The sequence below is a fragment of the Pyxidicoccus sp. MSG2 genome (assembly GCF_026626705.1).
In the GTDB taxonomy this organism is placed as follows: Bacteria; Myxococcota; Myxococcia; order Myxococcales; family Myxococcaceae; genus Myxococcus.
On sequence record NZ_JAPNKC010000001.1, the window covers coordinates 11166728 to 11282070 of the forward strand.

Genomic DNA, 115343 nt, shown 5'->3' on the forward strand with positions numbered 1-115343 from the left:
GGGGCCACCTCCACCCGCGAGGGCGTGGCCGTCATCGAGTCCGCGCGCGCCAGCTCCAGCAGCCGCTGCACCAGCCGCGTGAGGCGCCGCGCGTCCGCGTCGACGTTGGCGAGGAACCGCGCCCGCTGCTCCGGCGACATGACGTCCGCGCTGTCCCGCAGCAGCTCCACCGCGCCCTGGATGGAGGCCAGCGGCGTCTTGAACTCGTGCGACACGTTGGCGGCGAAGGAGCGGATGTACTGGTTCCTGTCCCGCAGCGCGGTGGCCATGCCCGCGAGCGCCTCGGACAATTCGGCCAGCTCGGCGACCACGGGGCGCGCCACCGGCTCGAAGCCCGACGGGTCGCTCACGGCGATGGCGCGCGTCTGCTTCACCAGCGCCCGCACCGGGCGGCCCACCAGCGCGCCCGCGGCCAGCGACATCAAGGCCACCGCGCCCACCAACACGAGGCCCGTGGCGGAGAGGTTCCACCGGTCCGCGTAGACGGCCTTGGCGAACGTCATCGGCGTGCGGGCCAGCACCACCGCACCCCAGACGCGGTCTCCCATCAGCACGGGCAGGGCCACCGAGACGCGGATGCCCGTGTCCCGGCTGAGCGAGGCCAGGGGCGTGTCCTCGGGTTCGGCGTAGCGGCGGCGCAGCACGCTGGCCGGTTCTCCGCGCAGGGCCCGCTGCACCTCCGGACGGTCCGCCAGGGAGGTGCCGAGCACCTCCGGGCTGCTGCTACCCACGACGACGCCCTCCGTGTCCACCACGCGGATGCCGGCCAACGTCGTGGCCCGTACCTGTTCGAGCAACGGGTTGAGCCGCGTGCCGGCTCCCTGGGCCAGAGGCTCCGCGGGCACGCGTGATGGCGCGGGCGTCTCGTCTGGCGGGAGCGGTACGTCCGACGCCTTCAGCGAGGGGAGGATGGGCTTCAGCCGCTTGTCGTCGGGAATGGGGAAGGGCCAGGGGGAGATTCGCACCCGGCCGTAGGTCTCCGCGTGGACCGCTTCGCTGAGCTGCTCGCGGAAGACCTGCGCCACCACCGCGCCCTGGGCGATGAGCTCCGACTCCGTCTGCCGGATGAGCTGGTCGTCGTAGACGCGCACGAAGGACAGGCCCCCGAGCGTGAGCATGAAGCCGGCCACGCCCACCGCGGCGAAGACCATCCACAGGCGCGGGCGCGCGCGCCGGCTAGGGGAGGGCGAGTCGATAGCCGAGGCCATGCACCGTCTCGATGACTTCTCCGCCCGCCGCGGAGAACTTCTGCCGCACCCGTCGCACGTGGCTGTCGATGGTGCGGTCGCTCACCACCACATCGTCATAGACGCGCGTCATCAGCTCGTCACGGGTGAACACCTTGCCGGGCACGCGCAGCAGCGTGGCGAGCAACTGGAACTCCGTGACGGTGAGCACCACCTCCTGCTCGCCCCACCACGCACGCCAGCGCTCCGCGTCCATGCGCAGCGGGCCGCGCTCCTGCATCCGCGACGCGGAAGGAACGGGCTCCGGCGGGGTGGTTTGAGCAGGGCGCGCGCGCCGCAGCACCGCCTTCACGCGCGCCACCAATTCACGCGGGCTGAAGGGCTTGGTGAGGTAGTCGTCGCCTCCCAATTCGAGCCCGAGGATGCGGTCCACCTCGTCGTCGCGCGAGGAGAGGAAGACGATGGGCAGCTCGTGCTTGCGCCGCACCTCGCGGCACACGGCGAGCCCGTCCAGTTCCGGCATCATGATGTCCAGGACGATGAGCGCGGGCACCGAGCGCTGCACCTGGGCCAGGGCGGCGCGGCCATCCGCGGCCTCCTCCACGTGGAAGCCTCCCTGCTCCAGCGCGAAGCGGACGATTTCCCGCAGGTGCGGATCATCATCGACGACCAGGACGGTGGGACGTTCAGCCACGGGCGCGGAGTCTACACCCGGTACGACAGGCCGCGGATCCAGTCGAGGCGCCGACACCACGCCTTCAGGTGAAGCAACGAGCGGCGACTCCAATGTTGAAGCCAGAAGGGCGGGGTACCTCATCGGGTACCCCGCCGGGTGTTACCACCGCCGCGAACGCCGGCGGGGACGAGGAATCGCCACCGCGGCGGCGATCAGCAGAATGACTGGAATGAACACGAGCATCGTCTGAGCCATCACCGTCGCCCTCCTTTCAGGAAGTCGCGCACTATTGCGTCCCCCTCTGACGTGCCGTCCGGGGCTTTCCTGAAAACACCGTCAAACAGGAACGTGACAGCCGGAGCGGATGCGGGCCGCTCCTCCTGTTGTGCGGTGGGCCTGTCAGCTCTACGACGGGGGCGCGCGCCCATTGCATCCGGGGCACTGCCTCCCTGTGTTCGAGCGGTGACGTCTACAGCAGCTCGCGGGTGATGACCTCGGAGCGCTCCGTGTCGTTCCAGGTCACCTTCCGCGTCTCGCGGCCATTGAAGTACATGGCCTCCTTGTCGCTGATGAGCTTGCGGATGGTGACGCGCGACAGGAACTGGCTGTCATCCACCCCGTGGGTCAGCTCGTAGCGGGGGACGGCCGTGGGGACCTCGCCCAGGCGGACGCGAATCTCGCCCACGGTGTCCACGTAGTCGGCCAGGCACTCCAATTGGTTGAGCGCGCGCCGCAGCACCTTGTCGGTGCGCTTGCTGATGACCCGGTCCCAGAAGAGGTAGCCGGCGCCCAGCGTGGCCGCGCTGGTGAAGAAGATGAAGAAGTTCAGCGCCGGGTCCAGGTAGCGGTTGTGCGTGAGTCCCTGGTCGGCGGCGGCCTCGGCGAGGATGTCCTTCATGGACTCCACCGCCGTGCGGTGCGCCATCTGCGTCCACTCGCGCGCGTCCTTCTCCGCGCCGAGCAGCAGCCAGCAGAAGCCCAGGTGCAGGGCGATGAGCGACGTGCGCGCCTTGTCGCGCTCCATGCCCAGCGCGTCCGTGAAGCTGTTGCGCGCGGCCTTGAGCAGCTCGAGCCGGTCGTCACGCGTGCGGTGGGGCTTGAGCGCTGCTTCCAGGTGGATGCGGCCCGCGTGGAAGGGACCTTCCTGGAGCTGCTTCACATCGCGGTGGAGCTGGCGCAGCAGCGTGAGCTGCTCCTCTTGCGTCCCGAGCAGCGTCTCCAGCAGCGTCGCCGCGGCCGCGTCACCGAGGCCGGCGCCCGCCTGCTTCGGAACCGCCAAGACGAGCTCGTCCCACCTGGCCATGCGCGGACTCCCATGTGCTGTGGTGACCATGATGTTGATGCCCCCCTGCACATCCGAGTCTGCCACAACGCGCGCGAGGTCCAGCATCCACGGCCCACGACTCGCGCACGTCAGCCGCGCGGCGCCGCGCCGAGGGCCGAGAGGAAGCGCAGCGCTTTCAGACTCGGCATAAAAAAATACCCGCCTCCTCTGGTGGTCACGAAGCGCTGGAGGTCGGCGACGCACTGGCGTACCGGTTTCTCGGGGATCAACAGTCTTCCGCCACCGTCTCCCGACAACGGGTCCTCCGCGCCTTCCACCCCTCCGAGCTGGTCAAAGTGGACCCAGCTGCGCTGGATGAACTCGAATTGCCGGCCCAGGCTCGCGTTGAGCGCGAGGAAGAGGAGGCCCTTTCCGCCGTCGTCTTCGTAGCTGAAGCCGCGTCGCATCAGCCGGTGGCGCCGCGTCACCTCCATCGAGGCCTCGCGCGAGGGGGGCAGCGCGTCGCGCGGGTTGCACCGCCGCGCGTGTGCCGTCACCGGGCAGCCGAAGCCGTGCAGGTCATCGCGCGCGTACCGGAAGCTGTTGTCCACGCCCTTCGCGCTGCTGCGCGAAACGACGGGCGGCTTCGCCTTGTCGCGAAAGAGGAACGGAAGGAAGCGGTGCAGCGGGCAGCGCTTCGCGGACGTCAGCGGAGCGCCGTTGCGCCAGCGGCCCACCAGCTTCGCCGCCAGCCACTCGCGGCGGTTCTCTGGCGTGCCCTTCGGCGCGAGCGCGGCGTTCCTGTCGAGGAAGCGCTCGAACTCGCGCACGTCCTGCTCCAGCTTGCGCACCACGAGGTAGCTGCCGTTGTGGCCCAGCTCCTTCCAGCCCGTATGGCCCGGGCTGTCCCGCAGCACGTCCTCGACGTCGAGCCGCCGGGGCACACAGGGCGACAGCGGGTACTCCTCGTACTCGTTGGCGTGGCCGAGGATGAACTCCCCTCGCTTCAAGGGCCGGTCGTAGTCGCGAGGGTGTCCACCGGGTTCCTTGAAGCCTTCGATGCGCGGCTGCGACAGCCCGTCCAGGAAGCCGAAGTGGTCGCGGAAGTAGCCGGGCGGGTCATCGGGCCGCTGCTCGCGGTGGCCCCGCTGCACGTAGACCTTTCGCAGGCCCTGAGCGGTGGCGCGCATCTCGTGGTCATGGAGCAGCCGGTCCATCCGCTCGCCATCCGAGGCGTAGAGCAGCAGCAGCACGTGGAGGTCGTCCTCGTGGCGCGTGCCGCCCAGCTCCCATCGGTCCGGGTCATTGGCCTCCACGTCGCGCAGGTGCTCGCGCGCACGGCGTGCCATGCCCTCGCGCAGCTCGAAGGGAAGGGTGGCCAGCACCTCCTCCGGCAGCCCGAGCGTCGCGAGGCCCCGGGGCGTCAGCGCGAGGTTGACGCGCGAGTAGTGCCTGTCCTGCTCGCGCGTCCTGCGCTGGTGCTCCAGCGGGTCCGAGGAGGTGATGGTGTCGCGGGCCAGCTCGCCGAGCCACTGACGGCAGCGCTCCGCATCGTCGATGCGCAGGAAGAGCAGCGCCAGCTCGCGCATCTCCCGGTAGCCGTGCAGCAGCAGGCCCTGCACGTCGCTCAAGTCGAGCTCGGCGGAAGGCTCAGGCGACGGCGTGCTGCTCCGGGACGAGGTGCGACCGGAGTCCAGGTGGGTTGAGTACACGGGGCTTCCTCCAGGGCTTCCGCCACCGCTCACGGAGGGCGGCGGAGAGCGCGGACAGTGAGAAACCAAGCAGGGCCGGGAAGCGCAGCAGCGCGCGGCCTGGATCGCAGGCGCCCCGGGACAGGAACGCGGTGAAGGCCCGGCGCGCGGCCCAGTCCCGCAGTGGCCGGTCGATGTGCTCTCGCGCGAGCAACTCCCTCAGCCGGAGCGCGTCGTGCAGCAGGAGGACGGAGTGTCGCTGGTAGGGGCCGCCGTCCAGGGCGGCGCTGTACCAGACGCGGGTGGGGAACTCGTGCCCGCGCAGCCACGCCTTGAAGGGCTCCACGGGCAGCCGCAGCTCCCAGCCTCCCCACCACTTCCGCCGGGGGAACAGTCCCCGCGTCTTGTCGGGGAACCCGTCCGTCCGGCTCCAGATGAGCTCCAGGAAGGCGCGCACGTCCGCGTGGTCCACGAACGCGTCGATGTACGCCTCCCAGCTGTCGTCGTAGTTGCTGAGGAAGATGAGGTGGTGCGGCCCTTCGTCCCCGTCCGAGTGCAGCAGCCAGCGCGCGCAGTGGATGGTCTGGATGTGGTTCATCCCCACGACGTAGCGGCTCAGGCGCCTGTCCACGCTGGGCAGCGCCGCCTCGGCCAGCTTCACCGCCAGCGGGCCTCCGGTGACGCGCGTCACGTGCACCATCGGGTTCTGCACCATGGCGTCGGAAGGCGGCGGAGGACTCCGCGTCGCGGTCAGCTCCGGTGCGCAAGGGCTGTAGTCCCGCGGTGGCCGATTCGCGCCGGACAGCCACAGGCGCAGCCGCAGCGACATCACCCGGGGCAGGGAGCGCGCGTAGCGCTGGAAGGGATACGCCAGCGTGGCCAGGGCCGCGTCGCGGCGCGCGGTGGTGAGCCGCTGGCCCCAGCCGGCGTCGAACACGGTGGACGAGACGGACAGTGCCACGTCGCGCAGCTCGCGGTGCAGGTGTGGCAGCTCGCCACGCCCGCCGCGCCAGGGCGTCTCCGCGAGCAGGCGGGCCCGCGCGTCCAGGTGCCGGTTCACCTCGCGCAGCACGTCCACCGACTCTCGCAGTTCCTCGGGTGCCTCGAAGCGATAGGCGAAGTCCACGTGTCGCGTGGTGGCCGCCATCCGGTGGTGCAGCAGGTACGCCTCCACCGTGTCAGGGGCCTCGAGGCCTTCCTCGGGATAGTCGCGGCACGCGCGGTAGAGGTCGTCGAACACGGTGGCGGCGCGGGCCCCGTGCGCGCGCAGGTCCGAGAGCCAGGAGACGAGTGCATGAACGAGCCTCCGGTCGAGCTCGAGCAGGTCTCCGTCGTCTCCCGGCGCGGTGAAGTCGGCGGCGAAGAGGAGGCGGAGGTCCTTCGTGTCCTGCTCCGGCCCGGGCGCTGTCAGGTCGATGATGGCCCAGCGCGCGAAGTGCAGGCCGGGCACGCCGGAGAAGAGCGCCGTGCGCAGCCGCGCGGCCTCCGCCAGCGAACTCTCGAGGGCCGTGAGCGCGCCCGGCTGGATGCGCGTGATGACGGTCGCTGTGCCATGGCGCATGGACGTCCCCCCGGGATTCGGACTCCCTCGGAGCGAATCCCCACGCCCCTGATGTGACGCCGGCCGGAGCCGGGGAGAACGGCGCGGCACCAGGGCCGCGCCTGCTCGACCCGCCCCGGGGAACGAGGGCAGGCAGGTGTGGCGATGCCTGCCCCGGACCCGAGGGTGATGCGAGCCCCCGTGCTGTGAGGACGGCCAGGGCAGCCACCAGGCGGTTCCTTGTTGTGCCCGGACACCGTTCCTAACGTGAACAGGGGTGGCCGCCGGGCGCGAGCCGTGACCGGGGGGGAATTCGGCGATGCCAGACAGGACCGGTGACGAGAACAGATACGAGCGCACCGCATCGGGGCGGGACTCCGAGCTGGAAGCGCACGACCGCGAGGACTTCGAGGACACCTTCCTGCGCAGCGTGGCGCGGGCCTCGGTGCCCCCACGCCTGCCCGTGCCCGGTATGCGGTTGGGAGACCGGGACGGAGGGCGCTACGAGGTGCTGGAGGAGCTGGGCGGCGGCGCCATGGGACAGGTCTTCCGCGCCCGGGACATGGTGCTGCAGCGGGCCGTGGCGCTGAAGTTCCTCATCCCCCACGAGTCGCTCGCCGAGGCGCCGATGCTCGCCCTCCTGCGGCAGGAGGGACGGGCGATTGCCCAGCTGGACCATGAGCACATCGTCCGCATCTTCAACGTGGACGTCTGGAGCAGCGAGCCGGGGGAGCCCCCGGTCCCCTTCCTCGTCATGGAGTGCCTGGAGGGCGAGTCCCTGTCCGCGCTCCTGCGCCGCGGGCGGCCCGGGCCGCGCAAGGCGATGGAGATTCTCGACGCGGTGGCCGCCGGACTGGCGCACGCGCACGAGCACCACATCGTCCACCGCGACCTCAAGCCCAGCAACGTCTTCATCACCCGCAAGGGCGTGGTGAAGATCCTCGACTTCGGCCTCGCGTGGCTCGCCGCCGCCAGCGCGCCGCCCGACGTGTCGCTGTCCACCGCGGGCACGCCCCCGTACATGTCACCCGAGCAGTGGCGCGGCGGGGCGCAGGACGCGCGCACGGACCTGTGGTCCGCCGGCATCCTGTTGTTCGAGATGCTCACGGGTGAGCCACCGTATTCGGGCAGCCCGGAGGAGATCCGCACGCGCGTCATGTCGTCGGATCCGGCGCCCTCGGTGCGCGAGCGCGTCCCGGCGCTGCCGGAGGCGGTGGACCGACTGCTGGCGTCGCTGCTGGCGAAGTCCGCGTCGGAGCGGCTCGGCTCGGCGGTGGAGCTGCGCGAGCGGCTGCGGCAGGTGGAGGAGGGACTCGCCCCCCGACACCGGATGCCGCGGAGCGCGGCGCCGCAGCGGCGGCAGGTGACGCTGGTGGCGTGCAGGCTCGCGGACGTCGCGGGGCTGACGGCGCGGTTGGACCCGGAGGACGTGAGCGAGCTGGAGGCCACGTTCCACCGGAGCTGCTCGGAGGTCATCCAGGAGCACGGCGGCTCCGTCGTCCTATGTGTGGGCGAGGAGGTACTCGGTTGCTTCGGTCACCCGGTGGCGCGGGAGGACGACTCGGAGCGCGGGGTGAACGCGGGGCTGCGTGTGGCGTCAGCCCTGGCGCCCGCGCTCCAAGAGTTGCTGTTGCTGCCGCCGGGCCGCGAGCTGGCCCTGCAGGTGGGCATCCACACGGACATGGTGGTGATGGACGGCGCGTCCATCCAGGGCGAGGCCCCGCGCATGGCCACCTGGCTGGCGCGTCAGGCGCAGCCGGGCACGGTGTACGTCAGCGACGCCACGCTGGCGCTGGTGCGCGGCGCCTTCGTCACCCAGCCCATGGAGCCCCTGCACTTCACCGGCCTGTCCGGCGTGCGCGACGTGCCGGTGCACCAGGTGCTGCGCCCGCGCCGTGCCGCGAGCCGGTTCGACCGCAAGCTCGTGGCGCGTCCGCTCACCCCGCTGGTGGGGCGGCGCGCGGAGCTGCAGTGCCTGCTGGGCTGGTGGGAGGAGGCGCGGGCCGGGCATGGAGTCTGCGGCCTCATCTCCGGTGAGGCGGGCATGGGCAAGTCGCGCCTGCTGCGCGAGGTGCGCGAGCGCGTGCCGCCCTTCACCGCGCTCCGGCTGCGGTGCCAGTGCTGGCCCCAGTCGAGCACCAGTGCCTTCGCTCCCATCATCGACCTGCTGCGCCACCTGCTCCAACTGGACACGCAGGGCACGCCGACGCAGCACAAGGCGCGGCTGGAGGCGGGGCTGGGCGCGCTCGGCCTGGGGCACCAGCGTACGTGGGTGCTGTCCGGCCTGGTGGGTCTGTCCGGGGCGGAGAGCGCGCCGCACCTGCGCTATACGCCGGACCGGCTGAAGCAGGAGACACTGGAGTCGCTGACGGCCCTGTTGCTGCGGCTGGCGGAGGAGCGGCCGGTGCTCGCGGAAGTGGAGGACCTGCACTGGGCGGACCCGTCCACGCTCGAGCTGCTGGGCGTCCTCCTGGAGCGGCTGCCTCGCTCGCGCACGTGCCTGCTGCTCACCGCGCGCCCGGACTTCCGCCCACCGTGGCCCAGGAGCCCGAGCATCCGCCGGCTCTCACTGGAGCGACTGCCGGCCGCCATTGCCGGAGAGCTGGTGCGCAAGGCGGCGGGACGCCAGGGGCTTCCCTCGGAGACGGTGGCGCGCCTGGTGGCCCGCACGGATGGCGTTCCCCTCTTCGCGAGGAACTGACGCGCACCGTGGTGGAGCGTCCTGCCGCTGAGTCGGGGTCGCCGCCAGCCCTGGCCTCGTCCGTGCCGCTGTCCCTGCGCGAGCTGCTGCTCACGCGGCTGGACCGGCTGCCCGCGTCGCAGAAGGAGCTGGCGCAGCTGTGCGCCGTGGTGGGGCGCGGCTTCTCGCAAGCGCTGCTGGCGTCGTTGTCCGGCCGGAGCGACGCGGCGTTGCGCCAGGACCTGTCCGGGCTCGTCGCGGAGGGACTGCTCCAGACCGAGGAGGGGTCCGAGCCGCGGTTCAGCTTCCGGCATGCGCTCATCCAGGACGCGGCGTCGGACTCGCTGCCCCGGCACCAGCGGCGGCAGTACCACCGGCGCGTTGCCCGGGTGCTGGCGGAGCAGTTCCCCGAGATGTCCGACGCACAGCCGGAGCTGTTGGCCTGCCACTACACGGAGTCGGGGCAGGTGGAGGCGGCGCTGCGCTGGTGGGTGCGCGCGGGCGAGCTGGCCAGTCGCCGCTCGGCCAACGTGGAGGCCCTCAGCCACTTCTGGCGGGCGGTGGAGCTGCTGCGCACGCTGCCCGTCACGCGCGAGCGTGCCGGGCAGGAGTTGAAGTTGCTCATCGCCTTGGAGCTGCCGCTGGTGCAGGTGCAGGGCTACCACTCCGCCGAGGGCGAGCAGGTGTACACGCGGGTGCGGTCGCTGATGCGGGAGCTGGAGGAGGATCTGCCCCGACTGGACCCTCCCTATTGGGTGATCTACGCGTATGCCTTCGCGCGGGCCCGGTGGGACGAGGCGCACGAGGTGGCGGAGCGGCTGGTGCGGCTGGGCCGCCGCCATGGCCAGAAGGAACTGCTGGCGATCGGCTACCGGATGATGGCCACCGACTTCTTCACCTGGGGCCAGGTGCGCGAAGCGCTGGAGCACGTGGAGCTGGCGCTCGCGTTCTCCGACTTCGGGCTGGAGCAGCATCAGGCGCTGGCGGTGAAGCACTGGGTCAACCCGCGCGTGGCGGCCCTGGCCTACGGCGCGGTGGTGCATGCAGTGGTGGACGCGCCGGACCGCTCGCGTGAGTACGGGCGCCAGGCCCTGCGGCTGTCCATGGACATCGGCCACCACAACACGACGGCCTTCGCGCTGCTGTACGCGTCGGTGGCGTGCCAGCTGCGCCGCGAGCCGCGCGAGGCGCTGGAGCTGTGCGACCGCAACATCACACTGTCTCGTGAGCACCACTTCCGCCTGTGGCTGGGCTGGGCCTCGCTCATCCGGGGGTGGGCGCAGTCGATGATGGGCAATGCGCGCGAGGGCCTGGCGGTGATGGAGTCCGCCCTGGCGCAGTGGCGGCGCTCCGGCTTCGAGGCGGGTCTGCCGCATGACCTGGGCATGCTGGCGGAAATCCACCTGCTGCTGGGGCAGTCGGACGCGGCGCTGGAGGCGGTGCACGAGGCGCTCGAGCGGGCCGAGTCGACACGCGAGGTCTCCTACGAGGCGGTGCTGCTGGGGCTGGAGGCGGAGGCGCTGCGGGGCCTGGGGCGGGAGGCGGAGGCGCGTGAGGCGTTCGCCCGGGCGTTGCGGGTGGCGGAGGACCAGGGCGCGCTGGGCTACGGCAGGTTGGTGCGGGAGCGGCGGATCGGCCGTCCGCAGGTGGACATGCCGCTGTCGCCAGGCGCGCAGGCGGAGGGCCCGGCCCCCCTCGCGTGAGGGGAGCGGGCGCGAGCCGGGGCGTGTCACGGAGCGCGCGGGGGCACTCCTTCCGTCGGGGAAAGCGGAGGAGCGTGACGTGATGACATCTCCGATGATGGATGGGGGCGCGGACGCCGATGCGGCGGCTGCTCGCGAGCAGGTGGAAGCGCAGCTCCACGCGCACTGCCTGCAGGGGGAGTACGGCCAGGCGGTGGAGCTGGCGATGCGTGCCTACGGGCCGGAGATACGCCGGCTGATGGCGTCCGTGCTCCACCACCCCGAGCTGGCGAAGGATGCCTTCAGCCTCTTCAGCGAGAATCTCCTCAAGGGCTTGCCGGGCTTCCGGTGGGAGAGCTCGTTCCGGACGTGGGCGTACCGGCTGGCGCGCAATGCCTGCTACCACCAGCTGCACGCGCCGGCGGCACGCGAGCAGCCGGTGAGCGAGCCGGCGGCGAACGAGGCGCAGCGGCAGCGCACGGATACCCAGCCCTGGCGGCGCACCGTGGTGAAGGAGCGCTTCCGCGCGTTGCGGGAGCAGTTGGAGCCGCACGAGCGGATGCTGCTCATGCTGCGCGTGGACCAGCGCCTGCCCTGGACGGAGATTGCCCGGGTGATGGCGGAGCCGGACGAGTCCGTCACCCGCGATGCCCTGAATCGTCGCGCCACCGCGCTGCGCCAGCAGTTCCAGCGTGTGAAGGCGCGGCTGCGCTCGCTCGCAATCGAGCAGGGCGTCATCCCGGCCGACCGGCTGGACTCGTAGGGGCTACTCGGTGCGGCCCGGGGCGGGCGCGAGGTACATGCGGAAGCGTGTCACCGGCCGGTAGCCCATGCGGCGGTAGACGGGCAGGCCGGCGTCCGTGGCGTGCAGCACGGTGCGCTCGATGCCCCAGTCACGCCGGGCCGCGGCGAGCGCGTGCCGCATGACGGACTCGGCGCCGCCCTGGCGACGGTACGGGGGCAGCGTGGCGACCATGGCGACGTAGGCCACTCCGTCCACGCGCAGCACCGCCGCGCTGGTGGCGGCCTCGCCGTCCCGGCAGCCGACGAAGCCCTGGTGGTCCGGCCCGTAGAGGGACTCCACGGCGAAGGCCTCGCGGCCCACGTCGCGCGGCACGTCGTAGCAGGACGCGTTGATGTCCGAGAGCGCCTCGCGCGTCCACGCGTCCGTCACCGGGCGGAGGTCGAACGGGGAAGGGGAATGGACGGGCTCGACCAGTCGCTCGGCCACCATGCCGGTGGCGGTCATCGCGGGCTTGAGCCCGTACCAGGCCAGGATGGACTCGGCGCGCTCGCGCACCTGGGGGGCCATCCAGTCGTCGCCCAGCACGAAGGCCCAGCCGTGCCGGCCCTGGGCGAAGTAGCGCGCCGCGGAGGCGACGGACGCCGAGAGCGCCTGCTCCGTCGCCACGGGCGCGCGCAGGAAGGCCGCGTTCATCAGCGCCCAGGACACGTGGCCCGCGGCGATGAACACCTCGGGCCGCTCCACCACCTCGCCCGCCGGACTCCCCAGCGCGAGCAGCTTCCAGGAACCCCGGTACTGCGCATGGGACTCGTCAATCTCTGCTCGCGTGACGGTAGACATGGGGGCTCCTGGGCGGGGAAGGGCAGGAGCCCCGAATCTACTACCGGGCCGCTACACCCCGAAGCAGGGGCCGGGCTTTTTCCAGCAGCGAGAGGAATTCCTCACGCTCGGCGTTGCCCTCGGGTGTGGCCGCGCGGGCAATCTCGCGCACGGACTCGAAGCTCCAGCGGTCCGCGTGCGGGCTTTTCCGCAGCATTTCCGCCGCGCCCATCACCGCCGTGGCGAAGCGCAGGTCGGCGTTGGCTTCCTTGAAGGTACTGGCCAGTGCTTCGGCGGGGAAGCGGTAGGCGCGTTCCGTGGCGGACTCGCCGCGCGGTCGCTTCGCGCGCACGCGCACGGTGGCGAGGCCCTCGCCCGCACCCGGCTTCAGCTCCACTTCGTAGAGCGCGGTGACGGTGTGCCCGGAGCCAATCTCACCCGCGTCCACCCGGTCATTGCGGAAGTCGCGGTCCGCGATGTCCCGGTTCTCGTAGCCGATCAGCCGGTAGCGCGACACCTGCGCGGGGTCGAACTCCACCTGCAGCTTCACGTCCTGGGCAATGACTTCCAGCGTCCCGCCGAGCTGCTCCTGGAAGATGCGCCGCGCGGCCAGCAGCGAGTCCACGTAGTAGTGGTTGCCGTTCCCCTGGTCCGCGAGCTGCTCCATCATCGTGTCCTGGTAGTTGCCCATGCCGAAGCCGACGGTGGTGACGGTGACGCCTTCCTTCACGTGGCCGCGGATGCGCTTGAGGATTTCCTCGTGGCTCGTCGCGCCCACGTTGGCGTCGCCGTCGGAGAGGATGACGATGCGCGAGAGCGAGCCGCCATCCAGCGTCTTCATCGCCTCCTGGTAGGCCAGCTCGATGCCGGACGCCATCGCGGTGGAGCCGCCCGCGGACAGGTCCTCGATGGCGGCGTGGATGTGAGCCTTCTTTTCCATGCCCGTCGGTGGCAGCACGCGGCGCACGTTGCCCGCGTACGTCACCAGCGCCACCGTGTCTCCGTCGCGCAGGTTGTCCACCAGCATCCGCAGCGCGCGCTTCGCCAGCGGGAGACGGTCCGGAGACTGCATCGAGCCGGACACGTCCACGAGGAAGGTGAGGTGCGCGGGCTTGCGCTCGGACACGCTCACCCTGCGGCCCTGCACGCCCACGCGCAGCAGGTGACGTCCCTGCGTGAATGGTGACGGCGCGGCGTCCAGGTGCACGGCGAGCGGGCCGTCATTCGCAGCGGGCTCCGAGTAGCTGTAGCGGAAGTAGTTGACGAACTCCTCCACGCGCACGGCTTCCTTCGGTGGCAATGCACCATCCACCAGCTTGCGCCGCGCGAGTGTGTACGACGCCGTGTCCACGTCCACGGCGAAGGTGGACAGCCGGTCCTCGGCCGCCGTCACGAAGGGATTCACCCCGTAGTCCTTGTAGCCCTCGCCGGAGGATGAGGTGTCGGACGGTGCCGACTTGGTCGCGAGCGAGCCTCCGATGCCCTTTCCCCCGAGCGAGACGGAGCCCTGTCCGTACATGACTCCATTGTTCGGGCCGGGGCCGGCGAGGGAACTGCCAGCACCGTAGGCGACCGCTCCAATCCCGCGCCCCTTCGTGCCAATCGAGCCGATGCCACCGCCGCCAGACCCCTTGCCGCTCAGGCCCAGCCCTCTCGGCGCCTTGTCGCCACCCCCAGCTCCGACGCCGCTGAGGCCGAGTCCAGTGCCCATGCGGCCTTCGTCCGACTTCAATGCGGCACCGGACGGTGCGGGCGCGGCGGACTTCATCGCCGCTTCGAGCCGCGGATCCGCGCTCGCGACCATAGGCATCTTCGCCGCTGGCGCGGTGCGCGGGGCCGCCGCGGCGTTTTGGACCGGGGCCGTGGCGGGCGCGGCCATGTCACCCGCGCTGCCTTGCTTCTCCTGCTTCGCCTCGGCGGGGAGGGTGGATTTGGACCGCTGGTCCGCCGTTCCTCCAGTGTCCTCCCCTGAACGGCAGCCCGACACCGTGCTCCCCAGGACGAGTGCGCACACCACTCCCGTGACGGCCAGATGCATCCGCCTCATTCGCAGCCTCCGTTGTCGCTGATTCGCGAAGCCTTCCGACAGCGGCACGCGCGAAAAGGTTCCGGAGATGTCGCGGCGCGGTGTGGACTTCGCCCGACCAGGCCCACGTATCCGCGCACCACGCCAATGTGACGTACTTCGCGGCGACGGACGTGCAGTGGTTGGACACCACGCATCCGTTGGTCTGGGTGGCGGATGGCAGCCACGCGAGCTACCGCGACGAGAGCACCTGTGACAGCACCTACGAGGAGCTGGGCTGGGGGCTCGACAGCTGCCAGACGAACGCGAGCTACCGCTGGTTCACCTGGGCCGGAGGGAAGGGTACGCGTTCGGGCTACCAGGGTGGCGGTGTCATCAACGTGGGTGAGAAGACGCGCACGCTGAAGGGCCAGGAGTTCCTCAAGTACAACGCGCGCTGGGGTGAGGTGGGGAACAGCTCCAACACCTCAGGCGTGCGCGGCCCGGCGATGCAGGGCAACTGGACGCGCGACACCTGAGCCGTGGCGGCAAGGCTCCGCGGGGCGTGTTCGAGCCCCGCGGATTGCGCCAGTTGTTGCCGGGGCGACTGGCGGTGTGAGGTTCGTCAGTACGGGGTGTTCAAGTCCTCGGAGAAGACGGTGAGCGCCACCGTGCCGCGCGTCGCGCTCCGTCCTCCCGGGTACGTCACGAAGCGAGGCACCATCGGCTGCACGTCGCGGAGCCTCTGGTCCGCCCTCCGCGTCATGTCCTTCGCGGCGCAGCGGCGGGCGGATGCCTCCGTCGAGTGATTGTGCTTCGTGCAGAGCATGGGTCTGTCAGGCGGCGTGAGGACTACGTGCTGGGCGGCAACTCCACCGCGAAGACGTCCACGATGTTCAGTGCGAAATGGTGGTGCACGGCTTTCCACCACGGTGCGGTTGTGAGCGCGGTGGCGAAGGCCCTGTCACAGAAATCGAGCCACTTCCACCGCAAACACGTCGACCCTGCCGGAGACGACGAAGGCGAGGTAGGTAATAGCTCCAACACCTCAGGCGTGCGCGGCCGGGCGCTGCAGGGCAACTGGACGCGCTACGTGGGCGGGCTGGACCAGCGGGCCTACTCCCGGAGGGAGCCGCTCATCCGCCAGGTGCTCGCGCTGGTGCTGGTGGTCTACGGGATTCGACTGCTGGTGACGGGGCAGGGCGTGCGCGGCCCGCTGATGCGGGCAACGGGACGCGCGACACCCGAGGCGCCGCGCGTCCTGCCATGCAGCGGACTACTGCGGTGCGCACTCGAAGCAGCGGATGGCGCAGTAGGTGCCCGAGCCATCGCACTGCGGGCACTCGCGCTTGCCGCCGGAGCAGGCCATCGCCTCGACCTCGCCCGTGGGCGCGGCCGGCGGAATGCAGTCCAGGCACGCGTCACCGCAGTAGGTGCTGAGGCCATCACACGACGTGCACAGGTACTGGCCCTTGGGACATCCGGCGGCCTCCTGCACCTGCTGCGACTCCTGCGGTTCCTGCGCCTCGGGTGACTGGCTGGGACCACAGCCAACGGTCAGCACCAACGCCAACGCCGCGGACCATGCGAGCAACTTGGAGCTCATGATGTTTCCTCTGTGAGGGGGAAGGGGACTGCACCGCTACGCTAGCCGCTTGCCCTCACTGCGAAGAAGCGCGTGCCATCGCGCTGCAATCCGACAGGAACGATGTGTCGGCCGTGGCGATGACAGCGGAGCGCGTCTACGTTCATGGAATGACGCACGTGGACGCCGACATGTGGACGCTGCCCTGGCGCGGGCTGGGGCTGAGCAGCAACCTGAGCACGGCGGACGTGCCTCAACCGTATCGACTGCTGGACGCGTCTCCGGGTCTCTTCGACTACGTCGAGTACAGCGCGCCGCTGTCGCTCGAAGAGGCAAAGGCGCATGCGTCGCTGTTCCCGGAGATGTGGCGCCGTCGCGCCGATGTGCCGGTGCTCTTCCACCCCGTGCATCTCAACCTCTGGGGCCCGGAACTGGAGCCGGCGTCGGCGCTCGCGGAATTGGACGCGCATGCGCGCACGGTGGGCAGTCCGTGGGTGGGCAACGACGTGGGCTGGTGGCACGTGGGCGGCCAGCCCTTCCCGGGCTACCTCTACTTCACGCCGCCGTTCAACGCGGCGGGCCTCGCGGACTGCGCGGCGCATGCGCTCCACGTGCAGCGGCACCTCTCCATGCCCCTGGTGCTGGAGAACCCCGCAGTGCTCGCGCGCCGAGGCGAATGGCACGTGCTGGATTTCATGTCCCGGCTGCACGCGCGCACCGGGCTTCCGCTGCTCCTGGACCTGGGGCACCTCTTCAGCCACCAGCTCTCCGCGGGCCTGCCGCTGGAGGCGGGGCTGGACGGCTTCCCGCTCGACCAGGTCATCGAAATCCACCTTGCCGGAGGTGTGGTGACGCGCCGGGGCTCGCGCCAGTTCTACGTGGATGACCACACGCAGCCGGTGCGCGAGGAATTGTTCGAGCTGCTGGAGTCACTCCTGCCGCGCTGTCCCTCGCTGCGCGCCGTCACCTTCGAAGGGGACGGACACCCGCCCGAGGTGGTCATGGTGTCGCTGCGCCGCCTGCGCAGGCTGGTGCCCGCGAGCGAGCGCCCCCCCCTGACGCTGCGCACGCCTCGTGACCTCACCGTGCCAACGCTGACCGGTGAGAGCCGGCCGTGGGAATTGTTCGACGCGGGCCACGGCGCCACGCCTGCAACCTCCGTGGAGGACGAGGAAGGGACGCTGGCGGACCGGGACTTCCGGCTGGCCGTGGTCGCGGAGGTGCTGGACCGCGAGTGGCCGCTCACGCGGCTGCTCGTCGCGGGAACGGGGGAGTCTCTCGCCGCCTTCACCGGCTCACCGGAGTACCGAGGCCTCTTCGGCGGCACGGGCCGCTCGCTGGGACAGGTCTTCTCCAAGTGGGCCATGCGGCGCCTGCGCGAGCACCCCGACGAAGGGGCCTCCGCGGCGCTGGCGGTGGAGATGCTCCTGCCCACGCTGTTCCTCCGCCCGGTACCGTCTCCGGGGCCGGGGCAGGTGGGCCTGGCGGAGGACGTGCGGCCGGGTGCCCTCCCGGCGGACCTGTCCGAGCTCGTCTTCGCCGCTCGCGCCGTGCGCCGTCACCTCACGGCCCGTGCGTGGGCCTGTGGCTCGCTGGAGCTGTCGGGCCTGGAGTCGCTGGCGCAGGTGGCTCGGCGGCCGGGCCAGGGGCCGTGGAGCTTCCTCGTCCGGCGCAGGGGCGGGGCGCACGAGGTGCTGACGGTGGCGCCCGCCCTGGCGGAGTGGGTGCGCAAGCTCGCCTCCCGCCCCATGTCGGTGGAGGAGGCGCCCCCCGCATTGCTGGCCGAGGCCCAGGGGCGCGGGCTGATCCGCTGGGGGTAAATCGTCTGGAAGTGGACCGAAGCCTTGCGCTGGCCCGTCCGGTGGGGTACGTGCGGCCGCCATGGCGTCCCCCCTCGTCGTCGGCATCGCGGGCGGCACCGCGTCCGGCAAGACCACCGTCGCCCGCAAGGTTCGCGAGGCGCTGGCCGATTGCCGCGTGGCCTTCATCGATCAGGACTCGTACTACCGGGACCTGAAGGACCTCCCGCTGGCGGACAGGCGCGAGGTGAACTTCGACCATCCGGATGCGTTCGACACGGACCTGCTCGTGAAGCACCTGCGCGAGCTGAAGTCCGGCCGGCCCATCCAGAAGCCCGTCTACGACTTCGTCACCTCGTCCCGCCAGCCGCGCACCATGGGCGTGGACCCGGGGGACATCATCCTCATCGAGGGCATCCTCGTCCTGCACATGAAGGAGGTGCGCGACGAGATGGACGTGAAGATCTACGTCGATGCGGATGACGACCTGCGCATCCTTCGCCGCCTCACCCGCGACATCAAGGACCGCGGCCGCGACTTCGACCACGTGGTGGGCCAGTACCTGCGCCACGTGCGCCCCATGCACATGGGCTTCGTCGAGCCGTCCAAGCACTTCGCGGACATCATCATCCCGCACGGCGGCAACAACGAGATTGCCATCGGCATGCTGGTGGGCGCCCTGCGCGGCAAGCTCTCCGGCGCACCGCCGCGCGAGTAGTCAGCAGCGCCGCAGGAAGTCGCCCAGCGGGCCAATCAGCCGGTCCGCGTCCGACAGGAGCGCGCCGTGGTCTCCAGGGCCCGGCAGCTCCAGCAGGCGCGCGCTCACGCCCGCCGCGGACAGAAGGTGGTACGTGTCCCGCACGCGACTCACCGGCGCCAGCACGTCCGACGAGCCCGCCACCAGCAGCACCCGCGAGCGGATGTGCTGGAAGCAGTCCGACACGTCGCCCCCCGCCCACGCCGAGCACAGCGTCGCCCAGGACACCGGGTCGAACGTGTCCGCGAACGCGTCGGCCTCCGCCTCCAGCGCCACCCGGGCGGACTCCGGGTCCGGCCAGCGCGAGGCGAGGTACTCGCGCCCGTACAGCAGCTTCTGGAAGTCCAGCCGCAGCCGGCGCATCGTCTTTCGCGGCAGCGTGTCCGGCCCGTAGAGTCCCTCGCGGAAGTCCGGGTCCGCGCGCAGCAGCTGCCAGGACAGGCCCAGCTTCTCGCGCACGCCCTCGGGCAGCGCGCGCGCCGTGCCCAGCGTCACCACGCCCGCGGCCAGGTCCGGGAAGAGCGCCGCCAGCCGCAGCGCCACCTGGCCGCCCAGGCCCACGCCCACCAGCGCGCGCACCTGCTTCAGCCCCAGCGCGCGCAAGCACGCGGACACGCCGCGCGCCATGTCCAGCACCGTGAGGGGCGGCATGTTGAGGCCCCAGCGCTCACCCGTCGCCGGGTCCGCCGAGGCCGGTGACGTGGTGCCGAAGGGGCTGCCCAGCAGGCCCGGCACCACCACCGGTGTGCTCTCCGGGTCCAACGCCAGCCCCGGGCCCACCAGCGCATGCGCCCAGCCAGACGGTTGGTAGGCCGAGTCCTCTAGTGGACCCAAGGCTCGGTGAGAATGGGAGACGTCGTGCAGCAGCACCACCGCTTTGCCGTCGGACGGTTCCCCGTAGCACTCCCAGGCCACCTGGGGATTGCCCAGAAGCTCCCCCTCCTCCAAGGGGAGCGGCGCGGAGAACAGGTGGGTGCCGGTGGCCTGGATCACGTTGGGGAATTTTCATATCACTGCCAGCTCCAACGCACAGGAGCCAGCCTCGTGAAGCGCTACTTCGGAGTCATCGTCATCATCGCGGGGGTGTTGCTGGCCGCCGTCATGAGCTACCGCAGCGCCAGTACCAAGGCACGGGAGGCCCAACGCGACGCGGATGCCCAACGCATCCAGGCCGAGTACCTGGAGCGCGTCGGCTGGATGCGCACCAACCCGAACGAAGCCACCTACAAGGAAGAGCTGAAGCCCTTCTTCCGGGCCTGGTTCGAGCAGGTGGACACGCACCTGACCCAGTTCGGCGGCAACAAGAAGTTCGACGGCTACCTGGAGGAGCTGGAGAAGCGCTCCGAGAGCGGCAAGGAGGAGCGTGCCGCGGACAAGAAGGCCTTCTACGAGTACACGCGCAAGGTGTTCGACAGCCTGCGCGAGGGCAAGTACAGCCCGGTGTGGACGGCCACGGACAAGGGCATGCGCCTGGACGTGGTGTCGTCGGACGTCGTGATGGTGATGGGCAAGCCGCAGATTCGCCTGCAGCTGGCGCTGTGGGGCGCGCAGCGCTCGCTCAAGGACGAGGGCAAGGTGCGGAAGATGATGACCAGCGCCTCGTTCGACACGGTGTGGAAGCTGACCGACGCGAAGGGGAAGCTGCTGGGCGAGATGCGCGGCGCCGACCCGTCGATGAAGGTGGACTTCCCGGAGCGCTACATTCCCCAGTTCCCCCCGCAGATGGTGCTGGGCCACTACGACCTGGACCAGCTTCCCAGCGGCGTGGCGAAGCTGGAGATGACCATCAACGTCTCGTCGCACAGCGCTTCCGGCGGTGACGCCACCGCCACCTACGTGTGGAAGCTGGACGTGCCCTCCGAGTGGAAGCTGGGCGCTGGCGAGACGTGGGAGGGCGCCACCCAGGAGGAGCGCCCCGAAGAGGAGATCGACCCGGACAAGTCGGCGAAGAACCAGTAGCCCCCCGGGAGGAGCGGCGCGGGATGCTGCCCGCGCCTACTCCACCACGGTGAAGTGCGACGCCAGCCGGTACGAGGACAGCGTGCCGGCGTCGTCGAGGAAGTAGAGGTTGAGGCGCACGTCCGCCTGGAGCGCGACGAGCCCCACGCCCACCCGGACCTCCGCGAGCACCTGGCCGCCGCGAGGGTCCACCGCCCGCACCCGCTCGCCCGGCACCAGCGTCACGCCCCGCGCGGTGCGGGCCGGGAGCGCGCGGATGAGCGGCTCGCCCGCGGCGCCCACGCGCCAGTCCACCGTGCCGTTGGCGGCCACGCGCGCGGCGGCCCCGGACGGGCTCGTCACCACCACCGCGCGCGGTAGCGGCGACAGCGCGTAGGGCCCCGGCCCCAGGTTCAGCGGCCGCTCCCAGACGCGCTTGCCCTTGGAGTCCAGGCACAGGAGGACGCCGTCGCGCTCGCGCTCCCCGGCGAGGAACACGCGTGGGCCCACGGGCAGTGGCAGGGAGGGATGGGTGAGGTCCGGCTCGTGTGTCCACACGGTTTCACCGGTGTGCGCGTCCGCGAGCAGCACCGCCCAGTGCGAGCCGCGCCCCAGCATGGACAGGAAGCGCCGGCCCCACGCCACCGGCGGGCAGTGGAAGGGCATGGGCGCGCGCATCCGGTAGCGCACCTGGCCGTCTTCCAAGTCGAGCCCGTAGAGGTAGCCCGAGTCGGTGCCCACCAGCGCGCGGTGGCCCTGGGTGGACAGCCAGCTTCGCTGCGTGCGCGGGGGGGCGAGGCGCCACACCTCGCGGCCGGTGGCCTCGGCGAAGGCGACGACGGTGCGGTCCTCGGAGAGGGTGAGCAGCAGCCCGTCCTTGCGCAGGAGCAGCGGGCCCAGGGGGATGCCGTCGTGGTCATGCAGCCAGCGCGCGCCCGCGCCCCGGCCGGTGAAGCCGTACACGCGCGTCATGTCCGCCGCCACCGCGTGTCCGTCCGCGGACGCCGCCACGCCCAGCGGCGCCGCGCGCTTCCACAGCAGCGTCCCGTCCTTGCGGGAGAAGGCCGACGCGAGCTGCGGCGCGCAGTACACCGGACCGTGCCGGCCCAGGAGCAGCTTCGCCTCCTCGGCGTCCGCCAGCCCGCGCTTCTCCCACAGCTTCTCGAAGCGCAGCCGGCGCAGGCGCCCGGGCACCTTCAGCGGCTTCGACGTGCCGCGTTCCGCACGGGCCTTCCGCTCCCGGGCCGCGCCCTGCGCCTCGGGGGGCTGCACCGCGCCGCGCAGGTGGGACAGGCCCTCGCGGCAGCGCTCCGCCAGCTCCACCAGGTAGGGGTTGCCCACCTGCGTGCGGTCGGACTCCGCGAAGGTGGCGGCCAGGGACTCGCCCAGGTGGAAGAGGGCCCCGGCCAGCGCCTTGGCGTCGAGCGGGAAGGGCGTGCCGGTGCGCCCGGGCTTCGCCTTGCCGGCCTTCAAGTCCAGCACCAGCACCGGCCGCGCGCCCGCGGGGGCCAGCTCGAAGCGCTCCTCGCCCAGCTCCACCGCGCGGGCCAGCTCCACCGCCTGCCGCGACAGCTCCAGCACCGCGAGGAAGGGCGGACCCGGGACGCGCCACGCCTCGGGGCGGCCCGGCAGCGCTAGCCACACCTCGCCCCCGGCCAGCAGCGGCGCCAGGCTTCCCGAGGTGCCCCGCTCGCTCGCACGGCCGGCGGACACTCCCACGTCGCGCAGCTCGAAGCCGAAGCCGGGCACCTCCTGGGGCTCCACCCGCTTCGTGGAGGGCTTCGCACGCGCCTCCTCGGGAGGGCGGGCGGGGCGGCGAAGGACCTTCAGCGGCTCCCCCAGCGCCTGGGAGAGCGCCTGGGAGAGCGCCTTCGGGGCCACCCGGGTGACGTCCGCGAGGAAGCGCTCGGCGCCCTCCCGGACGGCCACCGCCAGCTCGTCCACCTCCACGCGCACCGGTGGCCGCAGCAGCCGGGCGGGGCGGGCGAGGCTCGCCACGAGCAATTCCACCTCCGGTCCTACCCGGCGCAGCACCAGTTCCAGGTGGGCTTCCGGCAGGGAAACCTGGGCCAGCCGCTGTCGCCCCCCATAAATGGCCGCAACTGAGCGCACCAGCGCGGGCACCACTTCTGCTAGAGACTCCTCCACGGCCCCGGACAGCAGGTCCACCCCGTCCAATTCCAGTGCGATGGAATCGAGCGGGGAAGTCGCGGGTTCGCGTTTCCAACGCTGTCCGATGCGTATGCGGGTCATCTTCTGCGGGTCATCTTCCGTTCGTTGACAAGCCAGTTTAGCGATGGCTAGCATCCGCCACCCATACGGACCTACATTTTTGTAACCGTTCGGAATTCTTGGGGAATACTCGATGACATTCTACGAGGCCGCGCTCCGTGTCCTGGAGAGCGAAGGTCGTCCCCTCCATTTTCTCGAAATCACTGAGAAGTCCATCCAGCAGAGCCTGCTTTCCCACGTGGGCAAGACGCCTGAGGTGACGATGCTGTCGCGCCTCGCTGCCATGGCGCGCCGCACGAGGGATCGCAAGGTGATTGTCACGGCGAAGGACACCTTCGCGCTGGTGGACTGGTCGATTCCCGAGGATGCGGAGGCCCTGGCACAGACTGGCGTAATCGAGCCACATCCGGAAGAGGATCTGCCGCCGCTGCGTCCGGCGGAGCGCCATCCGGAGCCTCGCGTGGACAACGTGAAGGTGGCGGGCCGGGGCAGCGACCGCAAGCGTCGCCGCGACGAGGAGGAGGAGCGGGGTGGTCGCCGCAAGCGCTTCCCGCCGCTGCCGGAGGTGGTGTTCGAAATCCTCAGCGAGGCGGAAGTCGCGCTGCGCACCGAGCAGATCATCGAGCGCGCCAAGGGCAAGGAGCTGTGCGCCGAGGAGACCACGGTGGAGGCGGTGCTCACCGCCCTGCTGGAGGACAACCAGCGCCGCATCGACGCCGGCCGCCGCCCGCAGTACTCCTTCAACAAGGAGTCCGGCGAGGTGACGCTGGAGCGCGCGGGCGCGCCGAGCGAGGCCCCGCCGCTGGAGCTGCAGGCCGCCTTCGCGCAGGCGCTGGGCATCCCCCTGGAGGCCGGGCGCCCCCTGTTGGGCAAGCCGGCCGCCGCGGCCGCCGCCGAGCCGCTGGTGGACGCCACGCTGCTCACCACGCTGCGCACCACGCTCAAGGACGCGCGCCGCGCCGTGGCGCGCGGGCTGCGCAAGCGCCTGGGCGAGCTGGACGTGGGCACGTTCGAGAAGTCCGTCGTGAAGATGATGCACGGGCTGGGCTTCCGCGAGCTGAAGGTGGCGAAGCGGTCCAAGGAAGGCCCGCTGCTCACCGCCCGCAAGCGCGAGGGCAGCGTGGAGCTGCGCTACGCGGTGCGCATGCTGAAGGGCGCGCCCGGCATCGACCGCAAGACGGTGCAGGAGCTGCGGCGGGATTTGGGCCACTACTCCGCGCAGGTGGGCCTGCTGGTGAGCGCCGGGGATGTGCGCGGCGACGCGCGCACCGAGGCGCAGGCCAGCGGCTCGCTGGTGATGCTCTGGTGCGGTGACGCGCTGGGCGAGAAGTTCCTCGAGGCGGAGACGGCCGTCACCGTCACCCGCGTGGAGCTGTACGAGGTCGACGAGACGTTCTTCGAGGCCGCGAAGCTGGATGCCGAGGAGGCCCAGAAGCGCCGCGAGGAGCGCCAGCGCGAGAAGCAGGCCCGGGGCGAGGGCGAGGAGGCTTCCGCGGAGGTCGCCCCCGGCGCGCAGGAGCGCGAGCGTCCGCGCGAGAAGCGCCGCCGCGAGCGCGAGGCCCGTGAGGCGCGCGAGGCGGAGGAGTCCGCCGAGGTGCCCGAGGCCGCGTCCGCCACCCCCGCCGCCGAGAGCGCTCCCCTCGCCGCGCCGCCCGCCGCACCCGTGCAGCAGGCGGGTGAGGACGAGGAGGGTGACGACGACGAGGAGGGCGACGACGAGGACCTGGAGGCCGCCAGCGCCTTCGTCGGAGGCGCCCGTCCCGAGGGTGCCGCCGCCGAGGGTGGTGCCGAGGGCGCCCAGGGCGATCGCAAGCGCCGCCGCCGCCGCCGTCGCGGTCGCCGCGGCCGTGGCAACCGTGAGGGTGCCGCCCCGGGGGCGACGCCTCCGGCCGAAGGGGCCGCCGCCGCTGCTGCTCCTTCCGCCGAGGCTCCGTCCGCTCCCGCGGGTGAGGCCACCGCCGCGCCGTCGGGTGAGGCTCCTGTCGCTCCTTCCTCCGAAGCCACCCCGGCTCCGGCAGGGGAGGGCGCCAGCGCTCCCGCCGGTGAGGTCACCGCGGCTCCGGCGACGGAGGGCACCGTGGAGACCGCCGCCGCCCCCACGGGTGAGTCCGCCCCGGAGCCCGGGGCCGAGGCGTCCGCGCCTGTCGGCTCCCCGACTCCCGCCGAGTCGCAGGAGGTGCGAGAGGCGACCGAGCGTCGCGAAACGCCGCCTCCGGATTCGTCTGAGGGAGGCCAGGGCTGACAGGGGACCGCAGGCGGGCGGGGAATGGCCGGCGCCGTCGCGCCCCGGGTGTTAACCTGGGGGTGCGATGAAGCCGGCCCTGGTGCTCGCCTCCTGCGTCGTCCTTCTCGGTGCCTGCCGTCCGCAGGCGCCGCGCTACCCGGTGGCGCCGGTGGAGGTCTCCGGCACCACCGTGCGGGACAACGCCCTGCTGGGGCTCGCGCCCGAAGGGGTGGCGACGCTCTTCACGGAGGCGTTGAAGTCCTCCGGCCGCTTCGACCCCCAGGCAGAGGACGCGCCCCGAGAGGTGCGCCCCTGGAGGCTGACGCTGGACGTGCCCTTCACCCGCGAGGTGCTGAAGGACGGAGACCCGCGCAGCTATGCCGAGGTGGGTGCCAGCCTCACGCTGGAGCGCTTCGGTGGAGACCTCCCCCAGCACTACGAGGTGGTGGGACTGGGTGAGGCGCCCGTTGCGAAGGACTCGCCCACCGGGCGTCAGGAGGCCATGCGCGTGGCGCTCCAGAGCGTGCTGCGCCAGGTGACGGACTCCGCCGTGTTGCAGCTCGCCGCGCTGGAGCGCACCGACGACGCGCTCGTGCAGGACCTGCGGGCGGACGATTCGCGCCTGCGCGACGTCGCCCTGCACACGCTGGCGGACCGCCAGCATCCGGCCGCCGCGCCGTTGCTCATCGAGCAGCTCAAGGACGCCACCGACGCGGACTCGCTGCGCAAGACGATGGGGACGCTGGTGGAGATGAAGGCGCGCACCGCGGTGCCCGTGCTCATCGACCTGGCGCGGGGCAAGGAGCTGGGCTTCGTGCAGGAAATCGTCTTCGCGGTGGGCGAGATTGGCGGCCCCGAGGCGGAGGCCTACCTCTACACGGTGGCGCAGGGGCACGATGCGCCCGCGGTCCAGGCCGCGGCGCAGCAGGCGCTGGACACGCTCTACGCATCACGCAAGCACTCGACGGCGGAGGCGCGTGGCCCGGGCCACGCGGACTGAAATCCTGATGAAGCGTTCATTCGGCGTGGGGGCGGTGGCCCTGCTGGCCACCCTGGTGCTGGGCATCGGCTGCTCCAAGAAGAGGGTGGAGGCCGCGCCGAGGGCGGCGTCCACCGACAACGTGGCCCAGTTCTACCCGCTCGCGGTGGGCAACCGCTGGACGTACCGCCTCAATGGCATCGCCAACAAGCAGGTGACGGTGGAGGTCCTCAAGCAGGAGGAGGGCTACTTCCTCGACAACCAGAACGGGCAGCTCGCGGTGGATGCCTACGGGCTGCGGGACGCCAAGCGCTACCTGCTGCGCGGGCCGCTGGAGGTGGGCCACTCGTGGACGAACGTGGTGTCCGTGTCGTCCACGGAGCGCTACCGCATCGTCGGCGTCGGCGTGACGTGCCAGGCCCCCGCCGGCACCTTCCAGGGCTGCGTCCAGGTGGAGGGGCGCAACCGGATGGACGCCAATGCCACCCTGGTGAACACCATGTCCTTCGCTCCCGGTGTGGGCATCGTCCGCCTGGACATCGCGGTGGAGGGGAAGGACGGCCAGCGCACGCCGCAGGTCCTCATGGAGCTGACGGGCTGGCGGCTCAGTGATGGCCAGGGCGGTGGACGGCCCGCCGCCGAGCCGGCTCCGGCCGGCTGAGCGCCCGCTGCGAGACGGGGCGCGGGACGGGGGCGACGTGGCGGGTTGAAAGCCCGGCCGCCCCTCCGTACCGTGGCGCTTCTTTCCGCGAGGGTTCTCCCGTGCCCGCCGATCCGACCGAGCAGACGCAGGAGGAGCTCATCCTGGGCTTCCTCTCCGAGAGTGGGAGCGACTTCACCTCCGGGGAGGCGCTCTCCGGCAAGCTGGGGCTGTCGCGCACCGCCGTGTGGAAGCGCGTGGAGGCGCTGCGCACCAAGGGCTACCGGATCGAGGCCATCTCCGCCCGGGGCTACCGCCTGCTGGAGGTGCCGGATCGGCTCACCTCGCTGGAGCTGGCCCCGCTGCTGACCACCCGTGACATGGGCCGCACGGTGCACCACCACGACTCGGTGGGCTCCACCAACGAGGTGGCCTTCCGGCTGGCGCAGGACGGCGCCGAGCATGGCGAGGTGGTGGTGGCCGAGCAGCAGACGGCTGGCAAGGGGCGCCGGGGACGTGCGTGGGTGTCCCCGCCGGGCCTCAACCTCTACTTCTCCGCCATCCTCCGCCCGGAGCTGCCGCCGCAGCGCGCCCCGGAGCTGACGCTGGTGGCGGCCGTGGCGCTGGCGGAGACGCTGCGTGAGCAGGGGACGGAGGCCGCCATCAAGTGGCCCAACGACGTCCACCTCGACGGGCGCAAGGTGGCGGGCATCCTCACGGAGCTGTCCGCCGAGCCCGAGCGCGTGCACTTCGTGATTGTGGGCGTGGGCATCAACCTCAACTCCCGGGCGGAGCACTTCCCGGAGGAGCTGCGCGAGACGGCCACCTCCCTGACCCTGGCCACCGGCCAGCGCGTGCCTCGCGCCCGCTTCGCCGCCGCCCTCTGGGGCCGGATGGAGGAGTGGTTGGACCGGTACCTCGAGGAGGGCTTCGACCCGGTGCGCGCCCGCTGGAAGGCGCTGTCCTCCACCCTGGGCCAGGACGTGCTGGTGCGCACGGACCGGCAGGAGCTGCGCGGGCGGGCCGAGGACATCGACCCGTCCGGCGCGCTGCTGGTACGGACGGAGGGGGGCTCGCTCGAGCGGGTGCTGGCGGGCGACGTGGAGCAACTGCGGCCCCGGAAGCCGGCACGCCCCAGGTAGGCCCGGGGAGGGCAGCCGTGGGGGCCGCCTTCGCGGTAGAGTGCGGGGCGTGATGCTTCTGGCCATCGACGTTGGCAATACCAACACCGTCCTTGGGGTCTTCGAGGGCCGGCGCCTGCTGGACCACTGGCGGGTGGAGACGAGTACCCGCCGCACCTCGGACGAGTACGGCATCCTCGTCCGCCAGCTCTTCACCCACAGCGGTGTCGACGCGACGAAGGTGTCCGCGGTGGTGGTGTCCAGCGTGGTGCCGCCGCTCCAGTTCAACCTGGAGAAGATGAGCGAGCGCTACTTCCGCACGCGCCCCATGTTCGTCGGGCCGGGCGTGAAGACGGGCATGCCCATCCTCTACGACAACCCGCGCGAGGTGGGCGCCGACCGCATCGTCAACGCGGTGTCCGCCTACGAGAAGCACCACTCGGGCGTCATCGTCGTGGACTTCGGCACCGCCACCACCTTCGACGCCGTGTCTCCGAAGGGTGAGTACCTGGGCGGCGCCATCTGCCCCGGAATCAACATCGCCATGGAGGCCCTGTTCCAGAATGCCTCCAAGCTGCCGCGCGTGGAGTTCGCGCGGCCCCCGCACGTCATCGGCCGCAACACCGTGCACTCCATCCAGTCCGGGCTCGTGTTCGGCTACGTGGGGCTGGTGGACGGCATCTGCGCGCGGATGCACGCGGACCTGGGCTTCCCGGTGCGGGTCGTCGCCACCGGAGGCCTGGCCGCGCTGGTGGCGAGCGAGTCCAAGGCCATCCACGAGGTCGACGAGTTCCTCACGCTCGAGGGCCTGCGCATCATCTACGGAAGGAATCACGCGTCATGACCACCGCAGTCCCCAACGCCGTCCCGGCGCCGCCCCCCGGCTGTCCCTTCAACGCGGAGTTCCTGCCGCCCAACCTGCGCAAGCACGTGGACCCGGCCGCGCCGGTGCCCCTGCGGATGATGGCGGCCAAGTCGCTGGTGCCGCTCAGCCCGTCGGACATGCTCGGCGCGCTCTACATGCTGACGTTCGACCCGGACGCCGGCGTGCGCGACACGGCGGCGAAGACGGCCGCCGGACTGCCGGACAAGATTCTGGGCTCCGCGGTGCGCGACGAGGAGGTGCAGCCTCCCGTGCTGGGCTACTTCCTGGGCCTGCTCAAGGGCAAGGAAGCCTACGCGGAGATGCTGGTCCTCAACGCCAGCACCCCGGACGACGCGGTGGCCGACGTGTCGAAGGACTGCTCCGCCAAGCTGGCGGAAATCGTCGGCCAGAACCAGCTGCGCCTGCTGCGCCACGAGGACATCCTCCGCAACCTGTGCGTCAACCCCAACGTCCCCGTGTCGCTCACCGACAACGTGTGCGACTTCGCGGTGCGCAGCGGGCTGGTGCTCGCGGACGTGCCGCAGATGAAGACGGCGCGCATCCGCCTCTTCGGCCCCGAGGCCGCCGAGGCCCCGCCGGACCCGGGCCCCACCGCCGAGCAGGTCCTCCAGGAGTTCCAGGAGGTGGCGGCGGAGGACGCCGCGCCCATGGAGGAGGGCAAGAGGCTCACGCTCGCCCAGCGGGTGATGAAGATGTCCATCGCGGAGAAGATCAAGCTCGCCACGCTGGGCAACAAGGAAGCCCGCGGCACGCTCATCCGCGACACCAACAAGCTGGTGGCGGTGGCCGTCATCCGCAGCCCGCGCATCACCGACGGCGAGGTGCTCACCTGCGCGGCCAACAAGGCGATGATGGATGACGTGCTGCGCGTCATCTACAACAACCGCGAGTGGACGAAGAACCAGAAGGTGAAGCTCGCGCTGGTGAAGAACCCCAAGGTGCCGCTCACCATCACCATGAAGTTCCTCAACTCGTTCCGCGACGCCGAGCTGAAGGACCTCGCCCGCGACAAGAACGTGCCCGCCGCCGTGCAGTCCTTCGCGAAGAAGCTCCACGAGAAGAAGACGGCCCCGAAGAAGCAGGGGTAGGGCAGGGCGGGGGCGCGGCCCCGGGCAGTAGTCAACGCCCGGGGCTCGACTCAGGACTTCAGGCCGCGGCCTCGTCGGCGTCCGCCACGGCGGAGGCCGGCTCATCCAGGAGCTGCTGGGCGATGGCGAGCGCCTTCTTCGTCTTCTCGCGCAGCTTCTCGTCGTTCTTGATGCGCGCGTAGAGCTTCGTCACGCGCTCCTCGTCGCGCACCGCGGCGGCCTCCAGCTCGCTGATGCGCTTGCGCAGCTCCTCGGCCTCCTCGGCCGCGCGGGTGCCCTGCTCGGACAGCTGCGCGTTGGCCTCCTCGAGCTGCGTCTGCAGGGCCTCGGCCTCGCGCTGCGCGGCGTCCACCTGGCTGCGCAGTCCTTCCGCCTCTTCCTGGGCGGCCTGGATGTCCGCTTCGAGCTGGCCGGTGCGGCCGCGCAGTTCCTCCACCTCGGCGCTCAGCGCCTGGGCCTGGGACTGGTGCTGGTCCACCTCCGTCTGGAGCGCGGACAGCTGCGCGGCGGCGCCGCGGGCCTCTTCCTTGGCGGCGGCGAGCTGCTGGTCCACGCGCTTGCGCTCCGTGGTCAGCGTCTCCGCGCGCGTGGTGAGCGTCTTGAGCTGCGCGTCGCGGCGGGCAATCTCGGAGTCGGCCGTGCTGGCCTTCTGCTCCAGCTCCAGGTGCTGGTCCTTGAGCTCGACGATCTCCTGGTCCTTCTGGTTCAGCTCCGTCTTCAGGCGGAGGATTTCCTTGTCCCGCTTGTTGACGGCGTCGCGCAGGGCGAAGGTGTCCTTGTCGTTCTTCCCGGTGGCCGCGCGCGCCGTCTCCAGCTCGGTGGCCTTGCCCTCCAGCTCGGTCTCCAGCTCGCGGACGCGGTCCTCGGCCTGGGTCGCCTGGCCCTGGGCGTCGTTGATCGCGCCCTGCAGCTCGGCCACCTTCGCGCGCAGGTTGCGCAGCTCCGCCGCGTCCGCCGCGGACATGGCCGGAGCCGCCGCCGTCACCGGGGGCGCGGAGGCGCGCGCGGGCGGGGGCGGCGTACGCGCGGGCGGCGGCGTCACGACGCGAACGGGCTCGGGCGGGCGCACGGGCTCCGGCGGCGGGCGCACGAGCTCCGGCGGCATGAAGCCCACCACCGTCTTCTCCGAGTCATCCAGCGCGTCGAGCGCGTCGTCCGCGTCCGAGCCCAGCGAGTCCAGCGAGGCGAAGTCCTCTTCCACGCCCTCCACCACCGCCTCCGGCGGGGCGATGACGGGCTCCTCGTCAATCGAAGGCTCGTTCTCGGGCGCGGCCATGTCGCTGAAGGCGGCGTCGAGGTCCAGCTCCTCGCCCTGCACCGCGGCCTCCTCGCCGGTGTCGACCGAGATTTCCTCGCCGAAGTCCGCCGTCATCGGCTCGTCGCCGAGCGCGTCCAGCGTGAGGCTCTCGTCCACCACGTCCTCGGACGCCGGGAGCTCCGGGAAGCCGATCAGCGCGCCCACGCGCTCCACCAGGAGGTTGGCGTCCACCGGCATGGCGACGTACTCGTCCGCGTGCGCCTTCAGCTTGCGGTGCTGCGCGAAGCCGTCCGGGTTGCCGACGATGACGATGGGGACGTTCTTGAGGTCGTCGTCCTTCTTCAGCTTGCCGCAGATGAGGTAGCCGTTCTGCCCCGCGGACAGCTCCACGGCGATGACGGTGAGGTCCGGCCGGTCGCGGCGAATCTGCTCCACGCTGCCCTTGCCGTCGGAGGTGTCCTCCACCGTGAAGCCTCGGGCCTCCAGCGCGGGACGCAGCGTGGCGGCGAGGGCGGTGTCGCTCTTTTCGACGATCAGGATTTTCTTGGACATGGAGGGACGGCCCGTCCTGCGGTGCGGCGCGCGCGTGAGCACCCCACGGGCGTCACCGCGCGAAATAGGAATACGCCGTCGAGGCTATCGGCCATGCAGGGGACCGTCAATGTTCCGCCCAGACGGAATCCCGGCCGCCCGGAGAGCGGGCAGGCGTCATGCAACGAACGTTTGGGAGGTGCCGGACGGCGGCGCGACTCAGCGAGGGAACGTCACCGTCTGCAAGGGGACGGAAGGGCGCGAGTGCTGCGCGGGTGCGGGCGAGAAGAGCGGCTCCTCGGACTGCGGCGGCTCCGACTTGCGGGCAATGGCCTCACCGCTGTCGCGCTCGGAGAGCATGCGGCGGATGTCGTCCTCGTCCATGTCGGTGACCATCTCGTAGACGATTTCGTCGTCCCGCCAGGTGACGACGTTGTAGCCCTGCGCGGAGTCCACCTCCACCGCCTTCAGGGCCTGGACTCTCGGCGCCGCCGCGTCGTCGTCGGGGACGACGAAGACACTCAGGCGGCGGCTCGGCTCACCTTCCTTCTGCGGCAGCGTCTCGTAGCTGATGAACGCCACTTCCCTGCCGTTGAGGATGGAGATGCGGCCCCCCAGCGGCTTCGCCTTGGGCAGCTGGGGCAGGGTGACGCGCGGGTCCACCTTGTCCTTGAACCACTCCTCCATCTGCTCGGGCGACGCGGAGGCAATCTCGAAGGGCAGCACCTTGTTGTGGCGCTGGATGGCCTCGCGGCGGGCCAGACGCAGGCGCTGCTCGGACTGGTAGGCCACCCAGCCTCCGCCCACCGTCACCACCACCAGGGCCATGGCGCCCGCGCGCAGCCACACGCCGTACTGCGCGCGGCGCTGCTCCCGCTTGAGGCCCACCTGGAGGCCCGCGCGCAGGGAGGCAGGAGCCTGCATCCCCTGGACGGAGTGGCGCGCGGCTCGCCGCAGCGCCAGCTTCATCTGCGTCTCCTCCTCCACGCGGCGCTGACATGCGGCGCAGCCGGAGAGGTGCGTTTCGAGGTCCACCCGCTCCTCCGGCTGGAATTCGCCGTCGAGGTACGGATAGAGGAGCCGTTCGAGTTCCTGGCAGGTCATGGGCGCGCGGGAGGAACCTGTTTCTACCCTGTCTTCTTCCTGTTCCGATACTCTTCGAGATCCGCGGGGGCGTTCACCGGCTCACCATCATGCCGGAATACACCCTGGCCCACCGCGTACTCGCGCAGGTTCTTCTGCAAGAGCTTGCGCCCGCGGAACAGCCGGCTCATCACCGTGCCCACGGGGCACTCGAGAATCTCGGCGATCTCCTTGTAGGAGAACTCCTGCAGGTCCGCGAGGATGACCACCAGCCGGAAGTCGATGGGCAGCGCGTCGATGGCGCGCAGCACGTCGTCCGACAGGAGCCGGTCGAAGAAGTACTGCTCCGGGTTGGCCGCGAAGTCCGTCGCGTCCCGGCTCACGAAGCGCTCGTGCACCGCCTCGCGCTCCACGCCCTCCACCACGGTGCGCTCCTTCACCTTCCGGCGGTACCGGTTGATGAAGGTGTTGGTGAGGATCTTGAAGAGCCAGGCCTTGATGTTGGTGCCCCGCTCGAACTTGTCGAAGAAGCGGTAGGCCCGCATGCAGGTGTCCTGCACGAGGTCCTCCGCATCGCGCTCGTTCTTCGTCAGCCGCAGGGCGGCGGAGTAGAGCGGGTCCAGATGGGCCAGCGCCAGCTCTTCGAATTCCTGCTTCGTTCGGTTGGGTTGCCTGAAGTCCAACATGTCCCGCCTTCCAAGGGCCCGAAACAATTGGGGAATGAGTTGTCGCCTGCCCATCAATGTATGCACGGGAACAGACTGGGCAACAACGCCATCCCTGCTACACCCGGCCGCACGCCCGCTTCGGGAACACCAGACGCTCGCCAGGAGAAGTTATTCCCCACCAGGAATAACGAACGGGGAGGCCGGATGTCGCCATCCGAACCTCCCCGCCGGGTCCTGCCTGACTGCCTGCCTGCTGGGCCTACTTGCGGCCGGCGAGCGCGTCCGCCAGGGGCACGTAGTCGTAGCCCATGTCCTTGGCGACGGCCTCGTAGGTGACGTGGCCGTTGTAGGTGTTCATCGCACGGGCCAGGGCGCGGTCGGACTTCACGGCCTCCACCAGGCCCATGTCGGCGATCTTCCGCGCGTACGGGCGGGTGGTGTTGGTGAGCGCGTACGTGGACGTCTGCGGCACCGCGCCGGGCATGTTGGCCACGCAGTAGTGGACGACGCCATGGACCACGAAGGTCGGGTTGTCGTGGGTGGTGGGCTTGCAGGTCTCGATGCAGCCACCCTGGTCCACCGCGACGTCGACGACGACGGAGCCGGGGCTCATCTCGGCGATGAGGGCCTCGGAGACGAGCTTCGGGGCCTTGCCGCCGGGGATGAGCACGCCACCGATGACCAGGTCCGACTCGCGCACCGACTTGGCGATGCTCTCCGTGTCCGACGCCAGCACGCTGGTGCGGCCGAGGAACACGTCGTCCAGGTAGGTGAGGCGCTCCAGGTTGACGTCGAGGATGGTGACCTCGGCGCCCATGCCCACCGCCACCTTGGCGGCGCACAGACCCACCACGCCACCACCGATGACGGTGACGCGGCCGCGGCGCACGCCGGGCACGCCGCCCAGCAGGATGCCCTTGCCGCCGTGCGCCTTCTCCAGGCACGCGGCGCCCACCTGGATGGCCATCTTCCCGGCCACCTCGGACATGGGCTTGAGCAGCGGCAGGCTGCCGTCATCCAGCTGCAGCGTCTCGTACGCGACGGCCGCCGCCTTCTTCTTGAGCAACGCCTTCGTCAGCTCCGGGTCCACGCCGGCCAGGTGGAAGTACGTGTAGATGATCTGGCCGGGCTGGATGCGCTCGTACTCGGGCGCAATCGGCTCCTTCACCTTGACGATCATCTCCGCGCGCTTCCAGACCTCGTCCGCGCTGGCGACGATCTGCGCGCCGACGCGCTGGTACTCCGAGTCGGGGATGCCGGAGCCGACGCCGGCGTTCGTCTCGACCAACACCGTGTGGCCCGCGCTCGTGAGCGCGCGCACACCCGCCGGAACCATGCCGACGCGGTACTCACGGGTTTTGATCTCCTTGGGAACTCCGACGATCACGACTGCCTCCAGAGGGGGACTTGAAATCGCGCGGACCCTACCCAAAACCCGGGGGGAATCAAGGCGCGCCTGGAAGCCGGATGCATGCCTCCGGTGAGCCGGAGTAACCCCTCACGTATGACGCGCGGCGTTGAATGCGATGCGTCTGTCGGCGCTTCGACGTCGAAGAAACGCGGGGCCGGTGGTAGTTGAGGAAGGCATGACGTCCGCACCGAAGCTGCTGTTCGCCGACCCCAAGGGCCGGGTGATGGAGCATCCCTACCTGCTCGCCACGCTGCGCAGCGGGGAGGAGCTCGTCCCTCCGCAGGACAAGCCCATCCCCCTGCCGGAGGCCGGACGGCTCGTGCACCTGCCCGGCCGCCTGCCCGTGGGGCTCCACCCGGAGACGGGAGAGCTGGAGCTGGTGCGGGAGATGAAGGTGGGCGGAAAGACCTTCGTGCCCAACGCGGTGGGCGCGCTGCTGCCGCCGGGCTACACGCGCACGTTCCTCCCCGGCGAGGTGAAGGGCAACGGGCCGGTGCTGCCGCAGTGGGCGTACACCGCCGCGGCGTGGGTGGGCGAGGGCCCGGTGGCGTGGGCCATTCATACGGACCGCCGCTCGCATTGGGATCCGGAGCGCTACTCCACGCCGGAGATGAAGGCGCTGGTGGAGCAGCACATGAAGCGCTTCCCCGACAACCGGGTGCTGAAGCAGCTCAAGACGTGCGCGCTCATCTACCGGTGCTTCACGTCGCAGAACACGTTCTACGTGCGCGACGAGGCCGCCATCCCCGCGTCCGTGATGTGCAACGCGCGCTGCGTGGGCTGCATCTCCGACCAGCCCGCGGACGGGCCGCCCGCCTCGCACGAGCGCATGGACGACGGGCCCACCGGCGAGGAGATGGGACAGATTGGCCTGTTCCACCTCCAGCACGCGCCGGGCCGCACCATGGTCAGCTTCGGTCAGGGCTGCGAGGGTGAGCCCCTCACGCGCTGGAAGCAGATTGCCGAAGCCATCCGCTACATGCGCGCGCACAGCGACCAGGGCTCCATCAACATCAACACCAACGCCAGCCTCACCCAGGGGCTGGAGGCGCTGTTCGACGCGGGGCTGGACGCCATCCGCGTGTCGCTCAACTCGGCGGTGAAGGACCTCTACGAGGCCTACTACAAGCCGGTGAAGTACGGCTGGGAGGACGTGGAGGCGTCCATTGCACTGGCGCGTGAGCGCGGCGCGTACCTGGCGCTGAACCTGCTCCTGTTCCCCGGCGTCACCGACCGCGAGGGCGAGGTGAAGGCGTTGGAGCGGCTGGTGAAGAAGTACCGCGTGGACCAGGTGCAGACGCGCTCGCTGTGCATCGATCCGCTCCAGTACCTGGAGGTGGCGCGTGACAAGGGCGCGGGCGGCGAGCCCGTGGGCATCCGCACGCTCCTGCAGCGGCTGAAGGCGGCGCGGCCGGGGCTCGTCATCGGCAATTTCGCGCGCGGCCTGGACGAGCGGGAGAACGCGGCCGGACGCGGGTAGGGGCTGGGTATACCGGGGGACCGGCACTCCGGTTCCCCGCGCGCGTCTACTCGGTGGGGGGCAGCAGCTCCTTGGCCACCATGTTGCCCATCACCGCGTCCTTGGGGATGTAGCCGTCGGCGCCCGCCTCGCGGCAGATGCGCTGCAATTCCTCGACGTTCTCACCCGAGCACAGCAGCACCTTGATGCCCTTGAAGAGGCTGTTGCTCTTGATGAAGCGGCAGAACTGCTCGCCATTCACGTTGGGCATCCGCACGTCCAGCAGCACCAGGTCCGGACGCGTCTGCTTCTTGAGGATGATCTTCGTGGCCTTGTCTGCGGTGTCGGCCACGTGCACCTCGAAGCCCTTGGACACGAGGTCCGCTTCGATGATGCGGGCCGTCATCTCGCTGTCATCCACGATGAGGATGCGCGGCTTGCGTCCGCCCGCGGTGGCCGGCTTGGCGGCGGGGATGCCGCCGGTGGCCGCCGGGGCCTGGGGCGCGGCGGCGGGGGGCTCGGCCGGAGCGGCGGGCACGGCGGTGGGGACGCCCAGGGCGGGAGGTCCGATCAGCCCCATCACGCCGCCCAGCACGGCCTCCAGGCCGCCGCTCTTGAGGATGTAGCCGTCCGCGCCGGAGGCCTTCGTCTTGCCCTGCAGCTCCGCCTCGGGGATGTCGGAGTACAGCACCAGCTTGGCGGTGACCTTCTTCTGCCTCCGGAGATACTCGACGACATCGTCGCCGAACATCTCCGGCATGTTCACGTCCATGAGGATGAGCGCGAACGGCCCCTCGGTGAGCTTCTGGTCGAGGCTCGCCAGGTCCTGCGCGCCGCTCGCCTGGTAGCCAGCGGCGGTGAGGGCCCGTACGGTGAGCTCCACCAGCATCGGGCTGTCGTCAATGACCAGTACGCGCGACATCGTCCTCCTCAAAGGAATCCCGCTAACCCTACACCTTTGAATCCGCGCGGACCATCGAAACGGCGACCGAGCAGCCGGCCTGTCGGGTCTACTTGACCGGTTTTCGTCCCCTCCGGATACTTTGCCGCCTTGACCACGACCCCCACACCCCTCCAGCGGGCACTCCGGATGGCTCCGGACCGCGCTGTGGCTGCCCAGGCCCGACCCGAGCAGGAGTTTTTCTGCTTCCGGGTAGGAGACCTGCGGCTCGGCGTGCCCAGTGAGAATGTGCTCGAGGTTCTCCGCGCGGGCCTGCTCACCCCCCTGCCGAGAACACCTTCCTTCATCATGGGCGTCACCGGCCACCGAGGTGAGGTGCTGCCGGTCGTCGACCTGCTGCGCTTCCTCTCCAAGGGAGAAGCACGCATCGGCCCGCGCACCCGCCTGTTCGTCGGCATCACCGGCAGCTACGTGGCCGGCGTCGTCGCGGACACGGTGCTCGGCCTTCGCCGCATCCCGGTGTCTGAAATCCTGCCGCCGCCGCTGGGCGGTGACGCCGCCGCCGAGCACCTGCTCGGCGTGGTGCAGGGCACCGGCGCCCAGGACGGCATCAACCTCATCAACTTCTCCAAGCTGCTGCAGACCGCGCGGCAGCGGGCGGTGGCTCGATGAACGACGAGCACGTCCAGATGCAGGAAGTGGTGGACATCCTCTTCTTCGACATCGGCCACTCGCTGTACGGCACCGACGCGTCCTCGGTGCTGCGCATCGACCGCTCCCTGCCCGAAGACATCACGCTCCCCGGGCTGGGCCTGCCCCTCCGGGGCCACCGCGCCATCGTCTTCGACACGCCGGAAGGCGAGGGCCACCTGAAGGTGGATGCCGTCCACGCCGTGCGCTCCATCCCCCTCAACTCGCTCCGCCGGATGCCCCCCACGGCCGGAGCGGCCCCCTATGCCGTTGGCGTGTACCTCGAAGAGGCCCGCGCCGTTTTGCTCATCGACCTGGTCGAAACCGCCAGGACCCAAGGAACTCAAGGAAGGCACTGACCGCAATGTCCCTGGACACCCCCAACGACAAGTCCACGTCCAAGGCTCGCTCCGCCCGGAAGGCCCCCGCCTCCAAGGCGGCCGCGGGCTCCAAGGCCAGCGCCAACCCGGCGACGACCCAGGCCCAGTACAAGGCCTTCACCGACACGCTGTTGACGGTGCTTTCCGGCAACCTCCAGGCTCGCGTTCCCAAGGAACTGGTGGGCGAGGGCGGCTCGGAGATGGCGCACCTGCTCAACCAGGTGCTCGACAACCTCGCCGCGTCCGAGCACCGCAAGCAGGTGTCGGCGCAGGAAATCGATCAGGCGCTGGACTCGCTCATCGGCCTGGTGCGCGAGGGCGACCTGTCCCGGTGGAACACCACCACCGAAGACCCCCAGCTCGGGCCCCTGCTCGAGGGCTTCGGCAAGGTCATCGAGACGCTGCGCACCTTCGTGCGGGAGATCAACGAGGCGGCGCTGCGCCTGTCCTCGTCCGCCAACCAGGTGCTCGCGGCCTCCACGCAGCATGAGACGTCTTCCACGGAGCAGGCGGCGGCCATCCACGAGACGACCGCCACCATGGAGGAGCTGAAGCACGCGTCCGCGCAGATCGCGGAGAACGCGGGCAGCGTGGCTCGCGTGGCGGAGGAGACGCTCGGTGCGGCTCGCGCGGGCCGTGGCGCCATTGGTGAGTTCATCCAGGCCATGCAGCAGATCCGCAGCGACGGCGTCGCGGTGGCGGACTCCATCGCCAAGCTGTCCAAGCGCGTGGAGCGCATCGGCACCGTGGTGGAGGTCATCGACGAGATTGCCGACCGCTCGGACCTGCTGGCGCTGAACGCGGCGCTCGAGGGCAGCCGCGCGGGTGAGGCCGGCAAGGGCTTCTCCATCGTCGCGGCGGAGATGCGGCGCCTGGCGGAGAACGTCCTGGACTCCACCAAGGAGATCAAGAACCTCATCACCGAGATTCGCGAGGCCACGGCCGCGGCGGCCGGTGCGGCGGAGGCTTCCAAGACGGCGACCGAGTCCGGCGAGAAGCTGGGCGCGGTGGCGGCGCAGGCGGTGGAAGGCATCCTCGCCGGTGTGCAGGAGACCAGCGACGCGGCCCGCGTCATCAACCTCGCCACGCAGCAGCAGCGCACGGCGACGGAGCAGGTGGTGGCTTCCATGGCGGAGATCGAGGACGTGACGCGCCAGACGACGCAGGCCTCCAAGCAGGCCACGGGTGCCGCGGCGGAGCTGACGCAGCTCGCGGGCCGGCTGGCAGAGCTCATCAAGCGTTTCAAGGCCGACTAGCGCTTCCTGGAACGGGAGGGGCGAACGCCGGCCATGGACACCGAGGCTCTCAAGAAGTCCCTCCTGAAGAAGTTCCAGGAGGTCACCGCAGACCGCCTCCAGAAGATTCAGCTGGGGGTATTGGACCTGGAGAAGGAAACCGCGGACCAGGCCGCGGAAGACGTCGCGCGCGAGCTGCACACGATGAAGGGGGAGGCCCGCATGCTGGGCCTGCCCGTCATCGGCCAGCTGGCGCACGCCGCCGAGGACGTCCTGCGCGCCGAGCGCGAGGGCAGGACGGCCACCGAGATCGCCACCGACGTCCTGCTCAGGGCGTGTGACGTTCTCTCCGATTTGAACGAGGACCTGGCGGGCGCCAACACCGGCACCCCCGCCAGCGAGGAGATGGTCAAGGCGCTCGCGGAGGTCTCCGGCCAGGAGCCACCCTCCATCGGGCCCAAGCCGAAGCCCGCCGCTCCGCCGCCCGCGCCCGCCGCGCCGGTGGCGGCGCCGGTGGCCCCGAAGCTCGTGGCGCCGGCTCCGGCGCCGGTGGCGGCTCCGCCCGCGCCGGTGCAGCGCGCTCCCGAGGCTCCCGCCGCGGCGGCTCCGGCCGCTCCCGAGGAGCAGCAGGGCGCGGCGAAGTCCGCCGCGGTGGCGGACCGGACCATCCGCGTCAACGTGGAGGTGCTGGACTCGCTGGGGCTGCTCGCGGGCGACCTGCTCGTGGAAAGCGCCCGGGGACGGCTGCGCAGCTCGGAGACGGAGGCGCTGTTCGAGCGCTTCAGCCGCCTGGGCGACCGCTTCCTGCGGCTCGCGGAGCAGGTGGACATCCCCACCCCGGTGCGCGCGCTGCTGGACCGCGTGGAGAGCGACCTCCACATGCTGCGCGACGATGCGTTCCGCTTCGTGCGGCGCAACGACGACGGCATCAACACGCTGCACGGCAACCTCGCGAAGATGGCGGACCACGTGGCCGAGGCCCGGCTGGTGCCGCTGTCCACCGTGTTCGACGCCTTCCCCCGCGCGGTGCGGGAGATGTCGCGCACGCAGGGCAAGGAGGTGGACCTGGTCATCGAGAACGCCGACATCGGCGTGGACCGGTCCATGCTGGGTGACGTGCGCGACGCGCTGGTGCACCTGTTGCGCAACTCGGTGGACCACGGCGTGGAGTCTCCGGACACGCGCCAGAGCCTGGGCAAGCCGCTCACGGGCCGTGTCCGCATCAAGGTGCGCGTGGACGGCGACATGCTCCACATCGAGGTGGAGGACGACGGGCGCGGCATCGACCCGGAGCGCCTGCGCCAGGCCGCCGTCAACAAGCGCCTCATCACCCAGGTACAGGCCAACGCGCTGTCCGAGCGCGAGGCCATCGAGCTCATCTTCCGCCCCGGCTTCTCCACCCGCGACCAGGTCAGCGAGCTGTCCGGCCGTGGCGTGGGCATGGACGTGGTGAAGCGGAAGGTGGAGACGCTGGGCGGCTCGGTGGGCGTCAACAGCCGCATCGGCCGTGGCACCACGATTACGCTCCGGCTGCCCCAGTCGCTCGCCCTCATGAAGGTGCTGCTGGTGCGCCTGGGCGACGACGTCTACGGCATGCCCGCCGCGGACGTGGAAGCGGTGATGCGCGTCAAGCCGGAGGACCGGCTGGAAATCTTCGGCACCCTCGCCGTGCGGCACCGGGGCAAGCCCACCGCGCTGGTGGCGCTGGGGCCGCTGCTCGGCCTCAACGGTGGCAACCGCTTCGACAAGCCGCCCGCGGTGGTGGTGCGTCACGGCGAGGACCACGCGGCGCTCGTCGTCGACGGCTTCGTGGACGAGCGCGAGGTCGCCGTGAAGCCCTGCGGCGGCGAGTTCCTCAAGGGCGCGCCCTTCATCGCCGGCACCGCGGCGCTGGAGGACGGCCGCATCGCCGTGCTGCTGCACGTGCCGGACATCATGGCCGAGGTGCGCCGCATGGCGCGTCCCGTCACCCAGGCTCCGGCGGCCAGGCGCCTGCGGGTGCTGCTGGTGGACGACTCGCCGATTGCTCGCGCCACGGAAGGAGCGCTGGTCAAGGCGCTGGGGCACCTGCTGGAGGAGGCCCAGGACGGCGAGGAGGCGTACGCGAAGGTGCAGAACAACCAGTACGACCTCATCCTCACCGACGTGCAGATGCCCAAGATGGACGGCTTCACGCTGTCGCGGCGGCTCAAGTCGACGCCCGCGGTGGCCCGCATCCCCGTCATCATCCTGTCGTCGCTGGCCTCTCCGGAGGACAAGCGACGCGGCCTCGACGCGGGGGCGGACGCCTACCTCGTCAAGGGGGAACTCGGCGTGGAGATCCTCGCGCAAGCCATCGACCGGCTGACCTGAGGAGCCACGCTTGGGCGGTCCCCCTGCGGCAGGAATGGCGTTCCGGGTGCTCATGGTGGGCAAGGGGCTGCGTGCGCTCGCCGCGCGCGGCCTCTTCGACGGCGAGTCGCTCGTCCCGGTGGGCCCGGCGGAGGTGGACTTCGCCGGCGCGCTGGTCGCCGTGCAGCGCCACTTCCCGGACGTGCTGCTGGTGGACCTCAGCGCCCGCGAGGCGCTGGAGGCGGTTGAGCACGTCATGGTGGAGCGGCCGGTGCCCATCCTCGCGCTGCACCCGGGCGCGCTCTCCGGCCAGGACGCCTTCCAGGCCGTGGCCCTGGGCGCGCTGGACGTGGTGGAGCGTCCGGCCTCGCCGGGGGCGGACTTCTGGGGCCATGTCTCGCGCAAGCTGGTGATGCTGGCGCAGGTGAAGGCGGTGCGGCAGGTGAGCACCCGACCCCTGCCGCGCACGGACGCGCCCGCGCCGCCCTTCCCGCTGGTGGCCATCGCCGCGTCGCTGGGCGGCCCCAAGGCGGTGGCACAGGTGCTGCGGATGATTCCGCGGGGCTTTCCGGCGCCCCTTGCGTATTGCCAGCACATCAGCGAGGGCTTCACCGAGGGCCTGGCGCACTGGCTGGCCATGGAGACGGCGCTGAGGGTGCAGGAGGCGGAAACCGGAGTGGTGATGGAGCCCGGCACGGTGTACATCGCTCCGTCTGGCAGTCACCTGTTGGTCCGACCGGAGGGCAGGCTGGAGCTGGACTCCGGGCCCGCGCTCCGCGGTTTCAGACCTTCGTGTGACATGCTGCTCACTTCCGCGGGCGAGGCCTTCGGCTCGCGCTGCATCGGGGTCATCCTGACGGGCATGGGGCGCGACGGCGCGCGAGGGTTGAAGGAGATTCGGGAACGTGGTGGGAGGACCATCGCGCAGGATGAGGCAACGTCCACCGTCTGGGGCATGCCCCGCGAGGCCGTGCTGATGGGCGCCGCGCAGGAGGTGCTGCCGCTGGACCGGATTGGACCGATGCTGCTTCAGTGGGTGGACGCGTGCTGACCGCGAGCAACAAGGTGCTCCAGCAGCTCGCCGCGCTCCTCCTGGAGCGTGCGGGCCTCAAGATTACGCCGGATGGCTTCCACAGCCTCCGCCTGGCGCTGTCCACGCGCATGCCCGTGGTGGGCGTGGAGGAGCCGGAGAAGTACCTCGCTCAGCTGTCGGGCCCGGGCGGCGAGGAGGAGCTGCGCTCGTTCCTCCCCCTGGTGACAGTGGGGCACACGGAGTTCTTCCGCGACGCGAAGCAGTTCCGCGCCCTGGAGAAGAGCGTGCTGCCGGAGCTGGTGACGCGTGCGCGGCGGGAGATGCGCAAGGTGTCCGTCTGGTCCGCCGGCTGCGCGACGGGAGAGGAGCCCTACAGCGTGGCCATGGTGCTGGCCGAGCTGGGCGCGCTCTCCCTGGAGGTGGACCTGCTGGCCACCGACCTGAACCTGGCCGCGGTGGAGGCCGCGCGGCAGGGGCGCTTCACCTCGCGCCGCTGCATCAGCATCGGGCCGGAGCGGCTCAAGCGCTTCTTCCGTCCCGTGGACGAGGGCTACGAGGCGCTGTCCACCCTGCGCGACTACATCCGCTTCGACGGGCAGAACCTGGCGGTCCCCGTGTTCGACAAGGTGGGGCTGTCCTCGCTGGACCTCATCCTCTGCCGCAACGTCATCATCTACTTCGACCTGCCCACCATCCGCGGGTTGATGGACCGCTTCCTCAGCGCGCTGCGGCCGGGTGGGCTGCTGTTCCTGGGCTACTCGGAGAGCCTCTTCAAGGTCTATGACCGCTTCGAGATGATCGAAGTGGACGGCGCCTTCGTGTACCGGCGCCCGCTGGCCGACAAGGCCATCCGCCCGCCGCCGCTGCGCATCACCCCGTACCCCGGCGAGCCGGAAGTGGCCGAGCGCAAGCAGACGCCCGAGTCCTTCGCGGCGGACCTGCGCAAGCGCATCCAGGTGGAGTCCGCGTCCGGAGCCCTGACGCGGGGCACGCCGCCATCCCCGCAGGGGCCGGCAGCGCCTGCCGCTCCCAGGGCGGTGAAGGGGCACGTGCACCTTCCGGCCCCCGTGACTCCTGCCACGCCGCCGCCCGTGGGGCCGCGCGCCGGAGGCTCCGGAGACCTGGCGCGCCCGCGCATCACCCAGGAGCTTCCGGCGGTGTCCGCTCCGGAGGTCGCGCGCCCGCGCATCACCCAGGAGATTCCCACGGTGACGCCCACGCGCAGCGCCACCGGCGAGGTGCCGGCATGGCCCAAGCTGCTGCCGCCCGCGGAGCGCCTGGCCATGGCCGTGCGGAAGATGGCGCAGGGGGACTTCCCCGCCGCCATCGCCGGCGTCGAGCGCCTGCTGGTGGACGAGCCGAGCGACCTGGATGCCATCCTCACGCTGGGCAACCTCTACTCGCTGACGGGCCGCATCCCCGAGGCGCGCGACACCGTCGCGCAGGCGATTCAGCGCGAGCCGCTGTGCGTGGAGGCGCGCGTGTTCGGCGGGGTGGCGGCGCTGCAGGCCGGGAAGCTGGACGAGGCGCGCTCGGAGTTGAGCAAGGCGCTGTTCCTGGAGCCCACGCTGGCCATCGGCCACTACCTGCTGGCGCAGGTGTACGAGCGCTCCCAGGAGCCGGAGTCGGCACGGCGCAGCTATCGCAACGCCATTGCCCAGCTGCGCTTCCCGCAGCGGCCCCTGGCCGGGCACTACCCGGAGATGCCGGACTCGGCGGACGCCATCTCCCGCGCGGCGCGCTATGCGCTCGCCGCGCTGGAGGAGCAGCCCCTGCGCTGAAAGCAGCGCCGGGGCCGCCGGGTTCCGAGCCCGGGCCTGCTAGGTCAGGTTCGTCTTCACCTGGTCCAGCGTCTTCTTCGGATCCAGCACGGAGGCGAACTTGTCCTGCAGGTAGGACTTGGCCTTGCCGCGCAGGAGCATGCCGGGGTCGGTGCCCTCACCCTCGACCAGGCTGTCGGTGATTTTGAAGGACGCATCCATCTGGATGCCCATCACCTTGCCGGCGATCTTCGCGCCGTCGCCCGCCCAGTCCGCCTTCACTCCGTACTTGCTGCTCCAGTACTTCAGCAACTGCTCGACGCGCTGCTTCACCTCCTCCTTCGGGAGGGAGTGGGGGATATCGAACTTCATCATGCCCATGGCCCGGCTCCTGATGTCGGTGACCCGTCCTTGCGTTTAGTGGCGCGCGGGCGGGAAGGGAACCGTCGTCTCACTTTTGATGGCGCGGATGTCAACAGGCTTGCTCACCGGCCGGTCACGCGCCGGGAGCGCTTGAGCTTCACCGGCGGGTCCCCGGGGCGTCCCCAGCGGGCCAGGTACGGCGCCAGATCGTACTTCTCCGCGGTGCGCTGCGAGCTCATGGGCCGCACCTTCCCCAGCACCTTCCGCTCCTGGAAGGGCCTGTCGTGCAGCCCCAGCACCCACATGAAGTTGGCCACGCTGGCGGGGTCCCTCCCGTCCACCGCGTACTTGTCGTTGAGCAGGGCGATGCGCTGGAGGCCCTCGTCGGGGGTGGCGCTCCACTCCAGCAGCTTCTTCCCCCAGAGCATGCGCAGGTAGTTGTGGATGCGGCCGCGCTCCAGCAGCTCCCGCTGGGCCGCGTTCCACAGGCCGTCCCCGGTGCTGGCCGTCTCCAGCTGCTCCAGCGTGTAGAGGTGTTCGCGCGCGTCTTTCTGGTGCGAGGCCAGCGTCTCGCGCGCCCACGCGGGCAATGACTCCAGGGAGAGCTGCCGGGGGCCGGGCGTGTGGAAGCAGAAGTTGAAGCCGAGCTCGCGCCGCACCAGCAGCTCTTCCAGGAAGGCGCGAACGGCGGGGTGGTCCGTGCCGCGCGAGCGGATGACGGCGCGCGCCGCTTCGCCCGCGAAGAGATTGCCCCAGTGGAAGAAGGGGGACAGGCCGGACTGGTGCGCGCGGCCCGGGTCGTTGCGCTCGGTGTCGTAGCCATCCATGCGCTGGAGGAAGGCGTTGAGCGACGCGAGCCCCGCCTTGCGCCCGCCGCGCTCGGAGATGGGGGCCACCGTGTGGTCGATGTCGAAGGCGGCCAGCGCCTTGCGGGCCTCGCGCGCGTCCGCGGTGTCGAAGCCCGGCTCCAGCTTGCGCCCCGCGGCCACGGCCTTGACGGCGCGGGCGGGCAGGGTGCGGCCCAGGTACTCCGGCCACAGCTTCTGCAGCTTGGGCCGCAGGGTGTACGCGCCGGCCTGCACCGTGGCGATGCGCTGCATGGGCACCACGCACGACGCGTCCACCGCGAACAGCGGCACGTCCAGTGCCTTCGCCGCGCCGCGCAGGTGGCCGGGGATGATGAACGTGGGGAACAGGTCCGACACGACGGCGGCGGCACGGCCGCCCAGCTCCGCCATCCGGGGACGGTGCTCCCGCTTGTGGCGCGGCAGCTCCAGCCAGTACGGCAGGCCGCGCGAGGCACAGCCCGTCGCCATGTCGACCATGCCTTCGAGCGCCCAGGCGTGGAGCCGGTCCGCGGCGTAGGGATGGTCCGGGCGGAGGGCCTGATACACGACCACGGGCAGGCCCAGGTGGTTGCCCAGGGCGATGGCCACGTCGAGCGCGTGGTTCTCCTCCGCCCGGTGGTTCACCATGCACCAGTAGAGGACGAAGTCCCGCGAGTCGGTGGGGAAGGGCACGTCCTTCACGACCACGACGCGCGCGGAGTCCACGCCAAGCTCGGACCACGAAAACCCGGTGGGCATGTGTCTCCCGATGCGCGGACGGCGTCCGCGTCGCAGGGAAAAAATACATGTGTTCCAGTTACATATTTCGGGGAAGTGCGTCGGTGGAGGTATGGCGCATGCCCGGTGCGCCGCGAGTCGCCGGCCACCAGAAGGCCGCCGGATGCGCGGAAGTGTCTCCGCGTGTGCACAGACACGTGACGCCTGATGCAGGACCCGGGTGGGAACGGGGGCCTGTGGACCGGAAGTGGACGGAAGTGCCCAAAAACCGGCGCTTCAGGGCCGGTTGTGGTCTTCTGCGCGGCCGGCTGACCCAAGGAGTCGTTGCGTGCCACATCCGAGATTCTGGAGCTGCCTGTCCGTCGCCGCCCTCACCCTGGCGCTCGCCGCGCCGGTGACCGCCGGTGCGCAGGCGTCCTCTTCCTACCCGTCCACGCCGCCCCCGTCCTCCGCGCAGCCGGGGTACGCGCAGCCGCAGCAGCCGGCCTACCCCCAGGAGCCCGCCACCCCGCCGGCCCCCGCGCCCGCGTCGCCTCCGCAGGACTCGACGCAGACGCAGCCCGCGCCGGCCTATCCGCCCCCGCAGCAGGCGTACCCGCCCCCGCAGAACACCGCGCCGCCGCAGCAGCAGCCCGCGGACCCGGCGTATCCGCCATCGCAGAACACGTATCCGGCGCCGCAGCAGCCCACGTACGCGCCGCCCACCACCGCGCAGCCGGACCCGGCGCAGCAGCCCTCTGCCACGGATGCGCCCCGGGTGCCTCCGGAGCCGGGCTCGCTCGTCACGCAGCCGCAGGCGCCGCTGACGCCGGACGAGCAGACGGACCCGTCGAAGCCCTCCGCGGTGCCGTCGTCGGCCACCGCGTCCACCTTGCCGCCGCCCGAGGATACCGGGGTGATGCTGGACGGCCGGCCCCGCCAGGGCCCGTTCCTGTCCGGCCCCGGCAGCCTCACCTTCATGTTGCACCACACGACGCTCGGCGCGCTGGGCGGCTTCTTCACGCAGGCCTTCGCCAACGACTTCAACTTCAACCAGAGCTCGCGCGAGGCGATGCTGGCCGGCACGCTCATCGGTGCGGGCCTGGGCTTCGGCGCGTCCGCGTGGTGGCAGTTCAACAACTGGGTGGACAAGCCCATGGCCCACTTCGGCATCGCCAACTCGGTGGTGGGCGGCATGTTCATGGCCGGCTTCATGGACCTGTTCACCCAGGACGCGGGCGTGCTGACCTGGTCCGCCTTCCTCGGCGCGGAACTGGGCGCGTGGCTCACGGCAGGGCTCGGCGGTGGGCAGCTGCCGCTCAACGACGGCCTGCTGATTGCGTCCGGCGCGGGCTGGGGCCTGGCGTACGCCGCGCTGCTCCTGGCCACCATCCACTTCTCCGGCACGGATGTGTCCAGCAAGACGTGGCGCGACACGCTGCTCCTGGCCCCGGGCATCGGCGCGGGCGCGCTGGCGCTGGCCACCATGCGCTACAACCCCACGTCCTCACAGATCCTCCGCGCGGACATGTTCGGCGCGGGAGTGGGCGCGGCGGTGCTGCTCATCTCCGGCCTGGTGCTGGGCGGCTTCGACCAGTCCACCCCCTACGTGCTGTCCTTCCTCGGCTCGGCGGGCGCCATCACCACGGTGAGCCTCCTGTGGGAGGAGAGCGTGGACCGCTCGTCGCTGAAGATGGTCGGTCGCCCCTCGAAGGCGCGGCCGTACAAGAACGTCTGGTGGTAGACGGGCCGTAGGGCAGCCGGGCGGGCGCCATGGCACGGCGGGGCAGGAGGCACCACCTTCCCCCCGACATGGCGCGCGTTCATCCCTTCACGGCCCTCATGGCCTCGCTGGAGCAGCGGCTGGAGCCCAGCGACTACGTGCCGCGAAGCAACGCGGCGCCCCAGCCTTCCCATGTGCGCTCCCTGCTGGGGGCGGCGAACCCCACGGCGGAGCTGCGCCGCCTGCGCGAGTCGGGCGCCCTGCTTCGCGATGCGCGGCCGGCGCTGTACCTGGTGGAAATCCACAGCCCCGCGGGCAAGCTGGGGGGCCCACCGGTGCGCTTCCTGCTGTGCGCGCTGAACGCGGACGCGGGCCTCCCGCTGGAGCACGACCCGTACCGGCCTCGCGCCTGGGAGGCCGAGCCCGCCGTCACCCTCACCGCGGACGACCATGGCGTCCTGCGGGGGCTGCTGGCGGAGGCCTCGGAGCGCGCGATTACGGTGTGGCAGGGCCAGTTCGACGGCCACCCGATGTCGCTGCGGCGCATCGAGCCCTCGCCGGTGTCCAAGCGCCTGCAGGCGGTGCTGGACGAGGCTCCCATGCGACCGCTGGCGGCGCTGAACGAGGGTGGCCCCGCGCTGGCGGCGGTGGTGCCCCTGTCGGACCCCGGCCTGGAGCTCCAGCCCATCCACCGTGCCCTGAAGGGCGTGGACACTTTCAAGGAGGAGACCTTCCTCACGCTGGTGACGGCGTATGCGCGCGTCTACGAGCTGGATGAGCCGCTCGACACGCCGCGAGGACTGTCCGCCGCTCGCGAGCGGCTGGCAACGCTCATCAGTGGACACCACGCGGTGCTGCTGGTGCTGCCCGGAGGGCGGGGGCGCATCCTCCGGTTCCGTCAGGGCCTGGACCTGGCGCACCTGAAGGGAGCGCCCCGGAATCCGACGTTGCGCAGCCTGGACCTGGCGCTGCTCAACGCGCTGGTGCTGCGGACGGTGCTGGGCATCAAGGACCCGGAGGCGTCGGGGCATCCCCAGGTGTTTCCGGTGCAGGGGCTGGAGTCACTGGTGCGCGGCGTGGAGGAGGGCACCTTCCAGGCGGGCTTCGCCCTCAACCCTCCGCCAGTATGGGAGGTGCGAGCCGTGATGGAAGCACAGGCAACACTGCCGCCGAGGACACTCCGGGTGGAACCGCTTCCACCCGCGGGCCTTCTGTTCCTGGATCGCGAAGCCTAGCTTTCCAGCGTGAGGGTCCTGACACGAACCCTGCCGGACTGGCCCCGGCGCGTGCGGCTCGAGCTCCAACCGGGGCCCGGGGAGACCCTCGATTCGATTTGCGGCGGTGAGGTGCAGGTGCTCCAGCGCCGCCTGGGCTACCGCTTCACGTTGGACCCGCTGCTGCTGGCGCACTTCGCGGTGTACGAGGCCGGAGCGCTGCGGGGCCGGCTGATGGACCTGGGGACGGGCTGCGGAATCATCCCGCTGGTGCTCGCGCGGAGGCTGGGCCGCAAGGACATCATCGCGCTGGAGTTGCAGCCGCGGCTGTTCTCCCTCGCCGAGCGCAACGTGTACCTCAACCGCTGCGAGCGCGAGGTGTCGTTGGTTCAGGGGGATTTGCGCCTCGTGGAGGCCCAGTTCCCCCCGTGCGGCTTCGCGCACGTGCTCTGCAATCCGCCGTACCGCGCCCGCGCGTCGGGGCGCACGAGCCTGTCGATTGAGAAGGCCATTGCCCGGCACGAGCTGGCGTGTGAATTGACAGACGTGGCGCGCGCGGCGGAGCACCTGCTGATGTCGAGGGGCGCGCTGTGCATGGTGTATCCGGCCTCGCGCTTCAGCGATCTGGTGGACGTGCTGCGAGCGCACCGGCTGGAGCCGCGCACCGTGCGCTGGGTGCATCCGCGCGGAGACAGGCCCGCGAAGCTGGTGCTCCTCCATGCGGTGAAGGGGGGGAGGGCGGACCTGACGGTGCTTCCGCCCCTCGTGGTGCACGCGGAGGACGAGCACGCCTTCACGGAAGAAGTGCGGGCGATGATCGTCTGAGGTGTATCCGCCGCCGGAAGCGCCACGCTGCTGGTGTTGACCTTCATGACCTCGGTCGGCAGCGGAGTCATTTCCTATCGCTCGTCGAGTCCATGCCGGATTCGAATCGCGCCTACCGCGTGCGTCTGCTGTCGGCCATCTCAGCGGCCACCGAGAATCCAGAGGTTCGCGAGCGGGCCGAGTTCGAGCTGGACAATCAGAAACAGGAGCAACGTGCCGACCGTCTTGCCAGGAGGACGCAGGGGCCTGAATGGAAGGTGGATGTCTTCTACTGCGAGCAGCCCGAGCCAGGCGGCCCGGAAGCCTCCGTCGCGACTCAGGTGGCCAGGACGCTTCGCCAGGCACCTTCCTGCTCGATCGAAGGTCAATCCGGTTGCATTCGGGGAAAGTCCAGGAACTGCGGCATCATCTCGCCCCAGAGGCCCGACACCATGATGCGACCCGCGCTGCTCCTGCTGCTCGCCACCGTCCCCGTGGGCGACACGAACCTCCGCGTCCAGGAGGGACTGCCCGCGGGCTTCCAGGTGGACGGAAACCTGGGTGAGTGGACGCAACCGCCTTCGCTGACCCTGGGCGAAGCGCCCCCCGACGCACGGTCCGCCACGGTCTGGCTCGCCGTGGATTCCGGGGGGCTCGCCATCGCGGGCGAGCTTCGCGACGACCCGGCCCGACTCGCCGGAGAGCAGGTCGAGGTGTCGTTCTCGTTGCCTCCGCCGGAGCTGCCGCCGCTGGCCTTCGTCGACCAGTTCCAGGAGCACCTCGTCCCAACGGAAGGCGACTGCCCACCAAAGCCCCCGAAGAGGACCGCGGCCTGCCAGGCCTGGTGGAAGCAACAGTCCGAGCGGCGCCAGCAACTCCAGGACGCGCTGGTTGCAAGGTACGTCGTGCGGTCCGGCGGCGTGGTGCGCTTCGGGCAGGCGGACCTCGTGGGCTCCGCGCGCTTCGTGCCCATGCCGGGGGGCCTCCGCTTCGAGGCGCTCATCCCCGCGACGGCCTTCCCCCGCACGGCCGAGGCGCCCCTGGCACACCTGGGCTTCCGCGTGAGTGTGGTGGACGGCGGCGCTGGCGGCAGCCCCCGGCCACCGCTGGCCTTGTCCACCGGCCTCCAGGCCGTGAGCCTGTCGAAGCCGCTGCGCTACGGCCGGTGGCCCGAATTGTTGGCGCAGGCGCTGAAGGCGCAGCCGGGTGCTTCGTATCAGCCCGGGCCGGGCGCGGACTGGCTCGAGGTCTGGGTGAATCCGGCACAGGCCTACCAGTATTCTCCCAAGGCCCCGAGCCCCGCCGTGGTTCGCGTGGACCTGTCCGACGTGAAGCCCGTGGCCGAGGCGGGAGACCTCGAGCTCGTCTCCGTGCCAGCGGAGGTGAACCGCCGGGGTGGGGTGGACCGCTGGCTGGTGTCCCGTCGGGGACAGTCCATCCTGGACACGCGCAACATCGGCAACGACGCCCTCCGCGCGGCCCCGCGCGCCTCGGGAGTCCAGCTCCTCCAGGTGTACCAGGGCCTCTCGAACCCCATGGGCACTGGCACGTGCGGGGAGTGCCCGCTGGTGTCCTTCCAGCACTTCACGATGGACGCGCAGGGACGCTTCTCCAGCCCCACGCGCCTGCAGGGCACCGGCGGCCTGTCCACGCGCCCCGTGGCGTGGACCGCCAGCGAGGACCTGACGCGCATCGAGGCCTTCGAGGTCTACCCCGCGCCGCGCGGGAAGCAGCTCGCAGTCCAGCACACCCTCGACCCGAAGACGGGCGCCTACACAACTTCATCCCACACCTCGCGATAATCCCAGGAAACCGCAATTGCGTTGCGTGAGGGACTGCCCATGTCGAGCGTTGGAAGCAGTGGAGGAAGTGGCGGAGCCGACAGCGCCAGCAGGGCGGAATCCGCGAGGGCGGATGCCGCGCGCGCCGATGCGGCCCGGCAGGCAGAGGCTTCGAGGAAGGCTTCCGAACAGGCCGCCCAGGCCCAGGCCGCGAAGAACGCGGCGGTCCGGAATCAGTTCGCGGTGGATAGCTTCACGCCCGCTGTCGCCGCGAAGGCTCCGGTGGACCTCAATCCGTCTCCCGTGAGCAGCACGGTGGCCCAGGCGCAGACGGTCGACGCGGCCAAGACAGTGGATGCCGCGAAGGAAGCCCAGGCCACGCAGGAGGCCGAGGCCGCGCAGGACGCCGAGGCCGCGGACGATGTGGAAGCCGCGCAGGCGGCCGAGGCCGCGGACGTGGCTCAGGCCGCGCAGGACGCACAGGCCACGCAGGATGCACAGGCCACGCAGGACGCCACGGACACGCAGGCAGCCGACGCCGCCCAGCAGGCCCAGACGCCGACGGTGACGGAGGCGGACATCGAGGCCGCGAAGCAGGAACTGCCCGACGTCGAGCTGACGCGCAACCCCGCGGGGACGGACCCGTCGGCCGAGGTGACGGCCCAGAACCAGCAGGTGCAGACCGCGCTCCAGGAGCTGGGCATGGTGGCTCCCGCGCACGTCACCGGCTTCTACGGCTCCATCACCGAGGGGGCCATCAAGTCCTTCCAGTACGAGCAGGGGATGACGGTCACCGGCAACTACGACGCGGCGACCCGCGATGCCATGGCCGCGGAGATCGCGGAGCGGCGCGCCGCCGAGGCGCAGGGCATCACCGCGCCCGCCGTCGACCTGCCGGACACGTACACCGCCGTGACGGACCAGCAGCTCGCCGACATCATGCCCAATGCCACGGACGAGCAGCGGGCGCAGTACCTGGACCCGCTCAACGAGGCGATGGAGGAGTTCAACATCTCCACACCCGAGCGCCAGGCGGCCTTCCTGTCCCAGATCGCCGCGGAGACGGCGGACCTGCAGTACATGTCCGAGATTTCTCCCAACCCGGAGCACGGGGACTACTACGGCCGCGGGATGCTGCAGCTCACCCACGAGAGCAACTACACCGAGGCGGGCAACGCGCTGGGGACGGACCTCACTGCCAACCCCGATCAGGTCGCCACCGACGCGGACCTCGCCGCGCGCACCGGCGCCTGGTACTTCAACGACCGGGGCCTCAACCAGCAGGCGGACCAGGGCCGCATCGGCGCCGTCACCCTGGGCGTCAACGGCGGCTACAACGGCGTCGACCGGCGCCTGGAGGCCTACGACACGGCGCTGGATGTGCTGCGCCAGCAGGCCGAATAGCCAGCCCGGGCACCGAGGGTCTGGCGGTGGCCGCGCCGGGTGCGCGGCCGCCTCCGCCGCCCGCCGCGCCTACTTCGCGGTCGCCTCCGCTGACTGCCGCTCCTGCTTGCAGAAGGCCAGCCGCTCCTTGATGGCCTCCAGCGGCACGGCCATCTCCAGCTTGAACGTGTCGCCGTCCGGCTGCACGCGGGCGAAGTCGAGCAGCTGCGCAATCTCCTTCTCGCCCTCGGCCTGCGCCTTCATGCGGGCCAGGGACAGCGCGGCGCCCAGGGACTTGCCCAGGTCCGTCACCTTGGCCGCGTCCGGGCCGCGCACCTCCGCCACCAGCGCCACGTCCGACGACGCGTCCACGTGCAGCTCCACATTCTGCGCCACGTCGCGCAGCCGCTGCGCCAGCTCCGCCTGCTCCGGCGGCAGCAGCTTCGCGATCTGCTCCACCGACAGCACGCCGTACATCTCGCCGTAGGTGCTGTTCTCCGGAATCACGGACGGCTCGTCCGGTCCGCGCCCCTCCACGCGGTCGATGGCCGCCTTCACCTCGTCCGGCGTCTTGCCCACCATGAAGAGCTGGTTGTTCCAGACGCCCACCGCGGTGTCCCGCCTCCGCGTCTCCGTGGTTCCGTCCGGCCTCGTCACCGTCGACTCGCCCGGCTCGTAGACGCGCGCGCCCTCGCCGTAGTCCGCCGACACCGCGTTGCCCATCATCTCCTGGAACTTCGCGTTGCCGAAGTTGCCCGACAGCATCATCCCTTCGTCGGTGATGACCAGCCGGTCCAGATCCTGAAGCGGGTCCACGCCGCTCCTCTTGCGGATCTCGTCCAGCTGCTTCCCTCCGTCGCGCATCATGCAGTCCAACAGCAGCTCGCCAATCGGCGAGTGCCTCAGCGCGTTGGCCTCGATGACCACCGCCGTGCGGCCCGGGCCCCGGGGCAGTGCCGCGAGCAGCGGGTCTCTCGGACGCGGACGCTCCTGCGCCGCAGTGCCCGCGTCCGCCACCATGGGCATCACCCACGTGCGGCGCTTCTCGGCGCGCTCGCGCTCCTCACCCCGCATCCGCCGGGGGAACTCCACCTGGGGACCATCGTCCTTCGGGAGCGAGTCTCCCTGACCCGCGAACATCAACACCGCGGCCACAACGAACAACAGTGCCGCCACCCCGAGCCACACCCGACGCCGTCGACGGTTGTCCACGTCAGTAATCCTTTCCTTCGAAGCGCCAGAACCCCACGGCCAGCGCACCAAACCCGAACACCATCACTCCCGTGAGCAGCGTCCCCAACGAGTGGACCTGCAGCGGAGTCGAAGCCGCGATGTCTCCCGCGGCCTGTGCCAGCGACGACAGGCGCGGCAGCGCCAGCGTCACGGCCTCGAAGACGCTCCGACTGATGCCATCCTCGAACGCGGAGGAAATCTGCGTCCGGTACCCCGCGATGACGCCGCCCACGAGGACCAGGATGCCCGCCGCCGCGCTCAGCGCCGCGCTGCGCACCAGCGTCGCCGTGGTCAGCATCACCGCGTACACGGCGGCGAAGCCCACGCACGCCATCAGCCCGGCGATGAGCGGCCCCGCCGTCCAGTACCCCGCCTTCACGCCGAAGATGAGCACCAGCCCCGTGGTGCCATACAGCGTCCCGCCCAGCGCCAGCGCCATGACGCCCAGGAACGTCCCGGCCAGCAGGTGCCAGCGCTGAATCGGCAGCGCGAGCAGGTGCTCGATGCGCCCCGGCGACATCAGCGACGGTGCGAAGTCCGAGCACGCGACGATGCCGAACAGGATGCCCCCGTAGAACACGATGAACGCCGCCGCCGTGTACACGGGACGCAGCGCCACGTCGACGGAGCGGATGCTCGCGCGAATGTCCTCGCCGAACAGCCGCGAGGCCGCCAGCGCGCCGTCCACCACGTCCAGCCGCAGGCTCAGCGCCACCACCGACAGCACCAACGTGATTCCCACCACGAAGGCGAGGATGAACTTGCGCGACATCGCCTCGCGCAGCACGTACCCCGCGATTCCCAGCACCGGATTCAAGCCGCCACCCCCACCGTGTTCGCCGGAGCCACCGTCCCCAGCAGCACGGACTCCAAGTCAGCCCCATCCCGCCGCAACTCCACGAGCAGTGCCCCGGCCGCGCGAGCCCGGTCCACCGCCGCGTTGAGCGCCGCCGGGTCCTCCGCCTCCACGTGGTACACGCCGTCCGCGCTGCCCCGCGTGAAACCCGCCGCGCCCAGGGCCCCCGCGTCCACACCGGGCGCGAAGCGCACCATCCACCGGGCCCCGCCGCGCGCCAGGTCCTCCAGCCGACCCTCGCGCAGCACGCGCCCGTCCGCGAGGATGGCCACGCGGTCACACACGCGCTCGGTCTCCGCCAGCAGGTGCGAGTTGAGGAAGAGGGTGGTGCCCTTCTGCACCTCCTCCAGGAGGATGCGGCGCACCTCCAGGCGGCCCATGGGGTCGATGCCGTCCGTGGGCTCGTCGAGAATCAGCAGGGAAGGGGTGCCCACCAGCGCCGCCGCCAGCCCCAGCCGCTGCCGCATGCCCTTGGAGTAGCCGCCAATCTTCCGGCCCGCCGCTTCCGCCAGGCCCACGCGCTCCAGCAGGCGCGAATTCCCCTGCGCATCAGACTTCAGGCCCTTCAAACGTGTGACGGTGGACAGGAAGGCCGTCGCCGTCCACGAGCCCGGCAGGTGCAGCCGCTCCGGCAGGTAGCCGATGCGCGCGCGGATGCGCGGGTCCTCGGGCGAGCCCCCCAGCACCCGCACCGTGCCCGCCGTGGGCTGGACGATGCCGAGGATGCTCTTGATGAACGTCGTCTTGCCCGCGCCGTTGGGGCCGATGAGCCCGAAGGCGCTCCCCTCCGGCACGCTCAGGTCCATGCCCTTGAGGGCATCGTTCCCCGTCTTGCGGAAGGCCCGGTGGTACGTCTTCCGCAGTCCCCTTACCTCGATGGCTGGCGCTCTGGCTGTCACGGTCATGACTGTAGACGACCGGGGCGGGCGACGATTGCCTCGCCACCTTCAGCGGAGGGCGGGCGGACGGGGGAGCACCCGTGCCTTCCTCCGCGACGACCTCTACGCGCACCTGGGAAACATGTTTCGCACCCAATTCGTGTCTGCCGCGCCGCGACACCCCGTCCTTCCGCGAGCTTGGAACGCTTGGGGCTCCATGGTCCGAGGTGTGCACACGTCGCCGGGCACCTTCACACCCCAGGAGATGGAACCCATGGCGTATGTCGACCCGCAGCTTCAGGAGGCCCGTCGTGAGCTGGAGGCGGCCGAGCAGGGACTGAAGGCTGGCACCGAGGCGGCGCGCGTGCGCTACGCCCGGGCCCTGCACGAGGCCGACCTCGCCGAGCGCCGTGCGCAGCGCGCTGCCCGTGAGGCCGCACGGCATCAGCGCAGCTGGCGGCTCGCCGCAGGCTGAGCGGCCGGGCAGGGGTGCGGAAACGATGAATGCCGGGCGCCGCCGGTTTATACCGGCGACCGTCATGGCCTATCCCGTCCATCGCCCCCGCCGCCTCCGTCGTAACCCCGTCCTGCGAGACATGGTGCGCGAGACGCGCCTGTCGCCGGGCGACTTCATCTATCCGCTCTTCGTCGTGGAAGGCCGGGACGTGCGCCGTCCCATCGCCTCCATGCCGGGCATCTTCAACCTGTCCGTCGAGCACGCCGTCGCCGAGGCCCGGCAGGCGAAGGCCCTGGGCATCCCCTCCGTCCTCCTGTTCGGAATCCCGAACCACAAGGACGCGCACGGCTCCCAGGCCTACGCGAAGGACGGCATCGTCCAGCGCGCCATCCGCGAAATCAAAGCCGCCGAGCCGGACCTGCAGGTCATCGCCGACGTGTGCCTCTGCGAGTACACGGACCATGGCCACTGCGGCGTGCTGGAGGAGGGCCACGTCGTCAACGACGCCACGCTGCCGCTGCTCGCGCAGATGGCCGTCTCCTGCGCCCAGGCCGGCGCGGACATCATCGCTCCGTCGGACATGATGGACGGCCGCGTGGCCGCCATCCGCCGCTCGCTCGACGAGGTTCGCCTCACCGAGGTGCCCATCCTCTCCTACGCGGCCAAGTACGCCTCCGGCTTCTACGGCCCCTTCCGCGAGGCAGCCCAGAGCGCGCCCAAGTCCGGCGACCGCCGCGGCTACCAGATGGACCCCGGCAACGTGCGCGAGGCCCTGAAGGAGGTCGCCCTGGACGTGGAGGAGGGCGCGGACATGATCATGGTGAAGCCCGCGCTGGCCTACCTGGACATCATCCGCGCCGTGCGCGAGCGCTTCGAGCTGCCCGTGGTCAGCTACAACGTGTCCGGCGAGTACTCCATGCTCAAGGCCGCCGGGCAGAACGGCTGGATTGATTACGAGCGGGTGATGATGGAGACGCTCACGTCCATCAAGCGCGCGGGCTCGGACCTCATCATCACCTACCACGCCCTGGAAGCCGCGAAGCTCCTGTAGGCGACAACCGGACGCACGCCGCGCGCCGAGGACTTGATCCGCGCGGCGCATTGCGTCCAAATGAACCGCGCAAGATGCCCACCAAGAAGAAGCGGCCCGCACGCAAGTCCGAGAAGCCCCCGCCCCAACGTCGGCGGAGGGCCGGTAGGCGCCCCGGGAGCGGACGCTCTGCGGTGATTCGTGCACCCGGACCGTTGCAGTACAAAGTGGTGGAGCTGTCCACGGTGGACGAGGGCACGCTGGAGTGGACCCTCAACGAGTGGACCGGCAAGGGCTGGAACCTGGACGGCGTGCAGTTCGCCATGCGCGAGGCCTCCAAGCGGCCGGCCATGGCCTTCGTCTTCTTCACCCGCGAGGGTGCCCCCGCCGCGCATGACGAGGACGCCGCGCGCGAGCGGCTGTTGCGCATGTCCGACACGGGCAGCCCCACCGCGGCGCTCGCCGCGGGCAGGGCGCACGAGCAGGCCGAGTGGGCCGCTCCGATGGTTCACCCGCTGAGCGCGCACGAGCGCCTGGCCCGGCTGGCGGGGCTGGACGAGCCCGAGCCGCACGAGGAAGGACTCACCTTGGAGCCCGAGGAGTGAGCACGGACCGCGAACGTGTGTTCATGACGGACAGCCGCGGTGGCAGCCGGGTGCTGCGCATCGTCGCGGCCGACGCGGAGGAGACCGGCTCGCCGTACCCCAAGGCCTCGCTCTTCCTGCGCCTGGGCGCCCGCGTGGTGGACGTGGCGGTGGCCTGGGGCCTCTACGTCGTATGCGGCGCGGCGGGTGCGGTGGTGGCGCTGCTCTTCCTGCTGCTGGCCGACGGCATGATTCAGGGCCAGAGCGTGGGCAAGCGCATCTTCGGTGTGAAGGTGATGCACCTGCCCACGCGCTCGGCGGCACGCCACCGCGACAGCACCCTGCGCAACGCGCCGCTCGCGCTCGTCGTCCTGCTGGGGATGATGCCCGCGCCGCTGGGCTGGGTGGCGGGGCTCGCGGGGCTGGTCGTCATCGGCGGGGTGGAGGCGTGGCGCGTGGTGAGGGATCCGCTCGGCTGGCGGCTCGGTGACACCTGGGCCCAGACGCAGGTGGTGGACGGGAAGGTTGTCGCGGGCGCAACCGTTGCAGCCCGCACGCCGGTGGCGCATCAGCGAGCACCGGGAAGAATCATGTCCGCGGCGAAGGTGCGCCGCGGTCGCTCGCTCAAGAAGAGAAAGGGGCAACCGTGCGCATCGCGCTGACCCACAACCTCAGGCTGTCCGATTCGGAAGAAGAAGCGGAGTTCGACACCCAGGAGACGGTCAACGCACTGGCCGCCGCGATTGAACGGCTCGGTCACCGGCTGGAGCGCTTCGAGGTCAGCGGTCCCGCCTCGCGCACCGTGGCGCGGCTGGAGGCGTACAGCCCGGACCTCATCTTCAACACCGCCGAAGGCCGGCGCGGCCGCTTCCGTGAGGCCTTCTACCCGGCCCTCTTCGACGAGCTCGGCTTCCCGTACACGGGCTCGGACGCGTACGCGCTGGCGCTGACGCTGGACAAGCAGCTCACCAAGCTGGTCCTCACCAAGCAGGGCATCCGCACTCCGGGCTGGCAGTACGTGGAGAAGCTCAGCGAGCTGACCGCGGAGAACCTGCGCTTCCCCGTCATCGTGAAGCCCAACTTCGAGGGCTCCTCCAAGGGCATCACCCAGGACTCCATCGCGGAGACGCTGGACGAGGTGCGCATCAAGGTGGCCGCCGCGCTGGAGAAGTACCCCGCCGGCGTGCTGGTGGAGGAGTACATCACCGGCAGGGACCTCACGGTGCCGTTCCTGGCCGCGGTGGACAACGACTACGACGGCGTGCTCACGCCGGTGGAGTACGTGGTGGACCCGGCCGTCACGGCGGGGCGCAAGTACGCCATCTACGACTACGAGCTGAAGACGAAGAAGGAGAACGCCGTCAGCGTGCGCGCGCCCGCGCAGATTCCGACGCGCACCGCCGAGGACGTGCGGAAGATGGCGCAGAAGATCTTCCAGGCGCTCGACACGAGAGACCTCGGCCGCATCGACTTCCGCCTCAGCGACGCGGGCGTGCCGTACTTCCTGGAGATCAACGCGCTGCCCAGCCTGGAGCCGGGCGCGGGCATCTACTCCTCCGCGGAGCTGGACGGGCTGCACTTCGACGGAGTCATCAACTCCATCATCCAGAGCGCGGCGAAGCGCCACAAAATCAAGGACGGCAAGCGCCAGGGCAAGCCGGCGCGCAAGACAGGCCCGCTGCGCGTGGGCTTCACCTACAACGTCAAGCGCGTGAAGCCCATGGCCACCTCCGAGTCGGTGGAGGACAGCGAGGCCGAGTACGACTCGCCCAACACGCTGCAGGCCATCCGCGAGGCGATTGCGTCCTGGGGCCACGAGGTCATCGACCTGGAGGCCACCGCGGAGCTGCCCACCGTGCTGTCCAGCACGCCGCTGGACGTCGTCTTCAACATCGCCGAGGGCTTCAAGGGCCGTAACCGCGAGAGCCAGGTCCCGGCCCTGCTGGAGCTGCTCGACATCCCGTACACCGGCTCCGACCCGGCGACGCTGTCCATTGCGTTGGACAAGGCCCTGGCGAAGAAGATCGTCCGGCAGGCCGGCATCCTCACGCCCAACTTCCAGCTGATGGCCACGGGCAAGGAGCGCCTCAACAAGGAGTTCACCTCCTTCCCGCTCATCGTGAAGCCGGTGGCGGAGGGCAGCTCCAAGGGCGTCGTCACCAAGAGCGTCTGCTACAGCGAGGCGGAGCTGCGCGAGGTGGTGCGCGAGATTGCCAGCAAGTACCAGCAGCCCGCGCTCATCGAGGAGTACATCGGCGGGCGTGAGTTCACCGTGGGCCTCTTGGGCGAGCGCCGCCCGCGCGTGCTGCCGCCGATGGAGATCGTCTTCCTCGACAAGGAGGAGAAGAACCCCGTCTACAGCTTCCAGCACAAGCTCGATTGGACGGACCGCATCCGCTACGACGCGCCGGCGAAGATCGAGCCCGCGCTGCTGGAGAAGCTGCGGACGGCGGCGCGCAGCTCGTTCATGGCGCTGGGGTGCCGCGACGTGGCGCGCATCGACTTCCGCATGGACGACAAGGGCCGCATCTACTTCATCGAGTGCAACCCGCTGCCCGGCCTGACGCCGGGCTGGAGCGACCTGGTGCTCATCGCCCAGGGTGCCGGCATGGACTACCGGGGCCTCATCGGCGAAATCATGGCCCCCGCCATCCGCCGCTACAAGGAGCGCGAGGCGCGCCGCGCGGCCACCGAGACGCCCTCGGTGCTGCGCAAGGGCCCGCCGCTGGACGAGCAGGGCGCACCGGCCGCCGCGTCGTCCTCGTCGTCGGGGAGCAGCACCGGCGGCTCCGGTGGCGGCGGCGAGCCGCCCACGCGCATGGAAGCCAAGGCCTGACGTCCGGCCGCTTCGGCTGACCCGAACGCCCCGCCCCGCGCCTGCCTTCCTGGCGGCGGGACGGGGCGTCGCCTTTTCCGCCGCGGGCCGGCCATTCGCGGACACGCGTACATGGAAGCTCCCTGCCGGGGCATGCGCGGAGTGATTGACGGTGGGGGATGGTCGGATAGTGTCCTCCGCCTATGGTGCACATCCCCGAGGAGACCGGGCCCCGCGTCCGTGCCCGTGAGCTGGGACTTCCGCTGGGACGCTTCAAGCCCGGGAAGTTCAACGCCATCACCGACGTGGAAGGGGTGCTCGTCGGGCACAGCACCATCATCAAGGGCGAGGGCCCGCTGCGGCCCGGTCATGGCCCGGTGCGCACGGGCGTGACGGCCATCATGCCCAACAACGGCAACATCTTCATGGAGCGCATGAACGGAGGCGGCTTCGTGCTCAACGGCGCGGGCGAGGTCTCCGGCATGACGCAACTCATGGAGTGGGGCCTCATCGAGACACCCATCCTCCTCACCAACACCATGGCGGTGGGCGCGGTGTCCGACGGCGTGGCCCGCCACCAGGTGGAGCGCTACCCCGGCATCGGCGACGAGCACGACGTCATCATCCCCGTGGTGGGCGAGTGCGACGACTCGTGGCTCAACGACATCGCCGGCCGGCACGTGCGCGAGGAGCACGTCTACGAGGCCATCCTCAGCGCGAAGACGGGCCCCGTGGCCGAGGGCAACGTGGGCGGCGGCACCGGCATGGTGACGTGCGACTTCAAGGGCGGCATCGGCACGTCCTCCCGGAAACTTCCGGAGGTGCTCGGCGGCTACACCCTGGGCGTGCTGGTGATGTCCAACTTCGGGAAGATGCACAACCTGAGGGTGGGCGGCCTGCCGGTGGGCGAGGTGCTGGCCGAGAAGTTCAAGGACACGCCCAAGCGCGGCCACACGTACGGCTCCATCATCGCCGTGGTGGCCACGGACGCGCCGCTGTTGAGCCATCAAATCAACCGCCTGTGCAAGCGCGTGGCGCTGGGCATCGGCCGGGTGGGCAGCTACGCGGCGCACGGCTCGGGCGAAATCGTCGTCGGCTTCTCCACCGCGAACATCATCCCCAGGCGCACGCAGAAGATGGTCTACAAGCTGAAGATCCTCCTGGATCAGCGGCTGGACCCCCTCTACGAGGCGGTGATGGAGGCCACCGAGGAGGCCATCCTCAACGCCATGTGCATGGCCACGTCCATGACGGGCGTGAATGGCAACCACAGCCCGGCGCTGCCCCTGGACGAGGTCCGGCGCGCCCTGGACGCCTTCAAGCCGATTTTCGCCTCGGTGAAGAAGCGCCCCCAGCAGAGCAGCGCCCCCGTGTCCCGCGAGCGGCCGAGCGACGAGGACCGGGAGGGGGAGGTGACGGTGTCCTCCGCCAGACCCACCCAGGTCCGGGGGGCGGAGGGGATTCCGTTCCCCACCCGGCCGGCCCCGGATGAGCCCTCGGAGGAGGCTCCGGGGGAGGCTCCGGAACCCCCTCCAGAGGGTTCCTCTTCCGGGAGCCCATCCGGTTCTGATACGTAGGCCCTTCTTTTCACGTCTCCGTCCCGGAGCGCAGGAGTCAACGATGGCCCGCAGCAAGAGCAAGCACCGTCGCGTGCAGATGAAGATCAAGCAGGCCTGGAAGAAGCGGGCCAAGAAGCAGAAGGCCGAGGCGAAGGCCGCCGAGGCGAAGAAGAAGTAACCAGCCCCCGCGCTCGAGCGGCCCGAGGTGCTACTCCCGGGTCGCCGAGAACGGGCTGATGACGTTGCAGCGCTGGGACCCGTTCGGCCCGGCGCGCGTGAAGGTGCCGGTGTAGGTCCCCGCCAGCCGTGCCGTTCCGCCATCCGTCACCGGGGGCGTGAAGCTGCCAGCCAGGCTCAGGTTCTGCGTGAGGCCCCCGTCCGGGGTGCCGCTGGCGTTCCCCGACAGGTTGAAGGTCCCCTGACTGGAGACGGTGCCCCGCAGGGACACCCCCTCCAGCGAGCCCGTGAGGGCGTCCCCCGTGCGCGCGATGTCCAGCGGACGGCCCCGGGGCAGGTCCACGGCGAGCGCGCTGCACTCGGCCGGCACGCCCCCATCCCCGAAGTTCATCCGGTAGCGCCCTTCGATGGCGGGGCAATCCGTGCAGGGGGAGGCCCCTTCCCCACACGCGGAGGCGGCGAGGGACAACAGGGCGGTGAGCACCGCGGGCGTGAAACGTCCAGAAGTCATGGTTGATCCTCGGCGGGGGTGAACCCGGACTTCCCGGTGGGAAGCGGGGTTCCTAGTTTGGGGTGGCGTCGGTGGCCCGCGGGGCGGGCGGGGTGGGGTGGGGCGGTGGGTGAAACTCGGCGGTGGTCGAACTACGTGTTCGCGGGGCTCTTTGCCTTCGCGTTGATTCTCTTCTCCAGGATTCTTCTTCCGTTCCTCATGCCGGTGTTGCTGGGCGGCTTCCTGGTCGTCCTCTTCATGCCGGTCCAGGACTACCTGGGCCAGAAGCTGCGGGGCCGCAAGTCGCTCGCGGCCGGGTTGTCCACCCTCACGGTGTTCCTGCTCATCCTGGCCCCGCTGGCGCTGGTGGGGTGGATGGTGGCGAAGGAACTGCTCCAGTTCGTGGGGCAGGCGCAGGACCTGCTGGAGCAGGTGGACCTGCGTCACCAGTTCGCCTCTTCGCTGCCCCGGGGTTTGAGCCGGTACATCCGGTTCGACCCGGAGAGCGCGGAGACGGAGCGGGCGCTGATGACGGCGGTGACGGGCGGGGCGGCGCTGCTCGGTGACGTGGCGACCGCGGGCGCGGAGCTGGTCGTCAACATGTTCCTGATGACCGTGGCCATGTACTACTTCTTCCTCGACGGCCGCCGGCTGGTGGCCGAGGTGATGCGCCTCGTCCCGCTGGACAAGCGCTACTTCGAGGCCTTCGCGCGGGAGTTCACCGACGTCGCGTACGCGATTGTCTACGGCAACACGGTGACGGCGCTCATCCAGGGGGCGGTGGGCTTCGTGGGGTTGCTCATCGCCGGGGTGCCGCATGCGGGGGTGTGGGGCGCGGCCATGGTGCTGGTGGCGCTGGTGCCGGTGGGCGGCACGGCGCTGGTGTGGGGGCCCATCGGCGTGATTCTCATCGCGACGAACAAGGTGACGGAGGGCGTGTTCCTCCTGTCCTGGGGCACCTTCCTGGTGGGCAGCATCGACAACGTCATCCGCCCGAAGCTGTGCGGGGCGCGCATGGCGCTGCACCCGCTGCTCGTCTTCCTGTCCATGTTCGGCGGGCTGGCGGTGTTCGGGATGATGGGGCTGCTGGTGGGGCCGCTCATCGCCTCCATCTTCATGGCCATGGTGCGCATCTACCGGCGTGACTTCCTCGGCATCGGCCGCGCGGAGCACCTGGCGGCGACGCAGGCGGCGGCGGACTCGTCGCCGTCCCTGGTGCCGGATATGGAGTCGACGATGCCGGTGGGCGGCACGGGCCTGGGCGCTCCGGCGACGATGAACGCCTGAGCGGGCGAAGGGCTTCGGGGCCTGGAGCTGGGGACGATGCCCGGCTCCGGGCATTCCGGCGACGATGAAGGCCTGAGCGCGTGGGGTGGTTGCTGGCTCGGACCTCCGGGCTTGGAGCCTGGACATCGCCTGCGGGGTGGGTGAACCTCCCTCGGGAATGATGAACACCGGACACGCGATGGTCCGCTGGGGCATGGTGTTCGCCCTGGCGGTGGTGCTGGCCTCCCCGTCGGCGCAGGCCGCCGTCATCAAGCGGAAGAAGGCGGCGCCCGTGGCCGCGCGGCAGCGCGTGGAGGGGTCCGCTCCGGCAGTGGCGAAGCGGAAGAAGTCGGTGTCCGTGACCCAGCGGCAGCGCGTGGTGGTGCTGGGCCTGGAGGGCGACTCGCGGGGCCGGGTGCGCGCGCAGTTGGATGCGGCGCTGCGCCGCACGCGCCAGGTCGCGGTGGTGTCGCTGAAGCAGTACGCCGCCACCGCGAAGAAGGCGGGCCTGCGCGGCGCCGAGGCTTCGTCGGAGGGCGCGCTCGTCAAGGTGGCCCCGCGCCTGAAGCTCGACTCGGCGGTGGATGGCGCGGTGGGCTCCTCGCTGCATGTGCGCGTGCTGGATGCCGACGGGCGCGTGCTGTCCGAGCAGGAGGTGGCGCTCACGCGTGGAAAGCTCTCCACGGCGGACGCGAAGAAGGCGGCGCTCGCCATTGCCGCCGCGGTGCGTGCGCCTCGCGCGGCGCCCGCGCCAGAGTCGCCCCAGGGCGTCTCTCCCGGCGAGCCCATGACGCCGGCCGAACCGCTGAAGCCCGCCGAGCCGGTGACGCCCGCGCCTCCTCCCGCGGTGGCGGAGGCACCGGCCCCCGTGAGTCCGAACGCTCCGGTCGTGACGGAGCGGCCCACCGAAGCACCTGCCGAGACGGCACAGCGTCCTGATGCCCCGGCCGTGACGGAGCGGCCCGCCGAGGCGCCTCCCGCCGTCGCACCGGGTCCGGATGCTCCGGCCGTCGCGGAGCGGCCCGTTGAAGCGCCTCCTACCGCCGCGCCGCGTCCGGACGTCTCCGTGGCCGACGCTCCGAAGAAGCCGGTGATCCGCCCGGACGCGGTGGCCGTGGCTTCGCGTCACACCGACAGCGCGGAGCCGATGGTCGTGGACCCCGAGTCGCACACCACGACGGACCCGTTCCTGGAGGTGGCGCTGGACACGGGCTCGGGGGGCACGGTGGGTGATGAGCCGGTGCGCCCGCCACTGGCGCGGCTGCTCCTCGGGGGCACGACGACATGGCGCAAGTACTGCGCGCGTCCCGGGGTGAAGTCGTGCAGCGAGTTCGACCGCAAGGCGGTGGATGACCAGCTGGGAGACCGGGTGGACTACTCGTCGTCGGTGCCGTACCTCGGCGTCTCCGCGGAGCTGGAACTGCTGCCTCTGGCGCGCAATCCGTCGGCGGTGCGCGGGCTGGGGGCGGTGCTGGGCTACCGGCGTGGGTACTCGTCCACGAACGTGACGCTGGTGAGCGACGCGGGCCAGTCGGTGACGCGCGAGGTGGTGGCCACCGACTCGGTGCTCACGGCGCAGGCGCTGTACCGCTACTACTTCGGCCTCGGAGAGGCGCGGCAGTTGCTCGGCTACGCGGGGCTGCGCGCGGGCCTGCTCACGCGCGCGTTCGACGTGGACGAGTCCGCGGAGAGCCCGCTCACGGGCACGCACCGCATGTTCCCCGCGGTGGGCCTGGAGGTGTCCGTGCCGCTCCTGCGCTCGGTGCGGCTGGAGGGCGCGGGGCAGGTCTTCATCGACCCGAAGCCGGGAGAGGGCTTCGACGACGAGGGCGGCGCGCTGGGACTCGAGGTCAGCGACTACGGCACGTCCGTTTCCAGCTTCGGCTGGGAGGCGCAGCTGGGCGTGGCCGGTGAGCTGTGGGGTCCGTTCGGCTACTCGGTGCGCTTCAGCCTGTCGCGCTACCAGGACACCTTCTCCGGCGCTGGCACCCGCACGGGCTGGGAGGCCGGCGGCGTGGCGGAGGAGACCTACTCCAGCCTGCACTGGGGCCTCACCGCGTCGTACTGAGCCCGGCGCCGGGACTTGGAATGCGCGTAAACTGTTAAATCGTCTTACCCCGTCAATCAGGAAATCGTGTAGGAGTCCGCCTGAAAGGGAGGACCCTCCATGGTCTCCGTTGGTCGTCACGTTCGTGGTGCCCTCGCGCGCGCTGTCGTCCCCGCCGCGCTGATGCTGCTCGCTGCTTGCGGTCCGGAGTCGCTGGACGAGGACTATCTCGGTGAGTCCGGGCTGGGGCTCGCGGGAGGCCCCACCTCCACCGCGTTCCGGGCCGCGCTCGCGAAGCGTTGGGCGCCCATCCACTACCAGGACGTGGACGTGACGGGCTCGCACTCGCTGAGCGGCAAGTCGGACTACATCACCCGGGTGGACTTCGACGGGGACTGGAGCGGGACGAACAACTGGGACAACGCCGGCTCCCGGGCGCTGACGGCGCACGCGTACCACTCGCTGGTGGAGACGAGCTCGCACTGGTACCTCGTCTACACGTTCTTCCACCCGCGCGACTGGGCCGACAACATCTTCGACACGGAGCATGAGAACGACGCCGAGGGCGTGATGCTCATCGTGGAGCGCAACGGCACCGAGTACGGGGCGCTCATCGGCGCGGTGACGGTGGCGCACAAGGACTTCTTCTCGTTCGTACCGGACGGCAGCCCCATCGGCTCGGGGGTGGAGTCCGTGGACGGCAAGCTGTCGTCCCTGTCCTTCGAGGGCGTGCTCCATCCCATCACCGCGCAGGAGGCCAAGGGCCACGGGCTCAAGGCCTGGCCGGCGTATGACATCGTCGGAGATGGCGTGAAGTACTTCCCCTCGCTGAGCACGGCGGAGGAGCCCTCGTCGGCCACGGACTCGGACGTGCGCTACAAGCTCGTGGACATCTACGGCTCGGAGGGGCTGTGGCCGCGCCGGAGCCTCACCACGCTCTTCGCGTCCGAGGGCACGTTCAAGGGCGACACGGGCGGTGGTTGCGGCTCGGTGGCGGGGCAGTGCACGTCGAACTCGGCGAACGCGCCCTGGGGCTGGGACGACCAGAACGACGGCTCCATCCTGCGCGGTGAACTGGCCACCGACCCTGCGAAGCTCGCGGCGTACTACTTCAGCCCGTCCTCGCGCTTCTCGACGACGTACACGTTCAATCCGTTCAAGGGCATCGGCGACCCGAACCAGCCCTGAGCACGGCGCGCGCCTGGGGCCTAGAGTGCGGTGCATGAGCACGCACCCGAGTCCCCAGGAGTTGCGACGGAAGTGGAAGGCGGCGAACGCGGAGCCGGTGGAGGGCTCACGAAGGCTCGACGCCTACCGCGCATTGGCGGAAGGCTGTCCCGCCTTCGTCCCGAACCTGCTCGCCTTGAGCCGCACCTGCCTGCTCGAGCGCGACGAGGCCCACCTCGACGAGGCCGAGCGGGCCCTGCGCACCGCGGCGGATGTCTCCGCCGGAGCGCCGGAGCCGCTCATCGAATTGGGCCGCTTCCTCGCCACCGCGCGGAATGCGCCCGTGGACGCGGAGGCTGCGTTCGCCTCCGCCGCCAGCGCGGCGCTCTCCCTGCTCGAAGAGGCGTGGGCCGGGTGGATTCACGCGCTGGGCGAGCAGGACAAGCTGGATGCGGCCATGGAGGTGGCGGAGCTGGCGAAGCGAATCGTCCCGGACTCCGCCGCCATCGCCAGAGCCGTGGACGCGGCTCAGCGCCGCGCCTCGCGCTGAGCGGCGGGGCTCAGTCCCCCCGCAGTGTCACGGCCGGGTCCACGCGCATGGCGCGGCGGGCGGGGATGAGACACGCCAGCAGCGCCACGCCGAGCAGCAGCGCCATGACGCCGCCGAAGGTGAGCGGGTCATGCGGGGCGATGCCGTAGAGGATGCTGCCCATCACCCGGGCCAGCACGAAGGCACCGGCCGCACCCAGCGCGATGCCCGTCCCCGCGAGGCCCATCCCGCTCTTCAACACCAGCCGCAGCACGTCCGCCGGCTTCGCCCCGAGCGCCAGCCGCACCCCCAGCTCCCGCTGCCGCTGACTCACCGTGTAGGCCAGCACGCCGTAGATGCCCACCGCCGCCAGCGCGAGCCCCAGCACGGCGAACAGACCCAGCATCACCGACAGCAGGCGCGGTCGCGTCACGGCCTCGCTCACGACCGTGTCCAGTGTGGTGATGCGGCTGATGGTCTGGTTCGGCTCGATGGCCCAGAGGGCCTGGCGTGCGGCGATGGCCATGGGCAGCAGCGCGCCCTGTCCGCGCAGCACCAGGTTGGTGGCGGAGCGGGAGAACTGCTGCACGTGGAAGTAGACGAGCGGAGGGGCTGGCTCGGCGAGCCCTGCCTGCCGCACGTCACCGACCACACCGATGATGCCCGCCTCGGTGGTGCCGACCTTCACCGACCTGCCCACCGCGTCCTCGCCGGGGAAGTAGCGCCGGGCGAAGGTCTGGTTCACCACCATCACGATGGGCGCCTGCTGCGTGTCCGTGGCCTCGTGGGCGCGCCCCCCGAGCAGGGGGATGCCCATGGTGCTGAAGTAGCCGGTGCTCACGTGCATCACCGACGCGTGCGGCGGGTTCGCCGTGTCCTCCGGGTGGCCGGGACGGTTGAAGGGCATGTCCTCGCCCACGCTCTCCAGCGGCAGGTACTTCACCATCGCGGCGGACTGGATGCCGGGGAGGGCGCGCACCCGTTCCAGCACCTCGGCGAGATAGGCGCGGCTCTGTTCCCTGCGGGAGTCCGGCACAGAGAAGCTGACCACCGCGGCGCCCTCCGAGCGGAAGCCCGGGTCTTCCGCCAGCATCCTCGCGAGGCTGCGCGTGGCGAGCCCCGCGCCCGTGGCCAGCACCACCGCGATGGCCACCTCCGCGACGACGAGCATGCCGCGCAGCCGCGCCCCACCCGAGCCCACCGTGCCGCGCGAGCCCGCCTTCAGCACCGGCTCCAGTTTCGTGGTGCTGGCGCGCAGCGCGGGCAGCAGCCCGAACAGCAGCCCCGTGAGCAGCGTGGCGCCAGCGGCGAAGGCCAGCACCTCGCCGTCCACGCGCACGTCGCGCAGCCGGGGGAGTTGATGCACCGAGAGGCCCACCAGCACCTCGGTGCCCCACACCGCCAGGGCGATGCCGAGCGCACCGCCCAGCCCCGCGAGCACTACGCTCTCCGTGAGGAGCTGGCGCACCAGTCGCCCCGGCCCCGCGCCCAGGGCCGCGCGCACAGCCAGCTCCCGCTCGCGCAGGGTGGCGCGGGCGAGCTGCAGGTTCGCCACGTTGGCGCAGGCGATGAGCAGCAGCAGGCCCACCGCGCCCAGCACCACCAGCAGACCGGTGCGCACGTCGCCCGTCATCGCCTCGTGCAGGGGGATGGCGGTGATGCCCGGGTACTGCGCATTGCTGTCCGGGTAGGCCTCCGCGAGCTGCCGGGTGATGCCGCCCAGCTCCGCGCTCGCCGTCTCCAGTGTCACGCCCGGCTTCAGGCGGACCACCACGTTGAGGAAGCGGTTGAAGCGCGTGCGGGGGATGCCGCTTTCCGGGATGTTGGACAGGGGCACCCACACGTCCATCTGCTCGCCGGGGAAGGTGAACGAGGGCGGCATGATGCCCACCACCGTGTGCGGCACGCCGTCCAGGGTGAGGCTGCGGCCGAGCATCGCCGGGTCCGCGCCGAACTTCCGCGTCCAGAGCCCGTGGCTGAGCACCACCACCGCGTCCTGGCCCGGCCGGTTCTCTTCCGGAAGGAAGGGCCGTCCCAACCGCGGCGCCATGCCGAGCGTGGAGAAGAACCCGTCCGTCACGTACGTGGCCTGGAGCAGCTCCGGGTCTCCGAGCCCGCTCAGGTCCACGCCGGACATGTTCTGCACGTGCCACCACGCGCCCAGGTCGGTGAACGACTTCTGCCGGGCCTTCCAGTCCTCGAGGTCGGGAAGGGAGAGGACGGTGCGCGGCGAGTCCAGCACGGGGCTTGCCTGCCACAGGCGGACGAGCCGCTCGGAAGCGGGGAAGGGGAGCGGCTTGAGCAGCACGCCCCGCACCACGCTGAACAGGGCGGTGGTGGCGCCGATGCCCAGCGCCAGCGTGAGCACGGCCACCAGCGAGAAGGCCGGGGCCTTGCGCAGCGTGCGCAGCGCGTACCGCACGTCCTGCACGAGCGCGTCCAGGAACAGGCTTCGCTTCATCTCCCGCTCCTTCTCGTGTCCCAGGCGCACGCACTCGGCACGCACGTGCTCCAGGTTCCCGAACTCACGCTGGGCGGTGTCGTGTGCCTCGGTGGGGGACAGGCCCTCGCGCTGGAGCTTCTCGGCGCGCATCTCCAGGTGGAACCGCAGCTCGTCATCCACGTCCTGCTCCACCGCGCGCGGGCGCGCGGCGAGCTTGAGCAGGCGCTTGAAGCCAGGGGGCAGTTGCATGGCGGGACTCAGGCGGCTTCGAGGACGCGCGACACGGCGGCGGCGTAGCGCGTCCACGTCTGCGACTGGGCGCGCAGGTGGGCCCGGCCGGCGGAGGTGAGCTTGTAGAACTTCGCGCGGCGGTTGTTCTCGGACAGGCCCCACTCGGCCTCGAGCAGGCCGCGCTTCTCCAGCCGGTGCAGCGCGGGGTAGAGCGCGCCTTCCTCCACCTTGAGCACCTGGCCGCTGCGCTCGTTGATGGACTCCGCCACCGCGTAGCCGTGCCGCGCGCCCCACGACAGGCTCTTCAGGATGAGCACGTCCAGCGTGCCCTGCACCAGCTCCAGCGACGTGTCCGACATTCGCCCGGCTCTCCCCTCAACGTTTTAGGGGAGAGTGCCCGCGACTCCCCTAAGGTGTCAAGGGGAGGGCCTTCGCTTCGGAGAGCAGCCAGGCTTTGAAGGCGGCCACGTCCCGTCGTCCCGAAAGGGGGCGGGGATGGACGAGCCAGTAGCTGAAGTCGTTGGGAAGGGCCTTCGCGAAGGGCTGGACGAGGCGCCCGGCCTTCAAGTCGTCCGAGGCGAGCATGAGCCGCCCGAGGGCCACGCCCTGTCCCTGGCGCGCGGCCTGGAGCACGAGCCCGGCATCGTTGAACGCGGGGCCCGCCTCGGCGTCCACGCCTTCGACTCCGGCGAAGTCCAGCCAGCGCCGCCAGCCGTCCTTCGGGGTGTCGTGGAGGAGCCGCGCCTTCTTCAAGTCGGAGGGTGAGCGAAGCTTCTTCGCGAGCGCGGGAGTGCACACGGGGCTGAGTGCTTCCTGTGCGAGCTGCTCCGCCTTGAGGCCCGTCCAGCGGCCCAGGCCGGAGCGGATGCCGATGTCGAAGCGGTCGTCGAGGAAGTCCCACAGCTCGGCTGAGCTGTTGAGGTGGAGCTCGATGTCCGGATGCAACTGCCGGAAGCCCTCCAGGCGAGGGAGCAGCCAGCACGAGGCGAACGCGGGCAGCACGGTGATGCGCAGTGGCCCCTGCTCGCGCTCGTACAGGCGGGCGGTGGCCTCGGACATGCGGTCGAAGACGGGCGTCAGCTCGCGGAGGTACGCCGCCCCCTTCGCGGTGAGCCGCAGCTCGTGGCCGCGGCGCTCGAACAGGGAGACGCCGAGCCAGTCCTCGAGCTGGCGCACCTGATGGCTGATGGCGGCCTGGGTGACGCCCAGCTCGGTGGCGGCGCGGGTGAAGCTCAGGTGTCTCGCCCCGGCCTCGAAGGCGCGGAGGGCGCCGAGCGGTGGAATGCGGCGCATGCTCGATGAACTCCCTTTATCGAGCGCGCGAGGATAGCTCGCTGGGGACTCGCCTCGAAACGGTGTTTGTCGTGCGGAGCAAGAGCGCGACGGATGCGCGAGGGAGCACGGCGATGATTACGGCGGAAGTCTGGTGGTTGTTCGTGGGCTACACGGTGCCCATGGTGTTCAGTCCCGGGCCCGGCAACACGGTGCTCGCCACCGCGGGCGGGCGCTTCGGCGTCCGGGGCTCGCTGCTCTTCTGGTTGGGTTTCGAGATGGCCAACGTCGCGCTCTGTGCCCTGTATGGGTTCGGCCTGGGGCGCGTGCTGCACGACGTCCCGTGGCTGCACCCGGCGCTGAAGTGGGGTGGGGTGGTGTACCTGCTGTATCTCGCGTGGGGCTTCTTCCGCTCGTCCGCCGCGCCCGGTGCGGCACGTGAAGAGCCGGCGCGCCTCGGGTATGGGGAGGGCTTCCTGGTGGTCGCGCTCAACCCGAAGATCCACTCGATGATTGTCGTGATGTTCTCCCAGTTCCTCGACCCGGCCCGAGCGATGTTCACGCAGACGGCGCAGCTCACGCTGGCCTTCCTCGTCGTCTGCGTGGTGTGTCATTTCCCGTGGATCTACGGAGGGAAGCTCATCCTGGGGCGCTTCCGCTCCGAGCGCGCCATGCGCATCCAGGGCTGGACGTTCGGCCTGTGCATGCTCGCCGTCGCCGGCTACGTGGCGTTCCTGGCTCCGGCGTGAAGGGACGCTGGCTGTTCGCGCGCGGTCGTCCACACAGGCAGGAGCGCGGCGGACACCGCTGTCACCACGTCCGCCAGTGCCTCGGGCCGTCCCTCCGGTTGGCTGGCCCGGTAGCGCGCCCACTTCTCGTTGCTCCAGGGGCTCCGGCCGAACTCGCCCGCCATCAGTCGCTCCATCAACTCCACCGAGTCTCCCCGTGACTCGAATGCGAGTCGCAGCGCACGTGGCAGCAGCTCCATTTCCATCGGCGCGTACCGGGTGAGCAGGTACACGTCGAACAAATCCTTGGGGCGGAAGCGGCCCTTCCCGCGCTCGAACAGGCCGTGCATCTTCCACGCGAGCAGCGTCTCCGGCCGGCAGGCCAGCACCCGCGCGGCGCCGCCCTCGCCAACGTCGTACTCCGTCCACGCGGGCCCCGGCTCCATCGGGTCGCCGAAGCCCGTGTCGATGCGCAGCTCGAATGCGCCGTCCACGCCGGGCAGCCGCGTCTCCACGAAGACGCGCACGCCTGGGAACCGCGTCTCCGCCCAGATGACCTCGGACCGCAGCGCGCCGAAGGAGAACCCGTCCCCCACGTCGACACGGAGGACCGACTCCAGCCTTCGCAACGTGTCCGCTGCGTCGAAGGGGAACCGCGCGAGGAAGTCCAGGTCCTCCACCGGCCGGGGTACCGGCCCACTCCATAGGCGCATCATGAGCCCGCCCCGCAGGACGAGTGCCTCCACCTCGGAGGACCGCGCGAGGCGGCGCAACACCGCCGCCCCCGCGCGCAGTGGCAACGCATGGGCACTCACGTCGCATCCTCCAGCCAGCCACGGTCCAACCCGTGGTTCGAGTCGTACACCGTCCACTCGCGCAGCCGCTGTGTCAGCGTCAGCCCCGTCCCCGCCAGGTCCTCCAGCAGCGCAGTGAAGCGCGCGTCCGCATTCGTCCGGCCCAGCCCGTAGACCCGGAGCGTGACGAAGCGCTCGGACGCGCCGTCCTCGCGCACCTTGCGCGCATTGCGAGACAGGTGCGCGCCGTGTTTCTCGCACCGCGCCCGCAGCGCCTCCACGCCCGAGTCACCCGAGGGCACCAGTGCCTTCACGTGGAACTCGAAGTAGTTCGCCGGCTGGGCCCGAGCCGTCGCGTCGTCCTCGGGAATGTCCCGGTTCTTCCCCAGCGCCTCCAGCTTCAGGCGCGTGATGTCGAAGCCCTCCGCCGCGAGTGCGCGGGCCATGGCCTGCACCTCCTCGCGCGCCTGACGGAGCGTGCCGTGGTGGTACGAGGCCGTCATGGGCTGGAAGATCTCCGCGCCCCGGCCGAGCTCGATGAAGATGCACTTCACCGACGCCGCGTCGCAGAACGCGCGGAAGCGCTGGAGGTCCTCCTCCGAGCGCGCGGAGACGGTGATGTGCGCCTCATAGGCACCACCCTGGGACTGTGCCCGCAGCCGGTCCGCCAGCTCCAGGTAGGGCCGGTGCCGCATGTTGAGGAAGAACTTGTTTCTCGGCATCTCCCCGAGCGTGCGCAGGAAGCCGTCCGGCACCCACGCGCGGTCCCACCCGTAGCCACCCTCGCCACGAGGCTCGGCCAGCAGCGTGCCCTCGATGGCGTCCTCGAAGAGGGCCACGCGCTCCGGATGGCCATCCTCCGTGTACGCCACCGCCACGCGCGTGCGGCCCCGGCGCCCACCGTGGGCCGCGAGGAATGCGCGCTCGCCCATCGCGAGCACCTGCTTCTTGAACCGCGCGCCTGTGAGCACGGGGCCGCCGTCCAGCTCCAGCGCCGTCGTCTCCACGAAGCAGGGCGCACCGAGCTCGCGGTATGCCGCCAGCACCTTGCGCTTCGCCAGCCCCGCCAGGTCGAGGGACTCCGCCTCGTCGAGCCCCGGCAGCGCGAGCTTCCGCCACGTGACGTCGAGGCCCGCGAGCAGCCGGGCCACCTCGTCGGCCTTGTATTGATTCCCGGTGACGAAGAACGCACGTGTCACGGCTGGCACTCCCTACGGCGAGGGCACCCCGCGCACGGAGCGCCGGTTTCACACGGCGGCCCGTCCCGTGTTCCCAGGCGGGAGCCTGCCATCCACCCTGTCCGGCCGTACATACCTGGACAGGGGGTCCACCCTGACAACGGCGCCCTCACGCCCCGAGGACCCGTTCATTCCTGCCCGGAGAGCGATCCATCAGCGCGCTCAGGTGACAAATGTCTGTCGACATCCTCCGTAGGGGCAGGCGCCACGCTCGAAGGAAGGGCTCGCTCGCCACGAGCCCCTTCACCCTGTTTTCGAGCACCCCATGAATCCATACCGATTGACCTTGCCGGCTCTGCTGGTCCTCTGCCTCGCGTGCAACGCCGTGGAGGAGCCCACTCCCTTCGCAGAGGCTGCCAGCGAGCAGGGGCTCACACCCGTCACCACCGTCAGCTGGCAGTTCGCCGAGTACCCTCGGCCCCAGGATGGCTACGTGTTGGCTTCGCTAGGGACGCAGGCCGTTCTCTTCAGCAACTCCGAGGGCATGTTCACCTGGGACGGTGCCGCGTGGAACCCACGGGTAGCGCAAGGGTGGCCGTCATCTCGCTCGGTCGGCCACATGGTGGCCCATGGCGCCGGCCTCCTCATGTTCGGCGGCTACGACTCGAGCTCGAATGCGTATGTCGACGAGACCTGGCAGTGGGATGGGACGGGCTGGACGCGGCTGCTCCCCGCGACCACCCCGCCGGCTCGCGCCGGACAGGGGATGACGGTCGTCGCGGGCAAGGTGGTGATGTATGGCGGCCACTCCGCCCAGGGCCGTCTCGACGATACCTGGACCTGGGATGGGGTGGACTGGACGCGCATCACCACCGCCACCAGCCCCGCCACGCCCTCGGTTTCCATGGTGACGGTGGGCGATTCGGCGCTCCTGCTCGGCTACGACTCCAGCGCCCCCTTCGCGGCGGAGACCTGGACCTTCGATGGCTCCGGCTGGACGAAGATCGCCACGCCGACCTCGCTGCCCGGGCTGTCACGCTACGAGCTGGCGACGCTCGGGGGCGTGCCGCTCGCCTACGATGGCACCAGCACCTGGCGGTGGTCGGGCGCCGACTGGGTGAAGGCCAGCCCGGTCGCGTCGCCGACGACGCGAAGCCCCGGCCCCATGGTCGCCGCGGGCCCGACGGTGCTCCTCTTCGGGGGCAGCGTCTCCGGGAGCACCACCTACGACACCTGGACCTTCGACGGAACGACGTGGACCGAGCGCTGGAAGATGCCGGTCTCGATGAAGGGCGCGTCGATGGCGACCCTGGGTGGCAAGGTCGTCCTCTTCCGCGACACCCAGACCTGGGAGTGGGATGGCAGGGCCTGGAGCCAGCGCACGCCGGCAACGGTGCCCCCGGCGCGGCAATACGCGGCCATGGCGACGCTGGGAAACAAGGTCGTGATGTACGGCGGTGGGAGCGACACCCGGACCTGGCTCTGGGATGGCAACAACTGGACGGGATTGACCACCGCCCACACGCCCGGGGCGAGGAAGTACGTCGGAATGGCGCCGCTCGGCGGCCGTCTGGTCCTCTTCGGGGGACTCGACCTGTCCCAGCTCTCGCTGGCGGACACCTGGCAGTTCGATGGGGTCGACTGGAAGCAACTGGCGCCCACGAATCGCCCTGGCTCGCGCGGCGGCTACGGAATGGCCACCGTCGCCGGGAGCGTGCTGCTCTTTGGAGGCGCGTACACCGATGGGGCCAATCCGTCGAACACCTACTACTACTCGGATTTGTGGATCTGGAACGGGACCAACTGGCTTCCGGGAGCCCGAGGTCCCGGCGCTCGCTATGCCCCCATCATGGCGGAGCTCGACGGCAAGGCGGTGCTCAACGGTGGTCGCAGCAGTCCCTCGTCGAGCGGAGTCTTCCTGAGTGACACCTGGCTCTATGACCCCGTGACGGGGTGGTCCCAGCCGCAGACGACCCGCACGCCGCCGGGTCTCCATGAGGCCGCCGCCGCCACGCTCGGTCACACCGTCGTGAAGTGGGGTGGCGGCAGAGACTACTACTACGGGATTGGAGGCACGTGGACGCTCAACGCCTTCATGGCGGAGGGCTCCAATTGCTCCGTCTCTGCTCAATGTGAGACGGGCTGGTGCGTGGATGGCGTGTGTTGCCAGACGGCGTGCAGTGGGACGTGCGAGTCCTGCAACCTGCCCGGCACGGAGGGGCTCTGCACGACGGTTCCCGCTGGCGAGCCCAGACCCGGGACGTGCGCGAGCTGCAACGGCGATGGCGGATGTGACATGCCCTGGCCGGAGGACGCCGGAAGTGGAGTGGCCGATGCGGGTCCCGTCGATGGTGGAAATGACGCCGGAGCGAATGATGGCGGGACTGTTGGGAGCGATGCCGGGCCGCCGCCAGGAATTGATGCGGGGGCCGTCGCGGACGGTGGCAGTGGCCCGGGCAAGCCGGGTGGCTCCAGTTGCCTCACCGGCCTTACGGGAGGGAATGCGTGGCTCGTCATGCTCGCCACGTGTCTGGGCATGGGGGCCCGTCGACGCCGCCGGGACTGACGACACGGGACCTTCGAGCTCGCCACATCGGGGTCGTGCAGCAGCGCCGTCTCGTCCGGCTCTACGGCGAGGGCGCCCCTGGTTCGGGGCGCCAGTTCCACACGGCGGGCCGCCCCGTGTTCTCAGGGAGGAGGCTGCCGTCCACCTTGTCCGGCCGGACATACTTGGCGAGGAGCTCCACTCGGACACCCGTGCCTTCCCGCCGCTCCACCCGCCAGACGGCCCCCTCCACCGGGTCCACGGCCCCGTGGAAGCCGCCCGCCTGGAGCCGTGCCATCGCCGCGTCGATGCCCAGCGGCCCGCCCTCATGGAGCAGGCCCGGAGTCCTGAAGCCCCCGGCCCCGATTCGCGCGGTGAGCTCGTGCCACGGCAGCCGTTCGCTATCGCGCATCAGGTCGAAGGCGACGAAGGGCTCGTGCGTCAGCGTGTAGCGGGTGCCGTGCGCCAGGGCCAGCCACTCGCCGACAAGTCGCTCTCCCGGCTGGAGCACGGCCAGGAAGCGCGCCGAGTTCGCGGCCACCCACGCGGCCCAGAGTCGGCGCGACTCGTTGGGGGACTGCGACGCCAGGCGCCCCTCGCGGCCCAGTGCCAGCAGCGAGTCCCCCACGCGCGCCGCGGCCACACACGAGCCGTCGAGCTTCTCCAGCACGACGACATGGTCTCTCGCGTCCCGGGTGCGCTCGGTGCACACCCGCGCAAGCACGGAAGAGAGGTGGCGATCCGCCGGCCCGGTGCGCGAGCCAGGGAGGTGGGGAATGGAGCCATAGGCCTTGCGGCCAAGGGGGCGGAAGTCCGGGGTGGGGTGCGGTAACACCGGAGGAAGGGTAGCACTGGACCGCGTGTCGCCGGCCCGATGTGTCACCTGCGTGATTCAGGCGCTCGCGACATCCAGGTGACACCTGCACGAAGCCGTGACCGTCTCGTTTGCATCAAGGTCCTTGCGGCGCGGCACGTGAATCGTCAGATCCGCCGCTCCCCCCAACGAGGACCCACTCATGTCACGGTTGCGCTCCCTGCTGCTGTTCCTCTCGCTGGCCACCGCTTGCGGAGGCGACCCGTCCGCCTTTGTCTCCGAGGCCCCACTTGGCGAGCGCGAGGACGCCGTCTCGATTCCGTCCCGGGGCTTCGCCAGCACGCTGGATGTCGGCTGCTGGAACCTGGAGTACTTCGGCTCCACGTCCCACGGTCCCAGCGACGAGACGCTCCAGCTCCAGAACGCGCGGGACGTCATCCTCGGTGCCGACCTGGACGTCTGGGGCGTGGAGGAAATCGTCAGCGCCGCGCAGTTCAACAGTCTGGTCTCCCAGCTCCCCGGCTACGCGGGGCTGCTCGGCAGTGACTCCAGCGTGGTGGGCGGCAGCACGTACTACACGCCGGGCGAGCAGAAGGTGGGGCTCCTCTACAAGCCGGCGGTCGCCTCCGTGTTGGGCGCGCGTGTCATCCTCACCGCGGATGCCACGTACTTCGGTGGCCGCCCGCCGCTCGAGGTGCGGATGCGGGTGGGCCTCAACGGGCACACCGAGGACATCGTGGTCATCGTCATGCACGCCAAGGCGCTGAGCGACGTGGACAGCTGGCAGCGGCGCGTGGACGGCTCGCAGGTGCTCAAGGCGTACCTGGACAGCACGTGGCCCACGGCGAAGGTGCTGGTCATCGGCGACTTCAACGACGACGTGGACGTGTCCATCTCTTCCAGCCGCGCGTCCCCGTACGAGAACTTCGTGCTCGACACGGCGGACTACTCCTTCCCGACCAAGGCGCTCTCGGACGCGAACCTCACGTCCACCGTGGGCTACAAGGCCGTCATCGACCACCACCTCGCGACGAATGAGCTGCGGGCGCTGCATGTGGCGGGCTCGGCCGAGGTGTACCGCGTGGACGCGTACATCCCGAGCTATGACACGACCACCACGGACCACTACCCGGTCCTCACGCGCTACACTTGGGGCAACGAGGGCGCGGCGCTGACCGTCATCTCACCCAACGGCGGAGAGAGCTGGGCGGGCGGCGGTGCGCGGACCATCACCTGGACCGCGACCCAGGTGCCGACGGTGAAGTTGGAGTACTCGCTTGATGACGGTGGTGCGTGGGCCTTGATTGGCACTGCATCGGGGGCTTCGGGCAGCTACACGTGGACGGTGCCGGACATCGCGGCCTCGCTGGCTCGCGTCCGGGTGAGTGACGCGGCGAACGGGTCGCTCGCGGACAGCAGCGATGGGGCGTTCACCATCACCTCCACCAACACCCCGGGCAACGTGGTGCTGCACGAGATTCTCGCCAATGAAATCGGCTCGGATGCTGGCACGGAGTTCGTCGAGTTGCTCAACACGGGAGGCTCCCTGGTGGACCTGAGCGGGTGGACGCTGTGGGACGCGACGGGCCTGCGGCACACCTTCGCCAGCGGCACCGTGCTGGGAGCGGGCAGGGCGCTCGTGGTGTTCGGCAAGACGGTGTCCATTCCGGCGGGTGTGAGCAACGCCGTGGGCGCCACCACGGGCGGACTCAGCCTCAACAACGGCGGAGACACCGTGACGCTCCAGAAGACGGGCGGCACGGTGGTGGATGCGTATACCTATGCCGCGTCACTCGCGGGACAGGACGGTGTGTCCATGAACCGCAATCCGGATGGCAGCGCGACGGGGAGCTTCGTGCTCCATACGAGCCTGTCCACTCTCAGTGCCTCTCCAGGCACGCGCGCGAACGGCTCTGCGTTCTAGCGCGCGCCTGTTTGCACCTCGCGGGCGGGCACGTTGTTGATGGTCCAGGCCCAATACGTCCTCGTCTGGTGGGCGTATGTCTTTGCTTCCTGGAGGACCTCCGACGACCCGTCCGGCACTCGCGTGTTCGCGTAGCCACCCGAGGTCTTCTTGCCGCCAGGGGCCGTGGGACCCCTCGCTGTCGGCGACGCAGACGCCGGCAGCGAGCTGCCGCGCGGTGTCTGGATGCGGCGAAGCTCCAAGTGCAGAAACATGAGGCTGGCGCCCACCTGGGTGCCCGTTCAGGTGCCAACTGCACGCCGCTTGTGCTCTAGAGAACATCGGGATTGAGCCTCACAAAAGAGGCCAGGCAGCGGTCGGGCGTTCACGATGCCCTTCCGATGACGACATCCCCTTCAAAGAAGGTGTTGAGCCAAGGTGCGCAGGTGACTTGTTTCAGCATTGGCTGGCTCCTTCCCAGACAGACGAATGCCTCTTGACGCCGCGCTCACGAAGAAAATGCACATGACAAAGTCCCCACACCCCAGGCGAAGCATGGTCCGCTCAACCCTGTTGTTGCTCCTGCTTTTCAACGTCAATGCCCATGCGCAAGCGCTGATCCATCCCTATGGCTCCTTTTGCGTGGGCCAGATGAACGTATTCTCCTTTACAGGGCCAGGAACCGTCACCTCCTGGTCCGTGAGCAGCGGTGCCACCCTCTTGTCGGGAGGAACACCCGGCGCCAGCCACATCCAGTTGAAATGGGACAGCCCGGCGTTCGGGGCCTATGTCAACGCCTACTACAACAACAACGGCTATAGCGGCGGCGTCACGTATTCGAATATCAATATCGCCGCGTCGGTGACGCCCTCGGTTTCCATTACAGCCAACCAGACCAACATCTGCCCTGGCGCTTCGGTCACCTTTACCGCGTCCCCCGTCAATGGCGGCAGCAGCCCGTATTACAGTTGGTATGTCAACGGCAGTTACGTGACCGGGGGCGCCAACATGAATACATACACTGCCAGTTCGCTGACCAACGGCCAGCAGGTTACTTGCGTGATGTCCAGCAATGCCCCCTGCCTCACGTCCACCAGCGCCACATCCAATGCCATTACGATAAACGTAATCGACACTTCGCAACCCCTCGCTGCAACCATCAGTGGCAATACGACCATCTGTCAGAGCACGGCGCCTTCTTTCTCCGCCGCCGTGTCGAATGCCACGGGCCCAATCACCTATCAATGGAAGAAGAACGGCGTCAATGTCAGTTCCTACGTCGCGGGGCCGCCCGCGTACGTGCTGGTACTGGCGCCCGGTTCCATCTCCACCGGAGACGTAATCACCTGCTCGGTCTCGAGCGCGTGTTCGGCTTCGGCCACTTCCAATTCACTGACGACGACGGTGACTCAGCCGCAGGCCTTTACGGTCAGTGTCGCCCCTTCTCAGATAAACATGGCGCCGGGAAGCACGGTGGTTTTTACGGCCAACTCCAACCTGCCGGCAACCAATTATCAGTGGTCCATGAACGGCAGCCCCGTTCCGGGCGCCACGGGTTCCACCTTCACCACGACTGCAACCTCCCGGGCCGCCTTGCGCTCGGTCGCCGTCAGCGCCACCACGACGGCAACCTGTGTTTCGAACACCACGGCCAGCGGGAACGCGTCGATCATTCCTTTCATGGTGTCGTCCGTCACCGGCAACAAGTCGGTGGCTCCAGGAGGAGTGGAGACCTACACCGTCAATTGGGACTGGAATAGCACCTTCGAAGCCAGTGCCGTCGTCAACTGGAGCGTCATCAATGGCACGATCTTGAGCTCCAACAAGCATACCGCGACCGTCCAGTGGAACAGTCCCTCGATGTTCCAGGATGCCGTGGGCTATCTTTCTGTAACGGAGGACTACGAAGGCCAGAATGCCGGCACTTCGGTGAACATCGTCAACAGGACTACCCAGGCCCCGGAATTCTGCGATGGCTTCCAGGGACCGCCAGCCATTTTTGTCGACTTCGGGGCCGGTGGTAATCCGGGGGCGCCACTGCCGGCTGGCACCAGTTCCTATACCTATCTCAATCACTGCGCGCTCAATCCCGGTGAGTACACCGTCGTCAACAGTACTGCCAACTGCCGTTCCAATTGGCTGGGCACACAGGACCACACGCCAAACGACGTGAACGGTTACATGCTCATGGTGGATGCCGACGACCGCCGTGGCGAATTCTACCGCACAACCGTGAACGGATTGAATAATGCCTTCCGCTATGAGTTCTCGGCTTGGGTGGGTAACCTCACGTCTATCGGAGATGACCCGGGACTTCGGTTCGAGGTCCATGATCTTCAAGGCAAACTGTTGGGCGCGAGCGCTGATATCACGGTGCCGTATTCCAGCCCATTGCAGTGGCACAAGATCGGATTCATGTTCGATCTTCCGAACGGTACGACCTCGGCGCAGGTTGTCATCGTCAATCGCCATAACAACAACAACGGAAACGATATGGTGATAGATGATATATCCTTTGCTCCCTGCTACACTCCGATTATCGCGTCTTTTTCACCCAATCCTACCATACAGCACAAGGCGCAGGTGTGTGCCAATGGCGGCACCAAGAACTTGTATAGCTGGTGGCCTACATCTTCCATCCCCTTCAGTGATCCTCGATTCAAATGGCAGAAGAGCGTGAATGGTGGCCCCTGGACCGATATCGCCGGCGCCACTGCGATGAACGCCCTGCAGACGGAGACGGCGCCAAGTGTCTATCAGTACCGCGTCATCGCCTATAGTCAGTCCAATCCGTCGCAGATGCTCACATCAAATGCGATTACCTATTATGTTTCGCAACTGGTGGTGGAGGCCAAGACCTATGATGTCTTCGCTTGTGAATCCACGCCCCAGACGTTGAATTCGAATGTATACATCAAATACCCAGATCCTGGTGGGCCTGTTCTGAATTATACCTACAACTGGTCTCCGGCCACCTATCTGAACAATACGCAGATTGCCAATCCAGTCATCTCGCTCCCCAGCCTGGCGCCACCTCCACTGACCGCTCCAGCGCCTCCGCCAGTGCTTTACACCTACACGCTGGCTGCCCAGAATACCAATTTCGGTTGCAGTGGTTCGGCAACGCAGACCGTTGCTCATTACAACCCCCGAAGGGTTGCCGTGCCGAATGCCTTTACTCCCAATGGCGATGGTCTGAACGACGTGTTCCGGCCGGTCAATATCTGGGATTACCCGGGCTCCGAGTTCTGGGTCTACAATCGCTGGGGCCAGGTGGTTTTCTATTCGCAGGGGCCCAACTACGATTGGAACGGCACCTATCAGAGCATTCCGCAGGGGAGTGGCGTGTTTGTCTGGAGAGTGGAGATGGCAATGTGCTCCGGAAATCTGCTGAACTCAGAAACAGGGGACAGCACACCGCATGGTAACGTCACGCTCATACGCTGATGCCATGTGTGCTGCCCGTGCGTGAGTTGAGCGCTCAGGCCACGTAGCGCTTCTGATGGTTGCCCGGAGTGAAGGCCTCCCGCCTCTCTCCGGGCCGCATCCAGTCGGCCCCCAGGTTGGGTTGAGATGTATGTCCAGCTCGTCCTCTTGGAAGATGGGCCCCTCGAGCCGGGCGTAGACCGCCCGGCAGTCACTTCAGTTGCCACGGTCGCCGCTGCCGCTCGAGCAGGGGGCGGCGCACCACGGGGCGGGCCGCTTCAGCGGCGGCTCTCCGCATCCAGCCCGGCCGTCAGCCTCGTGCCTGCGGTGCGAAGGAATCCCGGATGGACATTCTGCGCGTCGACTGTCTGGGCACCACACTGCGCTGCTGTTTCAAGCCTGGGGCCCGTCCGGACCGAAGCGCGGGTTCACCACCATGCGGAACGTGTACGGGCCCGGGGGCGCGCCAGGGGGCACCTGGAGGTCCACCGTGAAGTCATCCGTCGCGCCCGGGGGCATGTCGCGGTGGTCCGCGCCCCGGACGCTCAGCCACTCGGGTTTCAGCGGTGGCTCGGGAAGGAACCGGGCCACCGCCCGCATCGCGAGCCCGGTGACGTTGGTGACGGTGAAGGCGACCTCACCACGTCCGTCCGCGCCCAGTGAGAGCGTGGGGGAGGGAGCGGTGATGGCGAACTCGCGCGTCATGGCGTGCGGCGCCCTCCGCCCGGGGATTCGAGGTTCAACAAGGGTAGAGTGCCGCCCCGCCGACGGAAGGGACACCCGAGGGCAGGTGGGTGCCGCCTGCTTCACAGCTTCGCGCGGGACTCAGTACCGGGGGAGTCACCGCGACTTCCAGACCTCCCAAGTCAGCGCCGTGCCTTCTTGCGGTGCTCCTCAATCCATTGCAGGGCCTTCTCCTGACTGTCGACGAACTCGACGTCGAAGCGCTTCCGGCCCGACAGCAGCATGGCCACGGTGAGCCCCTTGGCGGTGATCTTCTGGAGGATGCCTCCACCGACGTAGACGATGGCCTTGAACCAGTCGGAGCTGCTCTGCTTCGCGAGGTACTGGCGGGCTTCCTGGGACAGCCGGGGGTAGGGAAACTCCGGCATCGGTGTCATCTGCACCACGCAGTACACGGACACGGGGCCGGGAGTGGTCACGTCGTGCATGATGGCCACCCACTTCACGCCATCCTCGTACGTAATCCAGCCGCGAATGATGGCCCGGAGGGTGTCGGGCGGCTCGAAGATGAGCTCGTGGTTGCCGACAATCCATGTCCTCGACTGTTCCATCGCAGCCTCCGTCCCTTCTGGACGTCGGAGGCGCGAGCCTGTGACACCGGATGTCTTCAGCGCGGCGGCTTCACCTCACGGCATGCGGTCCGCGCCGGGCCTGCCCACCTCGCGCGCGGCCTGCCGGTGCTGGGCGATGCGGTTGCGAGCCCACTCGGGCGCCAGGTCCAGCTCCTCGGGGAAGAAGAGGTCCTCGCCGAGCCCCTTCACGTGCACCTGGATGAGCGGGTCCTCGGGGTACTGACTCGCCGGGTCGTCGTAGACGAGCCCCACCACCACGCCCGTGTGCCCGAGGAAGCGCTGGCTGATGGTGCCGTCGTCCGAGCGACTCACCACCTTCACGGTCTCACCGATTCGCACCGGCGCGCCGTCCACGTCACTGCAGACGATGAGAGAGGGGTCCTGGATCATGGCGCGTAGGAACGGGGTTTGAGCGACTTGGAGATGACCAGCGACGCGACGACGACGAGCCCCCACGCCAGCAGGTGGTAGCCGGCGACATGCCGCCAGCCCCGCTCGCACGCGAGCTCACCCATGAAGGCGCCCGTCGTCCCCACCGCGAGGCCCGCCACCAGGGCCCGCATCGGCTGGAACACGGCGGTGCGCAGCGCGAGCAGCGCCACCACCAGCGGCACCGCGCCCACCGCGACGTGGCTGGCCGTGCACACCCACTCGGGCACGGTGGAGACCGCATGCGGGGTGCCCCGCGCCAGCACCAGCACGGCCGCGCTGACCATGGCCAGCGCCACGCCCAGCCGCTGCACCCCGTGCCCGCGCGGAGAGAGCGCGCCCCAGGCGCACACGGCGCTCGTGCCCAGCAGCAGTACCAGCAGGTGCGCGCGGCCCAGCAGCAACGCCCCGGACGTGACTCCCAATGCCAGCAACACCGCCGCCACTCCGAGCGACAGTCCACCCGAGGCCGCCATCAGCCACAGCGCCTGCGTGCGCCAGCCACGCACCGGGCGCCGTTGCGCCAGCTCACCCTGCGCCGCCGCGAGGACGCGCGCGGCCGCGGAGGCATCCCGAGGCGGCTCCTCGGACAGGAGCGAGTCGAGGTCGAGGGGCGGGCTCATCGCGCCTCCTCCAGCGAGCCCAGCAGCTCCCGCAGTCGCTCATAACCCCGGTGCGCCCGGATGCGCGCCGCCCCCGCGCTGATGCCTCGCAGCGCGGCAATCTCCTCGAAGGACCAGCCCTCCACCTTGCTGAGAATCACCGCCTCGCGTTGGTCCGGCGGGAGCTGCTGGAGCGCGTCCAGCAGGTGCCGGCGCATGCTCGGGTCTCCGGCCGGCGGCTGCACCGACGTGAGCGCGGACGTGTCCTCGCGGGAGGCATACGCGTCCACGTGGCGCTGGTGCCGCAGCGCGTCCCGCGCGGCATTCGCGGCGATGGTCATCAGCCACGGCAGGAAGCGGGTGCCGGACTCGTACCGGCCCTGGGAACGGATGACGGAGAGGAAGGTGGCCTGCAAGAGGTCCTCCGCGAGCGGTCCGCTGCGCACCATGCGCGCGAGGAATCCCTGCACCCGACCTGAGTGTCGGGCGAAGAGCGCCTCGAAGGCATCCTGCGCGCCGTCGCGAAACCGTTCCATCAGCTCTTCGTCCGTTGGACTCCCCATCTCCCGTCTCCCCGTACGGCCCACTCCGAAGAATGTTTCCGGAGGTCCGCTCCGCCCTGTGGCTTCCGGCAAACCGCCGGAAACACAGGGGGATTCAGGGAACGCTGTCCCTCCCGACAGGAGGGCGGACGAGCGGCCTCACCGCGGCGAGCCTACCCGGGGAGCAGCACCAGCCGTGCGATTTCCGACGGTGCACCCACACGCATGGGCGGGCCGACGAAGCCGCAGCCCCGGCTGACGTAGAGCAGGGATTGCGCCGTCCGGCTCAGCCCGGCGTTGCGGTCGCCCCAGATGAGGTCCCCCACAATCGTGCCGGGGAACATCTGCCCGCCGTGGGTGTGCCCGGAGAGCTGGAGCCCCACGCCGCGCCGGGCGACCTCGTCGAAGTTGGAGGGCTGGTGCGCCAGCAGCACCGACGCGCGGTCTGCCCGCACGTCGCGCAGCGCCGCGTCCAGGTCATAGCCGGGCTCGCCCATCCGGTCCGCGCTCCAGTCGTCCACGCCCGCGAGCTGGAAGGACGCCGCGCCGTCGCCAATCGTCACCGAGCGGTTGCGCAGCACCTGGATGCCCAGGCCCTTCACGAAGGCGACCCACGCGTCCGCGTCCGAGTAGTAGTCGTGGTTGCCGGTGACGAAGAAGGCCCCGTGGCGGGCGCGCAGGGCGCCGAAGCCCGCGACGAAGGGACCCAGCGTGTCGACGGAGCCGTCCACCAGGTCGCCGGTGATGGCGATGAGGTCCGGCTTCAGCGCATTGGTGCGCGACACCAGCTCGTCCACGAACCGGCGCTGCAGCACGCCGCCGATGTGGATGTCCGTGAGCTGCACCAGCGTGAAGCCCTCCAGCGCCTTGGGAAGGCCGGGCAGGCGCACGGGGATGTCCCGCACGTCGGGTGGGTGGAAGGCGCGCCAGGTGCCAAAGCCGGTGACCGAAGCGCCCGCCACGCCGGCGCCAATCGCCAGGCCCCGGCCCAGCAGTGCCCGGCGCTCCGGGGACGCGGGCTCGGATTGCGGTGCACCGGATGCGGCCTGGCGGCGCGCCCGCCACCTCGCCACCGCGCGCACCCCGTCCGCCGCGAGGGTGAACATGAGCAGGTAGAGGACGAGGCCCATCCACGCGAGGAAGACGATGCCCACCACGCGCGACGCGGCCGACGGCAGGACGGCGCCCAGGGCCCGGGCGCCGAACGCCCCGGCGAAGCCCACCGTGAAGAGCGCCCCGGCCGCGCGGCGCAGGCCTCGGTGCTCCGTCACGTCACGGACCAGCCGGCGGTAGAGATAGACGTGCCCGCCCAGCAGCAGCAGGAGTACCGGGATGAAGAACAAGAGGAGGCTGACCCAGCGTGGCATGGCGGGCTCCTGCATAACGGAAGCCTGCTCGCAGCGCCCCTGTATTCCAGGGTGGCAGGCAGGCGGGGACACACGGCCCTTTCGCGCGGTGCCGGGGCGGGGCAGGCTCCCTCCATTCGCGCGGTCGACTTCCGGCCCCCGTTCTTGAGGACTCCATGCTCCGCTCGCTGCTGCTCTGTGCCCTGTTCGTCCCGCTGCTCGGGTGTGGAGAGGACTCCCAGGTGTCGCCGGACTCCGGGGACCCCACCAAGGTGACGTACGCGGAAGAGCTGAACGTGGACCTGTCCGCGATGACGCTGCTGCCGAGCGGCGTCTACATCCAGGACATGCCGGTGGGGAGTGGCACGGAGGCCGTGGCGCTGAAGCGGGTGCAGGTGCACTACACGGGCTGGCTGCCCGACGGCACGGAGTTCGACAGCAGCCGCGGTGGGCCGCCCATCTCCTTCACCCTGGGGGCAGGCGAGGTCATCGAAGGATGGGACGAGGGCATCGTCGGCATGAAGGTCGGCGGCTCGCGCCGGCTCGTCATCCCCTCGTCGCTCGGCTACGGCGAGGACGGGGTGCCGGGTGTCATCCCGCAGTACTCGGTGCTCATCTTCGACACGGAGCTGGTGTTCGTGCGCTGAGCGTCGCGGGCCTGGAGGCGGCGGGCAGGCGGGCGTCCACGCGCCGACACCTCCGCCCGTGTCGTCACTTCGAGCGACATGTCACGGTGATATAGCCTCGGCCTGTCTTCCGGGGCGTCGGGGCCGGGCACCTCCCGGCCCCTGAAACAGTGGTTCAAACATCCCGGAATCGGGGGGACGAGCGATGTCAGGGTCCGAGGTGGAGATGCTCAAGGATGATGGCGCGCCCGCCGGCGCGGTGGGAGAGGGCGCCTTCCAGGCGCTGCAGGCGCTGATGATGCTCGCCGAGCCGGACCGGGCGGCGCAGCTCTACGAAGACCTGGGCTCCTCGCAGCGTGAGCGACTCCAGAAGGAGGCCGCGCAGGCCCCCGTGGAGGAGCGCCAGCGGCTGGCGGAGGTGATGCGGCAGGCGCGTGACTTCTCCGGCGCCGCGCGACTGCTGGACGGCTGTGGCACGGACGCCCTGGTGGCGGACCTGTACGTCCAGGGCGGCCACTATGTGGAAGCGGCGGAGGCCTACCTGCGCGCCGGCCAGGTGGAGCGCGCGGCGGCGGCCTTCGAGCGCGGCGGCGCCCTGGAGCGGGCGCTGGAGGTCTACCGCGGCCTGAGCGCGCGCGAGCCGATGGCGCAGTGCCTGGTCCGGCTGGGACGCCCCTACGAGGCGGCGGCGCTCTACCGCGAATTGGGCCAGTCCCACGCGGAGGTGGAGGCGCTGGGCAGCGTGCCCGCGGGCGACCCGCGCCACCTCGAGTCCGTGCTGCGCATGTGCAAGCTGCTGGACGGCGAGGGCTTCACGCGGCGGGCGCTGGCGCTGCTGGCGGACACGATGCGCGGCTCGGACACGGCGCGCGCGGACCCGGCGCTGGCCGCGGAGAAGGCGCGGCTCTTGCGCCGCATGGGCATGGAGGCGGAAGCCGACGCCGTCATCGCGCGGCTGCCCGCGAGCGCCTCGGCGCCCGAGGCCAATGGCTACGGCTACCTCAAGGCCATTCCCATCTTCGGCGAGCTGTCCCTGGAGGACATGAAGGACCTGTACCGCGTGGCGCGGCAGGTGCTCATCCCCGCGGGCGCGGTGCTGCTGGAGAAGGGCGCGCCGGGCGTGGGCCTCTTCGTGCTGCTGGAGGGCACGGTGGAGGTCTACAGCGGCTCGGAGCCGGACGCGCGGCGTCTCAACACGCTGGGGCCCGGCACGTACCTGGGCGAGATTTCGCTGGTGCAGGACGCCCCCGTGTCCGCACAGGTGAAGGCGCGCACGTCGGTGCGGGCGCTGCGCATCACCCGCGCCGGCTTCCAGCACTACCTGGACACCCACGAGGCCGCGGCGCTGCGCATCTTCCGCCTCTTCACGCAGAACCTCGCCGCGCGCGTCCGGGCCCTGAGCAGCTGAGCGCCTGAAAGACAGACACGGGCACCCGGGTTGACAAGCCCGCCCGGGTGCTTTATCTCATCTGCATCATGAGGCCCGTCTCCAACATCGCCCTGCTGAGTGCGCGCAACTTCGCGCCGGCGGCGGACGTGTGCCTCGCCCCCCGTCACGAGGTTCTGCTCGACATTTGAGCTGGCGGACCGGTGTCCTCCGGCCCGCGGGTTGACTGGTTCCCGCGTGCCCTGAGTCCCGGCTCCGCCCTCGTTCTGTCAGTGCCTTCGTGTGCCCTCACGCGTCCCGGAGCGGGCCTTCCGTGCCCCTCCGGCGAGTCTCGCGTGCGTGCCCGTCCGGCGCGCTGACACCCGTCCATCCAACTCCAACCGGTTGTTTGTCTTCAACCACCCGCGGGCCTCGCTGCCCGACGGGAACGAGAGTCTTTTATGTCTCGCACCACGCGCATCGAGCGGTACCGCAACATCGGCATCATGGCCCACATCGACGCGGGCAAGACGACGCTCACCGAGCGCGTCCTGTTCTTCACCGGCCGCATCCACTCCACGGGTGAGGTGCACACCGGCTCCACCGAAATGGACTGGATGCCGGAGGAGAAGAAGCGCGGCATCACCATTACGTCCGCGGCCACCACCGCGTTCTGGAAGCCCACGCAGGGACATGTGGCGGGACAGCCCCACCGCATCAACATCCTGGACACGCCGGGACACGTGGACTTCACCATCGAGGTGGAGCGTTCGCTGCGCGTGCTGGACGGCGCGGTGGCGGTGTTCGACGCGAGCCAGGGCGTGGAGCCCCAGTCGGAGGCGGTGTGGCGGCAGGCGGACCGGTACGGCGTGCCGCGCATCGCCTTCCTCAACAAGATGGACAAGGTGGGCGCGGACTTCGCCATGAGCATCGCGTCCATCGAGGAGCGGCTCGGCGCGCGTCCGGTGGCGGTGCAGTTGCCCATCGGCGAGGGCTCGGAGTTCCGTGGCCTCGTGGACCTCGTGCGCATGGTGGCGGTCGTCTTCGAGGGAGATGAAGGCCAGTACCGCGAGGAGCCCCTCACGGCGGAGCTGCGTGAGATGGCGGAGGTGTACCGGCAGCGCCTCATCGAGGCGGCCGCGGACGTGGACGCGACGGTGCTGGAGAAGTTCGTGGAAGGGCGGCTGGAAGAAGTCACCGCGGAGGACCTGGAGCGTGCGCTGCGCTCGGGCACCCTGGCGCGGACACTGGTGCCGGTGCTGGGCGGTTCGGCCTTCAAGAAGAAGGGAGTGCAGATGTTGCTGGATGCCGTCGTCAACTACCTGCCCGCGCCGTCGGACCTCGCCGCCGTCGAGGGCTGTGTCCCCGGCACGGATGAGCGTGTCCTGCGTCCGGCGTCGGACTCGGGTCCACCCATTGCCTTGGCGTTCAAGCTGATGAGCGACAAGTCCGTGGGCGGAATCGTCTTCCTGCGCGTGTACTCGGGCACGTTGCGCGCGGGCACCGTCCTGCTCAACCCCGTCACGGGGAAGCGTGAGCGGATTGGCCGGCTCATGTTCATGCATGCCAACCGCCGCGAGGAGGTGGCGGAGGTGTACGCGGGAGACATCTGCGCGGCGCTCGGCCTGAAGGGCGTGCGCACGGGCGACACGCTGTGCGACGTGGAGGCTCCGGTGGTGCTGGAGTCTCTGGGCGTCATGGAGCCCGTGGTGCAGCTCGCCATCGAGGCGCGCTCGCCCGCGGAGCTGACGAAGCTGGAGGAAGGCCTGCACCGGCTGGCGGCGGAGGACCCGTCGCTGCGCGTGGGCGTGGACCCGGAGAGCGGCCAGGTGCTGCTGTCCGGCATGGGTGAGCTTCACCTGGAGGTGGTCGTGTCACGGTTGCTGACGGAGTACGGCGTGGAGGCGCGCGTGGGACAGCCGAAGGTGGCGTACCGCGACACGCTCCGGCGCCAGGTGCGCCAGGAGTACCGCCACGTCCGCCAGACGGGTGGGCCGGGGCAGTACGCCCGGGTGGTGCTGGACGTGGGTCCGGCGCCGCGAGGGGCGGGGCTCGTCTTCGTGGACGACACCCGCGGCGGCAGCATTCCGAGGGAGCTGGTCCCCGCCATTGAGAAGGGCGTGGCCGGCGCCATGGCGCGGGGCGTGCGGGACGGCGTTCCACTGGTGGACGTGGAGGTGCGGCTGGTGGATGGCGACACGCACGTGAAGGACTCCACGCCACAGGCGTTCGCCATGGCCGGCTCGCTGGCGCTCCAGGAAGCGGCACGGAGCGCGGGCGTGCTCGGGCTGGAGCCGGTGATGGAGGTGGAGGTGACGACGCCCGAGGAGTACGTCGGTGAGGTGCTCGGAGACCTGTCCGCGCGGCGCGGGCGGGTGCTGGGGATGGAGGCCCGGGGCAACGCGCGAGTGGTCTCCGCGCGCGTGCCGATGGCCAACCTCTTCGGCTACGTGAATGGACTGCGCGGCCGCACGCAGGGACGGGCCCAGGCCAGCATGCGTCTGGGCGCGTACGAGCCAGTGCCGGAAGCGCTCCAGACGGCGCAGGCCGAAGCGCGGGTGTGACGTGAAGTGAGGGGCCCGGGAGTGCGGCATCCGCTCCCGGGCCCGCCGCCCCTGCTCGAAGCGCCGCGCGTCGGTGCGTCCGGATTTGTCACGCGCTGCGGCACGGCCTCCCAGGGCCCTGCTCGCGCAAATAGCGTTGAATCCCGTCAATGCCGTGATTACCAAGCGCAGCCGAAAGGACTCCCCATGCACCTTCGGCTTCGTCCCGCAACTCAGAGTCTTGGTCAGGCGTTGGCTTTCTCCCTGCTCTTCTCCGCGCCCGTATTCGCGGATGAGGCGCGCCCGTGGTCCGCGAGCCCCGCGCCGACCGCCGAGGGCGAGACGCAGCACTGGGGCTACATCGAGTCCATCGGTCCCGAGCACTGGGGCGATTTGCCCGGGGCGTCCGCCTGTGCGCAGGGCCACTCGGAGACGCCCATCGCCCTGGAGACGCGGGGCGCCATCCCGGACACGCACCTGGCGCCGTATTTCCAGTACCGGCCCAGCCACGTGCACATGGTCAACAACGGCCACACCGTGGAGTTCACGTACGACGCGGGCAGCTCCGTGCGCGTGAATGGCCGCGAGTACGCGCTGGCCCAGTTCCACTTCCACACACCCAGCGAGCACACCGAGGACGGCAAGCGCTTCCCGCTCGAGATGCACCTGGTCCACAAGGACGGCAACGGCGGCGTGGTGGTGGTGGGCGTCTTCATCAAGGAAGGCGAGCCCAACCGCGTGCTGGACGCCGCCTTCCACCACCTGCCGCATGACCCGGGCGCCCACAGCGATTTGGAGCACGGCCTCATCAACGCGGCCGCGCTGCTGCCGCGGGAGCAGGCCTACTTCCAGTATCAGGGCTCGCTGACCACGCCGCCGTGCACCGAGGGCGTCGAGTGGTTCGTGATGACGAAGCCCATCGAGATGTCCGACGAGCAGATCGCCGCCTTCCAGCGCCTGCCGTACCTCAACCCCAACAGCCGCGCGCTCCAGCCGCTCAACGGGCGCAACGTCTACCTGCACACCGCCTCGCGGTAGTCCGCGCGGCTCGGCGTCCGTCAGCGCATGCCCGTGCCTCCGGGTGGGTCAGGCCCGGAGGACAGGGATGATTACAGCCTCCCCAGGTGTTTTGACTGGTTTGCAATTGTATTGCGAATCAATCATCATCCGCTCGCTGCACCTCAGGCGGGAGCGAGCTTCGCTTCCGCCGCAACCTCGGGGAAGACAATGCGCAAGCTGTCTCTGCTGGTGGTGTTCGCGGCGATTACCATGGCGGTCGGTTGTGGCGGTGACCTGCAGGAGCAGCACACGATGCTGCGCTCGCCGGACGCGGTGGGTGAGCAGGTGCAGGGCGAGTCGCGCAGCTTCAGTGTCGACAGTCAGGGCATCTCCGTGGAGGGCCAGGTCCAGGCGAGCGCGGCGGCGGAGACGGATGCTTCGCTCGTGGATTCCTGCTCGGGCTCGTGCAACGCGACGGTCTGCGTCTGCTATGGCACCTATGACTGCTGCCGCGCCGGCTGTTCGGCGTGTTTTGAAGTCGCCAACTGACCGGCGGCGCGTCTGTCTTTCAAGGGCGTGAGCCGGGCGCGTCAACCCGGCTCCGCGTCCGTCAGCACGTGCCCGTGCTTCAAGCGCCGGGGCACGGCTTGGTAGCCGCGGGCGATGAGCGGCACCAATTCGAATGGGAGGCGCCGCTCGCGCTGCACCTCCCGGGCGCTCGCCAGCAGCGACGCGCGTGAGCAGGACTCCGCGCGTGAGAGCCCCACGAGGATGCGGTTCGTCGTCGCCTCCACGTCGAACCGGTGGAGCTGCTGGAAGCTCACCTGCCACGTGCGGAGCATGGAGTCGAAGAGCGGGTTGGACAGCGACTCCCACACGTTGCTCACCACCGCGCCGTCCGGCGTCAGGCGCGCCCGCGTGGCCCCGAGGAACTCGCGCGTCGCCAGGTGCCCGGGGATGCTGTCGGGGCCATAGGCATCCAGGAAGATGAGCGAGTAGGGCGGTCCGGAGGACTCGATGAACTCGCGCCCGTCCGCCACGTGCGCGCGCAGGGCGTCGTCCTCCTCGAAGCCGCAGTAGAGCTTCGCCGCCTCCACCACATCCGGCTCCACCTCCACCGCGTCGATTCGCGCCTCGGGGAGCACGGCGCGCAGGAACATCGGAATCGCGCCTCCGCCGAGGCCGATGACGAGGATGCGCTCCGGTCTCGGCACGAAGGCCAGGCCCACCATGGACACGCGGGTGTAGGCGGCCTCCAACCGCAGCGGCTCACCGGGCCACACCACGCTCTGGCGCGCGCCTCCCTCCTCGAAGCGCAGGGTGCGCAGGCCCTCGGGGTCCTCGGTGACGACGACGCGGTGACTCACGGCCCCTTCCTCTCCTCCCCAACCCTCGAAGCGAGCGAGCCTTCGCGGTCTTTCGTGTTCAAACAGCAGGCAGGCGAGCGTGGGCCTGTCCTGCAAGCATGGGATACCGTGAAAACACGCGGCAAGGCGTTGATTTCACGGGACTTTGGGGCCGTTAGCGGGCAGGGTCCCCCGCCGCAGTTCCGGAATGGGTGGGGGGGCCCTCCTGTTCCACCACGTTCCCCAAGCGGTTCGGCCACATGGGTCTGACCGCGCACCGCCAGGCGCCCACGGCACTTAGACCGGATGGGCGCGCTGCGCGGGCCTCCTCACTTTCTGGGGAGGCGGGCTCACCGCTTCATCAGGACGACATGACTTTCGACGAACTCCAGCTTCACGACACCCTCCTGCGCGCCGTCAAGGCCGAGGGGTACACGACGCCCACGCCCATCCAGGCGAAGGCCATTCCCCAGGCGCTGGCCGGCCGGGACGTGCTCGGCGTGGCGCAGACGGGCACCGGCAAGACGGCCGCCTTCGCGCTCCCCATCCTCCAGCGGCTGTCCGCCAAGGCGCCCGCGGGCGGCGCGCGGCCGGTGCGCTGCCTCGTGCTCACCCCCACCCGCGAGCTGGCGGGGCAGGTGGGTGAGAGCTTCGCCACGTACGGCAAGAATCTCCCTCTGCGCCATGCCGTCATCTTCGGCGGCGTGGGCCAGAATCCCCAGGTGCAGGCGCTGCGCAGCGGCGTGGACGTGCTCGTCGCCACGCCGGGCCGCCTGCTGGACTTGATGGACCAGGGCTTCGTGTCCCTGCGCTCGCTCGAGGTGTTCGTGCTCGACGAGGCGGACCGCATGCTCGACATGGGCTTCATCCATGACGTGCGCAAGGTCATCAAGGTGCTGCCCCAGAAGCGGCAGACGCTCTTCTTCAGCGCCACGATGCCGCCTGAAATCGTGGACCTGTCGCGCAACATCCTCACCGACCCCATCCGGGTGGAGGTGACGCCGGTCTCCAGCACCGCGGAGACGGTGAGCCAGCAGGTGTACTTCGTGGAGCGCGAGCAGAAGCGCGGCCTGCTGACGCACCTGTTGAAGGAGGGCCGCATCGCCCGTGCGCTCGTCTTCACGCGCACGAAGCACGGCGCCAACCGCGTGGCGAAGCAGCTGGAGGGCGCGGGCGTGCAGGCCGCGGCCATCCACGGCAACAAGAGCCAGAACGCCCGTGAGCGCGCGCTGGACGACTTCCGCGCCGGCTCGCTCCGCGTGCTGGTGGCCACGGACATCGCCGCGCGTGGCATCGACATCGACGGGCTGAGCCACGTCATCAACTACGACCTGCCCAACGTGCCCGAGCAGTACGTGCACCGCATCGGCCGCACCGGCCGCGCGGGCGCCAGCGGCATCGCCGTGTCGTTCTGCGATGGCGAGGAGCGCGCGTACCTGCGTGACATCGAGCGCACCATCCGCCGCAGCGTGCCCGTGGTGGAGGACCACCCGTACCGCGCCGGCCGCTCGGGCCCGCGTCCCGCGGACTACTCGGCTCCGGCCGAGCCGGATCGCGCACCGGCTGGCAACAGGGGTGGGGGCCGTGGCGGGGGACGGGGTCAGTCCCAGGCCCGCGCTTCCGGCAATGGCGGTGGTGGTGGCGGGGGTGGGCATCCCTCCGGTCCGTCGCGTCGCAGCCGTGGCGGCCGGGGTGGTGGTGGCCGGGGTGAGGGGCGGGCCGACGGTGGCCGCTCCGGGCAGGGCGGTGGTGGCGGCGGAGGCCGTGGCAACGTCGTCGCGTCGCGTGGCCCGTCCGAGCACCGTCGTCCGGCCGCTCCCGCGGCGCAGGCCGCGGGGAAGGCTCCCGAGGCTGCTCCGCGTCCGGCGCGCCCGTCGCCGAAGTGGTTCTGATGTGATTTGAGCCGGGGCCCATGAGCTCCGGCGCCGCGACTGCGCGGTTCTGAGTTACCAGGAGCCGGGCCCTTGAGGGCCCGGCTCCTTTTTCATGGCATGCGCTCGCCGTGCCTCGACGGACGGCCAGCTGGGCTGCCCGCTGTACTGCCCGATCACCGGGCGCGATGACGTGCCAGCCGACAGTGCCTGCCTCAGCTTTGTCCTGCCCCATTCCGTGAGCACGGGCGGGGCGGCCACAGCTTCGGGCTGGCCGGACAGGAGGGCAGGGGACATGCGCGGGCGGCGGACTGGCGGGCCTCACCTGCGCGAAGCTGCTGGTGGACGCGAGCTGGGTGGTGACGGTGGTGGAGGGGCTGCCCTATCTCGGCGGCCGAGCCTCCACGTACCGCGACGCCGACGGCGACCAGGTCGAGCAGGGCCTCCACCTGTTCCTCGGCGCCTACTCCGAGTTCAAGGCGCTGCTGGCCAGCATCGGTGAGCCCCACGACCTAGTCCTCTTCTGGATGGAGCAGCTCCAGCTCCAGGACACGGAAGGCCCCGCCGAGGCCGTCTTCAACATCGACCCGGCGCGCTCGCCGATGAAGACGCTGGCCAGCGTGCTTGGCAACAACGACTACCTGGGTCCGCTGGACAAGCTGTCGCTGCTGCCCTTCGCCATGTCGGGGCTGCTGCCCTACGACATGCTCCGCGAGCAGTTCGACAATCAGACAGTGGTGGACTGGTGGAGCTGCGTCAACGGAGACACGCGGGTGCTGGAGCGCTTCGTGCGCCCTTTCTGCCGGGGCATCCAGTTCACCGAGCACGAGCAGTTCTCCGCCTTCAACTTCCACACGTGGATCCACTACCTCGTTACGCACCTGCACGAGTCCCTGCTCGCCGGCTATCGGGGCCCGCGCGACACGCTCATCTTCCGTCCTCTCTCACGCCACCTAACGGAGCGGGGCGCGGTCATCCGCACTGGCGTGAAGCTGGAGGAAATCCTCTACGAGCCCCCGGCTCCGGGAGTCGCGGCGCCTGGGCGCATCCAGGGCTTTGGGGTGAAGGGCGGCGAGCGCCTAGAGGCGGACGTCTACGTGGCCGCGCTCCCGGTGTGGAACCTGGTGCCGTTGGTACCCGAGTCGCTAAGGACGGAGCCGTTCTTCGCGAACCTCGCCGATCTGCCCCTGGCCCCTGCCATCTCGGTGCAACTCTGGTTCGACCGCGAGGTGGTGACGCACGATCGCTTCGTCCTCGTGGGCCTCAGCGAGGCCTGCGTGTAGCAGGGCCAGTCGCGCAATGCCTATCCGACGTTCGAGGGCAGCCGCCTGTCCGTCATCATCTCTCCCGCGGACGGGCTGCTCTTCGCGTCGAACGAGGCGCTAGTGAAGCGGGTGCTCGACTTGCTGGCGAAGGTGGTGCCCGAGTTTCGCGACGCCCAGGTGCGGAAGTCGGTGGTGCTCAAGCACCCGAAGCACCTGGTGCGGCCGCTGCCCGGTGCCATGTCAAGCCGTCCGGTGCAGGACTCGCCCGTGCCCAACCTCTTCCTCGCGGGAGACTGGACACAGCAGGCCTTCTTCGGCTCGCAGGAGGGCGCGGTGCGCGGTGGCAAGGCCTGCTCCGAAGCCATCCTCGGCTGCAACCGGGGCTGAAGCGGGCGCGGCGCCGCAGGGACGCCGCGCCCACCTCTTGTGCCGCGCGTCAATTGTGCGGAGGGAAGGCCGCTGGTTCACAGGTGGCACCATCAGTGCTCCTGTCCTCTCTATACGTATACGTTCACAGGTACTTTTCCGCGAAGTGTCGTAGCACCTGCGCGCTCGTGTAGGCCGCGTATGGCTGGTACCGGTCGTTCTTCTTCCCGTCCGCGAAGTCGACGACGGCCTTGAGCGCGAGTGGCGTCGGGCTGGGGGCGGAGCTCTCCTCTGCCGCCGCGAAGACCCCATAGGCTTCCATCTCCACGCCGAGCAGCTCCCGGTGCTGGCCCTGGAGCCGCTCCGCGCTGACCTTGTCGGCGAGCACGGAGGCGTTGGAGACGAGCGGACCGACGTGGACTCGTAGCTCGGTTGAGGGCGCTTCCCCCGGCCAACCTGCCTTGATGCGCGCAAGGGTCTCCACATCCTTTCCTAGGGCCTTGAATTGCTCTCTGAGCGTCACGTCCAGGGAGAGCTGGTGGGGCGCCGCGAGAAACCGGGGTTCGTCACCCTGGATCGTCCACTTTCCACTGCCCCCATCCCAGGAGGGGCTGGCGACGATGACGTTTCCCAGCTCCGTCTTCTTGCGGATGCCCGCCGTGATGCCCGCCATCGCGAGATAGCGGGGGCGGAAGGCGTGGATCAGCTTCATGGCGAAGACCGCCGCATTGGGCATGCCCATGCGGGGGCACTCGGCGGCGTAGACGACGCGCTCCTCGTCATCCCGCCTGTAGGTGCCCCGCCAGTAGATGGTGTGGTCTCCGGGCGCGTTGTGCTGCTTCCAGTTCCAGGGGAGTCGCTGGATGGCGGCCAGCTCCATGGGAAGAGCGCACAGCACCGCCAACGTGGACTGGTGCTGCAGGGGCTCACGGGCCCGGGAGTCCTGCGCGGCGAGGATCTGTCGGAGCCGTGCCTGCAGGCGCTGCTCCCATTCGTCCGAGGCGGCGTCGTAGTGCACCAGCGTGAGCAGCCGGCTGGAGAACCGATTCACCCCCTCGGTGAACAGGTGCTCGAAGCCGGTGACGCCGATGATGTGCGCGGGCACGCGCAGGCGACTGCGGGGCGAGGTGATCTCATCCAGCAGGCCAAGCCCGGCTTCGGGCTCGACGTCCTTGTCGGCGCGCGGTGGCAGCGCGATGTCCAGGACCAGCAGCTCGTACGTGGTCTCGGTGAGCTTGCGTCTGGCAGCGGCGACATCCGTGACGGTGTCCACCCCCGCCATGTCGAAGCCCTGTACGCCTTCCAGCGCCGCGCACAGGCGCTGGCGCTTGTCCGCATCATCGTCCACGACCAGAGTCTTGAGCATAGGTCCTCTAACCCTCCGCGGGCACCTGGCTACGAATCAACTTTTCCAGATGGGCCTTCCAGCTCTCGTCCGTCACGCTGTAGAAGACCGCGCCCAGGTAGTGCCCGGCATGCGCGGCGCGCAGCGCGGTATCGAGCTGTTCGAGCGTCAAGAGGTCCAGGCCCTCACCGAACCGGTCGAATTGCGTCAGCACGATGGCGGGGGTGCGAATCCCCCGGCGCTTCATGTGGCGCAGTAGCTCCCGGCCCGCATAGGCCTGGGGACGCCCGCCATCCTCCTCGGCGGTGATGTCGAAGGTCGGCATCGTCATATCGAGGATGAGGAGGTCCTGGCCTCCCTTGAGGATGGCGCTCAGCCCGCTCTGCATCGAGCGCGCCTCCTGCAGCACGGCGTCTGGCGCCAGTTCCTTGAGGAACTCGGAGACCTGCCGCCGCTTGTCCTCGTCGTCTTCGACAATCAGGATCTTCATAGAGGCGTCAGCGGGGCTCGGATGCGTTCGGGAACTGAGAACCGCACGAAGAAGTGTGTGTCATCCGAGAAGCCGAAGTCCAGGTCCGGGCTGACGCCCAGGTCGTGGGCCAGCAGCTTGCCAAGCTTGTGCATGCCGGTGCCGCCCTCCCGGTTGACGGACGGGCCATGGAGGCCTGCTCCCATGGTGGCCTTGATGTTGTCGAGCCGAGCCCTGGCTTCCGCTGTCGCAACGCCCTGACCCAGCTCGTTCTCCACCCGGATGTGGAGTTTCTGCTCGCTGATGGAGATGGAGACCCGGGCGGATGGCCGCGACTTCAGGGAGGCATGGCGGACGATGTTCTCGAAGATGATGAAGAAGATGTCGACGAAGGTGGCCAAGTAGAGGCCGGGCAGCAAGAGGGCTGCTTCTTTCCGGTCGATGATTTCCGCGCGGAAGTCTTGGACGACGGTGCGCACCGTCTCCGCGCCGATGTCGATGGCGTCCTCGAGCGGGAACGGCTCGTTGGCAACAAGCCGTGCCCTGCGGAACCAGGCGGCCACGCGGTCGAAGGCGACGTTCAGCTCCGTCTTTGCGGTGCGGATGGCATGGGTGAGCTCCCCTGTGTCCACTTCTTCATCGAGCGCGTCGATGTCCGCGGCGAGCCGCTCGAGCAGCTCACTGGCCCGCGCCTTGGGCGTCAGGGTGATGTACTCGCGGGCGCCCTTCAATTGCTCGTCGAGGATGTTCCCGAACAACTCCAGGCCGTGGTCAACGAACTGCTCGAAGGTCGTCTCGGGCGTGATGAGCTTCGAGCTGAGGAGGATGACCCGGTACTGGGCACGGGGCAGCTCAAGCGCGAACAGCCCGGTCTCTTCCTCCGCCTTCCTGATCTGGATGCGTGCATTGACGTCTGCGACCAGCGTGTCGAATTCCTTGGAGAATGCCGCCAACCGGTGGGTGAGCCACTCGCGAGCCGCGGCAGAGGCCCCCTTGATGCGCTTGGGCCAGTGCTCGTTCTGTTTGTAGCCGCCCGAGCTGCTCTCCTTGCGGGTCACGAGCCGGGCGAGTTCGACGGGCTTGCGCAAGTGGGCCGCGAGGGTGCCATGGCGGATGCGGACACTCAGGTACTTGGCGAGTCCGTGCTCCGGGCTCAGCAGATACTCCTCCCGGAGCCGCCGGATGAGGGACTCGAACAGCTCGATGGTCTCATTCTGTGGAAGCTCCAGGCTGTTCAGCCCGGTCAAGTCGCCACTGCTGGCCTTCTCGAGTGCCGCCTCCAACTCCGGCGAGTCACCGAACTCCTTGCGCTCGTTCTTAAGCGCCATGAACCGGCTGAAGGCCTCGCGCAGGTCCTCCGCTACGGTTCGCTTGATGCTGTCGGTATCGACGAAGATCTTGCTCTGCTCCACCTCCTTCATGCGCTTCTGCAGCATGAGGCGGCGGAGCAGGGTCTTGATTTCCGTGTGATACGCCTCTACGCCGTCCGCATCGATTTCGATGAGTAGCTGGCAGATGCCGAGCCGCTCCTCCAGCAGGGCGCGCGAGCTGTCGAACATTTTCGACCGGTCCATGATGGACTCCACGCAGACATAGCGCAGGAAGTAGATGAGCTTCTTGCGGTCGAACTTCTCGTACACGCCGCGCAGGTCGGTGGGCCGGTTGATCCCGTGTGCATCGAGGAACTCGGTGCAGGCGAACATGCATTCGGAGTCGAAGTGGTTGTCGACGTGCCGGGTGTACAGCTCGAATAGGATGGGAATGGACAGGTTCGCCGCGAAAGGCCGTTTCTCATCCGAGGCGACGGCGGTCGCCGCGGCCTCGATGGGCAGCAGGGCGTACGTGGTCCGCTCAGCGACGTACGCGCTGGTGAGCCGGTCGACGCAGTCCTCTGTCTGGCCCAGGTGGAGCAGCGCCGGGCAGGCCAGCCGGATGGCCCGGTGCCGGTAGTAGGCGTAGGAGGAGCGCTCCAGCCGGTTGGCGGCCGCGAGTGCCTCCTGGAAGTTGCCGTTGCTGAAGGCATGGACTGCTTCGAGCAGGGTGCGTTCCTCCCAGAGGATGCCCTCTGGAAGGTGTGCCGTTCGCTGCGGGTCTGCTGTCGCGAGCGCATAGGCGCTGGAGTCGCTGGGGTCCAGCAGGCGCTCCATGTGTTGCGCGTACCGTTCCCGGGCGCCTCCCAGGGGGAGCCAGAGGGTCCGGAGCGGGTGGACGGCCGGAATGCTCAACGCCGCCAGTTGCGCGTAGCCCGCGCCGCGCAGGAGGAGGTCGGAGGCGTTCTCCTGCTCCACTAGGCCCAGGAGGGTATTGGCCCAGGGCGCCCCGAAGAAGTTAAGGGCCAGCTTGACGAGCTCGATGGAGTCCTTGCTGACGCTCGCATCCTTGGCAATGACCCCCGCCATCCAGGACACGATGCGCTGGCTGAGGGGGCGCTCGTGGGACTCCATCCGGTTGGGCAGCATGGAGGCTGCCCTGGCCGCCACCAGCAAGGCGTCGGGATCCGCCGGATTGGAGGCGAGCGCCGCCGCGGCTTCGGCCAGGGCGCGCTCGGGGTGCCCTCTCAAGAGCGCGTCCGCAGCGGTCAGCGCCGCGGGATGGGCGGGCGGCAGGCCCGGAGGCGTGGCTCCCACGCCGGCGAGGATGGCGCCGAGTCGCGGGTCTCCGGTGCGGGCATACAGGGCCCCCAGTTCTGGCACCAGGAAGGAGGCGAAGCTGACCTGTCCCGTGACCACCACGAACTGGGAGATGCAGACGAACGCCTCGTAGTAGTCGATGACGGACCCGGCCTGCTCCCTGCGGAGGATTTCGGCCAGGAGCTGGGGATCCTGGATGATGCTGGGGCAGACGTGGAAGCGCAGGCGGGTGAGGTAGCCGGGGCTTTGCTCCATCTTCCGCACCCTGACCTCGAACTGGCTTCGGAACCGGCCGGGCGTCACGCTCGGCTCGGTCCGTATGCTCGTGAAGTAGGTCGCGCGGGCGATGAAGGGGTTTGCGTTGTCGCTGAAGCGGACTGACTCCGCATACTGCTTCTGGGCTTCGAGGCCGCTCATGGCCTGGAGCAGCGGCAGCCGGTGCTTGATGAGCCACAGGGACTGGCCGAACCGCTGCTCGATGTCATCCAGCAGGGTGGTACACGTGGCGAAGTCGTCGGCCAGGAAGGCTCGGTGGAAGGCCGCAGCGTAGGTGACGAACTCGCTCAGGCTCGCGGCATGGGGAACTAGGTTTGCAACGGCCCAGCGGAACTCCCGCACGGGGGTGGTGGCGGGCAGAGGACCGTCGCTCCCGTACTGGCTGAAGGTGCGTGGATATCCAGAGGGGAGCACCCTCCGTGCGACAAGAGGGGTGGCGTGGAGCCAGGCGGCGGCCTCCTTGAAGAGTTCCGGAGCGAGCGTGTTCCGCGCATGACCGAGAACGGAGCGGGGCTGCTTGGTGCCACGCAGCATGTTGCGCAGCTGGACGACTTCCGACCTGTTCTTAGAGACCCGATCCGACTTCTTCTTGCCCACGTGCCGTCTACCTTCGCGGAGGAGGGGCCTGAACAGGAGCCGGCCCATCAGGAATGTTACCGGGCCCCCGCTCGCCTGCCTGCGTTGGCCTCATGTGGTGCACCCAACACGCAGCTCCCTCTAGCATAGTCCGCAGGCCGCATCTGGCGCGGGGGGCCCTGGTCTCGTCCTCGCGGTGTGGTTTCCGCGTGCCTCATGAAAAGAGGCCCCGCGCCGTCATGCATCGGCGCGGGGCTTGGTGCCGCCGGTCAGCTCATGACGTGTAGACCGGGCGCATAGGAGGAACAGGGGCCCCGTTGCGGCGTGAGGCGCGAGTGGGCATGGGGCGCTGAGGGGCAGGAGGGGCCTCCATGGCTGTGCTCCCCGTAGCTGACTGCCCCTCTGAGCTGGTCGCCGGACGCACCTCCCCCTTGCGCGCCACCAGGGCGCAGGGGCTCGCGCCAGAAGGGGGTACGGGTGCTGCCGCAGTGGAGCGGCTACCCCCAGAGTGCCTGCTGCGGTGGCCAGCGCGCAGGTGCGCGCGGCGCAGGAGTGTCTGGCAGCTTCAGGTGCTGAAGGCTGGGGCGGATGGCCGCTGCATGCGTCAAGTACGCCAGCACCCTTAAGCCTGCCCCCGCATCTGGCGCAGGAGAAGACGTCCACCTTGAAAACGCGGCGCAGCAGTCCCTTCCCGTCGAGCCTCGGTGCGTATTGACGCCTCCTGTACGTATCCACCCCTGTGGCCGCTGCCGCAGGTGCCTGCTCCTCGCTCGGCCTCGCCGCCGCAGCGCGTTCGACCTGGGTGAGACGGATTGACCCCAGGTAGGGTGCCGCGGACGCGGGAGCCTTCACGACACGGTCATGGTAGAAGTCGTGGCCCATGCCTCACAACGGGCCTCGTGATTCCCTGTCCCCCTTGGGGGTGGCCGAGGTCTCGACGGCCGTCGGAGAGCAGCAGCGGGTCACGGAGTCCGCTGACGAGCTGGTGCCGGCCCTGACCCTCATCTCCCATCCGACGGCGACGCGCGCGGGAGCGCGGCTCCTCCTGGACGCGGTCCTCGCGGGCCGCGACGTCGCGCTGTCCCGGAACGGCCCGAACTTCACCCGGCCCGGAGAGCCTTTCGGCCATCCGCTGTCGGACCCTTTCGTCAGCCGGATTCCCATCGTGTTCTCCAAGGGAGACACCGGGTGGATCCGGCTGCGGGTCGTCGAGGGCGGAACCCGCGTGACGGTGAACCACCAGCTCGTGACGGACTGTGAGTTCACGCGGGAAGCGCTGGCGGCGGGCGTGCCGCTCGATGTGTCCGGCCGGCTGGTGTTGCTGCTGCACCTGGCCTCGCGCGAGACGGGCGTGCCCGCGGACACGCTGGGAATGCTGGGCGACAGCCAGGGCATCCGGCGAGTGCGCGAGCACATCCAGCGCATCGCCGACCTCCAGGTCCCGGTGCTGGTCCGAGGCGAGACCGGTACGGGCAAGGAGCTGGTGGCCCAGGCCATCCACCAGCACGGCCCGCGACAGGGGCGCCCCTTCATCAGCGTGAACCTGGGCGCCATCCCCAAGGAGCTGGCGGCCGCCGAGCTGTTCGGCGCGCAGCGGGGCGCCTTCACCGGGGCGACCCGAGACAGGGAGGGCTTCTTCCGGGCGGCGCAGGGGGGCACGCTGTTCCTCGACGAGGTGGGCGAGGCCCCGCCCGAAGTGCAGGTGATGCTGCTGCGGGTGTTGGAGACCGGCGAGCTGTACCCGGTGGGCGGCAACACCCCCATCAAGACGGATGTGCGGCTGATTGCCGCGACGGACTCCAACCTGGAGGAGCACATCCGGGACGGGCGCTTCAAGGCGCCGTTGTTGCACCGCCTGTCGGGCTACGAGATCCGGCTGCCACCCCTGCGCGAGCGCCGCGAGGACCTGGGGGAGTTGTTCCGACACTTCGCCCGGGAGGAACTGGAAGCCATTGGCGAGGCCCATCGCCTGACCTCCCGGGACCTCTATGCCGAACCCTGGCTGCCGACCTCGCTCGCGCTGCGCCTGCTGTGCTTCGCGTGGCCCGGCAACATCCGGCAGTTGCGCAACATCACCCGGCAACTGGTCATCGGGAGCCGGGGGCAGCCGGTCCTGCGGCTGGATCCGCGGCTCGCCGAGGAGCTGGAGACCGCCGCCATGGCGAGCCCCGTCGCGATGCCTCCGGCGGCGGTCGCTCGACGCAAGTCCACCGAGGTCACCGGGGAGGAGCTGCTGTCGGCGCTCCGCGAGCACCAGTGGGACCTCAAGTTGACGGCGGACCGGCTCGGGATACCGCGCTCCTCCATCTACAACGTCATCGACAAACATCCGAACCTCCGCAGGGCGGGGACGCTGACCGCGGAGGAGATCACCTCCTGCCATCGGGAGTGCGCAGGCGACCTGGACGCGATGGTCCGGCGCCTGGAGGTCTCCAAGAAGGCGCTCAACCGGCGCCTCAAGGAGCTGGGCCTGAGCACCCGGGGCTCCTGAAGCCGTGGCAGGCTCCATGCAATAGAAGATCGGGTCCGCCCGGGGTCCCGGGTCGTCGAGTGCAAGGAGCCGTGTCATGTCGAAGAACCAGCTGATCCTCTCCAAGTACGTCAACGCTGCTCATCCGGTTCGCTCCCTGGGGGGGCAGCTCGTGAGCGCCCGTGAGCTGGTCATCAACAGCCTCCGGAGTGAGGAGGAGCTGGGTGACCTCGGACTGTGCCTCGTCGCTCCGGGAGACGTGCTCGAGGTCGTGGTCGCTTCAGACCCTACCGAAGGCGTCAGCCTGTGGATCCTCGAATCCGACAGCGTCTCGGGTGGCGGCACGGTCATCGATATCGAGCGCGAGGTCCTGTTCCTGCCTGTGAACGACGTGTTTGCTCCGGGCCCGGGAGAGCAGCGCCGCAAGCTGTGGATCAGCGACCGGGGGCAGGAGCCGCGAATCCCGCCGAGGGATGGGACTGGAAACGCCGGCACCATGGTCGCGCTCCCACCTCCTCCCTGACGCGGCCTCGCGTCACGGGCTCGCCGGGAGGGCGCCGCCCCATTCCCGCCGGAAGCCCGGGTTGGCGGCGAGCGCGCGGGAGAGCTCCTGTGAGGCCTCTTCGCGCCACGCCTGCTGCTGCTCGGGGGTGGCCGAGGGGAGCTCCGCCCGGAGCGCGAGGAGGCCGCCTCGCAACAGGTGCGCGTCCGGCCATCCGGAACGCGCCGCGACGAGCGGGGCGACCTGCTCCAGTCCCTGCTCCAGGATGGGGCCCGCGTCCTGCTTCGCCCGCATCGCGCGGGTGGCCCAGCGCCGGAGGAAGTGCCCGAAGCCCAGGCTGAAGTCCTGTCGCTCCGGATCCAGCTCGATGCCCTTCCGGAACGCCTGGGCCGCGGCCTCGCAGTCCTGGGGCCTCGCCCCGGAGTACAGCGCCCGGGCTCCCAGGGCCTCCCCGAGGAAGTACCAGGCATCGGCCTGGTTCGGTTTTCGCGCGAGGGCCTGCCGCAAGGACTCCTCGGCTCGCGCGATGCTCGCGCGGGGATCGCGTCCGTGGTCGAGCTCGAAGGTGGCCAGGGTGGCGTGGACCATGCCGCGGTTGGCCAGCGTCCCGGAGTCCTCCGGAAGCCAATGGAGCGCCTGTTGGAGGGCCTTGTCGGCCGCGTGCACGCTCTGGGTGGGGTCCTCTCCGCAGGCACGCTGGTACAGGGCTCGCTGGGCGAACACTTCTCCGAGGTTGATGTAGCCGTAGCCGCTCTTCGGAGCGACGGCCACGGACCGCTCGCAGGCCTCCTGGGCCCGGGCCAGCGCGGGGGTGGGGTCTGCCCCGTGGTCCCATCCCGCCTGCGCCTGCTGGAGCAGGGTCAGGCACAGTCCGTTGTGGAGCTGGGGAATCCCGGGGCCGAGCTCAATCCCCTTGCGATACAGCTCCACGGAGCGCTCCAGCGCCGCGGCGGGCTCACCGCCCCGGACATTGAGCCTCCGGGCCACGAGCGCATGCGCCAGCCCCGCGTAGAAGTAGGACACCACGTGCCCGGGGTTGAGGGTCCGGGCCTGCTCCAGCGCCGCCACGGCCTGGGAGAGGTCTCCGTCCGCGTCCGGAGCACGGGGATGGGTGGCGCGGGTGTAGAGCGCGATGCCCAGGTTGAGCCAGCCTTCCGGCACCCGCCCGTCCAACTGGACCGCGGCGCGAAAGGCGTCGATGGCCTGTCCGTAGCGGGGCAGCGGATCCGCACCCACCTGCTCCTCGTGGTCGGCCCAGGTCTTGTAGACGAGGCCCAGGTTGAAGTGGAAGCCGGAGTCGCGGTCCTCCGGAGTCAGGCCCTCGAAGGTCTCTACCGCCTGGCGCAGCTGTTCGCGTGGGTCCTGGGAGTGGAGCTGGCGGAGGTAGCCCCAGATCCACCAGGCCTGCCCCAGCTCGAGCCGGGCCTTCGACAGCGAGGGGTCGAGCTCCAGCGCGCGCCGCGCGGCGGTCACCGCCTTCTCTGGCAGCGCCTCGTCGTACTCGCCCAGGTTGCCCTGGTACTCGGCGAGCCGGCGGTGGAGGCGGGCCTCCAGCACCCGGGCGTCGGCGTGGTCGGGCCTTGCCGTGAGCGCGCGCGCGACGGCCTCGAGCCCCCGTGTGTAGGGGGGCATGACCGCGCCCTTCCCGTAGACCTCCAGGATGAGCGCGCCGTGCTCCAGTTCGCCCTGGGCCGTGTAGACGGCGGCCACGCTCTCGCCGCTCGCGGCCGCCTCGGCGTAGGCCTTCCGGCCCGCCTCGAAGTCCGCCACCGCGCCCGCGTGCTCGCCCCGGTTCCACTGCCGCATGGCGCGAGCCTGGAGGATGTCTCCCCGCAGCTTGCGCGCCTCGTGGAACCAGGAGAACCCGGGGCCGAGCGTGGCCAGTTGGGCGAGGGCGTCGTCCCACCGGTCCTCGTAGAAGGCGAGCAGCGCCGCGACGTACGCGGCGGAAGGGACCTCGGCGCCCTCGCTCTGGCGCAGCCAGGCCAACGCGGGATCGCGATAGCGGCGCTCGACCTCCCGTTCGCGGGCCTCCCGCCGCCTGGGGTCGCGGATGCGCGCGGCCTCCAGCAGTTGTGCCTGGTACTCGTGGCCTTTCACCAGCGCCAGCGCATAGGCCACCCGGGGCTCGCGGAAGCCCCACGCCCAGGCGGACTCGAGGGACTCGCGGGCCCGGGCCTCGTCTCCGAGCGCGAGGTAACCGCGCCCCAGCGCGTAGCGGCCCGGTCCCTCGGCCTGTTCGCCGGCCTCATGGATCTCTGCTTCGAGCGCCGCCATGCGCGCGCGGATGGCGCGCTGCTCCTCGCGGGTGTCATGCAGGGGCGCCAGGTCCGAGTAGCGCGCCAGCGCCTCGATGCGCTCCACGGACTCGGTGAACCGCCGGGCCAGCCGCTCGCGCACGGCGGCCCGGCGCAGGGCCAGCCCCGCCCCGACCAGGACCAGGAGCACGAGCAGCGCCGCCGCGAAGCTCATGGACGCCAGGAGCCGGTGTTTGCGCAGCTTCCTGCGCAGCCGGTACCAGGTCCCGTGCGAGCGGGCCCGCACCGGCTCGCCCGAGAGGAAGCGTCCCAGCTCGTCCGCCACGGCCCGCGCGGAGTCGTACCGGGCCGAGCGCTCCTTCTCCAGACACTTGAGCGCGATGGCCTCGAGGTCCGCGGGGATGTTGGGATCCACCGCGCGCGGGGGCCGTGGCTCCGTGCCGGCGATGTTGTTGAGCACTTCCAGGCCATTGCCGCCGGGGATGGGTGGCTGGCCCGTCAACACGCTGTAGAGGGTGGCGCCCAGGCTGTAGACGTCCGCCCGGCGGTCCAGGCCGGAGACCTCGCCGCGGGCCTGCTCGGGCGACATGTAGTGGGGCGTGCCCAGCACCGCGCCGGTGGCGGTGGTGCCCTCCTTCCAGTCTCGCGCCAGCCCGAAGTCCATCACGTAGGGGCGCAGGCTCCCATCCTCCGCCCGCTCCACCATGATGTTCGAGGGCTTGAGGTCGCGGTGGATGAGTCCCACGCGGTGCGCCTCGTGCACGCCCTCGCAGGCCGCTCGGAGCACCAGCGCCTTCTGCTCGACGGAGAGCTCGCGGGCGAGCGTGCCCAGTGGTTGTCCCTCGATGAACTGCATGGCGATGTAGACGCGCCCCTCGACCTCGCCCACCTCGTACACCTGGCACACGCGCTCGTGGTTCACCCGCGCCTGGGCCCGGGCCTCGGAGAGGAAGCGCCGGGTGAGCTCCGGGGCATCCCCGCGGACGAACTTCAAGGCCACGTTCCGGTTCAGCCGCGGATCCCGCGCGAGGAAGACGCGCCCCATTCCCCCTTCGCCGAGGAAGCGCACGGGGTGGTAGCGCTCCCAGCCTGGGACCGGGAAGGTCGGCGGGGCGGGGGAGGGCACAGGCGGGGACTCCACGAGCGCGGTCGCGTCTGGAGCCTCGGCGGGCGACCCGGGTGAGGCTTCACCCCGGGCCAGCGCCATCATCGACATGAGCGAGTCCTCGGACAGGCGGCCCCGCTCACGGAGCAGCTCCAGGGGACCGCGTGCCCGGCGTCGGGATTCCTCTCGCAGCTCCTGGGCTTCCTGCTCGGAGAGCAGGCCCTCCGCGAGGGCCACATGCAGCTCGGCCTCGAAATCCTGACGCATCGGGCCATGCTCCCGGGTGAGGCGCCCATCGTACCCGGAACCGGCCGGGGGGCCGCGGCCGGTGCGTTCCCGGCCAGGGAGGGGAAGGGCACGGCATGTCACGGACATGTCGGCGACATGTCCGCTCGGGACGGTTCCTCCTGCACCGGTCCCTCCGCGCGGCCTTCCTCCTCGGGAACCCTCACCGGAGGCGATGCGCTCGGCCGTGGCGCGCTCCGTGCAATGTCACACATTCGCGCAACGTCGCGCATCGAGCCGCCCAATCCCTCGCATCCCGCCTTGGAGAAAAGAACCATGAAGCATGTCCTGACCTTCGGAGTCCTCGCACTCTCGCTCGCCGCCACCCAGGCTTCGGCCCTCGAGCTGGAGAACGTGCGCGCCATCTTCCCCAGGGCGACGGCCGCGCTGCAGTGCCCCGGCTCGTCCCAGCCGGCCTATGTGACCATGGCCTATCAGGGCATGACCGGACAGGAGATCTGCGCCGCGAACCAGAACAGCCCCAAGACCTGCGTCGCCGCGAAGTTCGTGGCCATCCGGATGGACAACACCTACTCGACCTGGCCCTCGTATGACGTGAGCTGCACCACGCCGGTCGTCGGTGCCTGGCCGTGGGGACGCATGCAGCTGAAGCCGGATGTCCTCGATACGCAGTGGATGCACCCCGACATGCACGTCATCTGCTGTCAGTAACACCTGGATGACGGATGGGAAGCCGCGCGGCCCCCGCGAGAGGGGCCGCGCGGTTCTCCATGCCGCCCGCGACTTCGCTCAGAGGCGAACCTGTCGACCCATCCTGGTTGAGCAATCTTCGCTGATGCGCTCCCGGACCCCACACCCGATTCCCCGGCCAATTCAAACACACACGATCCATAGTGCATTCCAGTTTTTCCGCTATAACTGCTTTGGCGTGGTTATCCGGAGGAGTTCACATATGGAGTGTCATCCGAAGAAGGTGTCGTTGCTGCGGACCCTGGCATGGAGTGCCCTGGGGGGTGCCCTGCTGACCGCGGCGCCCGTGCAAGCCGCCCCGCTTTGTGACGGTGGAGAGGTCATCCGGCGCGGGACGGTCATCGTGGGGTGCCGGTTCCCGAGATGGGGCGCCAATGAACAGCTTCAGTGCAACGGCGCGCAGACGTTCCTGCCCAATCCGGGCGGCACCTGCTACGTGTGCGTGGATTCCGTGGAGGGGGCCGTCGTCAGCAACCCGTCGCGCTGGGCGGAGCTGAACATCTCCGGCGCTCCCGCGAGCTTCAATTGCCTCGGGGGGTACTGCACGGCACTCCCGGAGGAGGCACGCGGCTGGTACCCGCTCGATGAGAGCGTGGGCCCCACCGCGTCGGACATCGTGGGTTTGAACCCCGGCCGCCACGTCAATGGCCCCGTCCCGGTGGCAGGCAAGGTGGGCAACGCGCTGCGCTTCGACGGCATCGATGACTACGTCGAGGCGCCCAGCGCTCCCTCCAACCAGCTGGGCACGGGTGACCTGTCGATTGAAGCCTGGGTGCGTACGAGCAGTGCCAACTACATCCAGATGATTGTCGACAAGCGGGATGAGTCCTCGTTCCCCAACATCCGCGGCTACGGCTTCTACGTCATCGGAGGGCAGCTTGGCCTCCAGCTCGCCGATGGTGCCGGTTATTCCATCTACGGCACGTCCGGCGTCTCCGTCTCCGACGGCCAGTGGCACCTGGTGGCGGTGACGGTCGACCGGGACAACCCCTCGGGTGGCCGGTTCTGGCTCGATGGCGCCCTGGTTGGCACGTTCGACCCGACGGTGCGCCCCGGCTCGTTCGACTCCACGAAGCCGCTTCGCATCGGGAGCCGCTCCACCTTCGTCACCGGCATCTTCCAGGGAGACATCGACGAGGTGTCCCTGCATGGCCGCGCGCTGCTACCCGCGGAGCTCGCCGCGCACTACCAGACCGGCGCGGCAGGTCGGTGCCGGCCCGCGTGCATCCCGACGAACCTGTCCATGAACGCCTGGTATCCGCTCGATGAGATCGTGGGCCCCACCGCGTCGGACATCATCGCCTGGAATCCCGGTCGGCATGTCAACGGCCCCGTTCCGGTGGTGGGCAAGGTGGGCAACGCGTTGCGCTTCGACGGCATCAATGACTACGTCGAGGCGCCCAGTGCTCCCACCAATCAGATGGGCAGTGGCGACCTGTCGATTGATGCCTGGGTGCGCACGAGCCAGATCAGCGATGTCCAGATGATTGTCGACAAGCGGGAGGAGACCGTGTCCTCCAACGTGCGCGGCTACGGCTTCTACCTCTACAACAGGCAGCTCGGCTTCCAGCTCGCCGACGGCGCCGGCTATTCCATCTACGGCACGTCCGGCGTCAACGTCTCCGACGGACGGTGGCACCATGTGGCGGTGACGGTCGACCGGGACAACGCCTCGGGTGGCCGGTTCTGGCTCGACGGCGTCCTGGTTGGCACGTTCGACCCGAGGGTACGCCCCGGCTCACTCGACTCCACGAGGCCGCTGCGCATCGGCAGCCGATCCACCTACGTCACCGGCATCTTCAACGGGGACATTGACGAGGTGGCCATGCACAACCGCGTGCTGACGCCCGCTGACATCAGCGCCATCCATCAAGCGGGCCGGGGCGGCAGGTGTAAGTAGGCACGCCGTGTCCGATGAGCGCCGCCGGTGCTTCGCCAAGGCCGGCGGCGCCCTCCAACTGCCCGCGCGTGAGCGCCGAACCGAAGGAAAAGGGGCAAGGGCGTTCGACTGCGCGGGGGCACCGTGTGCGCGCCCCTCCCGGACAACATTCGTGCACCAGCCACCGCCAGAAGGGCTCATGAAAACACGGTACCTGCTCATCCTCGTCGCGTGCCTCACCGCTTGCACCACGGGGCCCTACCAGAACACGTCGGTCCCCAATAAGTCGGCACCCATCCTTTTTCAGGGATATGCGTCGGCCGCCGGTGCCGCCATCACGGTGGCCGCTCTCAACAACAGCACGGGTGAGCAACGGACGATTGCCACCACGGTCGCGTCTTCGACGGCGGCGGTCGATAGCACGGGAAGGTCGTGGTACTACTGGAGTACCTCCGTGGTCCTGCCGCGCCAGGGCGGCTTCTGGCAACCGGACGGTGCGAGCAGCAGCAAGGCGAGCATCATCACCACCATCGGCAACATCCAGTCCTATACCTTCACGGCGGCCCAGATGACCTGCACGGTCCAGAATCTCTCCGCCAAGGGCTACGCGCAGGCGGCCCTGGATTGCGGGTCGACCGCCGATCCGCTCGTCCTGCTGGCTCCGTGCGACAGCAAGGTGACGACCGTCAACGCGGAGATGAACGGCTGTTATCACGTCGGGACCACCGCCAACCTCGAAGACTTCCCATTCAACCGCTCCTACGACCTGGCGAATGGGCTTCAGGGGGTGTGCCATGACGACAACAACTGGTTCGTCACCTCCGCGTGGCGCAATCTCTCCGGGCAACAGAGCCGCATTGCAAAGAAGCCGGTCAACGTCAGCTTCAACGAGGACAACTTCCTCGTCTACAGGAGCCCGTATATCGACCAGGGCTGGAGACACCCGGGCGATTGCGATGTGTACGGGGGCGTGGTGTATGTCCCCCTGGAGCCGGATGAAGGCTTTGCGGGATACAACGCGATTGGCCGCTTCAATACCTCCGACCTGTCCTACTACCCGGTGATGCCCATTCCGGTAGACAGCCCCCAGCGCGCCCGCGGCGATTTCCCCTGGATGGCGAGAAACCCCAAGAACAACCTCTGGTACAGCTCCAAGTTCAACGCAAACGAGCTGTACGTGTATGCCATTTCAGGTTCGAGCATCACCTACAAGGGAACGGTCGCTCTTCCGCAGACGATTTCCCGGATCCAGGGTGGCGAGTTCAGTCCGAGCGGCAGGCTCTTCCTCGCCACGGACTGGAACACGGGTCTCGTCTCCCTCGAGCTCGGAGAGGGCCTCGGCTCGACGGCGGCCATCACGCAGTGGCACAAGATCAACTGGGTGCCGGGTGACGAGGAAATCGAAGGGCTGACCGTGTGGAACCTCGATGACGGGCGTGCCCCCGGCATTCGCGGCCAGGTGCATGTGCTCATGCTCGACGTGGGAGAGGTCAGCAACGACGACCTCTACTTCAAGCACATGCGCGTCAGCCCGATTGATGCGCTCTGACCCGCTCCTGTGGGGTTGACGCAGGCCACGGCCCGGACCGGCGTCAACCGGGCCGGGTCGCTGGTGCTTCATCCGCCGCGGGAGCCTGCTGCCTCGCACGCACCCGGATCTCCGCGACGCGGGCGCTGGCGGCCTCCTCGTGCCGACCCGCCGCCTCCAGGACGGCCGCCGCGCGAGCATGGTGCTCCGCGGCCTCGTCCAGGAGCAGCAGTTCTTCGTCCGCGTTCGCGGCCGCATGCAGGTAGGGAAGGGCCCGGACCTCCTGTCCCGCCTCCAGCCAGTGGTGGGCCAGGAGGTTGGCCGGCGCGCCGTCACGCTCGAATACGGCCGCGAGCCGGCCATGCAGCAGGCGGCCCGTGGCCTTGCCGATGGTGGCCTGTACCGCCTCCAGCACCAGGTCATGGCTGAAGCGCTCCCCCACCAGCAGCTGCATGGACTCCAACTCGGAGAGCGCCGCGTGAACCGAGGTGGCGCTCACCTCCAGCGCCTCGGGCACGCGCGCGGCGCGAAAGTGGGAGCCCGCCCTCGCGGCGAGCTGCGCAATCTGCAGGGCCAGCGGCGAGAGCCGCTCCAACCGGCGTTGGATGAGCGGGCCCACCCGCCCCGGCGGTGGCAATCGCCGCGGCCAGTCCTTGTGGAGCGAGTCCGTCTCGATGAGGTGCTTGAGCGTCTCGACGATGTAGAGGGGGTTGCCTCCCGTGTAGCGGACCAGCGCCTCCGTGTGGGCCTCGGCGCCGGGCAGCTCCAGCCCCGCCAGCAACTGGCGCACGCTGCCGACGGAGAGCGGTCCCAGCTCGATGACGCGCCCCATCCCCACGTCCACGAGCTTGCGGATGTTGGCCTCGGAGAAGGGGAGGAGCTCACCCCGGCGATAGCATTGGATGAAGCACGGCAGGCGGACCGCGTGGGCCCCGGCGGCAATCATCCGGGTCCAGGCGTACATCGACAGCAGGGTGCTGGCCTTGTCCCAGTACTGCACATCATCCGCGACGACCACGCGCTCTCCCTCGAGCACCAGGGCCAGTGCTTCCGCGTGTGCCTCGAAGAAGCGCAGCTTGTCGGCCTCGGACGCCAGGGGAGGCACCGGCCGCGAGTCGCCAAGCTCGGGAATGAAGCGCGACAGTTCCGCCCGCAGGCGGTCCGGCAGCTTCAAGTCGGG

92 protein-coding genes and 1 pseudogene (2 of these 93 running past the window's edge) are annotated in these 115343 nt (G+C 69.9%); 52 read left to right on the plus strand and 41 right to left on the minus strand.

Annotation, left to right across the window (positions count from 1 at the left end; translation table 11 throughout):
* The 5 genes from OV427_RS43195 to OV427_RS43215 all read right to left on the minus strand — a co-directional run.
* Window positions 1–1208 carry the 5' portion of a sensor histidine kinase gene (locus tag OV427_RS43195; RefSeq protein WP_267862074.1) on the minus strand. The gene continues 442 nt to the left of window position 1, outside the view, so the window shows 1208 of its 1650 coding nt (coding positions 1–1208); its start codon is at window positions 1206–1208; its stop codon lies off the left edge, out of view.
* Window positions 1177–1881 carry a response regulator transcription factor gene (locus OV427_RS43200; RefSeq protein ID WP_267862075.1) on the minus strand — a complete coding sequence of 235 codons (705 nt, stop codon included), beginning with the start codon at window positions 1879–1881 and terminating at the stop codon, window positions 1177–1179. Before OV427_RS43200 ends, OV427_RS43195 begins: the two co-directional genes overlap by 32 nt.
* 451 nt (window positions 1882–2332) lie before the next feature.
* The gene (locus tag OV427_RS43205) at window positions 2333–3166 is read right to left on the minus strand and encodes a hypothetical protein (protein ID WP_267862076.1); all 834 of its coding nucleotides are present in this window, start codon (window positions 3164–3166) and stop codon (window positions 2333–2335) included.
* A 110-nt stretch (window positions 3167–3276) separates the two neighbouring features.
* Window positions 3277–4839 carry a Dyp-type peroxidase gene (locus OV427_RS43210; RefSeq protein WP_267862077.1) on the minus strand — a complete coding sequence of 521 codons (1563 nt, stop codon included), beginning with the start codon at window positions 4837–4839 and terminating at the stop codon, window positions 3277–3279.
* Window positions 4778–6379 (minus strand): hypothetical protein, encoded by a 1602-nt coding sequence (locus OV427_RS43215; protein WP_267862078.1) that lies wholly within the window; start codon window positions 6377–6379, stop codon window positions 4778–4780. Before OV427_RS43215 ends, OV427_RS43210 begins: the two co-directional genes overlap by 62 nt.
* 298 nt (window positions 6380–6677) lie before the next feature.
* On the opposite strand from OV427_RS43215, the gene OV427_RS43220 reads away from it, so the two are divergent.
* The 3 genes from OV427_RS43220 to OV427_RS43230 all read left to right on the plus strand — a co-directional run bounded on the left by OV427_RS43220 (window position 6678) and on the right by OV427_RS43230 (window position 11483).
* Window positions 6678–9059: a protein kinase domain-containing protein gene (locus OV427_RS43220; RefSeq protein WP_267862079.1), complete on the plus strand. Its 2382-nt coding sequence runs from the start codon at window positions 6678–6680 to the stop codon at window positions 9057–9059.
* 8 nt (window positions 9060–9067) lie between these two features.
* Window positions 9068–10741: an ATP-binding protein gene (locus tag OV427_RS43225; protein ID WP_267862080.1), complete on the plus strand. Its 1674-nt coding sequence runs from the start codon at window positions 9068–9070 to the stop codon at window positions 10739–10741.
* Between the two features lie 82 nt (window positions 10742–10823).
* On the plus strand, window positions 10824–11483 hold the full coding sequence (locus OV427_RS43230) for an RNA polymerase sigma factor (RefSeq protein ID WP_267862081.1): 660 nt from the start codon (window positions 10824–10826) through the stop codon (window positions 11481–11483).
* A 3-nt stretch (window positions 11484–11486) separates the two neighbouring features.
* On the opposite strand, the gene OV427_RS43235 is transcribed toward OV427_RS43230, so the two are convergent.
* Window positions 11487–12305 carry a GNAT family N-acetyltransferase gene (locus tag OV427_RS43235; RefSeq protein ID WP_267862082.1) on the minus strand — a complete coding sequence of 273 codons (819 nt, stop codon included), beginning with the start codon at window positions 12303–12305 and terminating at the stop codon, window positions 11487–11489.
* A gap of 40 nt (window positions 12306–12345) precedes the next feature.
* Window positions 12346–13995, minus strand: a complete 1650-nt coding sequence (locus OV427_RS43240) for a vWA domain-containing protein (RefSeq protein WP_267862083.1) — start codon at window positions 13993–13995, stop codon at window positions 12346–12348.
* A 416-nt stretch (window positions 13996–14411) separates the two neighbouring features.
* Between OV427_RS43240 and OV427_RS43245 the strand changes: the two genes are divergently transcribed.
* Complete coding sequence (locus OV427_RS43245) at window positions 14412–14828, plus strand: hypothetical protein (RefSeq protein WP_267862084.1); 417 nt, start codon at window positions 14412–14414, stop codon at window positions 14826–14828.
* Window positions 14829–14914: 86 nt separating this feature from the next.
* Here OV427_RS43245 and OV427_RS43250 read toward each other — a convergent pair whose 3' ends face one another.
* Entirely contained in the window at window positions 14915–15118 is a 204-nt protein-coding gene (locus OV427_RS43250) for a hypothetical protein (protein ID WP_267862085.1), read from the minus strand.
* Between the two features lie 447 nt (window positions 15119–15565).
* Window positions 15566–15895: a hypothetical protein gene (locus OV427_RS43255; RefSeq protein ID WP_267862086.1), complete on the minus strand. Its 330-nt coding sequence runs from the start codon at window positions 15893–15895 to the stop codon at window positions 15566–15568.
* 119 nt (window positions 15896–16014) lie between these two features.
* On the opposite strand from OV427_RS43255, the gene OV427_RS43260 reads away from it, so the two are divergent.
* Both OV427_RS43260 and udk read left to right on the plus strand, forming a co-directional pair.
* Window positions 16015–17694 (plus strand): DUF692 domain-containing protein, encoded by a 1680-nt coding sequence (locus OV427_RS43260; protein WP_267863574.1) that lies wholly within the window; start codon window positions 16015–16017, stop codon window positions 17692–17694.
* A 61-nt stretch (window positions 17695–17755) separates the two neighbouring features.
* Window positions 17756–18391, plus strand: coding sequence for a uridine kinase (udk, locus tag OV427_RS43265; protein WP_163992647.1), 636 nt, complete (start codon window positions 17756–17758; stop codon window positions 18389–18391).
* Here udk and OV427_RS43270 read toward each other — a convergent pair whose 3' ends face one another.
* Window positions 18392–19423, minus strand: coding sequence for an alpha/beta fold hydrolase (locus OV427_RS43270; RefSeq protein WP_267862087.1), 1032 nt, complete (start codon window positions 19421–19423; stop codon window positions 18392–18394).
* A 51-nt stretch (window positions 19424–19474) separates the two neighbouring features.
* Between OV427_RS43270 and OV427_RS43275 the strand changes: the two genes are divergently transcribed.
* The gene (locus OV427_RS43275) at window positions 19475–20389 is read left to right on the plus strand and encodes a type II secretion system protein (protein ID WP_267862088.1); all 915 of its coding nucleotides are present in this window, start codon (window positions 19475–19477) and stop codon (window positions 20387–20389) included.
* A 36-nt stretch (window positions 20390–20425) separates the two neighbouring features.
* Here OV427_RS43275 and OV427_RS43280 read toward each other — a convergent pair whose 3' ends face one another.
* Window positions 20426–22621, minus strand: coding sequence for a PQQ-binding-like beta-propeller repeat protein (locus OV427_RS43280; protein WP_267862089.1), 2196 nt, complete (start codon window positions 22619–22621; stop codon window positions 20426–20428).
* A gap of 112 nt (window positions 22622–22733) precedes the next feature.
* Between OV427_RS43280 and OV427_RS43285 the strand changes: the two genes are divergently transcribed.
* From OV427_RS43285 to OV427_RS43310, 6 genes are all read left to right on the plus strand, one after another.
* A complete protein-coding gene (locus tag OV427_RS43285; RefSeq protein ID WP_267862090.1) occupies window positions 22734–24842 on the plus strand; it encodes an HTH domain-containing protein in 2109 nt (702 codons plus the stop codon).
* A gap of 67 nt (window positions 24843–24909) precedes the next feature.
* A complete protein-coding gene (locus tag OV427_RS43290; protein WP_267862091.1) occupies window positions 24910–25824 on the plus strand; it encodes a HEAT repeat domain-containing protein in 915 nt (304 codons plus the stop codon).
* Window positions 25802–26464, plus strand: coding sequence for a hypothetical protein (locus OV427_RS43295; protein WP_267862092.1), 663 nt, complete (start codon window positions 25802–25804; stop codon window positions 26462–26464). The genes OV427_RS43290 and OV427_RS43295 overlap by 23 nt, the downstream gene beginning before the upstream one ends.
* A 101-nt stretch (window positions 26465–26565) precedes the next feature.
* Complete coding sequence (locus OV427_RS43300; RefSeq protein WP_267862093.1) at window positions 26566–27585, plus strand: biotin--[acetyl-CoA-carboxylase] ligase; 1020 nt, start codon at window positions 26566–26568, stop codon at window positions 27583–27585.
* Window positions 27586–27637: 52 nt separating this feature from the next.
* Window positions 27638–28408: a type III pantothenate kinase gene (locus OV427_RS43305; protein WP_267863575.1), complete on the plus strand. Its 771-nt coding sequence runs from the start codon at window positions 27638–27640 to the stop codon at window positions 28406–28408.
* Window positions 28405–29538 (plus strand): hypothetical protein, encoded by a 1134-nt coding sequence (locus OV427_RS43310; RefSeq protein WP_267862094.1) that lies wholly within the window; start codon window positions 28405–28407, stop codon window positions 29536–29538. Before OV427_RS43305 ends, OV427_RS43310 begins: the two co-directional genes overlap by 4 nt.
* Window positions 29539–29596: 58 nt before the next feature.
* On the opposite strand, the gene OV427_RS43315 is transcribed toward OV427_RS43310, so the two are convergent.
* The 4 genes from OV427_RS43315 to ald form a co-directional block, all read right to left on the minus strand.
* Window positions 29597–31348 carry a response regulator gene (locus OV427_RS43315; RefSeq protein ID WP_267862095.1) on the minus strand — a complete coding sequence of 584 codons (1752 nt, stop codon included), beginning with the start codon at window positions 31346–31348 and terminating at the stop codon, window positions 29597–29599.
* A 198-nt stretch (window positions 31349–31546) separates the two neighbouring features.
* Window positions 31547–32431: an anti-sigma factor family protein gene (locus OV427_RS43320; protein WP_267862096.1), complete on the minus strand. Its 885-nt coding sequence runs from the start codon at window positions 32429–32431 to the stop codon at window positions 31547–31549.
* Between the two features lie 23 nt (window positions 32432–32454).
* Window positions 32455–33096 carry a sigma-70 family RNA polymerase sigma factor gene (locus OV427_RS43325; protein ID WP_163992624.1) on the minus strand — a complete coding sequence of 214 codons (642 nt, stop codon included), beginning with the start codon at window positions 33094–33096 and terminating at the stop codon, window positions 32455–32457.
* Between the two features lie 241 nt (window positions 33097–33337).
* Window positions 33338–34465: an alanine dehydrogenase gene (ald, locus tag OV427_RS43330; protein WP_163992622.1), complete on the minus strand. Its 1128-nt coding sequence runs from the start codon at window positions 34463–34465 to the stop codon at window positions 33338–33340.
* Window positions 34466–34664: 199 nt separating this feature from the next.
* Between ald and OV427_RS43335 the strand changes: the two genes are divergently transcribed.
* Window positions 34665–35969, plus strand: a complete 1305-nt coding sequence (locus OV427_RS43335; protein WP_267862097.1) for a radical SAM protein — start codon at window positions 34665–34667, stop codon at window positions 35967–35969.
* Window positions 35970–36015: 46 nt separating this feature from the next.
* Here OV427_RS43335 and OV427_RS43340 read toward each other — a convergent pair whose 3' ends face one another.
* Window positions 36016–36870, minus strand: a complete 855-nt coding sequence (locus tag OV427_RS43340; RefSeq protein ID WP_267862098.1) for a response regulator — start codon at window positions 36868–36870, stop codon at window positions 36016–36018.
* Window positions 36871–37038: 168 nt separating this feature from the next.
* On the opposite strand from OV427_RS43340, the gene OV427_RS43345 reads away from it, so the two are divergent.
* The 6 genes from OV427_RS43345 to OV427_RS43370 are packed head-to-tail and all read left to right on the plus strand — an operon-like array spanning window position 37039 to window position 44299.
* The gene (locus OV427_RS43345) at window positions 37039–37521 is read left to right on the plus strand and encodes a chemotaxis protein CheW (protein WP_267863576.1); all 483 of its coding nucleotides are present in this window, start codon (window positions 37039–37041) and stop codon (window positions 37519–37521) included.
* Window positions 37518–37898 (plus strand): Frizzy aggregation protein FrzB, encoded by a 381-nt coding sequence (locus tag OV427_RS43350; protein WP_267862099.1) that lies wholly within the window; start codon window positions 37518–37520, stop codon window positions 37896–37898. The genes OV427_RS43345 and OV427_RS43350 overlap by 4 nt, the downstream gene beginning before the upstream one ends.
* A gap of 5 nt (window positions 37899–37903) precedes the next feature.
* Window positions 37904–39175, plus strand: a complete 1272-nt coding sequence (locus OV427_RS43355) for a methyl-accepting chemotaxis protein (protein WP_267862100.1) — start codon at window positions 37904–37906, stop codon at window positions 39173–39175.
* Window positions 39176–39208: 33 nt separating this feature from the next.
* Window positions 39209–41506 (plus strand): hybrid sensor histidine kinase/response regulator, encoded by a 2298-nt coding sequence (locus OV427_RS43360; RefSeq protein WP_267862101.1) that lies wholly within the window; start codon window positions 39209–39211, stop codon window positions 41504–41506.
* Between the two features lie 34 nt (window positions 41507–41540).
* A complete protein-coding gene (locus tag OV427_RS43365; RefSeq protein WP_267863577.1) occupies window positions 41541–42536 on the plus strand; it encodes a chemotaxis protein CheB in 996 nt (331 codons plus the stop codon).
* On the plus strand, window positions 42530–44299 hold the full coding sequence (locus tag OV427_RS43370; RefSeq protein ID WP_267862102.1) for a CheR family methyltransferase: 1770 nt from the start codon (window positions 42530–42532) through the stop codon (window positions 44297–44299). Before OV427_RS43365 ends, OV427_RS43370 begins: the two co-directional genes overlap by 7 nt.
* A gap of 39 nt (window positions 44300–44338) precedes the next feature.
* Here the strand turns inward: OV427_RS43370 and OV427_RS43375 are convergent, their stop codons facing one another.
* On the minus strand, window positions 44339–44659 hold the full coding sequence (locus OV427_RS43375; protein WP_267862103.1) for a polyhydroxyalkanoic acid system family protein: 321 nt from the start codon (window positions 44657–44659) through the stop codon (window positions 44339–44341).
* A gap of 104 nt (window positions 44660–44763) precedes the next feature.
* Window positions 44764–46227 (minus strand): deoxyribodipyrimidine photo-lyase, encoded by a 1464-nt coding sequence (locus tag OV427_RS43380; protein ID WP_267862104.1) that lies wholly within the window; start codon window positions 46225–46227, stop codon window positions 44764–44766.
* Between the two features lie 307 nt (window positions 46228–46534).
* Between OV427_RS43380 and OV427_RS43385 the strand changes: the two genes are divergently transcribed.
* The 5 genes from OV427_RS43385 to OV427_RS43405 all read left to right on the plus strand — a co-directional run bounded on the left by OV427_RS43385 (window position 46535) and on the right by OV427_RS43405 (window position 53111).
* Entirely contained in the window at window positions 46535–47929 is a 1395-nt protein-coding gene (locus OV427_RS43385; protein WP_267862105.1) for a hypothetical protein, read from the plus strand.
* 68 nt (window positions 47930–47997) lie between these two features.
* Window positions 47998–49143 (plus strand): DUF1015 family protein, encoded by a 1146-nt coding sequence (locus OV427_RS43390; RefSeq protein WP_267862106.1) that lies wholly within the window; start codon window positions 47998–48000, stop codon window positions 49141–49143.
* Window positions 49144–49194: 51 nt separating this feature from the next.
* Entirely contained in the window at window positions 49195–49947 is a 753-nt protein-coding gene (locus tag OV427_RS43395) for a tRNA1(Val) (adenine(37)-N6)-methyltransferase (protein WP_267862107.1), read from the plus strand.
* A 431-nt stretch (window positions 49948–50378) separates the two neighbouring features.
* Window positions 50379–51728, plus strand: coding sequence for a hypothetical protein (locus OV427_RS43400; protein WP_267862108.1), 1350 nt, complete (start codon window positions 50379–50381; stop codon window positions 51726–51728).
* Window positions 51729–51950: 222 nt separating this feature from the next.
* The gene (locus OV427_RS43405; protein WP_267862109.1) at window positions 51951–53111 is read left to right on the plus strand and encodes a glycoside hydrolase family 19 protein; all 1161 of its coding nucleotides are present in this window, start codon (window positions 51951–51953) and stop codon (window positions 53109–53111) included.
* Window positions 53112–53180: 69 nt separating this feature from the next.
* Here OV427_RS43405 and OV427_RS43410 read toward each other — a convergent pair whose 3' ends face one another.
* From OV427_RS43410 to OV427_RS43420, 3 genes are read right to left on the minus strand one after another with little or no spacing between them, the layout of a single operon-like run.
* Window positions 53181–54302, minus strand: a complete 1122-nt coding sequence (locus OV427_RS43410) for a hypothetical protein (protein WP_267862110.1) — start codon at window positions 54300–54302, stop codon at window positions 53181–53183.
* A 1-nt stretch (window position 54303) separates the two neighbouring features.
* Window positions 54304–55140 (minus strand): hypothetical protein, encoded by an 837-nt coding sequence (locus OV427_RS43415; protein ID WP_267862111.1) that lies wholly within the window; start codon window positions 55138–55140, stop codon window positions 54304–54306.
* Window positions 55137–56084, minus strand: coding sequence for an ABC transporter ATP-binding protein (locus OV427_RS43420; protein WP_267862112.1), 948 nt, complete (start codon window positions 56082–56084; stop codon window positions 55137–55139). Before OV427_RS43420 ends, OV427_RS43415 begins: the two co-directional genes overlap by 4 nt.
* 247 nt (window positions 56085–56331) lie before the next feature.
* Between OV427_RS43420 and OV427_RS43425 the strand changes: the two genes are divergently transcribed.
* From OV427_RS43425 to OV427_RS43455, 7 genes are all read left to right on the plus strand, one after another.
* Window positions 56332–56532 carry a hypothetical protein gene (locus OV427_RS43425; protein ID WP_267862113.1) on the plus strand — a complete coding sequence of 67 codons (201 nt, stop codon included), beginning with the start codon at window positions 56332–56334 and terminating at the stop codon, window positions 56530–56532.
* Between the two features lie 64 nt (window positions 56533–56596).
* A complete protein-coding gene (hemB, locus tag OV427_RS43430) occupies window positions 56597–57565 on the plus strand; it encodes a porphobilinogen synthase (protein ID WP_267862114.1) in 969 nt (322 codons plus the stop codon).
* Between the two features lie 173 nt (window positions 57566–57738).
* On the plus strand, window positions 57739–58149 hold the full coding sequence (locus OV427_RS43435; RefSeq protein ID WP_267862115.1) for a hypothetical protein: 411 nt from the start codon (window positions 57739–57741) through the stop codon (window positions 58147–58149).
* The gene (locus tag OV427_RS43440; RefSeq protein WP_267862116.1) at window positions 58146–58790 is read left to right on the plus strand and encodes an RDD family protein; all 645 of its coding nucleotides are present in this window, start codon (window positions 58146–58148) and stop codon (window positions 58788–58790) included. Before OV427_RS43435 ends, OV427_RS43440 begins: the two co-directional genes overlap by 4 nt.
* On the plus strand, window positions 58775–60964 hold the full coding sequence (locus tag OV427_RS43445) for a D-alanine--D-alanine ligase family protein (RefSeq protein WP_267862117.1): 2190 nt from the start codon (window positions 58775–58777) through the stop codon (window positions 60962–60964). Before OV427_RS43440 ends, OV427_RS43445 begins: the two co-directional genes overlap by 16 nt.
* Window positions 60965–61146: 182 nt before the next feature.
* Window positions 61147–62520, plus strand: coding sequence for a P1 family peptidase (locus tag OV427_RS43450; protein WP_267862118.1), 1374 nt, complete (start codon window positions 61147–61149; stop codon window positions 62518–62520).
* A 43-nt stretch (window positions 62521–62563) separates the two neighbouring features.
* Complete coding sequence (locus OV427_RS43455; protein WP_015349395.1) at window positions 62564–62680, plus strand: hypothetical protein; 117 nt, start codon at window positions 62564–62566, stop codon at window positions 62678–62680.
* A gap of 30 nt (window positions 62681–62710) precedes the next feature.
* On the opposite strand, the gene OV427_RS43460 is transcribed toward OV427_RS43455, so the two are convergent.
* Window positions 62711–63190, minus strand: coding sequence for a hypothetical protein (locus OV427_RS43460; RefSeq protein ID WP_267862119.1), 480 nt, complete (start codon window positions 63188–63190; stop codon window positions 62711–62713).
* Between the two features lie 105 nt (window positions 63191–63295).
* Between OV427_RS43460 and OV427_RS43465 the strand changes: the two genes are divergently transcribed.
* The 4 genes from OV427_RS43465 to OV427_RS43480 all read left to right on the plus strand — a co-directional run bounded on the left by OV427_RS43465 (window position 63296) and on the right by OV427_RS43480 (window position 68199).
* Window positions 63296–64456, plus strand: coding sequence for an AI-2E family transporter (locus OV427_RS43465; RefSeq protein WP_267862120.1), 1161 nt, complete (start codon window positions 63296–63298; stop codon window positions 64454–64456).
* A 157-nt stretch (window positions 64457–64613) separates the two neighbouring features.
* Entirely contained in the window at window positions 64614–66503 is a 1890-nt protein-coding gene (locus OV427_RS43470; protein WP_267862121.1) for a hypothetical protein, read from the plus strand.
* A 99-nt stretch (window positions 66504–66602) separates the two neighbouring features.
* Window positions 66603–67670: a hypothetical protein gene (locus tag OV427_RS43475; protein WP_267862122.1), complete on the plus strand. Its 1068-nt coding sequence runs from the start codon at window positions 66603–66605 to the stop codon at window positions 67668–67670.
* Window positions 67671–67704: 34 nt separating this feature from the next.
* Window positions 67705–68199 carry a hypothetical protein gene (locus tag OV427_RS43480; protein WP_267862123.1) on the plus strand — a complete coding sequence of 165 codons (495 nt, stop codon included), beginning with the start codon at window positions 67705–67707 and terminating at the stop codon, window positions 68197–68199.
* 10 nt (window positions 68200–68209) lie between these two features.
* Here OV427_RS43480 and OV427_RS43485 read toward each other — a convergent pair whose 3' ends face one another.
* Genes OV427_RS43485 through gcvA form a run of 3 tightly spaced genes read right to left on the minus strand, consistent with a single transcriptional unit; the run spans window position 68210 to window position 72145 of the window.
* The gene (locus tag OV427_RS43485) at window positions 68210–70870 is read right to left on the minus strand and encodes an ABC transporter permease (protein ID WP_267862124.1); all 2661 of its coding nucleotides are present in this window, start codon (window positions 70868–70870) and stop codon (window positions 68210–68212) included.
* 8 nt (window positions 70871–70878) lie between these two features.
* Window positions 70879–71211: a PadR family transcriptional regulator gene (locus OV427_RS43490; RefSeq protein WP_163992570.1), complete on the minus strand. Its 333-nt coding sequence runs from the start codon at window positions 71209–71211 to the stop codon at window positions 70879–70881.
* Window positions 71212–71260: 49 nt separating this feature from the next.
* The gene (gene gcvA / locus OV427_RS43495) at window positions 71261–72145 is read right to left on the minus strand and encodes a transcriptional regulator GcvA (protein ID WP_267862125.1); all 885 of its coding nucleotides are present in this window, start codon (window positions 72143–72145) and stop codon (window positions 71261–71263) included.
* Window positions 72146–72216: 71 nt separating this feature from the next.
* Between gcvA and OV427_RS43500 the strand changes: the two genes are divergently transcribed.
* Window positions 72217–72873, plus strand: coding sequence for a LysE family translocator (locus OV427_RS43500; protein ID WP_267862126.1), 657 nt, complete (start codon window positions 72217–72219; stop codon window positions 72871–72873).
* Here the strand turns inward: OV427_RS43500 and OV427_RS43505 are convergent.
* Both OV427_RS43505 and OV427_RS43510 read right to left on the minus strand, forming a co-directional pair.
* Window positions 72846–73667: a nucleotidyl transferase AbiEii/AbiGii toxin family protein gene (locus OV427_RS43505; protein WP_267862127.1), complete on the minus strand. Its 822-nt coding sequence runs from the start codon at window positions 73665–73667 to the stop codon at window positions 72846–72848. The two genes, OV427_RS43500 and OV427_RS43505, sit on opposite strands and share 28 nt — an antisense overlap.
* Window positions 73664–74845, minus strand: coding sequence for a non-canonical purine NTP pyrophosphatase (locus OV427_RS43510; protein ID WP_267862128.1), 1182 nt, complete (start codon window positions 74843–74845; stop codon window positions 73664–73666). The genes OV427_RS43505 and OV427_RS43510 overlap by 4 nt, the downstream gene beginning before the upstream one ends.
* 319 nt (window positions 74846–75164) lie before the next feature.
* Here OV427_RS43510 and OV427_RS43515 point away from each other — a divergent pair, with 319 nt between their 5' ends.
* Window positions 75165–77390, plus strand: a complete 2226-nt coding sequence (locus OV427_RS43515) for a hypothetical protein (RefSeq protein ID WP_267862129.1) — start codon at window positions 75165–75167, stop codon at window positions 77388–77390.
* A gap of 61 nt (window positions 77391–77451) precedes the next feature.
* Here OV427_RS43515 and OV427_RS43520 read toward each other — a convergent pair whose 3' ends face one another.
* Complete coding sequence (locus tag OV427_RS43520; protein WP_267862130.1) at window positions 77452–78093, minus strand: RNA ligase family protein; 642 nt, start codon at window positions 78091–78093, stop codon at window positions 77452–77454.
* 292 nt (window positions 78094–78385) lie between these two features.
* On the opposite strand from OV427_RS43520, the gene OV427_RS43525 reads away from it, so the two are divergent.
* Window positions 78386–80107 (plus strand): lamin tail domain-containing protein, encoded by a 1722-nt coding sequence (locus OV427_RS43525; protein WP_267862131.1) that lies wholly within the window; start codon window positions 78386–78388, stop codon window positions 80105–80107.
* On the opposite strand, the gene OV427_RS43530 is transcribed toward OV427_RS43525, so the two are convergent.
* Window positions 80104–80361, minus strand: a complete 258-nt coding sequence (locus OV427_RS43530; RefSeq protein ID WP_267862132.1) for a hypothetical protein — start codon at window positions 80359–80361, stop codon at window positions 80104–80106. The genes OV427_RS43525 and OV427_RS43530 overlap by 4 nt on opposite strands.
* A gap of 280 nt (window positions 80362–80641) precedes the next feature.
* On the opposite strand from OV427_RS43530, the gene OV427_RS43535 reads away from it, so the two are divergent.
* Window positions 80642–83533, plus strand: a complete 2892-nt coding sequence (locus tag OV427_RS43535) for a gliding motility-associated C-terminal domain-containing protein (RefSeq protein ID WP_267862133.1) — start codon at window positions 80642–80644, stop codon at window positions 83531–83533.
* Window positions 83534–83905: 372 nt separating this feature from the next.
* On the opposite strand, the gene OV427_RS43540 is transcribed toward OV427_RS43535, so the two are convergent.
* The 6 genes from OV427_RS43540 to OV427_RS43565 form a co-directional block, all read right to left on the minus strand.
* Window positions 83906–84217 carry an NEW3 domain-containing protein gene (locus OV427_RS43540; RefSeq protein WP_267862134.1) on the minus strand — a complete coding sequence of 104 codons (312 nt, stop codon included), beginning with the start codon at window positions 84215–84217 and terminating at the stop codon, window positions 83906–83908.
* Between the two features lie 161 nt (window positions 84218–84378).
* Window positions 84379–84807 (minus strand): hypothetical protein, encoded by a 429-nt coding sequence (locus OV427_RS43545; RefSeq protein ID WP_267862135.1) that lies wholly within the window; start codon window positions 84805–84807, stop codon window positions 84379–84381.
* 75 nt (window positions 84808–84882) lie between these two features.
* On the minus strand, window positions 84883–85218 hold the full coding sequence (locus OV427_RS43550; protein ID WP_267862136.1) for a Carotenogenesis protein CarS: 336 nt from the start codon (window positions 85216–85218) through the stop codon (window positions 84883–84885).
* On the minus strand, window positions 85215–85880 hold the full coding sequence (locus OV427_RS43555; RefSeq protein ID WP_267862137.1) for a DUF1109 domain-containing protein: 666 nt from the start codon (window positions 85878–85880) through the stop codon (window positions 85215–85217). Before OV427_RS43555 ends, OV427_RS43550 begins: the two co-directional genes overlap by 4 nt.
* Window positions 85877–86422: an RNA polymerase sigma factor gene (locus tag OV427_RS43560; protein WP_267862138.1), complete on the minus strand. Its 546-nt coding sequence runs from the start codon at window positions 86420–86422 to the stop codon at window positions 85877–85879. The genes OV427_RS43555 and OV427_RS43560 overlap by 4 nt, the downstream gene beginning before the upstream one ends.
* A 152-nt stretch (window positions 86423–86574) precedes the next feature.
* On the minus strand, window positions 86575–87768 hold the full coding sequence (locus OV427_RS43565; RefSeq protein WP_267862139.1) for a metallophosphoesterase: 1194 nt from the start codon (window positions 87766–87768) through the stop codon (window positions 86575–86577).
* A gap of 155 nt (window positions 87769–87923) precedes the next feature.
* Between OV427_RS43565 and OV427_RS43570 the strand changes: the two genes are divergently transcribed.
* The 5 genes from OV427_RS43570 (at window position 87924) to OV427_RS43590 (ending at window position 93830) form a co-directional block, all read left to right on the plus strand.
* Window positions 87924–88394: an FKBP-type peptidyl-prolyl cis-trans isomerase gene (locus OV427_RS43570; protein ID WP_267862140.1), complete on the plus strand. Its 471-nt coding sequence runs from the start codon at window positions 87924–87926 to the stop codon at window positions 88392–88394.
* 184 nt (window positions 88395–88578) lie between these two features.
* A complete protein-coding gene (locus tag OV427_RS43575) occupies window positions 88579–89781 on the plus strand; it encodes a cyclic nucleotide-binding domain-containing protein (RefSeq protein WP_267862141.1) in 1203 nt (400 codons plus the stop codon).
* 419 nt (window positions 89782–90200) lie between these two features.
* Complete coding sequence (gene fusA, locus OV427_RS43580; protein WP_267862142.1) at window positions 90201–92303, plus strand: elongation factor G; 2103 nt, start codon at window positions 90201–90203, stop codon at window positions 92301–92303.
* Window positions 92304–92534: 231 nt separating this feature from the next.
* Window positions 92535–93320, plus strand: coding sequence for a carbonic anhydrase (locus tag OV427_RS43585; RefSeq protein ID WP_267862143.1), 786 nt, complete (start codon window positions 92535–92537; stop codon window positions 93318–93320).
* Between the two features lie 189 nt (window positions 93321–93509).
* Window positions 93510–93830, plus strand: a complete 321-nt coding sequence (locus OV427_RS43590) for a hypothetical protein (RefSeq protein ID WP_267862144.1) — start codon at window positions 93510–93512, stop codon at window positions 93828–93830.
* Window positions 93831–93871: 41 nt separating this feature from the next.
* Here OV427_RS43590 and OV427_RS43595 read toward each other — a convergent pair whose 3' ends face one another.
* A complete protein-coding gene (locus OV427_RS43595) occupies window positions 93872–94648 on the minus strand; it encodes a spermidine synthase (protein WP_267862145.1) in 777 nt (258 codons plus the stop codon).
* Between the two features lie 350 nt (window positions 94649–94998).
* Here OV427_RS43595 and OV427_RS43600 point away from each other — a divergent pair, with 350 nt between their 5' ends.
* On the plus strand, window positions 94999–96519 hold the full coding sequence (locus OV427_RS43600; RefSeq protein WP_267862146.1) for a DEAD/DEAH box helicase: 1521 nt from the start codon (window positions 94999–95001) through the stop codon (window positions 96517–96519).
* Window positions 96520–96809: 290 nt separating this feature from the next.
* Window positions 96810–98150 (plus strand): annotated as a pseudogene (locus OV427_RS43605) (hydroxysqualene dehydroxylase).
* A gap of 124 nt (window positions 98151–98274) precedes the next feature.
* Here the strand turns inward: OV427_RS43605 and OV427_RS43610 are convergent.
* From OV427_RS43610 to OV427_RS43620, 3 genes are read right to left on the minus strand one after another with little or no spacing between them, the layout of a single operon-like run.
* Window positions 98275–99495, minus strand: coding sequence for a hypothetical protein (locus tag OV427_RS43610; RefSeq protein WP_267862147.1), 1221 nt, complete (start codon window positions 99493–99495; stop codon window positions 98275–98277).
* A gap of 7 nt (window positions 99496–99502) precedes the next feature.
* Window positions 99503–99964 (minus strand): response regulator transcription factor, encoded by a 462-nt coding sequence (locus tag OV427_RS43615; RefSeq protein WP_267862148.1) that lies wholly within the window; start codon window positions 99962–99964, stop codon window positions 99503–99505.
* Window positions 99961–103446: a hypothetical protein gene (locus OV427_RS43620; RefSeq protein WP_267862149.1), complete on the minus strand. Its 3486-nt coding sequence runs from the start codon at window positions 103444–103446 to the stop codon at window positions 99961–99963. Before OV427_RS43620 ends, OV427_RS43615 begins: the two co-directional genes overlap by 4 nt.
* Window positions 103447–104305: 859 nt before the next feature.
* On the opposite strand from OV427_RS43620, the gene OV427_RS43625 reads away from it, so the two are divergent.
* The gene (locus OV427_RS43625) at window positions 104306–105916 is read left to right on the plus strand and encodes a sigma 54-interacting transcriptional regulator (RefSeq protein ID WP_267862150.1); all 1611 of its coding nucleotides are present in this window, start codon (window positions 104306–104308) and stop codon (window positions 105914–105916) included.
* Window positions 105917–105992: 76 nt separating this feature from the next.
* Entirely contained in the window at window positions 105993–106418 is a 426-nt protein-coding gene (locus OV427_RS43630; RefSeq protein ID WP_267862151.1) for a hypothetical protein, read from the plus strand.
* Window positions 106419–106430: 12 nt separating this feature from the next.
* On the opposite strand, the gene OV427_RS43635 is transcribed toward OV427_RS43630, so the two are convergent.
* Window positions 106431–110027: a serine/threonine-protein kinase gene (locus OV427_RS43635; RefSeq protein WP_267862152.1), complete on the minus strand. Its 3597-nt coding sequence runs from the start codon at window positions 110025–110027 to the stop codon at window positions 106431–106433.
* A 294-nt stretch (window positions 110028–110321) separates the two neighbouring features.
* On the opposite strand from OV427_RS43635, the gene OV427_RS43640 reads away from it, so the two are divergent.
* The 3 genes from OV427_RS43640 (at window position 110322) to OV427_RS43650 (ending at window position 114184) form a co-directional block, all read left to right on the plus strand.
* Complete coding sequence (locus OV427_RS43640; RefSeq protein ID WP_267862153.1) at window positions 110322–110717, plus strand: hypothetical protein; 396 nt, start codon at window positions 110322–110324, stop codon at window positions 110715–110717.
* Window positions 110718–110958: 241 nt separating this feature from the next.
* Complete coding sequence (locus OV427_RS43645) at window positions 110959–112656, plus strand: LamG domain-containing protein (protein ID WP_267862154.1); 1698 nt, start codon at window positions 110959–110961, stop codon at window positions 112654–112656.
* Between the two features lie 178 nt (window positions 112657–112834).
* Window positions 112835–114184, plus strand: a complete 1350-nt coding sequence (locus OV427_RS43650; protein ID WP_267862155.1) for a hypothetical protein — start codon at window positions 112835–112837, stop codon at window positions 114182–114184.
* Window positions 114185–114227: 43 nt separating this feature from the next.
* Here OV427_RS43650 and OV427_RS43655 read toward each other — a convergent pair whose 3' ends face one another.
* Window positions 114228–115343 carry the 3' portion of an AAA family ATPase gene (locus OV427_RS43655; protein WP_267862156.1) on the minus strand. The gene runs 972 nt beyond the window's last position, so 1116 of the gene's 2088 nt are visible here — the last part of the coding sequence; its start codon lies off the right edge, out of view; its stop codon occupies window positions 114228–114230.

Bases quoted from the DNA above. Each gene is read 5' to 3' on its own strand.
- OV427_RS43205 (WP_267862076.1), bottom strand. From the start codon at position 3,166: ATGGCCAGGTGGGACGAGCTCGTCTTGGCGGTTCCGAAGCAGGCGGGC.
- OV427_RS43215 (WP_267862078.1), bottom strand. From the start codon at position 6,379: ATGCGCCATGGCACAGCGACCGTCATCACGCGCATCCAGCCGGGCGCG.
- OV427_RS43220 (WP_267862079.1), top strand. From the start codon at position 6,678: ATGCCAGACAGGACCGGTGACGAGAACAGATACGAGCGCACCGCATCG.
- OV427_RS43230 (WP_267862081.1), top strand. From the start codon at position 10,824: ATGACATCTCCGATGATGGATGGGGGCGCGGACGCCGATGCGGCGGCT.
- OV427_RS43235 (WP_267862082.1), bottom strand. From the start codon at position 12,305: ATGTCTACCGTCACGCGAGCAGAGATTGACGAGTCCCATGCGCAGTAC.
- OV427_RS43240 (WP_267862083.1), bottom strand. From the start codon at position 13,995: ATGGGCACTGGACTCGGCCTCAGCGGCGTCGGAGCTGGGGGTGGCGAC.
- OV427_RS43250 (WP_267862085.1), bottom strand. From the start codon at position 15,118: ATGCTCTGCACGAAGCACAATCACTCGACGGAGGCATCCGCCCGCCGC.
- OV427_RS43255 (WP_267862086.1), bottom strand. From the start codon at position 15,895: ATGAGCTCCAAGTTGCTCGCATGGTCCGCGGCGTTGGCGTTGGTGCTG.
- OV427_RS43260 (WP_267863574.1), top strand. From the start codon at position 16,015: ATGACAGCGGAGCGCGTCTACGTTCATGGAATGACGCACGTGGACGCC.
- udk (WP_163992647.1), top strand. From the start codon at position 17,756: ATGGCGTCCCCCCTCGTCGTCGGCATCGCGGGCGGCACCGCGTCCGGC.
- OV427_RS43280 (WP_267862089.1), bottom strand. From the start codon at position 22,621: ATGACCCGCATACGCATCGGACAGCGTTGGAAACGCGAACCCGCGACT.
- OV427_RS43285 (WP_267862090.1), top strand. From the start codon at position 22,734: ATGACATTCTACGAGGCCGCGCTCCGTGTCCTGGAGAGCGAAGGTCGT.
- OV427_RS43290 (WP_267862091.1), top strand. From the start codon at position 24,910: ATGAAGCCGGCCCTGGTGCTCGCCTCCTGCGTCGTCCTTCTCGGTGCC.
- OV427_RS43305 (WP_267863575.1), top strand. From the start codon at position 27,638: ATGCTTCTGGCCATCGACGTTGGCAATACCAACACCGTCCTTGGGGTC.
- OV427_RS43310 (WP_267862094.1), top strand. From the start codon at position 28,405: ATGACCACCGCAGTCCCCAACGCCGTCCCGGCGCCGCCCCCCGGCTGT.
- OV427_RS43315 (WP_267862095.1), bottom strand. From the start codon at position 31,348: ATGTCCAAGAAAATCCTGATCGTCGAAAAGAGCGACACCGCCCTCGCC.
- OV427_RS43320 (WP_267862096.1), bottom strand. From the start codon at position 32,431: ATGACCTGCCAGGAACTCGAACGGCTCCTCTATCCGTACCTCGACGGC.
- OV427_RS43325 (WP_163992624.1), bottom strand. From the start codon at position 33,096: ATGTTGGACTTCAGGCAACCCAACCGAACGAAGCAGGAATTCGAAGAG.
- OV427_RS43335 (WP_267862097.1), top strand. From the start codon at position 34,665: ATGACGTCCGCACCGAAGCTGCTGTTCGCCGACCCCAAGGGCCGGGTG.
- OV427_RS43340 (WP_267862098.1), bottom strand. From the start codon at position 36,870: ATGTCGCGCGTACTGGTCATTGACGACAGCCCGATGCTGGTGGAGCTC.
- OV427_RS43345 (WP_267863576.1), top strand. From the start codon at position 37,039: ATGGCTCCGGACCGCGCTGTGGCTGCCCAGGCCCGACCCGAGCAGGAG.
- OV427_RS43350 (WP_267862099.1), top strand. From the start codon at position 37,518: ATGAACGACGAGCACGTCCAGATGCAGGAAGTGGTGGACATCCTCTTC.
- OV427_RS43355 (WP_267862100.1), top strand. From the start codon at position 37,904: ATGTCCCTGGACACCCCCAACGACAAGTCCACGTCCAAGGCTCGCTCC.
- OV427_RS43360 (WP_267862101.1), top strand. From the start codon at position 39,209: ATGGACACCGAGGCTCTCAAGAAGTCCCTCCTGAAGAAGTTCCAGGAG.
- OV427_RS43365 (WP_267863577.1), top strand. From the start codon at position 41,541: ATGGCGTTCCGGGTGCTCATGGTGGGCAAGGGGCTGCGTGCGCTCGCC.
- OV427_RS43375 (WP_267862103.1), bottom strand. From the start codon at position 44,659: ATGGGCATGATGAAGTTCGATATCCCCCACTCCCTCCCGAAGGAGGAG.
- OV427_RS43380 (WP_267862104.1), bottom strand. From the start codon at position 46,227: ATGCCCACCGGGTTTTCGTGGTCCGAGCTTGGCGTGGACTCCGCGCGC.
- OV427_RS43390 (WP_267862106.1), top strand. From the start codon at position 47,998: ATGGCGCGCGTTCATCCCTTCACGGCCCTCATGGCCTCGCTGGAGCAG.
- OV427_RS43400 (WP_267862108.1), top strand. From the start codon at position 50,379: ATGATGCGACCCGCGCTGCTCCTGCTGCTCGCCACCGTCCCCGTGGGC.
- OV427_RS43420 (WP_267862112.1), bottom strand. From the start codon at position 56,084: ATGACCGTGACAGCCAGAGCGCCAGCCATCGAGGTAAGGGGACTGCGG.
- OV427_RS43425 (WP_267862113.1), top strand. From the start codon at position 56,332: ATGGCGTATGTCGACCCGCAGCTTCAGGAGGCCCGTCGTGAGCTGGAG.
- hemB (WP_267862114.1), top strand. From the start codon at position 56,597: ATGGCCTATCCCGTCCATCGCCCCCGCCGCCTCCGTCGTAACCCCGTC.
- OV427_RS43450 (WP_267862118.1), top strand. From the start codon at position 61,147: ATGGTGCACATCCCCGAGGAGACCGGGCCCCGCGTCCGTGCCCGTGAG.
- OV427_RS43455 (WP_015349395.1), top strand. From the start codon at position 62,564: ATGGCCCGCAGCAAGAGCAAGCACCGTCGCGTGCAGATGAAGATCAAG.
- OV427_RS43460 (WP_267862119.1), bottom strand. From the start codon at position 63,190: ATGACTTCTGGACGTTTCACGCCCGCGGTGCTCACCGCCCTGTTGTCC.
- OV427_RS43470 (WP_267862121.1), top strand. From the start codon at position 64,614: ATGATGAACACCGGACACGCGATGGTCCGCTGGGGCATGGTGTTCGCC.
- OV427_RS43475 (WP_267862122.1), top strand. From the start codon at position 66,603: ATGGTCTCCGTTGGTCGTCACGTTCGTGGTGCCCTCGCGCGCGCTGTC.
- OV427_RS43480 (WP_267862123.1), top strand. From the start codon at position 67,705: ATGAGCACGCACCCGAGTCCCCAGGAGTTGCGACGGAAGTGGAAGGCG.
- OV427_RS43485 (WP_267862124.1), bottom strand. From the start codon at position 70,870: ATGCAACTGCCCCCTGGCTTCAAGCGCCTGCTCAAGCTCGCCGCGCGC.
- OV427_RS43490 (WP_163992570.1), bottom strand. From the start codon at position 71,211: ATGTCGGACACGTCGCTGGAGCTGGTGCAGGGCACGCTGGACGTGCTC.
- gcvA (WP_267862125.1), bottom strand. From the start codon at position 72,145: ATGCGCCGCATTCCACCGCTCGGCGCCCTCCGCGCCTTCGAGGCCGGG.
- OV427_RS43525 (WP_267862131.1), top strand. From the start codon at position 78,386: ATGTCACGGTTGCGCTCCCTGCTGCTGTTCCTCTCGCTGGCCACCGCT.
- OV427_RS43530 (WP_267862132.1), bottom strand. From the start codon at position 80,361: ATGTTTCTGCACTTGGAGCTTCGCCGCATCCAGACACCGCGCGGCAGC.
- OV427_RS43535 (WP_267862133.1), top strand. From the start codon at position 80,642: ATGGTCCGCTCAACCCTGTTGTTGCTCCTGCTTTTCAACGTCAATGCC.
- OV427_RS43540 (WP_267862134.1), bottom strand. From the start codon at position 84,217: ATGACGCGCGAGTTCGCCATCACCGCTCCCTCCCCCACGCTCTCACTG.
- OV427_RS43545 (WP_267862135.1), bottom strand. From the start codon at position 84,807: ATGGAACAGTCGAGGACATGGATTGTCGGCAACCACGAGCTCATCTTC.
- OV427_RS43550 (WP_267862136.1), bottom strand. From the start codon at position 85,218: ATGATCCAGGACCCCTCTCTCATCGTCTGCAGTGACGTGGACGGCGCG.
- OV427_RS43555 (WP_267862137.1), bottom strand. From the start codon at position 85,880: ATGAGCCCGCCCCTCGACCTCGACTCGCTCCTGTCCGAGGAGCCGCCT.
- OV427_RS43560 (WP_267862138.1), bottom strand. From the start codon at position 86,422: ATGGGGAGTCCAACGGACGAAGAGCTGATGGAACGGTTTCGCGACGGC.
- OV427_RS43565 (WP_267862139.1), bottom strand. From the start codon at position 87,768: ATGCCACGCTGGGTCAGCCTCCTCTTGTTCTTCATCCCGGTACTCCTG.
- OV427_RS43570 (WP_267862140.1), top strand. From the start codon at position 87,924: ATGCTCCGCTCGCTGCTGCTCTGTGCCCTGTTCGTCCCGCTGCTCGGG.
- OV427_RS43575 (WP_267862141.1), top strand. From the start codon at position 88,579: ATGTCAGGGTCCGAGGTGGAGATGCTCAAGGATGATGGCGCGCCCGCC.
- fusA (WP_267862142.1), top strand. From the start codon at position 90,201: ATGTCTCGCACCACGCGCATCGAGCGGTACCGCAACATCGGCATCATG.
- OV427_RS43590 (WP_267862144.1), top strand. From the start codon at position 93,510: ATGCGCAAGCTGTCTCTGCTGGTGGTGTTCGCGGCGATTACCATGGCG.
- OV427_RS43600 (WP_267862146.1), top strand. From the start codon at position 94,999: ATGACTTTCGACGAACTCCAGCTTCACGACACCCTCCTGCGCGCCGTC.
- OV427_RS43610 (WP_267862147.1), bottom strand. From the start codon at position 99,495: ATGCTCAAGACTCTGGTCGTGGACGATGATGCGGACAAGCGCCAGCGC.
- OV427_RS43615 (WP_267862148.1), bottom strand. From the start codon at position 99,964: ATGAAGATCCTGATTGTCGAAGACGACGAGGACAAGCGGCGGCAGGTC.
- OV427_RS43625 (WP_267862150.1), top strand. From the start codon at position 104,306: ATGCCTCACAACGGGCCTCGTGATTCCCTGTCCCCCTTGGGGGTGGCC.
- OV427_RS43630 (WP_267862151.1), top strand. From the start codon at position 105,993: ATGTCGAAGAACCAGCTGATCCTCTCCAAGTACGTCAACGCTGCTCAT.
- OV427_RS43635 (WP_267862152.1), bottom strand. From the start codon at position 110,027: ATGCGTCAGGATTTCGAGGCCGAGCTGCATGTGGCCCTCGCGGAGGGC.
- OV427_RS43640 (WP_267862153.1), top strand. From the start codon at position 110,322: ATGAAGCATGTCCTGACCTTCGGAGTCCTCGCACTCTCGCTCGCCGCC.
- OV427_RS43645 (WP_267862154.1), top strand. From the start codon at position 110,959: ATGGAGTGTCATCCGAAGAAGGTGTCGTTGCTGCGGACCCTGGCATGG.
- OV427_RS43650 (WP_267862155.1), top strand. From the start codon at position 112,835: ATGAAAACACGGTACCTGCTCATCCTCGTCGCGTGCCTCACCGCTTGC.